The sequence below is a fragment of the Aeoliella mucimassa genome, assembly GCF_007748035.1.
Lineage (GTDB): Bacteria > Planctomycetota > Planctomycetia > Pirellulales > Lacipirellulaceae > Aeoliella > Aeoliella mucimassa.
In genome coordinates this window covers 288358-403700 of record NZ_CP036278.1, presented here as the reverse complement: position 1 = coordinate 403700, position 115343 = coordinate 288358, and the positions used below count along the sequence as shown (strand labels likewise).

Genomic DNA, 115343 nt, shown 5'->3' with positions numbered 1-115343 from the left:
ATCCAGATGGTGAAGCCAAACGGATTGTGATCGCGCCCGTCCGAGCCCTGAGCAAACGGCGTGCGCCCGAACTCACCGGCCCACACCACCAGGGTTTCGTCGAGCAGCCCGCGGGCGTCGAGATCGTCCAGTAGCGCGGCGATTGGCTGGTCGGTCGCCAGGGCGTTTTCGGAGTGGTTCTTGATCAACCCGCCATGGGCGTCCCAGCGATCGCAGCCCGAGATGGCCGGGCAGGTCAGCTCGATGAACCGCACCCCCTGCTCCACCATCCGGCGGGCGAGCAGGCATTCGCGGGCGAAGATGCGGGTGGGAGCGAAATCGTGGTTCAGCCCGTATTGCTCGCGGATGAACTCCGGTTCGTCGTCGACCGAAGCCACCTCGGGTACGGCCATTTGCATGCGATAGGCCAGCTCGTAGTTGGCAATCGCGCTCTCGATCGCATCGTTGTGGGCATAGCTCTCGGCGACACCGGAGTCGAGACTCGCCAGCAAGCTGCGGACCCCGTGCATCCGCTCGTCGTTCATCGAAGCGGGTGCGTTGAGGTTCGCGACCGGGAGCTTCTGCGGCTTGAACATGGTGGCCTGATGCAGCGCCGGCAGGAATCCAGCGGCAAAGTTATCGGCCCCGCCGCTCGGGACAAGCCCGCCGTTGATCACGACAAACGTCGGCAGGTTTTGCGTTTCGCTGCCAAGCCCGTAACTGAGCCAGGCCCCCATGCTCGGCCGCCCCGCCTGCCCGAAGCCGGTGTGCAGGAAGTAGTTGGCCGTGTTGTGCTCGGAGAACTCGCTGACCATGCTCCGCACGATGGCGAGCTTATCGATGTTGCGGGCGATGTTCGGGAACATGGTGCTGCACCACTGGCCCGACTCGCCGTGCTGCGAGAACTTCCAAGGCGACGCGAGCGTAGTCCCCACGTTGTCGAACTGCGTCGGCTCGATCTTCGCATTGAACGGCTTGCCATTCCACCGCTCGAGGGCTGGCTTGGGATCGAAGCTATCGACCTGGGATACGCCGCCATCCATGTAGAGAAAGATCACGCTCTTCGCCCGCGGACGGTAGCCGGGTGGGGCCGGCGGCGCACCCCCTGCCAGGCTGGCGAGCGCCAGACCGCCGAAGCCACACGCACATTGCCGAAGCATCTCGCGGCGCGTCAGTGGAGGATTCACAAAGCGTTGGCAATGCATGGCACTCGGGAGGGGCTAAGGCGAAAGGTGGGATAGGACTATCGCAAGCGAGAGCAGCAGACGTTGCTCAGCACTGTGCTGTTACTGAAAGAATCGAAAGCTACTTGAGGAAAATGAACTCTTTGCTGTTCACCAATGCCAAGCAAACATCTTGCCAAGCGTCGGCGCGCGGCACATTGGCGCTGGCTTGCTCGGCGAGAAACGCGGTGATCTGCGCGGTCTCCTCGGCCGAAGCCGGGCGGGCGAAGGCCGAAAGGTAGGCGTGTTCGATCGCGGCCGAGTCGTCGGCGAACTGCGCGGTGAGCTTCTCGGCCCACTTGTCGACCAGGTGATGCACCAGCGGATCGTTCAGCAGCATCAGCGGCTGAGCGGCCGAGTTACTGCAGTTGCGATGGCCGACCGTCGTAAACGGCATCGGCTTGTCGAAAGCGGCCAGGAAGTGATTGAGCGCGTTCCGGCGAACCTTCACGTAGATGCTTCGCCGACGATCGCCATCCATCGGGCCGCTGCCGCTCGGGCTGCGATTGTTCCGCATGAAGTCGGTGATCTCCACCTCGACGCTCGGCCCGTACATTTTCGGGTCGAGCTCGCCGGCAATCACAAACAGGCTGTCGCGAATTGCTTCGGCAGGCACCCGACGCACTCTGGCCATGTGCACCAACTCGTTGGCCGGGTCGGCCAGTTCCACCACCTGCGGGTCGTTCGCGGGCGAACCCTGCGAACGCTGTGCGTAGGTGCTGCTGAGCACCATGCGGCGGATCATGGCCTTGGTGTCCCAATTGCTGTCGACGAACTCGCACGCCAGGTAGTCGAGCAGATCGGGATGCGTCGGGCGTCGGCCCAGCACTCCCAGGTTGTCGACCGTCGCGACGATGCCCTCGCCCATCAAATGCGCCCACAAGCGATTCACGATGGTGCGAGTGAACAGCGGGTTATCGGCCGCCGCCACTCGCTCGGCGAGTTGCAGCCGGCCGCTTCCCTCGGTAATAGGGAACTCACCCCCCAGCGCGGTCAGCATCCGGCGATGCGTGGCTTCGGGGGCCAAACGTTGATGGCTTCCGCGCAGGTGCACGTACTCGTCTTCGCTGCTCCCATCCAATAGGGCAATCGCGTACTGCGGGTGGGGAATCTGCTTCTCCAGCTCCGTGCGTGCGGCCGTGTAGTTGTCCACCACGGTGCGATACGTTGCGAACGACTCTCCTGCGACCTCAGGCAAAAGCGAGTCGTGATCCACCAGCCATTCGGCAAGCGGCAACACGGCCTCGTCGGCCCGATGATGGCAAGCGTCTTCGAGCGCCAGCGACATAGTCGAAGTGACTACCTCCAACACATCGCTAAACGTCGCAGGGTTCGCGTCGCGCACCGCCTGAGCGAGCGCGGGATTCACTGCTTTAGGCTCTGCGGGACGAGTGTTGCCATGGCGGACTTCGGCCAGCGAGAACTCACCGGTTGGCTTGAAGTCGACATGCACGTGATGCCCCACGTAGTCTTGCGTGGGATGCTCGATCCACTGCCAGGCCCCCTGGGTGTCGATCGACTTGCGGACCACTCCGTGCAGCGGTCCAGCGACCGTGCGATGCGAATCGACTTCCATGAACACGTTGGCCTTACCACGCACGCGATACCATAGCCGGTCGGCAGTGACTTCGAACGTGCGGGTGCGATACAACCCGGTCAGCTTGGGACTGGTCGCCAGGTTGGTCGCGGCCGCATGGCTCAGCACCCTCGGCGACTCGGTGTCGCTGACGTCGGCAATCAGCACTGCGCCGGCCGGTTGAGGAGCGGAACCAAATGCCTGCCCCGAGGTCAACCAATCGGCGTAGGCAACCGGTTCGGCCACCGCGCTAAAATCGACGATTGCGTTCGGCGTTGTGGAGTCGAACGTTGGCCCATCGGAGGTCGGTGTCTCGCTCACCGCCTGGCGAATCATCTGCTCGACGGTCATGCCACGGCCTTCGGCTTCAGACGCAACCGCCAGCAGGTGCCAGGGATGGCTTGGTTGGTGAATCGCTTGTTGCAGTTCCGCCCGCTGTGCATCGGTCCAATTGCCTTGCTTCGCCTGGCCGACGAACTTGGTCAAACGCTGCTCGACCAACGCAACATAAGCTGGCAGCACCTGCGCGGCATGCTGTTGTTGCAGCGACTCGAACTCGCGGGCCAGTTGTTGCTGACGTTCGGGATCAGCGATATTGGCTTCCTGGTAACTGCTGCTCTGAACAAACCCGCACAGCGCGTAATAGTCGGCCGTGGAGATCGCATCGAACTTGTGATCATGGCAGCGGGCACAAGCGATGGTCATGCCGAGCAAGGCTTTGCCGAACACGTCGATCTGGTTGTCGATACGATTGGCTTCTTCGCCGCGGATGTCGACCGGCGAGTGCGTTGCCTCGCCAAGGTGCCACCATCCCGTGGCTTGAATGGATTGATTGGTGCGAGTCTCGGGATCGACTCGCGGAGGGTCGACTAGATCGCCGGCAATGTGCTCCACGACAAACTGGTTGTACGGCACATTCGCATTCATCGCCCGAATCACGTAATCGCGATATCGCCAGGCGTGGGGGATGTCGTAGTCTTGCTCGTGCCCTTTGGTCTCGGCGAATCGCATCAGGTCGAGCCAATGCTGCGCCCAGCACTCACCGAACTCGGGACTGGCCAGTAATCGATCGACAACCTTCTCCCGCGCGGCCGGCGAGGGATCCGCGACAAACTCGCGAACCTCTTCGACCGTGGGTGGCAAACCCGTGAGATCGAACTTTACTCGACGCAGCCAAGTGGCCGGATCGCAAGGCTCAGCCGGGGCAAGCTTCGCCTGCTCGAGCTTTGCCAGCACAAATTGGTCGAGCGGATCGGCCGGCCACTGCTGGTCGTTGACCGTTGGCACCTGGGGGCGCTCGACCGGTTGCCAGGCCCAATGCTCCCGGCGACGCGCTTCGATGTCGATGCCTTGGCTCGCTTTGGATTCCTCGGGGGTCTCTTCAGGAGCCACCGCTCCCGCGGCGATCCAGTTGCGCAGCACATCGATCTCGCGCTGCGGCAACTTGCTCTTCGGCGGCATCTGCAGATCGGGATCGTCGTACGACACCGCCCGCAGCAGCAGGCTCTTCTCGGCATCGTGCGTATCAATGGCAGGGCCGCTGTCGCCGCCGGCGGTCCAACCACCACCGTAATCGAGGCGCAGGTTGGCTGCCCCTTCGGCATTCTCACCATCGTGGCACTCGTAGCAACGATTCGCCAAGATCGGGCGGACTTCGCGTTCGAAGAATTCGAGCGTGGCATACTCGTTTGCTACGCAACTGCCCGCAAACAAACTTATCCCCACAGTAATGACCAGCAATCGACGCATGAGGGATCCTTGCAGATACGAGCGGACGGGACGCTTGGTGACCGCATTCTAGCCCCGGGTCGCACGAAAACCAACTAAATGAGACGTGCGAGCAAGGATTGTTTTGCCACGTCTTGAGATTGCAAAACAGGTGGAACTGGCGAACCTGGAGAAGGCATGCAAAAGCTTGACGCCTGGTGAACCGCGAGACTAAACTAGCGGAAACCAGCAGCAGGCGGCTGATCTTCCCCTCTTTTTCTAGCGCGTTCTATCGAGACCTTGCCATGCTTCAACTTGCCGTCTTCATCTATGGAATCGTTGTGCTGTTTCGTGGCAAGTTCGCGCTCGGCGGTGGTCGCGAGGTGGTCGGAACGCGGGCACGCATCTTGGGAGTTCTCTGTGTTTGCGTGCTTCCGTTTGCTTTCTGTATCGGTCTGGCGATCGGCCTGCTTGCCTTATCGGGCGTGATCGACATGCCCGATCAAATGGTGATGGTCGCGATGGATCTAGGCGTCGTGATCGGCACGATTGTCTTGGTCTACGTGCTCGGCAACACGTTCTACAAACGCCAAGCACAGGAAGAACTGGAAGCCGCGGATCCCTACAGTCCGCAAACGAGCAGTTCCACGCGGGGCCCCAGCTACTCGGTGCCGGATCCCAACAATCCTTACGCGTCGCCGACGCAGGATTAGCTTTCGAGTTACTGCTTGAGCCCCAAGAGCGGGAAGCAAAGAACCGGAATCGATAGCGACGCAACGCCGACGATCCAGCGAACGTCGTCGAGTTCCACGTCGTCGTCGGCCGTCGGGGGATGATGGACCCCCATCAGGATCACCAGAATCAGCATGGGTGTCCACAGCGCGGCCTGTTCGAGGAACAGCACCACGTACACGATCGCAGCGATCACAAACCCTTGCGCGTATGTGCGGGCTTGGGGACCGAACAAACCGTACAGGGTGTGGCCCCCATCGAGTTGGCTGATCGGCATCATATTCAACCCAGTGATCAGCATGCCGACCCAACCGGCCATGAACCAGGGATTCACCTGCGAGATGCTGATCCAATCGGCGCGGTCCGACCACTCGGGGTGGATGGTGTCGATCATCAACGTGACGATCAACGGGCTGTTGAGTTGAATCTCGCGTGGCGCACCCGGCGAGGTCGAAAGGTCGAGTTGTCCGACGCCGATGCACAGAATCGGGATGGCCACGGCCAGGCCGGCCAGTGGTCCGGCGAGACCAATATCGAAGATCTGTTTGCGATCGGCCTTCATTCCATCCATGCTGATCACAGCTCCCATGGTCCCAATCGGGTTGAACGGCACCGGGATGCAGAGCGGATAGCTGGCCGGTATGCGATGGCGAAGCGTTTGCAGGAAGTGCCCCATCTCGTGGGTCAGCAAAATGGCCAAGACCGCGCCCATATAGATGAGCCCATCCTGCCAGTTGTGCTGGATCACTTGCCACATCTCAGTGGTGCTGCCCATGCGATCGGTCGGCTTGTAATGGGTCGCTCCAACCCAGAAAGTCGACATGCAAGTCGCAATGAACAGCAAGATCGGCAAGCGGATGTTGCGCCGAATCGGTTTGTCCTCATCGTCCGCGGAGTTGAGATCGGAACTGCGAAGCTCACGATACTCGGCTTGGACCTCGACCTGGACTGGCCGGTGATCGGGCGCGGTGAGTTCGACTTCTACCCCCCGGGCAGGGCTCGCGGCCCCCTCCGGCGCAGCACTGGCCGCAGCGGCAGGCGGGGTGGTCGGTGTTTCGTGGGGCTGGGCGTCGTCGGGCATGGTGCCGATCTTATCAAACAGTCTGCGGGCCTGCGACCCAAGGGGCGGACACGGCTTAGTAAACTTCGATGCTTTTCACGGAACTGCCGCCCGCATGGCGTGCCGCCGACAGGCAATTTTCTGCGGCCTCGACCAACCGAACCGACTCCCAACCCTTGGGAATCCCGGAAATCGAAGCGGCTCCGGCCTTGATGTTCGGCGGCACCGCGTGGCCACTATTCGAGTCGACCAGTCGCACTAAGCGCTGTGTTAGCTCTACGGCCTCGCGACGCTCGATGTTCGGCAAGACGATGGCAATCGATGCTTCTGATAGCCGCAAGTACTGGTCGTTGCTCAGCTGGTACTCTTCCATCAGCGGCTGCAGCGCCGAATTGAGTGCGGCCGCGGCGTCGGTCGACATGCTTCCGTCGTCGGCCATCGATGCTTCGATGCATACCAGGCTCAAACTGATGCGCTGCTCGCGACAATCGATCGCCTGCTGCGCGACCACCTTCGCCAGCCGCGCCCGAGCGGTCGCTAGGGCCGCCTCGACCGAAGTAGTGCGGCTGCGAGGTCCCCGCATGGCGGAAGCCTGGGGTGCGTCGGCGCGACCTTGCCCCTGCAAGGCCGAGTCGCCTGGCGGCGGCACCCGTGTGAAGTCGCGCATCGCTTGTTGCAACTCGCTCGAATCGCTCAGCACCTGCGCACACAGTTGATCCTCGGTAAGCATCAGCATGCCTGCTGCGTCGGTGGCGACTTGCGACATGAGTTCGTGCGCTTCGAGCAACACCTCGGTGTACTTGGCCGTTTCCGACACTTCCACCTGTAGCACGCTGGCCAACTGCTCGACGCGAGGTTCGACTTCAGCCAGCAGTCGGCTGAGGTCGTCGCTGGTGAGCCCACAGTAACACTCCCCTTGCTCGAGCAAGTCGGGCAATACCTTCAAGCGGTGATCGTTCACCAGCTCGACCATCAGATTCGCGAGCGCGAGGATCTGCGGAATCGATTGTTCGTTGGAGTAGTCGCCGACCGTGTTTTGCTTGAGCGGTGCAGTCTCGATGCTGGCCGCGTAGATCTCTGGCAATGACCAATGCCGCAGCAGCGCGACCGTAAGCTGCCGATGGTCGAAGCCTAGCGAGCGTTGTTCGAACTCAATGAGCCGGCCCCCCTCGCTTTGCACTTGGGCGAGAAAGTTCGCGTAAGGCGAGCCGACTTGTTGCAGCAGCACCAGCTTGCCGATGTCGTGCAGCAGTGCGACGAGAAAAGCATCGTCGCCTGGCGACTTCCACTGGGTCTCGGCTAACTGCCGCGCGGCGACCGCCCGCGTGAGGGCGGTGCGCCAGTACTGGGCCAGCTGCACCGCGTCGAGGTCGGCCAGCAAGCCTTTCGGCAAACTGAAACCAAGCACCAGCAACTTGAGCGGCTTGATCCCCAACAGGGCGATCGCCTGAGTAAGGTTCTCCACTTTACCACTCAGCCCGAACATCGCGCCGTTCACCACTTTGAGCAGCTTGGCCGCCAAGGCCGGATCGCGCTCGATGCACTCCTTCAGCGCCCGCGTATCTACGCGATCGCTATTGGTCAGCTGCAGCACTTCCATGGCAACCGCTGGCAGCGTGTAGAGCGTACCAGCCTTTGCAATCAGGGATTCCAAGGGAGAGGATGGATCGGGCATGGCGAATCGGTGGTGTCCGAGGACAAGGACTTCGAGTGGCTAATTTGTAGTGTTTTTGGGTCTGGCGAGCCATGCCGTGTCGCACGGGCAGACCCTGCCTTGGAACTCTACCTTACTCCTGGGATTCGGCTTGCCGACATTCCAGTGAAGTTGCTAGCACAATCGGCATAAACAGGCCTTTCGAGGCGAACTTCGTCTAGGGGAAATGGCGGCAAACCGGTTACAATAGCCAGCAACTATCGCGAAATTCGCTCTTCCCAAGCGACAGCAAGGATGCTTGATCGATGACTTGGACCACCCGCATATTCGTTTCGTTGCTGGCGATCTTCACGCTCGCCAGCCCGATCTACGCACAATCGCTGGCCGCCCAACTGCAATCAGGCCGATCGCGAAGAGCTAACAACGCGCAAACCCTCGACCAAGTACTGGCCGACGACGCAACGTTGCACGACGTGACGTTTGTCGATGCGCAGCATGGTTGGGCCGTGGGAGATCGCGGGGTGATCTTGTCCACCGACGATGGCGGCGCGCACTGGACCGCCCAACGGTCCGGCGTTACTTGCCCTTTGCTGTCGGTCAGCTTTGCCGACGACCAGCGAGGCTGGATCGTCGGTGGCTCGGCCGCTCCGCTCACGCATCGCACCACCGGCGTGGTGCTTCGCACCATGGATGGTGGTGCTCACTGGCAAACGGTCGACACCCCTACCCTACCCCGTCTGACATTCGTCAAGTTCTTCGACGCCGCTCATGGCGTTGCGACCGGCTACGGCAGTAGCTTCTACCCCGCTGGCATGTTCGCCACCCGCGACGGTGGCAAAAGCTGGCAGGCCCTGGCGAGCCGATCGCAGAGCACTTGGCTGGCTGCTGACTTCGTGGATGCCGACACCGGCTACCTGGCCGGTGCGCACGGCGCTCGCGGCGTCGTGTTCGATCGCGAGATCCATGCTCCTCCGCTCGGGTCGACCGACCTTCGCGAACCTCGCGCGCTCTGCGCGGTGTCGACCACCGAAGCCTGGCTCGTCGGCAGCGATGGCCAAGTGCTGCACAGCACCGACTCCGGCACCACTTGGCAACCTCCCACGAGTCCTCCGCTGTCGCTTTCGGTAGCGATGGAACGTGGCTGGCAATGGAACGCGGTCGCGGCGGTCGGTTCGCACGTGTGGATCGCAGGCATGCCAGGCAGCGTGATTGCCTACTCGGCCGATGCTGGAGCCAGCTGGACTCCCCAAGCGACCGGGTTGAGCCTACCGATTGAACAACTAGCGTTCGTCGACACTCAGCGCGGCTGGGCCGTTGGCGCTGCCGGCACGATTGTGGCCACCGACGATGGCGGTCGCACCTGGCGACGCCAACGCGGCGGCGGACGCGCTGCCATGCTTACAGTGGTCGGCGCTTCGCAGCAAATGCCGCTTGAGGCCACCGCCCGCTACGCTGCAGGCGACGGTTACCGCACCGCAATCGTGCCGCTGTTCGGCTCGACCCCGACCGCCGACACCACGATCGACAAGCATCGCACCGCCGAGGCCCTGGTCGCGTGCGGCGGCGAAGCCCAACCGCCGCTCTGGAGCGACGACCTGCCAGCGCTGGCTTATCACGCCTCGCCGGAACAATTGCTGGCCGAGCTGAATCGCATGAGCGATGGTCAGGCAACCGAACGACTGGTCGCCAAGATGGTACTCGCGATCCGCGGCTGGCGGCCCGAGGTGATATTGGTGTCGCACAATCGCAATGCAGCCGGCAGCGCGGCCGATCGGTTGGTCGAAGCACTGCTGGAGCAAGCCATCGTGCGAGCGGCCGATCCCACGCAGGAGGTTAATCTCGCAGGGCTCGGCGTTGGTGCCTGGCAAGTAAAGCGAACCGTTGGGTTGCTTCCCGCCGGCGAGCGCGGCACCATTCGCATGGCGACCGACGACTTCGTGCCCGCGCTGGGTGGTTCGCCCAGTCATCAAGCCTCGACGGCTCGCGGGTTGCTGTTTAGCGAGCATACGATTCCCGCTCCGCTGGTGGAGATGGAGATCATCAAGCAACTGGCTGGCCTGGCCACGAGCACCCGCGACCCGTTCGCAGGGCTGAACCTGCCGAGCGGCGGCGACGCCCGACGCCCGGTGATCATGTCGAACCCCTCCGACCTCGACCGCTTGCGCAAGCTAACGCAAAAGCGAGGGCAGCTCGTTCGCCTGCTTGAATACACCGAAGGAAGCCCCATCTGGAGCGGCCAGGTGGTGCAGCTCACCGCGGGACTCGACACCGAATCGGGCGGCGAGCTCCTGTACCAACTGGCCGAGGGATATCGCTCGACCGGGCGGCAAGCGATGGCTGCCGACACACTATACCTGCTGGCCCGCCGATACCCCGACCACCCGCTCACCGAGCAAGCCCTCGGCTGGCTCGTGCAGTACTACGCGAGCGGCGAGATCGCTCACCTGACTGTCCGCCGACAAGCTAAGGAAATTCGCGAGCGGCCGCTGGCGAATGTCGACCGCTCGCAGCCGGGCACTCCTCCGCCGGCGGAGCTTCCACAGGACCAAGGGGGCGGCACCAACGACCTCGACGCGGATGGTCGGCTCGAACGAGCAACCGCGCTCGGCGACTATCTCTCTAGTAATCGCCCTGCGATGTACGCGGAGCCTGCGTTGCGATTCCCGCTCGCGGTCGCATCGCGCAAGCTGGGCTTCGACAACACGGCCGACCGCTACTTCATGGTGCTCGCCAAGCAGGACGTAGCCGCTGGTTGGAGCACTGCCGCGCAGGCCGAAACCTGGCTCGCGAAGCCCGACGAACTGCCGCCAAACAAACCGGTGGCTACCTGCAAGGCGATTGCTGAGCCGCCGCACCTCGATGGGCAGTTCGACGAACCCTTCTGGCAACAAGCCCGCGCGTTTCGCGTTGAAACGCAAGCAGGACGCGACGACCTGACCGCAGCGAGTGTGCAACTCGCCCGCGACGAGAACTTCCTGTACATCGCGATCCGAGCACCACGAATGGCAGGTGAAACCTACCCTGAAGAAAACGGCCCCCGCGCCCGCGATGCCGACCTGTCGGCGTTCGATCGAGTGAAACTGTCGTTCGATATCGATCGCGATTACTCGTCGGCCTACGAGCTAACGGTCGACTGCCGTGGTTGGACCAGCGATGCCTGCTGGGGCGATCGCTCGTGGAACCCCAAGTGGTATGTCGCCCAGCGACTGACTCCGCAGGAGTGGTCGGTGGAAATCGCGGTGCCATGGAGCGAAATGTCGGAAGAAGGCCCCGCGCTGCTCGACGCCTGGTGCTTGCGGGCGACCCGCGAGACCTCGCACGGGCACGCCGCCAGCTGGACCGGCACGGCCGACCATTCGCCCGATGCGTTCGGGCTGCTGTTGTTCCGCTAGTCGTCCTTCGGGGGACGCTCGCGTTTCACAACCCGCCAGGCGAGTACCAGCAACAGCGGCAACGCCCAATGCGACGCTCGCTGGCTGAACTCCGAGGCCCCAACAGCGGGGAACTCGGTCGACACCACTGGTAGCACAATCAAGCGAGCCGCCGCGGTAATCAATCCCCAGAAGGCCATGTAGCCGGCCACTAGTCGCGAGCGGAACAGCAAGATCAACATTGCCAAGGTCAGGTCGACCACGCCGATCACTACCAGCGAGGTTTGGGCGAGCGACTGCGAAATGCCAAGGCCGAGCACTCGCTGTCCGGAGAGCATGATCATGTCGATGAACTTGGGGTGCATCGAGAGCGCTTCGAGCCCATGCCCCGCGAACGTCAGGGCCACGCTCACCCGCACGAGCCATTCGCTGAACCAGCCGAACGATACGCCGAGCAGCTTTCGCTTGTTCGACCAATGCACCAGGATCAGCACCAACGGCGCAGCGATGCGGGCGGCTCCCGTGGCAAATGGTAGCAGCGGTACCACCTGACCGGCAACCTGGCGAAGCACGCCGGAGCCGAGCCAACTGGTCGACAACGGGTAGCCCTCGCCGATCTGCCAGGAGGCCACCGCGTAGCAGAACTGGAATGCCGCCATGGCGTAGAGCAGCACGCGGGAAGGTCGCACCAAGGTCGACACCGCGGTGACGAACAGCACCGCTGCCACGGTGCGCGAGATCACCAGCGCGGTCCCTTCGCCAAGCGCAAGCCCGCCGACGTCGGTCGGCTCCCACAACCAGCCAAGGAAGGGCGACTCGTTCAAGATGCCGAGCAACCAAGCGTACCCCAGCGCCTGCATGGCAACCGCGATCCGCAGAATCCAATCAATCAGTCGGCTGTCGTTGTTCACAGCAGGAAGCTCTCTCGGCAACGAGGGGCGTTACGTTGGCGGGATGGAAACGGAGGGGATAGCCTAGTGCGGCGTAGCCGGCGGGCGTTTTTCGAGGATGGTTCGCAGTTCTTCCAGGAAGTCCTGCACATCGTTGAACTGGCGGTACACGCTGGCAAATCGCACGAACGCGACTTCATCTAAGTACCGCAGGTGTTCCATCACCAGAATGCCGAGTTGCCGCGATTCGACTTCTGTATCGTACTTCGCGTACACATCGTTTTCGATGGCGGCCACGGTATTGTCGATCTGACGGCTAGTGATTGGCCGCTTCCAACATGCCCGCTCGAGACCTCGGCGAATCTTGTCGCGCGAGAAAGGTGCCCGCGAACCGTCCTTCTTTACCACCTTAATAGTCGACTCTTCGGGTCGCTCGTAAGTGGTATAACGACGATTGCACGACAAACACTCGCGGCGTCGGCGTATGGCCGAACCGTCCTGGCAGGCTCGCGAGTCAATCACGCGATCGTTGTCGGCGCGACAAAAGGGGCATTTCATAACCCCCGAGTATACCGCACCCGCCTAGCGGCTCACAACTGCTGCGAAGGGGGCATTTTTTCCTTTCGCGCTACGGTCACCCCAAGATCGGGCGCTTGCTGACGAATAGGGGTTTGAGTGAAACTAGTGCCTGCCAGACGCTAGCAACCGGTGGTTCGGACACCACTAGCAAGCCAGCCGACGCTTGCTGGGCGAAATGGACACGCAGTGCGATTTACACTCTACTGGATGCCAATCGCTCGGTTGCCCCGTACCAAAACCTATCGACTCATCAACGAGAAAGCGGATTCGATGAATTGTCCCAGTTGCCAAACCGAAGTGAACGAAAAGGTAAAGTTTTGCCCCGAATGTGGTGCTCGCATTGCCGATGACGAAGCACTGATTGACGACGCGGAACGCGACGCCGACTTCCCGCTACCTGGCGACAACGAACCAAAGCAACGGTTTCAGAATGCGGTCGCTTCGCGGCAATCGGGAGCCGACATCGAAGAAGACGACATCTGGAGCGGTAGCTACTCCCCCAAGGCGATGGTCGGCTGGTGGATTTCGGCCGCAGTGATCACCGTGGTCGCACTGATTGCTTCGCTGATTTATTTCAGCAATGCCTTCTGGTGGATCGTGCTCGGCCTGGCCATTGGTTGGGCGGCAATCGGAGGTCGCTACGCGGTGCGTCGACTCGGGGTGACTTACCACCTGACCAGCCAGCGATTCATCCACGAGACAGGTCTGCTCTGGCGACGCACCGATCGGATCGAGCTGATCGACATCGACGACGTCACGTTCCGCCAAGGTCCGGTCGAACGGATGTTCAATGTCGGCACCATCGAACTGTTGAGCAGCGACATTACCGATCCGAAGATGACCCTGCCAGGCATCGAAGGGGTGCGTTCCGTGGCCGACCTGATCGACGACCTGCGCCGCAAAGAGCGCCGTCGCCGAGGGCTGCACATCGAAGCGGTGTAAGCAACGATGGCTTAGGTTGATTCGAGCGTCCGACGCCTAGTTGGCGTCGGGCAACTGCTCGTACTTGGCGGTTTGGCTCTCAAGGTTCGTACCATCGAACGTTTGCCCTTCGAGCGGGCTATCGACTTTGCCTTTGAGCACTTGGAAGGTTGCGACGCGAGTCGACTGCGCTTCGGGGCCATGATCGGAGTCTTCGTAGAGATGGACTCGGTGATCGATCACCACCGACGCGGATACCGGATCGGCACCTTCCATTGGCGACTCCTTCAGTGGCAATGCCAACTCGGTGTGCAGCAGGATGTCGAGCAGCACCCCCTTCTCGGTCGGCGTGGCCGACGCCAACTTGGCTCTCGACTTGATCTGCTCGGCTTGAATGTTCTCCTCTTCCTGACCAAGCATGGCCAACAGAGCCTTGGGCTCGCCTTGCCATTCGTCGCCGACCTTCCGCGGAGTGTCGCTGCCAAACACGTCGTTGGTCGTTACCTCGTCGGTATCGAACAGCAGAATCCGCGGCAACAGCTGCTGCGCGGCTTGCGAAAGCGCACGTCCATCGCTGCGAACGAAACGAGGCTCGCCGTCGTTGGCTTCGGCGGTCATTTCTGTTTCGGGTTCGACGATCGTCATCTGCTGATCGCCCATGGTGGCGACCGCCTTGTGTACCACGTAATGTCGCTTGGTCTCCTGCTTGCGCTCGTTGACCGCAAGAATCTCAACGGTCGCTTCAAACTCGATCTTGACCGTTGAATCCTGCTTGTTGAGCACCACTTCGCCGCTGCGGATGATTCGCTTGAGCTGCTGCTGGGCGGTGAGCTGCATGTTGTAGCGTTGTCCCACTCGTCCACTCGGGGCGAATTGAACCACGTAGCGTTCGTCCCCTTCGGCCGCGGATGCGGCTGCGGTGAGAGTCGTAAGAAACAGTAAGCAACTAGATGCCAGAAGCCGCCCAGGATGACCAAACATGCGTTTCCCCTTCAAAGCAAATCACTACAAAAAAACAGGCGGACGCTTCGTTCGCACGAAAGTCGTCCGCCTGTAGATTAACATACCTGAATGCTAAAGGCGATGATTCTCACCCCGGCAGCTTACAGTTGCCGCTTGGGGTTGGAAGGCTGAGCGGGTCCGCTGCCTCCCTGCATCGACTTCAGTTGACTGTCGTCGGGCAGGCTGGTTGGCTTCTCAGGGATTTGCACTTCCGAGCCACTCTCCGAGCAACCCGAAATCACAAACAACATCAAAGCACACATCACAACCTGCAAAGTTCCGCTGGTCAGCCACTTCATGCAGCGACGAATGGAAACGGTTTTTTGGGAACTAATCCTCATTGATGGTTTCTCCATAAGCCATCGACGCATAAGCATCGAGTACGGTGTAATCTACATCGCGGGTCAATGACTTCACCGATCCATCGACAAGCGAAAACAGTACGGTGTCGCCGGTATGCACACTGCCTAAGTAGGCGTAGTGGGTATCGTAGTCGGTGGTTTCGGTATCTTCCTGGCCGGTGTACATGCCATAGTAGGTAGTCATGGTTGCACCACCGATCCACGCAGTGCTCACTACGAGTCCCCCCTGGGGACCGTCACCATAGTCGAGACCTTCGCCCATCGAACCGGGCGATTCGCCGAACATGATTGTGTTCGAAGTTCCATCGGTCACGCGGCTCAAAGCCACCTTGGTACGGTATCCAAACACACCGCGGTAAGCATCATACGCTTCATAGCCAGGACCAAGTTCACCGTACACGCCGGAGATCGGCAAGTAGTGCGTCACTTGTTGTTCGGCCTCAGCACCATACACTTCGCCACCGAGTACGTAGCTACTTCCATCCACCCAGTGAGCCAAGCGACGGAAGGTACCGTACGAAGGCGATTCGTTACCGACCGATGGGCACAGGAACGCGGTCAGCGTCGACTGACCTGCGTACCAAGGTCCTTCGACACTCCAGTAGGGTAAGTCGTAGCTGTTGGCACCGTTCTGGTAGTTATCGGTTAGCAACGACTCCACGGCCGTCGCTTCGAGGTAAGGCAAAATCTGCGAGTAAACGCCAGTCCACTGCTGATTCTTACCATTCACCTGGTCAGCGCGGATATCGTCGAAGTCGCGACCCGAGAGATATCCGGCAGGAAGCTTACTGTAGGCGCTCTCGTAGTTGAGCGTCGCAAGTGCTAGTTGCTTAAGGTTGTTGGTACAACCAGTGCGGCGGGCCGCTTCGCGGGCGCTCTGCACCGCGGGCAACAGCAAGGCGACCAAGATGCCGATGATGGCTATCACCACCAACAACTCGACCAGGGTAAAAGCAATACGAGAACGTCGGGCCGAAGCTGCCCTGCACACGCGGGCAGCCGGCTCACAGAAATGGCGATTCATGCGAACTCCGGGTGGGGGGGAGGTATGAAAGATGAAATTGCAGGACCGGGCATTAAACCCGGCTCATCCCCTTAAGGGCCGCAAACCGCCGCGCGTCCCATGAAGAAATAGTAAAGACTGCCCCGAGATCCGTCAATTCGTTATAAAAAAAGTCGACTATTTATACGGAAATTGCGTTGGTAATGCAGTCAATTGCGCAGAAATCCACCCACATGAGCGGTTAAGCGCCTTCCAACTCTTCATAGAGCTCTAGCCATTCGTGCTCGAGTGTCTCGACTTCCTCCCCGATGGCTGTGGTCCGCTCGTGTAAATCCGTTGCTTCTTTCGGATCGGTTACCTGTAGCAAACGAGCGTTTAGTTCCTGGCGTTCGGTATCGAGTTTGGCAATCTTGCGTTCTACCGCTTTAAGTCGCTTTTGCGACTCACGATCCGCCCGCGCGTTGGCCTTGCGGTCGACCACGGCCGCGGGTTGATGATTGTGGGCGGCCGCTTCGCTGCGAAGCCCCGCATCGATTTCTTTCTGCACGCGGTAGACGTAGTCGTCGTAACTCGCGGGATAGATCACCACCCGACCTTCGCGCACTTCGATCACGTCGGTCGCTACGCGGTGCATGAAGTGCCGGTCGTGGCTCGTGAAGATCACCGTTCCTTGGTAACGCTCCAGCGCGTCGGCCAGCGCTTCAACGGTTTCGACATCCAAGTGGTTGCCTGGTTCGTCGAGCACTAGCACGTTGTGCTTCTGCAACAGCAAACCCGCTAGCACCAACCGTGCCCGCTCACCACCACTGAGCACTTTGACGCGTTTGTTGATCAGCTCGCCGCTGAATAGGAAGCTTCCAGCGATGTCCTTGATTTGCTGGGTCGTGGTATCGGGCGCGGCCTGGTACTCCAGGTATTCCATGACCGAGTGCTTGGGATCGAGCGTGGTGTAAACATGCTGCGCGTAGACACCGAGTTCGCACCCATAGCCCCATTTAATCTCGCCCGCTTGCGGCGGCAACGAATCGCAGATGGTTCGCAGAAAGGTGGTTTTGCCTTGGCCGTTATCACCGACGATACCGACCCGCGAGCCATGTTCGATCTCCACATGAATGTCGTCGGCCACGACGACATCGGGATAGCCAATGGCCAAGGCTTCGGTGCGGACTGCCGGGCCGCGGCGGGCTTCGATTTGCGGAAAGCTAAACGACACGGTCGCTTCGTCGCCGGCCACTTCGACCAGTTCCAATCGTTCGAGCTGCTTCGCCTTGTTGCGGGCCTGGCTGGCCGTGTTGGCGTTCGCCCGATTCTTGTTGATAAAGGTCTCGAGCTGCTTGCGTTTGGCTTGAGTCGCTGCGTTGACTCGCAAGTCGTGCTCGCGGCGTTCGTCGACGTTCGCCAGGTACGACTCGACGTTGCCGGGATACATGTTAAGCTGCCCGCGCGAGACTTCGAGCGTGTGCGAGCAGGTCTTCATCAGGAACTCGCGATCGTGCGACACGATCAGGCAGCCGCCGCGGAACTCGCGGAGAAAGTGCTCGAGCAGCATCTGGGTACGCAGGTCGAGAAAGTTGGTTGGTTCATCGAGCACCAGCAGGTTGGGATCGTGCAACAACAGCGCAGCAAGCTTCACGCGGGTTTGCCATCCGCCGGAGAGTTCGCTCACGGGGTTGTGCAACATGGCGTCGGTCAACGCGAACTGCCAGGCCACCTGCCCGCACTTCCAATCGGGCTGCTGACTATCGCGCATCAGGAAGTCGATCACGGTCTCGCCGGGGTGGAACGGGTCGTGCTGGCGGAGGTAGCCGAGTCGCAGCTTCTTGCTCTTCACCACTTCGCCCGCGTCGAGATCTTCCTCGCCGAGCAGGATGCGGCACAACGTCGACTTGCCTGCTCCGTTGCGGCCGATGAGCCCCACCTTCTGGTCGTCGGCCAGGGCGCAAGTTGCCCCGTCGAGCAATAGCTGTTCGCCGTACCGTTTATGCGCATCTTGAAGCGTGAGAACTACTGGCATCTTATCTTTTAGGACTGGGTTGCAAGGCGACGCTGAATGATTCCGACCACGAATACCAATACCGTACCAGCCAGGCAGGCAATGGCGAAAGTGTCGCCGTACCGCAGGTAGAGCGACGCGTGCCCGCCAGGCTGGACATCGACCAGCAGCACCTGGTTCGTCACCGGCTGCGACAGGTCGAGCACACGGCCAGCCACATCGATGTTGGCCGACAGCCCCCCGTTGGCGGCCACCACCACCGGCGTACGGCACTCGATCGCCCGCAACCGGGTGCAGGTGAGGTGCATCGCCAGCTCGCTGGAATCGTAAAACCACGAATCGTTGGTCACGTTCACCAGCACATCGGGCCGCTGCTCGGCGTCGGCCAGCTGCACCACCTGACGTCGCACCACGTGCGGCATCACGGTTTCGTAGCAGATGGTCGGCATGTAGCGGGTGCCTTCGATGTCGAACACCACCGGCAGCTCGCCGGGCGTGACGCCGCCGATGGGGAAGAAATTGTAGATCCCCGGCCAGTAGGTTCCGCCAGGCACGTACTCGCCGAACATCACCAGGTGGGTCTTATCGTAGATGCCGAGCAGCTCGCCTTGCCGGTCGACCGCCACCGCGGCGTTGAACACTTGATACTGCTGCTGCATCGACCCTTCGGTGCCGTGATGGAAGAAACGGTCGCAGCCGACCAGGATCGGCGCACCGAGGTCTTCGACGGTTCGCTGTAAGTCGCCAGGTGCGGCCGACTCCATCTGCATCAGCTCCACCGCCCCGATGGTGCTAGCCACCTCGGGCGTGCAGGAGTAAAGCGGGGTGCGAAACGCTCCCTCGGGCCAGACGACCAGGTCGAGTTCGCCGTCGGCCGACTTTTGCTTGGCCTCGGCCGTGAGCCTCAGGTAGGTCTCCATCACACGTTGCTCGCGCCCGGGATCCGGCACCCACACCGCCCGCTCGTTGCCTTGGATGAGCGCGAGCCGCTTGGGCATGGCGTCATCCGCAGGGGCCAGTTGCGCTAGCCGCCATTGTCCGTACCACCAACTGGCACTGACCGCACAGACTGCGAGTATCAGGCTCGCGATCACCCGCACTCCTGGCGGGCAGCAGGAGACCACCGGCAATTCCGACTGCTCCAGGCGGCGACGCACCACTGGCTGCACGGCTACGAGTTCCCACAAACAGCTGGCCACCAGCATGATGAGCGCCGACACGAGATAGGCTCCCGCCAGGTCGGCGATCTGCACCAGCGGTGCGTGGTCGACTTGCGTGTGACTAAGCGCGCCCATCAGGAAGCCGCTAATCACGTGGGCTTCGAGCCATTCGATGGCAACCCACGCCATAGGGGCGACCAGGCAGAGCGGCATTCGTAGTCGCTGGCCCCCCATCCGTGTGGCCGCGATGAACAATGGGAGATAGATGCCGAGATAGCCAGCCAGGAAGAACAGCCCGACGATCGTCGCCGGATGGGCCAGGCGTATCCAGTGCACCGCCAGCATCCAGTAAACCGCGCCGGCGAGCCAGATCTTCAAGTAGTCGCGGCGCCCCATGAGCACCGGCTTCGTCGCCAGGTACAGCCATGGGAGCGGAGCCACCCACGCACACAGGCTCCAACCAACCGGCGGTTGGGCAAGCCAAAGCAGCACCGAACCGGTCAAAGCGACGAGCAACGTCCGCGAGCGAGGTACCGGGGGCGGGCAATCATCCGATTCGGCGGGCATCGTGCATCCCTGCTTGATAGATCAATCGAACCGCGGATTAACGCAGCACTGGTGCTTCTTCGCCAGCATCCACGGGCGTTGCCTGTTGAAGGTAATTGCCGACCTGACGTTGCAGGTCGATCACCGCATCGGCGATTTCGCTGGCATCGTCGCTCTCGGCCACTTGCGATTGCCACGGTTGCCACAACGTGTCGGGCAAGCCAGCTCGCACTGCGGCGGCCGAGACCGACGCATTGATCGCGTGCTTGAGCTGCGGACGATCTTTGGCCACTGCGAGGAGCAGATTGCTTTTGAAGGCCACTTCGACCAGCGCGGCATGATCGTCGCCGTACTGCTTGCCGATGCCCTCGCCTACCTCGCGACCAACACTCAATAGCTGCTTGAGCCGCGGACCCTCGTCAGATTCAATCTTCGTGATCGATGGCATGGCAATGTCCAATCGCTTGACCACCGGAGCCAGTTCCTTACGCACCGCGGCCAGGTCGGAATCGGGAGCCAGAATTACAAAGCTCAATCGCGAGGCGTAGAGCCACACCAACTGATGCGTGTTATCGCTGTCCGGGCGAACAGGCTGGGGGGCGGTCGGCTGCCAGTCGTCCTGATTGTTGGCCACTTCGGTCGAAGGCAATTCCTCCGGCGCGGGCTCTAGCCCCATTGGTTCGTCCGGAGCAGGCTCTAGCCCGGCGGATGGCTCGAGTGGTGGCAATTCGATCGATGGGCTCTCGAAAGTCGGAGTCTCGGCGACCGCTTCGGTCGCGGGGGCTAAATCAGTTGGTTGCTCCAGCGGCTCCTCCACACCGGTGTCGTCCATGGAAGTGTCGTCGAAGCCGAACGGCAACATCTCGCCAGCATCGGCCACGGTCTCTTCCACTGGCTCGTCAGCAGGTTCCAGCGGGGGCAAATCGCTCGAGACCGACGCTTCGACCGTCGGTGGTGTGACCGTCGGCTCTTCGAGCGGCGGCAAATCGATCGACGGCAAACTCGGCGCCTCGATGTCGGCCAGCGGTGCCTCGTCACCTGTGGCTTCGTCATCGGTGATCGACGACCCTGTGCCGAACATCAGATCGGCAAACTCATCGTCACCCATCTCCGCCACTTCGGCAGCGGTTTCGTCCAACTCGTCGGCCGCAATCAGCCCAGGGGTGCTGAGTTCCTCTTCCTCGTCGCCGCTGCCAAATAAGTTATCGGAAGAAATTTCGTCCTCCACGGTCGACTCTGCGGGTGGGGCAGACTCTCCGCCCCCACTGGAGAGCGGGGTGCCATACGGATCGTTCTCCAAGACTTCCGGCTCCGTAGCGGCCGACGGATCGGTCGTATCGGTGTCGGGAGCCGCAGGAGCGGGCTGCTCTTCGTCCGGAGCCACGTAAGGCACATCTTCCGAACAACCGGCTGCCAGGAGGGCAAACAGTGTGAATATCGCGGAAATCTGGCTTCTTGCCGTCGCCAGACGAACCGATGGAGTAGCTTTGCGTACTAAACGAAGAGTCGTCACGGGGATATTGCCTATACTTCCCAAACCACCAAAATGATTGGCTCTGCTAGCCAGATATTACACTCGCGAAGCGGCCACACCCTCTCAATCATCACCATGCCGACCGAACCCGTGAAAGTCAACCGTAGACGTTTTCTACGCCGTGCTGCGCTTTGCACGGTCGGCGGGGCGGCCGCTGCTGGTTTTTACGCCTGGCGCGTCGAGCCTCATTGGGTCGACGTCGTCGAGCGCACGATGCCGCTCCGCAATTTACCCGCAGAACTCGAAGGCGCGCAGCTAGTACAGCTCTCCGATATTCATGTCGGCGAGTTCGTATCTTACCCCTATCTGCAACACTCCATCGACCGCGTCGCAGCGAGCGATCCCGAGGTTGTCGCTATCACTGGCGACCTGATGACCGCGCGACACTTGGAACAAATCGACCCGGTGGTCGACCTCGTCAAACGCCTGAAACCCGATCAACGCAAAGTAATTGCCATCCCTGGCAATCACGATTATGGGCACGGCGCACAGAATGTGAAGGTGGCCGATGTGCTCTTTGAGCGGCTCACCAACATCGGTGTTGAGTGCCTGCGGAACCAAACCACCACCTATCGCGGCCTGCAGTTCGTCGGTCTCGACGAACTATGGTCGGGCCGTTTTAGTGCTCGGCGGGCGCTCAAGGAGTTTGATACCGCCCGAGCAGGAATCGCCCTGTCGCACAATCCCGACTCCGTCGACCACAACGGCTGGGACGGGTTCCAAGGCTGGGTACTCTCGGGCCACACCCACGGCGGGCAGTGCCGAGTGCCTTACTTCGGCGCGCCGATCATCCCGATCAAGAATCGCCGCTATGTCTCGGGCGAGGTGAGCATCACGCCCGAAACCACGCTGTACGTGAATCGCGGCCTCGGTCACTCGCTGCAAGTGCGATTCATGTGCTCGCCCGAAATCACCCGGTTTCGGCTGACCTCGGCCGAATCGGCCCCAGCGTAGCGTGCGGGCTATCTCACTGCCCCCTATCCCCCCTGCCCCACGCGGGCCTGACCGCTGAAGTCTTCGCTGCCCTCTGAACCTTGCTTCGCTTGGCGGGGTCTAGCCCATTTCGCCCGAAACCGCGAAGATACCTCTCTGTTTGCCCCCAAACCACCGCATTAGCTCGTGAGTTTTCCCATGGAAAGAGAATACATCGATCGCACCACCGCGATTGAGGAGGCCCTGACTCAGCTCAGGGACTCTCTTTGACTACGCTCATAAGAAAGAGCAAATCGCCGCGATCGAACGAGAGCAGGGTGATCCGGGGTTCTGGAACGATCAAGAAAAGGCGCAAGAGCGAATCGGCGAGCTGAAGTCGCTCACCTCGGTCGTAGGGCCGCTCGACGAAGCGATTGCCGCCGCCGACGACCTGGCCGCGATGGTCGAGATGGCTGAAGAGGACGACTCGTTCGCTGCCGAAGTGCCTGCGGAGGTCGAACGCATCGAAGCACTGCTTGAGCGACTCAAGCTCAGCGCGCTGCTCTCCGGCACGCACGACGCCGCCGGGGCGATCATGACCATCAACGCCCGCGACGGTGGCACCGACGCGAACGACTGGGCCGAGATGCTGCTCCGCATGTACATCCAGTGGGCGAACAAGAACGACTACAAGATCGAACTGATCGATCGCCAGGACAACGAAGAGGCCGGCATCAACAACGCGACCATCGCCATTCGCGGGCCGATGGCCTACGGCTACCTGCGCGGCGAAACCGGCATCCACCGTCTGGTGCGGATCAGCCCGTTCAACTCCGAAGGCAAACGCCAAACCAGCTTTGCCGCAGTCGACGTGTCGCCCGAGATTAACGACTCGGTCGAAGTCGAAATCAACGAAGGCGACGTTCGCGAAGACACCTACCGCGCGAGCGGTGCCGGCGGGCAGCACGTCAACAAAACCGACTCGGCGGTGCGTCTCACCCACGAACCGACCGGCATCGTCGTGCAGTGCCAGAACGAACGCTCGCAGCACAAGAATCGGGCCACTGCCTGGAAGATGCTTCGCGCCCGCATGGCTCGCATCGAGGAAGAAAAACGCGAAGCCGAGGAGGCCGCCAAGTACGAACAGCAGGCCAAAACCGGTTTCGGCTCGCAGATTCGCAACTACTTCCTGCATCCCGACCAACGCGTAAAAGACGCCCGCACCAAGTTTCAGATGGGCAACTTCCACGCGGTGCTCGATGGCGACATCCAAGGCTTCCTCGAAAGCACTTTACGCTGGCGAGCGGGCCAACCGATTGAGGACGACGACGAGTAACCCGATACAGGGCGACTCGCGTTGCTTACCAACTCCCCACTCCTTTCCTGCAGCGGATCGCTCCCATGGCTTCGACGCCGATCGCCACGCTTGAACGACGAGGTTTGCGGGTCGACTTTTATCAACTCGACGACCGCTATTCGCACACGCTGTCGATCGTCCGCGACGCACAACCGACCGTCGTCTGGCAAAGCATCGAGCACCACGACGAAGGCCCCGCCTACCAGGAACTGCACGAGCAAACCGACCACCAAGGCAACACGCTGCTGTTCCTGAACGGGGCCGCCGGCGGAGCCCACTGGTCGATGAGCGTGCAACAAGACGACAAGGCCATCACGTTCGACGTCGCCGCCCGCGTGAGCACCGCGCCGCCGATGCGAGTGATCGAATACCAAGGCCCCACCACCGAACCGCCAGGGCTCGCCTGCAGCCAACCAGTCGGCACGTTCCATATCGACGAGTCGACCCACCGCCTCACCCTCTCCCCCACCGGCGAACACCAGCAGCTACCCGCGACCCTGCGGTGGAAGTATGGGTTTTTGTAAGCCTGCTGAGTGAGTGTGTCTAGGCAATAGGTTGCGGTGGAAATACCTCCCAGATATTCTCGCCTCGCAGCCAGGTATCGAGGTAGTCAGCCAGTGATGGGCAAACCGCGAAGAACGCGTCGTCCCATGGTTCCTCATCTTCATGTGGATTGGGCTCAAACAATACGATCGCCCCCGCCTGAGTGCTGCAGTCGATGCAGTGATACATCCCACAGCCGAGATGCCCGATCGGCAGCAGGTGCTTTGGCCAATCCCAGAAATCATCGTTCGGATTCGGTTCGCAACACGCTTTCCACAAACCGATCGCATCGAGATTGAACTCGTTTGTGGGACCGCCGACTAGCCCAAGAAATCCATAAGAATCACCGAATCCACCGTTTTGAATCTCGGAGTAGATACGGAACAACAGCGAGGGAAGCGGACGACCCAACGTTGCTTCGACCGCCGCCAAGGTTTGAACATCCAGCGGCGACGTGTCGCCCTTGAGAAGTGGCTCGTCCGTTTTCAATTCCCCCGCATCAGCACGCCGCTTCAATGCGACAAAAACATCGTGATCAGTACTCATATGTACGTTTCCTCCTCTAGCTCCGGTGTGCCTGTCGAGCGGCACCAGTGGATGGCTCCGACGATGCCGCGTGAACCCAACATCAACCATAGCCCGAGTGCCACTCCGGTGAACGCCGACCAGGTCCGCGGGCTCCCTACCTAGTAGCAATCCCAGTCCCAAGACACCCTGCCCTGTTCGTCGATCATGAAGTACATGCACCCGACGTCCCCAAACATCATTTGATACTTCCCCCATCCATCGTGATCGTCTGGTTGATCCCAGTCGTCCGGCAAGGCCTCCAGACCAATCAACGGCCACTTACATTCGGAAGGATAGGATGGTGGATCAACAGAATTGAGGGCACAAAACAGTTCTCTCTTTAATAGGTTAGGACCACCTTGAATGAAGTACGTTTCGCGCCCAATCTTGGTAGATTGAGTCGTTGGAAACAAATAGCACTGATCATGGCCTGCTTGCTCAAACACCTCCCAACTCTCGGGATACTCGTTCGTGCGGTAAATGTGGCCCGAGAGTTGGGGCACAGTAAACGACGGCGCAGGACACTGGTCGGGCGAAAGGGGAGATTCGAGTTCGATAGAACTCCACTCGACGTATACGCCACTTCTGTCGTAGATACTCTCGGCGTCTTTGAAGAAGATCAGCATGACATCGTTCGGCAACTTATCCGATACAATGTCGCGCGAATCAGCAAAACAGAACTGACCCACAAAGGTCAACGGCATACCCTCTATCGTTGGCCAAGGCAGGCCTGCCTCGCGATGAGGAGTACCTCCCAGTTTTGTCAGATACGGCTTTTCGGGTGGTTCCACACTCCACATAAAGATGTCGACAGGCACCGCCGGCCCCAAATCCTTGGTCTTCTCATACTCCTTGCGAACCAGTTCGATTTCGCACAACTCGGCGGGGCTGGTAATGATCGCCCCTTGAGCTTTCCACAAGTCCAAGGGGTCTCCTGGCTCAGTGGAGTCGTACTGCCGAGGCCCACTTGTTCTTTCAAACGTTTCCTTGGGGAACAGCGTTGCCCAATGCTCGAAGTCGACTGGTGGATGCACTGTTTCCCTATCTTTCTGCGACGCGGTCGACAGTGATTCTTCCCGCGAACACCCCAGGCAGGCAATCAAAAGTAAACACACAGCGAATCGCATCATGTCCAAGACCTTCTAGCCAGAAATCAACCGATTCAAGAACGCCCAAGCATACCGCTCCACACGAAGTGTCGCCAGCTCCATCGTCGAAGGACATTTCAACTCGATGGCCCCGTCACCCACCTCCAAGCTTCCCCTGTGAGTTAGCTTGGCGATTCACCAGCAACTTGCCTCTCCCGCAACTTCTTAATCCGCGACCGGCGGGCGAAGAACCAGGTGACTGCTGCTGCCACGAGTAGGTACGGAGTCAGCGGCAACCAGGGGCGGAAGTTAAACGTTCGGCGGGTCGGGTCGCCATACGTGGCCATCGGGGTGTCTTGGTTGGGATGGCTACCACGGATCACCTTGCGATGCACCAGCAAGTTGCCATCGACCAGCCCCTCGGTACGGTCGATATCGCAAAAGTCTTTGGCCGGATACTTGGAACGCACGAGACCAGTCGACTCGTCCTCGACGTCCCAGTTCCGGTACCCATGCACTCGGCTATCGAATCCCGCGTGCTGCAGGTAGTGCTCGTGGTCGAACTCCTCCAGCTCGTGAATCTCACCATCGTGAATATGCAGGGTCGGAAAAAACAGAGAATCCCTAGGGCCTTCGAACTCGAAAGCCATCGGATGGGGCTTCAGCGAACCAGCCGCCAACTGAAACACCGCAAAGCCATAGTTCGCGTATTCTGGCAACTGCTCCCAAATCTCCTTCGACAACGTGAATCGCTCGTCGAGCCGCTCAAAGTCGCCCAGCGTCGGCACAAACGAGGCGATGTAGTTGCCGACCTCAAACACCTCCAGCACTGCCTCAGCCGTCTCATCTGGAAAGGCAGCACACCCGATGCTGAACTCTGGTGCTACGAACGGGAACCCCTGCGTCAGGTCGTCGAAGAAGTCGTCGTAGTCGCTCAAATCAACAAACCGCAAGCTCCCCTCATGCACTGGCCGACGAATCGGCAGCGGCAAGATCATCGCGTTTTCGTCTTGCGACTCATAGCTCATCTGATAAGCAAGCAGCTGCGTTCCCTGCGACGTCGCCCGCGCAAAAATCTGGGTACTACTGACCGACATCACCGGCTGCGAAAAAATACACATAAACGTGGCACCTTTGGATGGGGTGGCGAAACGGTCCCTGCCGCACAACAGTCCCATCTTCGAGACTTACCACTAGAAGGTCAACGTTTGGGCGCTTTGCAGAACTTACCCACGTGCCATCCATGGGCGATGTCCTGCCCTAGCGGCAGGTACACCGCGAAAATTCTTTGCCCAAAGCCGCCCTGCTGATGGTATTGGCACAAAACGCTGGTATGATCAACTTAGCGACTTTTCCTGCGACTCCGACAACTTGCGTGGCTCCGCTTATCTGGTTCTTTCTTCTATGGAGGACTTGCACGTGGATGGCACTTTGACTCCGGACGTTGAGCTGAAGAGACTGCTCTACTTTCTCAGCACCCACGAGGCTTCCGATCTGCACATCAAGTTCGGTTACTCCCCTTACGTGCGTGTCGGTGGACACCTGCGGAAATTGGAACTCCCGCCAATCGCCACCTCCGACGAAGTCAAAAAGATGATCACTCCGTTTGTGCCGGGCGATCGACTTGGGGAGTTCGAGAAAAATGGATCGCTCGACTTTGCCGCTACCGGCGACACCGGCGATCGGTTTCGCATCAACATGTTTCTCTCCAAGGGAGAGGTCACCGTCGCCATTCGTCGCGTCCAGGCCAAGATACTCAACTACGACGATTTAACGCTCCCCAAGATCTACAACGATGTCATTGGCAAGACGACCGAGGGACTTATCCTGGTGTGCGGCGTGACCGGCTCGGGAAAAAGCTCGACCCTGGCGGCAATGCTCGAACACATCAACCAGCACCGCAGCCTGCACATTGTCACCATCGAAGATCCCATCGAGTTTTCGTTCCAGGGCAAGAAGAGCATCATCTCGCAGCGCGAAATCGGCACCGACACGCCCGACTTCGCCAGTGCCCTGCGCGTGGTGGTGCGGCAGGACCCCGATTGCATCCTGATCGGCGAGATGCGCGATCGCGAGACGATGCTCGCCGCCATCCAGGCCGCCGAAACCGGCCACCTGGTGCTCGGCTCGCTGCACTGCGCGAATGTGGAGCTAAGCTTCTCGCGGATCCTCGAGTTCTTCGACCGCTCGGAGCACACGTTCATTCGCTCGTCGCTGGCCAGCAGCCTGAAAGCCATCATGTGCCAACGCCTGGTGCCCGGCATCGAGGACGGTTCTCGCTTCCCTGCCACCGAGGTGTTGTTGGTGAACTCAGTGGTCAAGTCGAAAATCATCCGCGAAGAGGACGAAGACATGAGCGCCATCCTGCACCAATGCCGCGAGGAAGGCATGCGCGACTACACCCACTCGCTATGCGAGCTGGTCGAGCAGCAGCTGATCCTCCGCGAAGTTGCGATGGACTACGCCCCCAGCCGCGAAGTACTCAGCTCGGCCCTCAAAGGCATCGACTCGGCGGCGAGCTCGATTATTTCGCGGGTGAGGTAACGGGGGGGGCGTGGCAGAAGCCGTGATGGGGAAGCAACTCGTGGTAAGATGCTACGAACTAACTGTGAATGGATAATCCAGGAGAAGAAACGCCCACTACGCCCCGCTGAAACCACGCGAGGTTACTCGCCGAACGACTGTTCGTAGGCGTCGCGAATTCGCTTCGACTTGATGTCGCCCTTCGTGCAAAAGGGGCAACCGCACGGCTGGCGGCCTTTCGCGCCTGGGTAGTATCGCCAACCAACCACCTGCGGCAGCGGGCGGATCTTATGGATCTCGCTCGCTTCCACTTTGCGAGGAATCACTACCTCAAAGCCTTCCGGCTGGTCCGCATGCAGGATGGTTCCCACCGCTTCACTGGCCGACATCTCGGTGTGCGACTCGTTGTAATGACCGACCATCACCTGCTGGTCGTCAGGAATGCGAAAGTACACCCCGACAATGGTTCGCTGCCCACGACGCTTGAGCTCCCGCAACCATTGGTGAGAGACATAAAAGTCGGGCGTCACCGGCATCGCGAAGACCACTCGCTCGTACCCTTCGGCGAGCGGACGAAACCTGCGGTGCGGCTTGATACCATCCCGTAAGATGGCCGCACTCTGGTTCTCCGGAGCAAGATGGACGAACAACGCCATGGGTGGTGTCAGCGGGATTTACTGGACGGAGTGGAAATGCAGAGAGGCAATGGTGAATGAGTGGAACGTGGTTGTGATTCAGTTTACCCACTGACTTCGCACCGAGTCCCTCACCAATGCCCCCGAACAATTACCTACGAAACGGCTGTGAAAGCATGGGTTTCTATAGAAAAGCGTGAAGATGCGCCTATTTCTTGCACACCGAATACGAAAACATCAGTTGATGGGTTTTGATGATCCTTAGAATACTATAATCGAGCAGTTGATTGCCATTTCAGTGTTCAATGCAGTGATGACTGTATAGAATCTACTGGCAGACATCACTTCTCTCACAAACCTATCACAACGACTTTTTTCATGAAGAGCTGGATCATCACTCTCCGAAATGAATCCGATATCCCTAAGCTGCAGGATGTTTGCCGAGCCAAAGGTGCGGAAGTAGAAACGACCTTTGGCCAGTTCCTTATCGTATCAGCTCCAGACCAAACGGCTAAAGAACTGAAAGAGAACGACGCGGTATTGGGAGTCGAAGAGAACGCTCAAACGGGCATTTGAGGTGCTCGGTGTTAATGGGACAACGAAGATGTTGCGGGCGATTTCACTCGAAACGAAATCGCCCGCAACCATGTTAAACTGCTACCACCTTCTACTGGGTAATACTGTTGACCTTCTGATTAGCAACCACTCGTTTCTTACAGGGGGAGAGTTTCTCCAACCAGCTTTCCCTCGGCTCTACAGGCTCCGGCAAGAATCTAGCCACCACCTCACCGGTGACTTCGGGAGTGATAAATTGAACTGGAGCGGGAGTGCCTTGCATATAGGTTACGCCTTGAAGCGGTTGGTCTAGGCCACTGTCCAGCCCAGGCCCATCGGCTGCAGCCGCACCTGAGGACACTGGTGGCTGAAGTAGCATTTGTAGCATTCCCTTTGCGGCTGACTCGGTCGCCGCACCTGGAGGACTTGGGATCGGCTCAGCTGAATGGAATCCCTCTTCGCTTGCGCCACTAGCTTCGTCGTCACCAGGTATTTGGCCTTCCTCACTCGGAGCATCACCAGTAGTTGTGGCCATCGGAGCGATTCGCTTTTCCATAACTCCTAGGTACTCCCGATCAAAATCGTGCTGAGCCACTGGACTCCATAGCATGTGCCCTCCCTCTACGCGAGCTTCATAGACAGCAATCTGAGCGTATTTTTCAATCCGTGGCGGGACCTTGATCACTTCGATTTTTCCATCCTCGTTACGGACGGTCTTCGTCGACCATAGATCCATCGGGATGCAAGAAGTATTAAACACCTGCTCCTTCTTTGCCTCGTCGAGAGCCAAAGCCAGATCGGCAATGGCGCCAGTATCAACGGTACCTCCCGATCCCCCCAGGCTCTTCAAGTTAGCAACACTGTTGATCACATCGCTCGCCCCTCCAAGACCAAGGTTGGCGGCAACGCCTCGCGAAATAATGTTCTGTGCAGTGGAGCTGTCTTTTAGGTAGTAGGGGCCTAAGCCTGTAAACTGCCATCCATTCACCAAGTTCATTGCAGCTCGGATCTCGCCTGGTCCGCCGTTAACCTGGAGCATGTACTTCTGAGTGAGGTCCGGAACGAACACAATTTCGTAAGTGTAGAACATGTGCGGGCCCAACCCATCACTTGGAATGGCGTCGGAGCCCGGCGCACTGGGAATGCCATTTGACGAGTGCAATGTGGGAGCGTGTGCAAGGCTGCTGGTCATTGCTCCGTCGGCCTCCCCACCTTCAGAGTCGCCACCTCCCATGTTACTTGAAGAGGTTCGACTGAAAGAGCCGTTGAGATTGACATCTGCGTAGGTTTCCTGCTCGTCAAAACTGCCCGGAATCGGAGCAGTGCCGGTCAGGCCCACTTTGGCGTCTTCCACGTGGTAAAAATTCTTCGATATGACCAACAATGGCTTGGGAAGATAGAAAGGTATGCCAGGTGGCTCACAGTTTCCGGGAGAGGCCGAAAGCGCCGTTATTGGTGGTTTACGATGCCGGCCTTCAAAACAGCCGCATCCTGATGCGATGGAAACACAAACCACCAGCAGGCAGATTGTGCAAGCATTCCGGTTAAACATCCCTGTATTCCCCTACTAAATAGAAGGTAGTGACTTTCTAGGAAAATCAGTTAATCGCTCTAGACCGCTTTTTGCGGTTATCCCGCCAATACAAATGGAAGAATCGGTATGTTTGATTACCTGGAACAGTGAATATCTGCGGCAGACCGAAGGATATTGCTTGCCTTGGCGACCGATGCCCATTAGGCTACCCAGGGGAAATAGGTTGTTTAAACAGCTTCACAGGGGAGGAAATTCGAATGGGAAAGAAACGAGCCAGTCACACTCGTCCGCAAGCTGAGCCGCCTTACCAACGAGCGGCCGCTGAACTACGCCAAACAGCCTCGACAGACACTCCCAGCCTTTTCTCGCGTTCTGGATCGCCGGAACTGGAGACTACCGGTCGTGTTATCATGACAGCAGTGGATAATGATCCTGATGCCGTCAAGAGAATCGTCCGCGACTTGAAAAACCGGGCAGGAATTAGCAACACCTTAACTCTGACAGCAGGTGATGAGTCGGCCTCAGCGAGTGATGATGTCGAAGCAACCGTGTTGAGCGAATTCGGCATTGTGATTGTGGACGCTGCTCCCGATCAAATAGTGGCTGCAGAATCAATGGTTCAAGGAGCAAGCGCTCCGGCCAAAGAGTATTGCCACGTAGAACGAGAGTATTACTGCTATACAGCGAGCGATATCGACGAACTACAGCCATCTACGACAGGTCGCACTCGGGACTATTGGATCGGTTACAAAGCAGGAGTGAGCCGAGCCGTCGACGAGATTCTCCTAGACTTCAACGATAAGGGCATCTCTGAGACTACGACTCCATCACTTAGTGATGAGGGTTACATTCCACTCGACACCACTGCCGATGAGTCGATGGTTGCCGGCCAAGAATTCACCTGGGGATTACAAGCGACTCGAGTCTCCATATCACGTCTGAACGGCCAAGGGGTAAAAGCGGCCGTACTCGACACGGGAATAGACCTGCGACATCCTGATTTCCAAGGGCGTATTGCAGCTTCAAGGAGCTTCGTACAAGGCCTCACGGTACAAGATGGAAACGGTCATGGAACGCATTGCGCAGGCACTCTTGGCGGAAGTTCTACCGCAGGCACTATTAGATATGGGGTAGCTCCTGCAGTTGAATTGTACATTGGTAAGGTTCTCAACAATCAGGGTCGAGGACGCGAGGGTGACGTTGTCCAAGGTATTCACTGGGCACTAGGACAAGGCTGTCGAGTGATATCAGTCTCCATACAACGTCGCGTTATTAAATGTCAGGTACCAGTCTCAATCGCCTATGAAACAGCAGGGGCCAATGCTCTCCGTCGAGGGGCGCTAGTTATAGCTGCGGCAGGCAACCACTCTAACCGGCAAAGCAGTCAATATGTCCCGGTCTCTGCTCCAGCGAATTGCCCTTCTATCGTAGGTGTCGGAGCGATTAGCCAGCGTCGCAGGTTGGCTAACTTCACGAATCGCGCTTTCTGCAAAGGTGGAGATGTCGACTTTGTTGCACCAGGAGTCGACATCTACTCCAGTGATGTCACGCCGAATGGCTACCGAAGTCGTAATGGCACAAGCATGGCTACGCCTCACGTTTCTGGAATCGCCGCGCTGATCGTGCAACAAGAGCCAGGTGTAAGCGGACAGGAAATCTATAATCAGCTTCGAGCCAATGCATTGGGCGCTGTAGGAGGAAGCACTAGAGACTTCGGGCACGGACTCGCTCGTGCACTCGTATAGGCTGAGGCTGGCAGAAGTATCAGTCGGCACTATTCAGCAACATGTGCGTAAAACCAGTGGGACGGTCAGTCTGCATTGCCCCATACATCTCCGTCTAGCGAGAACCAACGGCACTACGTTTCACGGCCAACTAGACTCCCCCACTTACCAATTGTCGTAGAAGTAGACATAGATGACCTCGTTGGTTTCATCGACCAGCACGACGTACTGGCGTCCGATTTCGCCGAGGTTGGCGGCGTAGTAGTGTGTGCCGGAATGCTCTTGGGGATCCCACCAGTCGGGCAGGCGGGGCTGCGCCCGGAAACGGTGGGACTCGGGGGGAGTGTAGTCGCTCAGCCCGTACTCTTCAGTCATGAACTCCTGCAGGCCCGAGGTGGCTCTCATGCGCCAGACGTAGGCAATGCTCAGTCCATTGGCCATGCAGTAGACCTGCAGGTCGTCGATAACCACGCCGGCCTGGTTGGCCGCTTCGTCGAACTGCTTCAGCGCCAGCGGCCAGTCTTCGGAACTCATAACCTCGCCCGAGTTGCCTTCGAACACCGCCTCGAAGAACTGCTCCATCCTCCGCAACCAGAGCACGTAACAAGCCAACGGAACCGCGACAATCACGGTGAGCAGTAATAGTGTCCGCATGCGGAATCGGAATCGAGGAGGGGCGTTTCTTCGGTCACGGCTAGGAGTGTTCAAGGGAGGAGATGGGGGATTTTTGCCGGTGAGTTGCCACCCATGCCTGCTTTGCTTCACGCCTGGCGGAGCAGCTCGGTGAGCGTCTCCACGACGTTCGACACATTCGTGAAATCAAACTCGGCACAATCAACCTTGGGATGATCGACAAACATTCTGAGCAGGGTCGCTTCGCCGAACAAGCCTGGATAGAGCTCGATTCCAAACATGGTGTGTCGAACCCACACAAACACAGTGAAGTCATCACAAACGACTAGCTCGTAGCAAATATCGCCAAAGGCCCTCTCGATGCCACAACACACGGAAGCAAGGTTCTGCAGGTCTCGTTCCGCTGTCGCGATCTGAACCGTCACCGGCGGTGCGGGATCGAGGTGAACATACCACTCGGGTAGGAAGCCACGGTAGTTTGAGAGATCGCCGTACTGAGAAGCATCGTGAGACCACGATTCAATGTTTGTCTTGAGGGGTCCAAACACCGGATGCTCCCCCAGGCTCTTCCAAGTGCGGTAATTCTTCGGGTCGAGCGACATGGCCGAGGCCGTTGGTGAGAACGTGGAGGACTACCCAGAACATACCACCTTTCACTGCAACTCCCCAGCAGTAGCCGGTCCGCCACGCGGCCCGCGTTGGTAACCGAGTCAGGGGACGTGTCGAGCCTTTTTGACTGCGAATTAACGCAGAGAACTTTCTGCAATCGGCCAACTTTTTACTGGAGAATGGCCACCACAAGTGTTCCAATGGACAGGTAGTTGAGGCTGTCGGCTTTCAGCTATCGGCTGTTGGCTTTTTATGAAAGGAGGTGTATCAGATGTGATGTTTTTCTAAATAACAAACTTCTAGCGACACGCAGGCGAATGGTTGCCGGCGTGGGTGTTCGCTGCTGCGCGAGTGGCAAAGCGGCCGTGGGGCTGCGTCGCTGGAAGCTTTATTGGCTCTAGGCTTTAGACTTTAAGCGATAGGCTAGATCTTTCGGTCGCCGGAAGCTCCTTCAAGATGACAAATTCGCATTCCGCATTCCCCAATCCGAAATCCAAACTCTCCTCCCAGAATAGTTTCCCACCCATGGGAATCTATTTTGGGCAACTACGAAGGATGTGTTGATGTAACTTGAGTAGCACCAACGACTTGCGATAGTTTCCCACCGTGAAAATAGATTCCCACTCGATGCGTTATTGGGAATGGGAATCTATTTCAGTGCGAAAACCACTGGTTTTGTAGAGTGCGTGCAGATTCAATTTTCCCATCGGTGGGAAAATTGGGAATCTATCGCTAGCGGTCGACGTAACTCACGCTTGCAGCGAGGGTTAGGCTCCGCCGGTCCCTTCGGCGGTGTCGCCTTCGCTGGGCTTGGGCTGAGGGGCTGGGGTCGGCTTGCGCTCGAGGTCGGTGCCTGGCACCAGGCGGGGGCTCGGGTGCGATTCCTCGATCACCTTCTGCAGCGTGCTGCCGTCGATCACTTCGTGCTCGATCAGCGTGTTGGCGATCGCGTCGAGGGCCAGCCGGCGGGACTCGAGAATGCCGCGCGTGCGGTCGAGCTGCTCGTCGATGATGCGTTTGACTTCCTGGTCGATCTCGCGGGCGGTTTGCTCGCTGTAGTACCGCTGGGCGGGACCTTCGCTGCCAGCGAGGAAGGCTCCTCGGCCACCTTCGCGGAACTTGATGCGTCCCAGGCGGCTCATGCCGTAGTCCATGACCATGCTGCGGGCGGTTTCGGTCGCTCGCTCCAAGTCGCTGGTCGCGCCGTTGCCGACGTCGTCGAACACGAGCTCTTCGGAGAGCGTGCCGGCCAGGCAAACTTGAATATCACTTTCGAGCTGCCCGCGAGTCATCATAAAGCGGTCCTTCTCAGGACGCTGCATCATGTACCCGAGGGCTCCCAAACCACGAGGAATGATGGAGACCTTATGAACCGGATCGGTATTCGGCAGCGAGTAAGCCACCAAAGCGTGTCCCGCTTCGTGATAGGCCAGGCGGAGCTTTTCGTCTTCCTGAATGATGCGGCTGCGCTTTTCGAGACCGACGCTCACGCGTTCGACCGCTTCGTTGAACTCTTCCATGCCGACCAGCTCTTTGCCATTGCGGGCAGCGAGCAGCGCGGCTTCGTTAACCATGTTCGCCAGATCGGCACCGACAAAACCGCTGGTGATGCCGGCCAAGGCCTTTACGTCGACTTCGGAGTCGACTTTGATCTTCTGCAGATGGACTTCCAGGATTTCTTCACGGCCGGAAACGTCGGGGCGATCGACCAGCACATGGCGATCGAAACGTCCCGGGCGGAGCAGCGCGGGGTCGAGCGTTTCGGGGCGGTTGGTCGCACCCATCACGATCACACCGCTGTTGCTGCCGAAGCCATCCATCTCGACCAGCAACGCGTTGAGCGTTTGCTCGCGTTCGTCGTGACCACCCAGATTGCCGCTGCCGCGGGTTTTGCCGAGGGCGTCGAGCTCGTCGATAAAGATAATGCACGGCGCACGTTGCTCGGCCTGTTGGAACATATCGCGGACGCGGGCAGCACCGACGCCGACAAACATTTCGACGAAGTCCGAGCCGCTGATCGAGAAGAATGGCACACCGGCCTCGCCAGCGACGGCTTTGCCGAGCAGCGTTTTACCGGTACCGGGAGGGCCTACGAGCAGCACACCCTTGGGAATGCGCCCCCCCAGGCGTTGGTATCGTTCGGGGTTTTTGAGGAAGTCGACCACTTCGCGAAGCTCGTCGACGGCTTCTTCGATGCCGGCGACGTCGTCAAAGGTGATATCGATGTCTTCTTGAGCGTAGAGCTTGCCGCGGCTGCGTCCGAATGCCATAGGCGAACCGGCGCCGCCCATTCGGCGGATCATGAACACGAACAATCCGACGAACACGGTCATCATCAGGATGAACGGAATCCAGCCGAGCAGCGGGTTGTCGGGCTCCTGGCCCTGGCGTTCGATGCCATTTTCGCGGAGGAGTTCGGGGATGCCGTCCCCTTCCACGCGGTTGGTCTGGAAGCGGACTTCCTCGACCGGCTTCATGTCGTCGGCATCGAGCGCGGCATCGGTACCTGTGACGCTTTCCAGCTTTTGGGTCACGGTGCCAGTCACGGCTTCGTCGCCGACCACCACGTTGTCGAGCATCGAGATCTTGTAGGTATAGGTAACGTCGCCCTTCTTTTTCTCGATGGTGATCCAGCCGGGATGTTCTTCGAGCTGGTCTTCGGGCACGTCTTGCTTGCTAGCAACCACGAGCTTTTCGAAGTCGCTAAGCTTGATTTTGAGCTGACTGCCAGTGGTCAACATGGTGACCAAAAACAGCAAACCGACGCCGAGCGCCAGCAGGTACCAGATGAAACTCCCCCCCTGCGGAGCCTGTTTTTTGTCGCCGCTGTTGGGGTTTGGGGAGGGTTGGTTATCCATGAAATCCTCAAATCAAGCAGAAATTACAACTTGTCTGGTGTTTCGCGATCCGAACTGTTCCGCGATATAAGCTACTATTGCTAACGCAGCCAGTTTGGCGATGGTTCGATCGTGAAACATCATCCTAGGGATTGGGGCTTCCGCTAGCAACGCACGGCTACAGCCAGCTTGCTCGCGTTGGGCACCCTACCTAGAATTACCTCCAAACGCGTAAACGTCTATTTCACAGGGCCTTAAAACAATATTTGATCGCGAATCGTTGGCCGAGCATTCGGCCCTGAACGATGCAATCCGCATAACCAACAAAACGGTCGGGCCGCGGGTCATACGACAGACACCTGCTTCCCGACCGTTCACCACTTACTGAGATACAAGCCCGTGGGTCCCAGCCAACTCCCTTCCGAAGTCAGCAGCAACCCGCAGGCCGAGTCGCCTCGTCGGATTGCGGTCATGGGTGCCACCGGCAGCATCGGCGACAACGCGCTCCAAGTGATTGCTGCCAGCCAGGGGCGGTTAACCGCTGTTGCGTTGTCGGCCCACAGCCGACTCGAACGTCTGGTGGAGCTGGCCAAGAAGTTCACGCCGAAGTGGGTGATCGCTACCGACGAAGTGGCCGCGAAGGCCTACAAATGGCGCGGACTGCCGAAAGAAACCGAACTGCTCGTCGGCGCCGAAGCCCTGGAGCAAGTCGCCCGCGATGCGGAAGTCGACACGGTGCTCGCAGCGATCGTCGGCAGTGCCGGCCTCGGCAGCACACTGGCTGCGGTCGAAGCAGGCAAGACCGTTGCCCTGGCAAACAAGGAAACCTTGGTAGCCGCGGGGCCGATCGTCAAAAAGCTGGCCGACAAGCACGGCGCAACGCTGTTGCCGGTGGATAGCGAGCATAGTGCGATCTTCCAATCGCTGAAGTCGGGCACGCGGAGCGAAGTGCACCGCATCGTGATTACCGCCAGCGGCGGGCCCTTCCGCACCTGGAATGCCGACGCGCTGCGTCAGGTGACCGTCGACGAAGCCCTGGCTCACCCCACCTGGGACATGGGCCCCAAGATCACCATCGACTCGGCGACGCTTATGAACAAAGCGCTTGAGATCGTCGAAGCACGGTGGTTATTCGACTTGCCGGCCGATCGCATCGAGGTGATGATTCACCCGCAATGCATCGTCCACTCGATGGTGGAGTTCGTGGATGGTTCGGTGATCGCCCAGATGAGCCCCCCCGACATGCGGCTGCCGATCCAGTACGCTCTGGAATATCCGCACCGTCGGGAAGCCGTGGCTCCAAGAATCGACTGGACCCAGCGAATGCACCTGGAGTTCGAACCGGCCGACATTGGTCGCTATCCGGCCATCGAGCTTGGTTTTCGTGCTGCCCGCAAGGGTGGCACGGCCGGCGTGGTGGTCAACGCGGCCAACGAAACGGCCGTAGCGCAGTTCCTGGAAGGGGAACTACATTTCACCGAAATTGTACCAGCATGCAAGAGCGTGCTTGAATCACATAACTTTAATCCAACGCCCACCCTCGACGAGCTGGCAAAGCTCGACCAGTGGGCCAGGCGGGAAGTAGAAAATTGGGTATGTGCTTAACACCGATGATTCTTGCAGCCACCGGCTACGGTCCGATGGTGCTGGCCATTTTGGCCGCAGCACTCGGCCTGGGCTTTATTATCTTCGTGCATGAACTGGGCCACTTCCTCGTCGCCAAGGCGTGCGGCGTGAAGTGCGACAAGTTCATGATCGGCTTCGACATCGGCGGCTACAAAATCGGCAAGCAGTATGGCGAAACCTACTACGGCATCGGCATCCTGCCGCTCGGTGGTTACGTGCGCATGATGGGTCAGAACGACGACCCTCGCATGAGCGAAGAGCAGATTAAAGAGTCGGAAGCCACGGTCGGCCAGGAAGGCGTCGAAACCAAAGAGATCATGGGCCCCGATGGCAAGATGCATCAGGTCGACGCGCGGAGCTACATCGCCAAGACGGTGCCGCAGCGGATGGCCATCATCTCGGCCGGCGTGATCATGAACGTGATCTTCGCCTTCGTGTTTGCCATGATTGCGTTCACGATCGGCGTTCCCTCGCAGCCCAGCATCATCAGCGGCACCGACCCGGGCGCTCCCGCCTGGACGGCCGGCATCGGCGTTGGCGACCAGATTGTCCGCATCAACGACCGCAAGACGACCTGGTACGACCAGCTTCGCGGCGAGGTCATGCTTTCGAGCGAAGACGACCCGCTGGAGCTTGAAGTGCTTCGCGTCGATGGCGAGAGCGAAGTGGTGCAGCTCAAGTCGTCGCAAGAACGAATCAAGATTCCGCAGATCGGGGTGATCGGTCCCGTTTCGCTGAAGCTAAGCGATACCGAACCAACCGTGGCTTTTACGCCAGCCGATAAGGTGCAGGAGAAGATCCCCGCTGGTAGCACCATTGTGGCTGTCAACGACCAACCAGTGAATGACTACCGTGAACTGCAAGCGGTGCTGGTTGCTAACGCCAGCCAGTCGCTATCAATCACGCTGCAACCACCTGCCGAAAAGGCGGAGTCGGGCGCCGAACCAGTGCTGCCGGAGCCGGTGACCGTGGAGGTGCAACCGAATCAAGCGCAGTACGTGGGACTCGTGATGAAGATGGGCCCCATCACTGCGGTGCAAAAGGGCTCGCCAGCCGAAGCAGCTGGGCTGAAAAAGGGCGACCTGATTACCGCCATTAATGGCACTCCCGTCGGCATGGTCGACGAATCGACCGTGGGCTGGGATCCGCGGACCCTCTCCGACAAGCTGTCGGCCATGGCCCAAAGCGGGGAGACCGTCGAGCTGACGGTTGAGCATCCGGCCGACAAAGAAGCCAAGACCGAAGCCGCCAGCGAGACGATCTCGGTGCCGCTGCGAAAGGTCACCTGGATGGAACGCCCGGTCAGCGAGAAGAGTCCCGCATCGGCCCCCGCACTCGGCATCGCCTACTACCTGTTGAACGAAGTGGTCGGCGTCGTGCCCGACTCGCCAGCGGCAAAGATCGAAGGCATCAAGCCGGGCGATAAGATTGCCTCGGTCAAGTTGGTGGTCGAAGAGCAGTACTCCAAGAAATACAAAGTGAGCAAGAAACCATTGGAGCTGACCGACAAGCAACAAGCGTGGGCAGTGATCTTGCAGACCATTCAAAACGCTCCCCCCGAAACCAAACTGGAACTCCAGGTGGCTCGGGAAGGACGCAAAGAGAACGAGACCGTACAGGTCGGCCTGGCCATGGCCCCCGACCAGTACATCGCCCCGCGTGGGGTGAAGCTGACACCAGTGCTGGAAGATCGCTACGGCGAGTCGATCGGCGAGCAGGCCAGCATGGCTTGGGGCGAAACCAAGCACGCGCTGTTGAGCGTCTACCGATTCCTCTACCGGCTCGTGAACGGCGACATCGACGCCCGCCTGCTGGGTGGTCCGGTCACGATCGCCCGGGCGAGCTACATGGAAGCTTTGAAGGGTCCCGGCACGCTGCTGCTGTTCCTCACGCTGATCAGTGCGAACCTGGCGGTAGTGAATTTCCTGCCGATTCCCGTGCTCGACGGCGGTCACATGGTGTTCCTGGCCTACGAGGGTATCTTCCGTCGTCCGCCGAACGAAACCTTCGCTGGCGTCCTGAATCTGGCCGGTTTGGCCTTTATTGTCTGCTTGATGCTGTTTGTATTCGGGCTCGACTTTGGCCTGATCGACCGCGGCTTGTAAGCGCAATTTGCCCGATAAACCCGAGTCGGACGATCGACAAAACATTCCACAGAACTGCGATCTCCGGCTATACTGATCGTCGACGGTAAGCTTCCCTGCATCCTTCGTTCGATTGGAATTCGGTAAGTGATCAACTCCCGGCAACCTCACAGCGCGACTTGGCTGCGGTGTGGTTTCACTTTGGTGGAACTGCTGGTGGTAATTGCCATTATCGGGGTGCTGGTATCGCTGCTGCTTCCAGCCGTGCAGCAAGCCCGCGAGGCAGCACGCCGGATTCAATGTTCGAATAACGCGAAGCAACTCGGCCTGGCAGCGCAGAACTTCGCGTCGGCCAGTGGCAAGCTACCCGCGGCGGGTCACTTCGATCCGCCGTCCGAGGCGTTGTACTGGTCGTATGGCGATTGGCGAGTCGACTTGAAGTCGGGCACCAACCAAAACTGGATCTACGACCTGCTTCCCCAGATGGAACAGGAAGCAATCCACGACGCGATCGATCCCACCAAGCACGTAACCGCTGCTCCCGACGAAGTGCTGCAAAACCCACCTGCTACGCTGCTCTGTCCGAGTGGCGAAACGCTTGGCCGCCAGTTCGCAACTTCGCGTGGCTATGGCACCCGCCAGACCTCGATCGGCAAAGCCAACTACGCCGCGTACGCCAGCCCGTTCCATATCGACTCGTACTATCACACCGGTCCGATGGCTTTGTACGGCATGTCGCTCCGCCGCATCGAGGATGGCACCACCTTCACGCTGCTGCTGTCCGAGGTACGCTCGCGGGACTTGCCGGCCGATCAACGCGGGGCGTGGCTGTTGCCATGGTCGGGCGCTAGTTTGCTGTCGATGGATTTTCATCCCACCTACTACGGCGCATCGCAAGAGAAAGACAGCCCTGGCGGCTATGTCTATACGCCGAACGCCAACTCGCTGGGACTCACTCAGGTGCCCAACGGCGAATGGCCCGACGTACTCTACGAATGCCCTAACCCAGCGGCCGCCCAATTCGAAGGCATGCCCTGCAACGCCCAGTACTACGGTTACATTTCGGCCGCTCCGCGTAGCCTGCACCTCAACGGCGTGGTCACCTGCTTCGTTGATGGGCACGTCGAGTTCCTCGCCGACGACATCAACGAGTACGCCATGCTGTACATGATTGGCATCAACGATGGCGAGATCATCCCCCCACCCTAAGCAGGCCCGTCGATAGCAAGAACGACGCTCACGACGGATTGAATCGATGTCGAACGCCAAGCAATCGGAGTCTACCGCGAGTCCCTGGGCCTACGCCCTGGTCGGCGTGGGGTTGGTGTTGGTGCTGGTGGGATTGAGCTGGAACTGGCTCGTGGCTCCCGACCAGGTTTGGAGCGAACAGGACTACCAGGAGTTTGCCGCCGCGTACGAGTCGGCCCACGCCGCCTCGTCGGGACACACCCACGACGAGGGTGAGCACTCCGACGACAACGCCGAAGCTCCGCCCGATCTAGAGACCGCTCGCGCCGAACTCAACCAGGCCCGCAACCGCTTGGAGCGAGCGCGGACCTTTCACCAGTACACCGGCAAGGCAATGTCGATCGTGGGACTAATCATCGCCGGCGGCGGAGCGGTCATGCTCCGCAAACGGGGCGAATAACCGAGAATCCGGCGAGTTTCCCCGCAACTGTGTCGCTTGCTGGTTCGCCAAACCCGCCTATGCTGCTGGTGAAAGCAGCGACGGAACGCCGCGATCGGGTGACAGGCTCGCGAAAGCACCCTGGACGCCACTCGTTATTCTGCCGATGATGTTGGTTTTGCCCGCCTCGCCCGCGGGCGAGCCTTCGACGCCCTGTCCACCATCCACTCTCCCCCCTCTCACCTGCCGATGTCATCTTATAGCCTTACGCATCTTAAGCAGCTTGAAGCCGAGAGCATCCACATCATTCGCGAAGTGGCTGCCGAGTTCTCCAATCCGGTGATGCTTTACTCGGTTGGTAAGGATTCGTCGGTGATGGTCCGCCTGGCCGAAAAGGCGTTCTACCCTGGCAAGCCGCCGTTTCCGCTGATGCACGTCGACACGACGTGGAAGTTCCGCGAGATGATTGAGTTCCGCGAGCAACTCATCCGCAAGCAGCTCGGCTGGGACCTGATCGTGCACATCAACGAGGAAGGTCGCAAGCTGGGGCTCGACCCGCTGACCCAAGGTGGCAAGCACACCACGGTGATGAAGACCGAGGGACTCAAGCAGGCGCTCGACAAGCATGGCTTCGACGCCGCGTTCGGTGGTGCCCGCCGCGACGAAGAGAAGAGCCGCGCGAAGGAGCGGGTGTTTAGCTTCCGCGATAAGTTCCATCGCTGGGACCCCAAGAACCAACGCCCTGAACTTTGGAACCTGTACAACACGAAGGTGAACAAAGGCGAGTCGATTCGCGTGTTCCCCCTATCGAACTGGACCGAACTCGACGTCTGGCAATACATCCACCTCGAGAACATCCCGATCGTGCCGCTCTACTTCGCCGACAAGCGCCCGGTCGTTCGTCGCAAGATGAAGGGAGCCGAGACCCTGGTAATGGTCGATGACGAACGGCTGAAGCTCGAGCCAGGCGAAGAGCCCGAAATGAAAATGGTTCGCTTCCGTACGCTCGGCTGCTACCCGCTGACCGGCGCCGTGGAAAGCACCGCCACGACGCTGCCCGAGATCATCCAAGAGATGCTGCTAGCGACCACCAGCGAACGCCAAGGCCGCGGCGTCGACGACGACGAAGAAGGCGGCATGGAAGACAAGAAGAAGGAAGGATACTTCTGATTTATGAAGGGCCTTGTTGAACAATTAGTCACAAACCTCCGTAAAAACTAACGTGGAATGGAACCACGTACCTTTTTTACGGAGATCGAACATGGCTACGAAAGAAAAACGAACCTACAAAGTCACGAACTGGAAGGAGTATAACAAGTCGCTCATCGAGCGTGGAAACATCACTATTTGGTTTAGCGACGAGGCGTTGGAGAACTGGGAACATCCTAACGACCAGACAAAAGTCGGTCGCCCTTTTGTCTTCAGCGATACGGCGATCGAGTGCTTGCTGACGATTCGCGAACTGCTGAAACTTCCCTATCGGCAGACTGAGGGATTCGGCCGCTCGCTGGTGGCGATGTTGGGCGTCGAGGCAGCGATTCCCAATTATTCTTCGCTCGCCAAGCGAGCCAGCAAGCTGAATGTTTCGCTCGATATCGCTAACAAGAGGGGCGACATCGATATCGTGGTGGATAGCACCGGCATGAAAGTGTTTGGCGAGGGCGAATGGAAGATGCGGACGCATGGCAAGTCGAAGCGGCGGACATGGCGGAAGCTGCATTTGTCGGTGAATCCTGACACCCGCGAGATTGTGGCGGAGATTTTGACCGAGAACAGTTGCCACGATGCCGATGCGGTTCCCGAAATGCTGGAGCAGGTGGAGCAGCCCGTAAAAAAGTTTCACGGCGACGGTAGTTACGACAAGTGGAAGGTTTATGAAGGGCTGGAATCCGAAGGCATTGAGCCGGTGATTCCGCCGCAGCACAACGCCAAGATCAAACAACATGGCAACTCTGCGGAGGAGCCTTTGCCCCGGGACGAGGCAATTCGTCAGATTCGACGCAAGGGGCGTAGGAGTTGGAAAGAGGAAGTGGGCTATCATCGTAGAAGCTTGGCGGAAACGACCATGTACCGAGTGAAACAAAGCTTTGGGAGCCATCTCAAAAACCGAGTATTCGAAAACCAACAAACGGAAGCCCGCTTGCGCTGTAAAATCATCAATCAATTCACCCAACTCGGGCTTCCACAGTTCGAGTGGAGTTAGTCAACAAGGCCATCAAGGAGTATGATTTCTGATTTGCGCAAGCGGGGGGACAAGATGAACCAGAGTGACCTCAAGGATAGAACCAAGAGCTTTGCACTACGAATCATTCGTCTCTCAGCAGCACTTCCTAAATCACGAGAAGCGGACATCCTGGGTCGTCAGCTACTGAGGTCAGGAACTTCGATTGGAGCAAACTATCGTGAAGCTCTTCGAGCCTCCTCCAAACGGCACTTCATTTCGACCCTGGAGATATGCCTGAGAGAAGGCGATGAAACCATTTACTGGTTAGAGCTATTGGCAGACTCTGAAATCTTTACACAAAAGAAACTATCCAACCTGATCGACGAGTGCAATCAGCTTGTTGCCATCCTCACGGCAACCGTCAAATCAGCCAAATCGAACAACACCAAGTCGCCGGCCAACCGACAGACCAAATCATAAATCATCATTCATAAATCATAATTGTCATGTCCCATCAATCTGATCTTATTGCCACCGACATCGATGCCTACCTGAAGCAGCACGAGAATAAGGAGCTGTTGCGGTTCCTTACGTGTGGTTCGGTGGACGACGGAAAAAGCACGCTGATTGGCATGCTGCTGTACGAGTCGAAGATGATTTACGAGGACACCCTCGCAGCCATCGAGAAAGACTCCATCAAGCATGGCACCACCGGCGGGTTCGACCCCGCGCTCTTGACCGACGGCCTGAAGGCCGAGCGCGAGCAGGGCATCACCATCGACGTGGCGTACCGCTACTTCTCGACCGCCAAGCGGAAGTTCATCATCGCCGACTGCCCGGGCCACGAGCAGTACACACGCAACATGGCCACCGGGGCTTCGACCTGCGACCTGGCGATCATCCTGATCGACGCCCGCCATGGCGTGATGACCCAAACCAAGCGGCACTCGTTCATCGTCTCGCTGCTCGGCATCAAGCACGTGCTGGTAGCCGTGAACAAGATGGACCTGGTCGACTTCAGCGAAGATCGCTTCAACGAGATCGTCCGCGAATACCGCGACTTCGCCACGCGGCTCGAAATGCCCGACCAGCACTTTATCCCGATCAGCGCGCTCAAAGGCGATAACCTGCTGGAGCACAGCCCGAACACTCCGTGGTACGAGGGCTCGACGCTCATGCACCACTTGGAGAACGTGCATATCGCGTCGGACCGCAACCTGATCGACTTCCGCATGCCGGTGCAGTTTGTGAATCGGCCGAACCTCGACTTCCGTGGTTTCTGCGGCACCATCGCTTCGGGCACGATCTCGAAGGGGGACACCATCATGGCGCTCCCTTCCAAGAAAACGAGCAAAGTGAAGAGCATCGTCACTTTCGATGGCGAGCTCGAAGAAGCGTTCGCCCCGCTGTCGGTCACGCTCACTACTGAGGACGAGATCGACATCAGCCGCGGCGACCTGCTCGTCCGCCCCGACAACCAGCCGAACATTACCGACAAGTTCGACGCGTCGATCGTCTGGATGGCCGAGCAGCCGTTGCTGCCGGGCAAGGACTATTTGATCAAGCACGCCTGTAGTCTGGTGCCGGGCCGCATCAGTACGCTGCGTTACGAGATCGACGTCAACACGCTGCATCGCAGTCCTGCGGCCGAGCTGAAGCTCAACCAAATTGGTCGCTGCCAGATTCAGCTGAGCCAGCCGATTGCGCTCGACGATTATCGTCGCAACAAAGGCACCGGTGCGTTCATCGTGGTCGACCGCGTGTCGAACATCACCGTGGCCGCTGGCATGATTCTCGACCGCAAGACAGCCGAGGAGTCGGACCACTGGGCCGACGAAGCTCGCGAGACGCTCGAAGCCCGCACCAGCCCGGTAACGCCCGACGAACGCGAGGCTCGCTACGGTCAGAAGCCAGCCACGGTGCTGCTGACTGGCCTGCCAGCGGCCGGCAAGACTCCGATCGCCAACGCGGTGGAGCGAATGCTGTTCGACCGTGGTCGGGCGGTTGCGGTGATCGATGGCCAGAACATGCGTCGCGGCCTGTCGCGCGACCTTGGGTTCTCGGTCGACGATCGTAGCGAAAACGTTCGCCGCGCGGCCGAGGTGGCCAAGACGCTGAACAACTCGGGCCTGATCACTATCGCCGCGTTCGTCGCCCCGCACGAAGCGGTCCGCCAGAAGGCGGCCGACGTGGTGGGACGCGAGCGGTTTATCGTCGCCCACGTGGCCGCTCCCGTGGAGTGGTGCCGCGAGCACGACGAGCAAGGCGTGTACGCGAAGGCCGACGCCGGCGAGCTGGCCTCGTTCCCCGGCGTCTCTGCCGAATACGAAGCCCCAGCGACCCCCGACTTGGTGCTCAACACGCACGAGTCGTCGATTGAAGAGTGTGCGAAGCAGGTGGTAGAATTGCTGGAGGCTCGCGGGGTGATTTAACTCGATCCACTACCAGGGAGGGATGAGATGGCGAAGCGTCGCACGTGGCTGCGGTTCAGTCTGGGTACGCTGCTGTTCCTTATGTTCTGTACCGCTGGTTTCTTTGCTGGCTACCATTACGGAGTCACCGAGAAGCAGCAAGCCATCCGAAGTACCACGCTCGCGAACGTCGTCTATGATGTCGGCGACATTGTCTCTCAGGACCCTGATGCGGTGGTGGGCATCGAAGCCTTCGACGGGCTGACCGCGCTGATTCACTCGACCATCTCTTCTGAGATTTGGGCCGTGAATGGTGGTCCGATGAGCAATGTCCATCCCTTCCCCTCTAACAAATCACTTGTCGTGGTTTGCGATCTGAATACGCATGACCAAATTGCGGAGTTGCTCGAACAACTCCGCCGCGGCATTTACAAACTGGACGAGGCCGAACTCATGGCCTCGGCCCGCGAGTCGCTCGCTCGCAAGCAAGCGAGCCCACGCATCGTCAAGCTCTTTACCAATTCGAACAAAAACTTGCATCGCCTTGTTTCGGTACACTACGATTCGGGACTCGAAATACTCACCAAGCAATACGGCCGCCCCGATGGGGTTTATACGCTCGAGAGCGACCGCTTCCCCACTTGGATCGCTGCCCAGCAGGTAGCGTTCTGGAAGCAAGGCGAAGGCTATCTCTACCTAGCACTGCAGGATGCCTTGCCCGAGGGCGAGGCGGTGGTGGTTGGCTGGCACCAGAACGACACCGCCATGGTCGGCCCCATTCAGTATGCGTCGACGGTGGCCGAAAACACCCCGCGCGACTGAGCTTCTCCCAGGGTAGCGATTTGGCTCTTATCCATCCATTCCGGCCGCGGAGCGGCCTTGTTGACTAACTCCACTCGAACTGTGGAAGCCCGAGTTGGGTGAATTGATTGATGATTTTACAGGGCCTTGTTGACTAACTCCACTCGAACTGTGGAAGCCCGAGTTGGGTGAATTGATTGATGATTTTACAGCGCAAGCGGGCTTCCGTTTGTTGGTTTTCGAATACTCGGTTTTTGAGATGGCTCCCAAAGCTTTGTTTCACTCGGTACATGGTCGTTTCCGCCAAGCTTCTACGATGATAGCCCACTTCCTCTTTCCAACTCCTACGCCCCTTGCGTCGAATCTGACGAATTGCCTCGTCCCGGGGCAAAGGCTCCTCCGCAGAGTTGCCATGTTGTTTGATCTTGGCGTTGTGCTGCGGCGGAATCACCGGCTCAATGCCTTCGGATTCCAGCCCTTCATAAACCTTCCACTTGTCGTAACTACCGTCGCCGTGAAACTTTTTTACGGGCTGCTCCACCTGCTCCAGCATTTCGGGAACCGCATCGGCATCGTGGCAACTGTTCTCGGTCAAAATCTCCGCCACAATCTCGCGGGTGTCAGGATTCACCGACAAATGCAGCTTCCGCCATGTCCGCCGCTTCGACTTGCCATGCGTCCGCATCTTCCATTCGCCCTCGCCAAACACTTTCATGCCGGTGCTATCCACCACGATATCGATGTCGCCCCTCTTGTTAGCGATATCGAGCGAAACATTCAGCTTGCTGGCTCGCTTGGCGAGCGAAGAATAATTGGGAATCGCTGCCTCGACGCCCAACATCGCCACCAGCGAGCGGCCGAATCCCTCAGTCTGCCGATAGGGAAGTTTCAGCAGTTCGCGAATCGTCAGCAAGCACTCGATCGCCGTATCGCTGAAGACAAAAGGGCGACCGACTTTTGTCTGGTCGTTAGGATGTTCCCAGTTCTCCAACGCCTCGTCGCTAAACCAAATAGTGATGTTTCCACGCTCGATGAGCGACTTGTTATACTCCTTCCAGTTCGTGACTTTGTAGGTTCGTTTTTCTTTCGTAGCCATGTTCGATCTCCGTAAAAAAGGTACGTGGTTCCATTCCACGTTAGTTTTTACGGAGGTTTGTGACTAATTGTTCAACAAGGCCCCGCGGAGCATGGAATATGAGAGACGGTTTCGGTGTAGCCTCGGATCGTCACGGATCGTCACGGAGGGGTTAGCCTCTTGGGCTTCGCCCACCGACAACTGGCGGTGGTGCGTTTTTCTGAGGTACCATGTATAGTGCGCCCAGGTGTCGGTGCTACCCGAAGCCTCTATTGGAATGCCGAGGGATGAATGGACAAGTTTGATGACGTGACGTCTTGGGTACGGGAGGCAGGTTACTACGCGACGCCAGTCGAGCAATTGGAGGACTGGGATCGTGTTTGCTTGGCATCCAAACGCCGCGATGGAGGTGGGTACACAGGCAACAGTTTTTGGGTAACGTTCCTGGCAAACACTTGGATTCTTGGAACTTGGGCCGATCGGCGCTACAAGTTTCCCGACGCTGGTACGCTTAAATCCTTCTGCGTACAAGCACTTTCAGATCACCCAAATGAAGTTCTAGCCGCAATTGACGCAAAGATAATGAGGCACTCCGGCATCACGGAGATCTCTGAAAGCGAGTTGGATGACCTGATTGCGGCGTCAAATGGTAGTTAGCCGGTTCATTGCATGCACCCTGCATCTTCCAGAGTAGCGATTTGGCTCGTGGAACTCGCCTGGGTGCCACTGGCTCCGCCCATTACTGTCCGGAATTAATCTTAACCGATTCTGAACTTGCGCGGTGGGGAGTGGTGTGGTACGACATAGTCCATGCCTTCCCAGCGAGTTGCTAAAGACGAGCTACCAGTGTGGCCCGAGCAGGTCATTGGGGGGAAGTATGTCCGGCTTTTGGAGAAGTTTCTCAAACAACTCCGCTCGGAAGACGCCCACGGTAATCGCAAGTTATTTCTCGATGACGTGTTCGTAGCCTACCTGCTGGCGTTCTTCAATCCCACCATCCGCAGTTTGCGAACCATCGAAGATTTCAGCCAAACGGTACAGGCTCAGAAACACCTTTCGATTCGCAAGATCACTAGAAGTACGCTCTCAGACTTCAATCAACTGGCCGACCCCGAGCGATTGCAGCCGATTCTCGATGCCCTCCGCCGGCAACTTGCCCGCAAGTCAAAACGGCAATCGATAGGTGACGACGATCTCGACGAACTGCTCCAGCAGACCGTGGCCGTCGATGGCACGTTTCTCCCGGCCGTGGCCGAAGTCGCCTGGGCCATGTGCAATACGAACAATCATGGGGCGAAGAAGCATCGAGCGCGGGTGGATGTCCATTTGCCGGTGAGCACGTGGCTTCCCGAGGCAATCGTCATTCCATCCCCTGGCCAGAGCGAGGCCGATTCAGCCATCGAACGGTTGCAGCCCGGTCGTATCTATCTGTACGACCGCGGCTTCATGAGTTTCGCGCTCTTGGCAGCGCACTACGACGACACACACGCGTTGCAATCGCACTTCGTGGCTCGTTATCGCCCAGCGGGGGGCAATTCGCCCACGCTGCGGGAAGTGAAAAGTCGCGAACTCACCGAAAAAGACAAAGCGGCCGGCGTGCTCAGCGATGGAGTGGGACATTTCAAGTCTTCGAATCCGAGCCGACATCGAGTTCCCCGAGTGCAGCTTCGCGAAGTCATCGTCGCTTGCGAAGAAAAGGGAAAACCGTCGCAACTGCGGTTGATCACCAACCTGCTCGATGTACCGGCGCACGTGATTGCCATGCTGTATCGCTATCGTTGGCAAGTAGAACTGTTCTTTCGGTGGCTGAAGAGCTCTGCGAACTTCGGACACTTGATCAGCCACGCAAGCGAAGGGGTGCAAACGCACTTCTACGTGGCGGTCATTGCCGTGTTGCTGATGTACCTGCACACCGGTTATCGACCGAGCAAGTACCTGTTCGCCCTAATGGGACAGGTCGGCCGCGGGGCGGCAACCCTGGAAGAGATCCTGCCGATCCTCCGCGAGCGAGAACGTCAGAACGAACTGGCCCGGCAGTCGGCCGCGCGGCGGAGCGAGAAAAAGAAACAGCAATCGACTTAGAGACGCTGCCACTCGGCCGCGATTCTCACGCTGCCGCCTGCGCAATGTGAAAGGAAAAAGGCGGCGAGTCTTGATCGCGTAAGCCAATCCATGCAATCATAAGACGCCGCGCAACACTCCCGGAATGCAAAGAACCGAACTCCGGACAGTAATGGGCTCCGCCAGTGCTGCAAGGTGTCTTTCAAATCCTAAGCACACCACCCAAAATCGATAAGTCCTGAACCAATCATTGTCCAAGACCTATTCGATAGAAGCCATCGTGGATGATAAGGGCAAGCGTTAGGCTGTGGATAACCAAGAAACAATCCATCGTTCCAGCGACCACAGCAACGGTTATGCACCTTGAAATGGATCGACCGGCGGGATGGCCCCGATTAGACTGGAAGACATTCGAATCAAAATTAGAACGGCGTTAAAATGATCGCTGGAAACCCTTCCACTTTTGCTATCGAGTCCAACATTACTCAAGCCTACGAACAACTGAGTTGGCTTGCGCTTGGATGTTTCGTTATTCACATTAGTGGCCGCCGTTATGGTGTGTTCAAGCCAGACGCTACGATGCTAGCCTGTTCATTTGATGAAGTGGGGAGGCGTATCTCCAGTCGAGGCAATCACACGGTCCCATTCTCCGAACTTGACGCAGGTGAAATCGCCCTCGCGTTTAGTGGTGCCCTATATGCATCGAATCCAGAGCAATACTACTTTGGCATTGCATTGCCCACCTTCTATGACATGATTCATGCAAGTCGCGTAGTCTGGGCGCCTGATGGCGATGAAGCTTTTGACGATGGGAGCTACGTTCTCCAGTTCGATTTTGAAGCTCATGTTCGCCTTATCGCTTTTAAGTCTGGCCAAGAGTCTCTCTACGATCCTGTCACACTTAGCGATATTTGGCTTGAAGCCGACAACTTTTACTCCATTCTTAGTCAATGGCATGACAACTTCAGTTCTGAATGGGGTTCCATGCCAAAGTGTGAGCATCCCATAAACTAGAAGCTGTTTCAAAAATCACGGGAGGGTGAAATTTGATGCTTAGATTCTTCCCAGTTTTCGCTGGGAATTGGCCACCCGTGGTGTTCTAATGGACATGTGACTTGTGGTCCGTTGATTGTGGTCAGTAGTCCGTTGTTGGAGAGTGGAATGGTTTAGCAATTTTTGAGTTCCAATGAATGTCAGCATCGACACGCAGGCGAAGGTTTGCCGGCGTGGGCGTTCGCTGCTGCGCGGTTGGTAAAGCTGTAGGCTCTAAGCTGTAAGCGGTAGGCTGAGATCCTTCGGGTCGCTGGAAGCTCCCCGCAGGATGACATTCCGCAATCCGCAATCCCAAATCCCCAATCGAGTCCCCTCTCAGAATAGTTTCCCATGGGTGGGAATCTATTTTGGGCAACTATCGCGGAGGTGTTGATGCAACTCGCTACTGACAAACGACTTGCGATTGATTCCCACTGCGAAAATAGATTCCCACTCGATGCGTTTTGGGAAAGGGGAATCTATTCGGGCGCGAAAACCACTGGTTTTGCAGAGTGGGCGAGGATTCAATTTTCCCATCGGTGGGAAAATTGGGAATCTATTTGCCCAGCGTTGGGAATCTATTCGGGGTGGTGGGAATCTATTTCGCCTGGGCTGGGGAGATTGGCCCCCTCAAGAGTAGTTGCGGAAGTGAGTGAAGTAGAGAGCAGCCCGAAAGGCCAACCCAAACAGGGGATACCAAACGCCGGCTCGTGTTCAACGGACCATGGCGACGCCTGTTTGCGAGGTCGAACCATTGAAATAGCCAGCTCACAGGTCTTAAAAAGCTCGCTAGCTGCGACTCACTGGCCGGCCTATCCGTTCGGCAAGCATTGCTAGCACGTTTCGGTTTCCTGAATGACGATTGTGCCGGTTATTTCGCTCGTGGCGGTTTCCATTGGTTGGTCCGGCGGTTAATCCCATCCCTATTGTGGGCAACAACAGTCGATGTACTCGGTGAGGGCAGCGATGAGCAAGGGTAGGAATCCCGTGCTTCGACCTGGGCATTTACTTCCCGGGAAGACCCTCTTCGACCGTTCAAGGAGGGCAGACTGGATGTTGGTTCGTCGACCAAGATGGTGCGGGATACTCGGCTGTAGCTTGCTACTGCTGGCGATGCCTGCATGGGGTCAGGCTCCAGGGCCGATGCCCCCCTCGTCGACTGCCGATGTTGCCGAGTCGGAGGAGTCGGCCGACGACGAGTCTACTGCGGAGGGAGATCTCGACAACCTGCTCGACATGGACCTCGCCGACCTCGGCAACGTGCAGGTCAAAGAGAGCGTAGCGACGTTCAGCGATCCGGTAGTCGAAGGTGTTTCGCGAACCAGCGAGAAGTCTTCGACCGCGCCCGGCGTGGTGCAGGTGATCACCGCCGAACAAATCCGCGCGTACGGCGGTAAGACCCTTCGCGAAGTACTCGAACGGGCGACCAGTGTATGGACTCCCAACTCGATCTATGCACCGAACAACGTGACCTCGATTCGTGGCGACCTGTTTGGCCATTACGATACGCACGTGCTGATCTTGCTCAACAATCGCCCCTTCAAAGATACCGCCCAAGGCGGCATGAGCATGGCGATCTACAATTCGTTTCCTATCGAGATGCTCGACCGCATCGAGATCATCCGTGGCCCTGGTTCGGTGCTGTATGGAACCAATGCTTACGCGGGGGTGATCAACCTGGTGACCAAGTCGAGCGAAACCGCCAAGACCGGCGGCAATGCCCTGGCGGGTTCCGACGATACGCAGCGGTACGGGCTGACCGTTGCGTCGGGGGAGAAAGACCATAGTTTGTACGTGGGAGCAATGACCCTGAACGACGGCGGGTACGACTTCGCTGGGGTCGACGAAGCCTTGCAGCCCTTCTCGAAGAAGTTCGGCCAGAACAACGTGGGAGTGATCAGCAGCCTGCGACATGGCAACTGGAGCTTCGACACGTTCTACGGACAAACCGAACAAGGTGGCGTCGGCTTGCCGACGGGCGAGGCGCTTCCTTATGGTTTCTATACGGCGGTGCGTGCGTTTGCCGACGTTGGTTATCGCTTGGGAGACGACGAACTGTCGCTCGAAACCCACTTTACCTACAACTACAGCGATCAGAGTTCGCTGGGGACACCGTCAGTTCTATTCCACTTCAAGTCTCACGACTACCTGGTGGAACCGATCCTGCGAGCCCAACTCACCGAACGCTTAAACTGGATGGCTGGCGGAACGTTTGAAGTGCGCCAAGGCACGATCTTCGAGGATTACTCGAAGACCTGGTACAGCGCATACACGCAGCTCACCTACGACGCGACCGACTGGCTCACCCTCACCGGCGGGGTGCAAGGCAACATGCCAGGCACGCTGCCTGGTGGCGTTGCCCCGCGTGCCGGTGCGATCGTCACACTCACGGACCTATGGACCGCCAAGCTGCTGTACGGGCACGCGTTCCGCTCTCCTTCGGCGATCGAGACCGACTTCGACAGCCCGCCGGTACTCGCGGGCAATCCGAACCTGGCACCTGAGACGATCGACACGTACGAGATTCAGTTCGTGCGATCGAATGAACACTCGCGACTGGCCGGCACCTACTTTCTAAGCCAGTACGAGAGCATCATCGCCCGCGACACTTCGGGCATTCCGATCACGTACGAAAACACCGGTGGCCTCGAGGTGCAAGGGGTCGAGCTGGAGAGCAGCGTCAAGGCTTCTAGCTGCTGGCAGCTTGTCGGCTCGGTGACTTGGCAGCAAAACATCTCCGACGAAGGAGTGGCCAACACCACGCTGGTGCCGAACTGGATGGCCAAGGTCGGCGTGGCCTACGACAACGGGCTGGTGGGCTTCGGGTTGTTCGACTCGTACTTCAGCGCCCCAGCGTCGGTGACCATCATCAACCCGGCGGCCGACATCGTGAACCCGATACCGACCGAGTACCATTCGATGAGCTTGAACACGCGAGTCGACCTCGGCCGCTTGTGCGGGTACCGCAGCGATGTCGTCGAATGGCAATTCTTGATGGCCTTGTTGACTAACTCCACTCGAACTGTGGAAGCCCGAGTTGGGTGAATTGATTGATGATTTTACAGCGCAAGCGGGCTTCCGTTTGTTGGTTTTCGAATACTCGGTTTTTGAGATGGCTCCCAAAGCTTTGTTTCACTCGGTACATGGTCGTTTCCGCCAAGCTTCTACGATGATAGCCCACTTCCTCTTTCCAACTCCTACGCCCCTTGCGTCGAATCTGACGAATTGCCTCGTCCCGGGGCAAAGGCTCCTCCGCAGAGTTGCCATGTTGTTTGATCTTGGCGTTGTGCTGCGGCGGAATCACCGGCTCAATGCCTTCGGATTCCAGCCCTTCATAAACCTTCCACTTGTCGTAACTACCGTCGCCGTGAAACTTTTTTACGGGCTGCTCCACCTGCTCCAGCATTTCGGGAACCGCATCGGCATCGTGGCAACTGTTCTCGGTCAAAATCTCCGCCACAATCTCGCGGGTGTCAGGATTCACCGACAAATGCAGCTTCCGCCATGTCCGCCGCTTCGACTTGCCATGCGTCCGCATCTTCCATTCGCCCTCGCCAAACACTTTCATGCCGGTGCTATCCACCACGATATCGATGTCGCCCCTCTTGTTAGCGATATCGAGCGAAACATTCAGCTTGCTGGCTCGCTTGGCGAGCGAAGAATAATTGGGAATCGCTGCCTCGACGCCCAACATCGCCACCAGCGAGCGGCCGAATCCCTCAGTCTGCCGATAGGGAAGTTTCAGCAGTTCGCGAATCGTCAGCAAGCACTCGATCGCCGTATCGCTGAAGACAAAAGGGCGACCGACTTTTGTCTGGTCGTTAGGATGTTCCCAGTTCTCCAACGCCTCGTCGCTAAACCAAATAGTGATGTTTCCACGCTCGATGAGCGACTTGTTATACTCCTTCCAGTTCGTGACTTTGTAGGTTCGTTTTTCTTTCGTAGCCATGTTCGATCTCCGTAAAAAAGGTACGTGGTTCCATTCCACGTTAGTTTTTACGGAGGTTTGTGACTAATTGTTCAACAAGGCCATTCTTGATCCAGAACCTGCTCGACGAAGAGATCTACCACCCCGAGTTTTCCCGGCACCAAATCAACTCGCTCCCCGCCTACGGCGGCCGGCGGATCTACACGGGTATTTCGATTGAGTATTAGTGAGTTGGAGTATCGACGTTTGATCACGCTTGAGTCATCTCAACCGTCGGGGTCATCAATCAGCATCTGCAATCGCTGTTGCAATTCAGGAACGAACCGTGGCAACCAGCTCTCGTCGATCAGTTCCACATCCAGCATGTCCCGCAAGTGCATGCGGTCTTTGTCGCGGAACGAGGTGAGCTTCATTCGCACGAGTGATTCGAGTGAGATCGTGCTGAGGTCCTTGATTCGCTCGCGCTCGTCGATACTGGGAACAGGAGCATGATAGTCGTCGCGGACCTTCTCACCAGCAAACACCACATGTACGGCATCGCGTGGTTTCGCGTCAGGACCATCCAAGAACATATCGACACTCTTCACGTGCCGATAAACGAACCCAACTGCTTCCAAGGCAACTTTGGCGGCTTCAAGATCACTGCGATTGATCACAATGTCGACATCGCGGGTATTTCGCACCGCGGTCTCATCGACCTGGGCTACCCAAATCTGCACCGCGTTTCCTCCCACCACAGCGTAGGGTATTCCGGCCTCGTCGAGAGCAGCCGAGACTCGCTTCAGCCGGTCCTTTACTTTGTCCACAGCACGCTCGATCCTTTCCCAAAGTTCGTCGCCCGTGTAACGGATACTAACCATGTTGGAATGAATATTGGTTGACTAGTGAACTGCGTGCGACCAACGGTCGTCACTTACCTCGCTACGTCTATGATAACACAGAATTCTGCTTATTGGTGCTTTCGTCGGCTCACTTCCCCTTCGGCGTTCTCCGCCAGTGGCGGCGGGTACCTTCGCATTCGGCCCAGACGTTGTAGCGCAGGGCGTCGAGTGCCAGCCCGAGGGCTGTGGGGCGGCGCACTTTGTGCAGGATGCCGACGTCGTATAGCTCGGCGATGCTCCCTTCGAGCTCCAGCGTATGGGCGATGTCGCCAGTCGTGAGATCGACCACCGCCAGGCCGGTGTAGCTGGTCATGTTGCGATTGGCGAGTTCGTCGTCGAGTGCTAGCCCGCCGAACTTGTTTTCGCGCCGCGGACGCGACAAGCCAACCACCGCGTAGTTGCCGACGAACGCCAACCCGCGGGCGTAGCCCGGCACGAACGCGACCGGCTCGAACCGCTCCGCGGCGAAGTCGATGTAGCCCAGGTACCCAGTGCCCGAGTTGCACAGCCATAAGCGTCCGTCGTGCCAGCGCGGCGAGTGCGGCATCGACAGCTCGGTCACAAGCGGCTCGTTGCTCTCGGTGTCCCAGAGCTGCCCGCCGAACATACGATGCGACTTCCACGCCCTCGTGACGTTGGTCGCCGCACAGAGCGTTACGTACTTCGGCCGCCCGTCGACCATCGCCAGTCCGTTGAGATGGCAACGGTCTTCGGCAGTCAATGTATCGATGAACGGCGGCCGCCAGAGCTCCCGGAAACTATCGGTGATGCTCAGCGTCGCCAGGCAGTTGAACAGCGTGGCGACGAACACCGGTTGGCCGTCCGCATCGATGGCGATGTCGTGCAGATCGAGATCGCCGGTGGTGGTTCCAACCCGCGGCACGAACAACCGGTCGTAGCCGGCCGCTTTCGCCCGCTGGTCGAACTGATGCTCCATGCGCCACACCTGATAGGCGGTGGCGAGCCACAGCGATTGGCCATCGGTCGACACGCCCATCGCCCGGCGGAAGCTCCGCTCGGCGATCGCCAGCTGCTGATTACCACTCAGCCCTAACAGCAGCAACTTGCCTACCTGATAGGTGGTAACCGCCAGGCTCACTTGCTGGTCGGCCATCCACTCGGTCCAGCCAGCCGAGGCCTGCGGCTGCCAGGTGCGTTGCGGGCGGGGGCAATCGGGGGTGTCGTCAACTTGGTCGTTCATTCGTCCAGTGTATCGGCTGAGAGCCAATCCCACAGCGGGGGACTCCCACGCGGTCCGCACAGCTATCGCAGACACCTCTACCGGAAACTACGTGTGCTTTTCGGCAAACGCTAGCTCCACCGCCCTGTCGAGGCGGTCGTGCAACACTTCCATCTGGTCGTTGCTCAGCCGCTGGCCAACCAGGCTCACCACGTGCAGACTGAACATCACGATCGCGCCCAGCGGAACGAGCAACAACGGCCAGGGCCGCACGTCGAGTGTGTAGAGCACGTAGCCATAGATGGCCGCAACGAACATCACAAACACCGCGGCGAAGTAGGCCATCATCACGCAGGTCCAGATCTCGGGCCTCGGCGAGAATCGGCAGTACAGCTCGGTCCCTTCGTCGGTGGGATACAACTGCACCGACAAATGCGGCGACCACATCCGCCGCTCGCTACGAGCGACTTTGAAATCCAGGCAGGGGCCCGCCGATTCGGCATGCCCAGCAAGCTCGGGCGATCGGATCGCTTGTCGCAATCGGCGGAGCGCTTCGTCGGGCGGCGCGGCGACGTTCACCCGGAACGCCGGTTGCATTTCGAGCAGTTTCATTGCCTGGTATCTTCAAGAGAGAGAGCGAAAAGGACTCCCGCAATTGTTGGCAACTTAGTACTCGTCCAGCAAGAGCAACAGCCGCGATTTGTTCGGTTTGTTCGGCAGCAAGTACACGCGCAGCACCCCTTTGGCGGTCCCCTGACGATAGCGAAAGCTGAACTGCGTTAGGCGAGCATAATCTCGGGTGCCGGGGATAAACTCGCCCCCTTGCGACTCGCCGATGATGTCGCACCCGGTTTCCTGAAGCTTCGCCTTGATGCGTTGATACCATTCCAGCATCACTTCTGTTTCCATCACATCGGTCGATGGTTCGCTTAGCGAGTAATCGGCCTGCAATTCGTAGCCGCCGCCAAAGACTTCGCTTGCGCCCTCCCCTGCTGCTCCGATGTCGAGCGTGTGCGACTTTGCCTGGCAGATGGCGGCGAGTTCAGCACGTGGATCAAAGCTCGCCAGGAACGACGTTTGCCCATACGGGCGGTTCTTGACGAACAACGCTACCACCGCTGCCACGGCTACCATGGCGATCAGAAGTTCGCGTGTCGAAAATTGCCATCGTGGCTTCTTGGGCGATTCCGGTTCGTTCAAATCATGACTCCAGTGTATTTGCCATTGGCCGCGGAGCCGCTGGTATCGATGCAGTCGGCCGCGTTACGCGTCATCAGCGAAGCGTCGAGGATATCGAACAGGTCGATCGTAATCTGCGACGGGTGGGCCACTCCGCAAGCGCGGCTCACTTCCATGATCTCTTTACGTAGCGACACAATGTAATTCGCAAATCGGTGCGACTTATCGCTCGGATTCAGCCCACTCATCAACCATTTATTCTGCGTAGCCACCCCCGCGGGGCAATGCCCGGTATGGCACCGCTGGGCCTGGATGCAGCCGATCGACAGCATCGCTTCGCGGCCGACGTTGATCATATCGCACCCCAAGCCAAAGGCAAACAAGGCCGACTCGGGAAAGCCCAGCTTGCCGGAGCCAATCATGATCAGCCGCTCGTCGATATTCGCTTCCTTCATCACCTTGAACACGCTACTCATGGCCGACTTAAATGGTAGTGCCACGTGGTCGGTAAACACCAGCGGCGCGGCCCCGGTGCCCCCTTCGCCGCCGTCGATGGTAATGAAGTCGACCCCGCGATCGGTGTCGACCATTTGCTGGGCCAGGTCGTGCCAGAAGCTCATCTGCCCTACCGCGCTTTTGATGCCGACCGGCAGCCCGGTTCCCTCGGCCAGCCGCTCGACGAAATCGAGCATGCTATCAACGTCGCGAAACTCTTTGTGTCCGCCAGGGCTGTTGCAATCGCGGCCCATGGGAATGCCACGGATCTCGGCAATCTCAGGGGTGATTTTCGCTGCTGGCAACAACCCGCCGCGGCCCGGCTTCGCGCCTTGGCTCAACTTGATTTCGATCGCCCGCACCGGGTTCGCCTGCGCGGTATCGACAAACTTCTGGAAGTCGAACCGCCCGTTCGTGTCGCGACAGCCAAAGTATCCAGTACCGATTTGCCACACGAGATCGGCCCCGTGCAGATGATGCTTCGAGATGCCTCCCTCGCCGGTGTTGTGCAGGCAGCTCGCGATGTGGGCGCCGCGATTCAAGGCTTCGACCGCCGCGCTCGACAGCGACCCGTAGCTCATCGCCGACAGATTGATCACCGACTCGGGGCGGAACGCATGCTTGCGGCCGCGGTGCTCGCCCATCACCTTCGCGCACGGAATGTTGTGCTGCGCGTCGAAATCGGCATCGCCAGGGCGAGGATCTTCCAGCGGGAACGCCGAGTGCCGAATGATCAGGTAGTTTGGCGTTTGCTCCAGGTCGTTATCGGTGCCGAAGCCAAAGTAGCTATTCTGCTTCTTGCTCGACGCGTACACCCACCGGCGTTCGTCGCGGCTGAACGGTCGCTCTTCGTTGTTACTGGTGACGATGTACTGCCGAAGCTCAGGGCCAATGGCCTCGAGCCAGTAGCGAAAGTGACCAATGATCGGAAAGTTGTGCAAGATCGCATGCTTGGTCTGCAGCAGGTCGTAAGCAACCCACAAGAGCAAGACCACCACGACGCCGATGCCAACCAGCCAGTACCAAGCCATCTCGACCTCACCCGTATATCAGGAATCGCACAAAAGAAGACAAGCCACGCGTATTTTGACGCATCGCACGTCGCCGGTAAACGGCAGCCTGCCCCAGCCAATCGCCGCGGCCAGTCCACGCGTCACCTGCCGGCAGCCGGATGCCCAAAGAAGCTCTGGCAAGCTGGTGTTTCCCCCATGGCCATCGCGATTCACGAGGAGCACGAAGCTCACCGCTCTGTCCCCGCCCACTTGAAAGTCTAGCTTGTTTTTTAGGACGAATCGCACCAGGAAGGGGATGGAATTGCCGCGAATTTGCCCGCCATGGGGTGCCAGCCTGCAAAGATTCGCAGACGCACGAGCAATAGTCTCTCAATTTTGCACGACTTTGATTTCATCACGTCGTTTTTGCGGGTCGATCGCAACTGGCCTATAATCGCGGCCAGCATCCACTGGACCAACGCCCGCTCCTCAGACGACAAGGCTTGCTCATGAAATCGCCATCGACGCTCCTGCTCGCTGTTTCGATGTTCGCCCTCATGTCTGCTGGCTCCGCGGTGCAGGGAGCAACCGAAATCCCCATCCTGCTGCCCGACCGGTTGGTCGCGACCGAATTGCCGGTGCATGACTTGGCTTACGACCCGGTGCGTCAGCAGCTTTATGCCAGCGTGCCTCGCGATGCAACGTCGCCGTACGCCAACACACTGACCTCCATCGACGTCGCGACCGGCAACGTGAGCAACTCGTACTTCCTCGGCAATCGTCCAACCGAGTTGGCCATCGCCGACAACGGGCAGTACCTTTACGCCAATCTGTTCGACGACCAAGAGACCGTGCAGTTCGATGTGGCATCGGGCACCATACGTGATCGGTACGATCCCTTCCCCAGCTCAACCTCACGCATTCTCGCCGAGGATCTCGAGGTGATGCCAGGCGATCCCAACACGGTGGCCGCTGCCCTGTATGCTCCCGGTTCTAGCCCCAGTGCGGTTGGGGTCGCGGTATGGAGCAACGGAGTGCGGCTACCTAACGTGACCTCCGGGCACAGCTCGGGCGCGAATCGCATTGAGTTCGGCGAAACACCCAATACACTGTATGGCTTCCATCACGACTCCACCGGATTTGGTTTCATTACGATGAACGTCGACGAAACCGGCGCGACCATTACCCAAGTCGACCAAGGACTCATCTACGGGTTTGGGGTGGACATCGAGTACGCCGCCGGACGGGTGATCGCATCCACCGGGCAAGTGGTCGACACCGCCACGCACACGTCGGCCGGTCGACTCCCCATGGGTGGCAATCTAGTTGCGTATGGCGATTACGCCTACGTACCGAACGGACAATACATCGACGTGTTCGACCTCGAGTCCCTCGAGCAGGTCGCCTCGCTGCTACTGGCCCGTCGCCCCCGTTACGGCAACGCCGAGTCGGTGTACCTTGCCGGCCCCAATCGATTGGCCATCGTCACCGATCAAGACTACGTGCTGATCGCCACCACCGGACTAGCCCCCGTGCCGGAGCCCCACGCGCTCGCACTCCTCGCCCCCGCAGCCTTGATGCTCTGGCAACTCCGCCGGAGCCGGCGAGGTGTTCGCACGAGACTGGGGTGAGCTATCCTTCACCAGCAGAGCACGACCGAGAGATTCGATGAGTACCTTCCACAAACACTTCTGGCCGCCCCTCACGCTGCTACTCGGCTTATTGACAAGCAATAACGCTGCCGCCCAAACCGACGAGGGAGCCCCCTCCCCTGCCAAGCCAACACCTGTTGCGCAAACGGACAACGAGTTACCCGACTGGGTGACACAACTGCCCGTCTCGATGAATGGCAAACTGCCTGAAGAAGGTGCTATCTTTTGGAAACCTGGAGTGGAGAAAGAACTCTGGCATACTGCTTTCAGTACCAGTGATGTCATTTGTGCGAGCATCCGCGAAAAGCTTAAAGCAGATCAGTATTTCGACGACCCGCAAGTGATTGCACTATGCGATGCGATCTTTGCGGCCGACATGCCGGCGATCAAGCGCCTGGTTGCTGGGGGTGTCGATGTAAAATGCGTCGGCAAGCGAGGAGCCACTCCGCTCTATTGGGCCTTCTTACTCGACACCGACCCCCGACCATTTGGGTACTTGCTAGACCATGGGGCCGATCCGAACGTGATTGCAACCATCGCAGATACTGCCAGAATGGGGCATTCTGTTTCCCATCTCACTGCTTTTGGAACCTACAATCGCTACTTCAAAGAGGTGTTTGAAGAAGGTGGCGATCCCAACCAGGTACTCAATCTAGGTAAGCAAGGTGGTACCGGGTGGACGACGCCCTTCATGCTGATCTATCACCAATGCCCCGACGCCCTGGAGCGTCTACAGCTCTTGATGGACAAAGGTGCCAAGTTAGATTTACGCCTGGAGGATGGTAGTACCTTTCTAAGCAAGAAGGCTCGCGAGGCCATCGAATCCGAGATGCAATGCCGGATGATCCTGAAGGTACTGGAAGCGGGAGCCGACTACACTTTCTACTACAAACAGACCGCTGGTAGATTCGACCCCAATCCCTTTGAGGGATGTTACTTCCGCCTGATTCACCTTCTCGCCTGGTCCGAACTGAAACCACAACTCGAAAAAGAAACCATCCACAAGTCCGAAGAATACCTGAAGCTCATCGCCTGGCTCGAGGCCCATGGGGAATCGATGGATGATGCGATCTATGATCTCGCCCACTGGAGAGAACTCATCGAACAGGGCCAAGCCGACCAGATCGAGAAAGAGCACCGAGCAAGGCTTGCCGAAGAACGGAAGTCCAAAGAACCGCTGCGGGTGAATCGGGAGAGTAGTCGGTAAGTACTCTGAGTATCTGCGTGAGATATTTTGCGTCCTCTCCTCTTCCGCATCGGCGGGGTGCTCTGCTCTGGCTTCCGCTTTCTGGGTGCCACTCTACGCCGTTAACCCTTTCTTTGCCTTAAAAAAGAGGTCTCGATGTAACAGCGTATTTCGGCCATCCTTTCAGTTGAACCAAGGAAGGGGCGGCCATCACTTACCCGAAGGGAATCGGGCATGTTACATCGAGACACTCAAGTGCGGCTGAATATCGTGTGCCTTCGGCAATGTTTGCGTTGGTTGTTGGCGGGAATCTGTTGGCGAACGATCCGCTTCCGCAACGACTGCAGTTGGACTCCTCGGTCACTAATGGCAGCCGCGCTGTTATGGGCCTGGTCGGACGAGCAGACTCTCACCGAGCGTTTTTTCGTTGTGCGTAAGATACTACTCTGCCTCGATAAAGAGCAACAGCAACTGGCCACTTCCTACCAAGCCTTCATAAAAATCCTTCGTCGCTGGACGAAGCCGCTCGCCGCGTTGTTGCAGTCAGTGCTGCAACAACGGATGCAAGCGACGCTGACCGATTGCTGGCTCACCGCGGGATACCTCGTATTCGCGGTCGATGGTAGTCGCCTTGAATTGCCTCGCACCCGCTCGCACGAACAAGCCTATTCGACGATTCGTCACGCACGACGGGTAAAGAACAGTCGCTACAAGAGACGGCAGGCCAAAGATGCGAAGAAAGTCAACTCGCCTCAACTCTGGCTCACAACGATGTGGCACATCGGTACGGGATTGCCGTGGGACTGGCGGGTCGGACCTGGTGACAGTAGCGAACGTGTCCACTTGCGGGAGATGCTCACTAGCTTGCCAGCCGGGGCTTTGATAACGGCCGATGGCGGATTCATGGGGTACGAAGGGCTGCAAGCGATTATCAAAAGTGGCCGACACGTCCTGCTGCGAGTGGGAGCCAATGTGCGGTTGCTGAAACAGCTTGGTTATGTACGGGAATGGACCGGCACGGTCTATCTATGGCCCGATCGGGAATCGAAGCGTGGCAACGAACCGCTCGTGTTGCGACTGGTGGTCGCTACGGATGGCAAGCAGCCGGTCTACCTGGTTACCAATATCCTTTCTCGGCGTGAATTGAGCGACAAGCAGGTGATTGCATTGTATGCACGTCGCTGGGGCATCGAACTATTCTATCGCCATCTCAAGCAGACCTTTCACCGTCGAAAACTCCTCTCTCGCGAAGCCGAGAACGCCAAGCTCGAAATCACCTGGTCGTTGTTCGGCTTATGGGCGATGTCGCTGTTCGCGTTGGTCGAAGCGATGAAGCAAGGCATCACACCAGCAAAGTTGAGTTTCGCCAAGCTGCTGTTGGCGTTTCGCCGCACGATGCGTGATTACCTGCATCCAACGGAGAAAAACGAACGCCTGTGCGAGAGGCTTCGCCAAGCCATCATCGACAGCTACAAGAGAGCAAACAAAACCAGCCGCAACTACCCACGAAAAAAACAAGCCAAACCGCCAGGAGTACCACAACTGCTCACTGCTACCAAGACACAGGCCCTGCGAGCAAAGCAAATCAAACCAGTACTACGAAAAGGGTTAACGGCGTAAGGTGCCACTGCTGGCTTGTCGCGGACGGACTTTACTTATCGTATGGCAGTAGCAACGGCACGATCATGATCCGCCACATTACCTAATCACCAGCAGTGGGTTGGATGCCTGGCGCGGCGTGCTGCGACACTCGAAGCACCAAGCCTCTCGACCTCTTGGGCTTCGCCCACCGACAACTGGGCGTGGTTCGTTTCGCCAAGTGGCAAAGCGTCGTGCGCCCAGCTGTCGGTGCTACCCGAATGCTCCGCGGGCCCTGAGTCTCTGCGTGAGAATATTTGCGTTCGCTCTTGCTCCGCATCGCTAGCCATCGCCTTCGGCTGCGGGCTAAACATTTTTTCTGACCTTCCCACTTTTCGCTGGGAATTGGCCACCCGTGGTGTTCTAATGGACACTCACGCTTGGTCCGTTGTTTGTGGTCAGTAGTCCGTTGCTGGAGAGCAAAATGGTTTAACAGTTTTTGAGTTCCAATGAATGCCAGCATCGACACGCAGGCGATTGGTTGCCAGCGTGGTTGTTCGCTGCTGCGCGGTTGGTGAAGCGATGGTGGGACTGCGTCGCTGGAAGCTTTATTGGCTCTAGACTTTAAGCTGCAAGCGGTAGGCTAGATCCTTCGTGTCGCTGGAAGCTCCCCGCAGGATCAAATTCCCCAATCCCCTGAAGCCCTGACCCCCGAATCCTGAATCCTCCCAAAAATAGTTTCCCATGGGTGGGAATCTATTTTGGGCGACTATCGCGGAGGTGTTGATGTAAATGCATACAGTTAAAGGACTTGCGATTGTTACCCACTGCGAAAATAGATTCCCACTCGATGCGTTTTGGGAAATGGGAATCTATTCGGGCGCGAAAACCACTGGTTTTGTAGAGCGGGCGGAGATTCAATTTTCCCATCGGTGGGTAAATTGGGAATCTATTCCTCCGACCACACTTACCGCTTCCCCTTTTCGCGGTATTTCGACAGGGAGTACCCGCGTACTCGGGTGGGGTCGGTTGCTTGGGCGAACGCGGCCGCTTGCAGTTGTTGGTACTCCTGCTGCGGCAAGCTGTCCCACGTTACCTGGCTCCACTTCTCGCTATCGCTTTTGTCTTTGTGGTACTTGCTTTGGAAAACGTCGATCGACTCCGGCAGTTCGACGACCAGCTCGACCGATTGGGTTACCGGGTTGTCGCGGGTCTTTCGCTGGGTGCCGTACGGGCGGAGGTCCATGCGGTACCGGCTGGCGATGTACTGCACGCCCATCTCTGGGAACTTCTCATTCGCGTCCTGTTTTTCTTCGGGGTGACCTTGATTGCTATACGTCTTCTTCACGCACAACCGCACCGGATAAGTATCGCCTTGCAGATTTGTTGGCTCCGGCACGTACAACACGGTCGTTCCATCGGGCACGTAGATTCGCTCGAGCGATTTGGGGACCTGCAAAACCGCCTGCTGGGTGATGGCTCCGTTCGTTACGTTCGGGGCGCTCGTCGGCAGCGCCTGGTAATCGGTTGGCAACGACTTACACCCACCAGCGAGCAGTAACGCGGCTACCCAGCCGACGGTGATCGTACGACGCAACGTAGCAACGCGGTTCGCAGCCTGCATGGCTTACTCCTTGGGGAGCGTGGGCTCCTGGGAAGGACTGGACTCCACGGGAAACTCCGGCCCCTCGGGCAGGATTCGCGCCACGGGATAGGGTGGCAGCACTTCCGTGGTGACGGGTTCGACCGGCGCGACAGCCGAGTCGTAGGGACTCGTTGCCGGAGCGTTGTCGAACTCCAAACTGGCGTAAGGAGATCCAGGTGCAGGCTCTGCTTGGGGAGGTGGCATCGGAAGGTCGGGCAACTCGCCCGGGTGGAACGGCTTGCTGGTGGTCATCTCAAAGTCTTGATACTCGTCGCCGAACCAGGAGAAGCCAATCGTGAAGAACAGGAAGTCCTCGTTGTAGTCTTGATTGCTAAACCAATAGCTGGCCGACACGGTAACGCGGCGGCGGTGGTCGATCCAGAAGTGGGCCCCGACCTCCGGGAACGCGGCGACCACAAACTCATGCTTGGCGGTCGCGGTGCCGACGATCGCAGCTCCGATCAGCTCTCCGCCGAGCGACGTTTCCTCCTCCTCCACCTCGGGGAAGTAGGTTTCCTCCTCGGGGAAGTAAGTATGGTCGCCAATGTCACGAAAGTCGCAGCCCGCCCAACCCAGGTAGCCACCCACGCCGGCGAACGGGGCGAAGCGGCTCGGCGGCTGCACCCTCGCGCTGGTGAGCAGTCCGGCCGAGTAGGGTCGCTTGCCGGATTCGTGCACCAAGCCCGACAGGCCGCCACGCAGCTCGAGCCACGGCTCGGGGTAGACGAAGCCTCCGACATCGATACCACCGGCGAACGGGTCGTCACGGCCGGCCAGGGCGACGTACTTGCCCCCTTTGTGCTTCACGTGCCGAGCGTCGACCGCCTGCTTGATGGTCTGCAGGGTGTCGTCGGAGTGCTCCGGGTACTTCTGCCGGTAGTCGGCATCGCGCTTGGCCCATCGCGATCCATGGCAGCCGGTCGTTGCGACCACCACCACGAACACCAGATGTAGTACGATGCACCAACGCATAGAGAACCCGAAAGAGAAGAGAGACGTCGGGCGGGAGCATAGCGATTCGGTTCCGCGCAAACCAGAGCGATTTGCTCAAGGGCCCCCAGATCTTGGGGTTACCCGTGGGCAGCCTGCGAGGATGTGGCAAGCAAGGCAATTGGTTTCGACTGCGCTAAGCAGAGCGGGGTGGATTTCATTCCAAAAACTTCCCGGGGGGCCTACGAGCCGCGGTAGACCCCACTTATTTACGTAAACCACTGCAATATAAAGACTTACAATCTTAACGATTGCTTCACGAAAGCAATGCTAGCATTTGAGAGATCGACACAACCTGTTGTGTGCTAGCGACTTAGGGAATACTAAGTTTTGGATTGACGACAGGATTTCCTTCAGTAAGATTTGGCTCCCGTTCGACCAAATATTGTAGTGAAAGTGGGCATCACCTACAATATATTGGGTGCCCGGTGCTAGTAACCATGCTAATCACCGGGTTTTGAGGTTCAGGCTGCAAGATGTAGTAGGCCCTCACCACATCGAGCGGTAGCCGAAACGGCTTCAGCTCGATGCCCTCGCCAGCCGATGCTTGGCGTAAGACCAAAAAGCGCTGTACAAATGTTCCGTACTGGTATATAATCCTGCGTAGCGTTTGGACGCGTGTTGGTCGGAGGACAGGGATGCCCCCAAATTCTCACCGATTGAAGAATAGGAGATTCTCTCATGGCTACTGTCGATACCGGCACGCCTTCTACCAGTAATAAAAAGTTCCACGGCCGCCTGAAGATCGATACGACGTTCTGCCCCGAGAGTTCGGTGGACGTCTTCGACACGGTGGACTGGGAAGTTCGCACATCACAGATCAAAGGGGAAAAAGGGGAAGTTCTGTTCGAGCAGGACGACTGCGAAGTTCCCAATTTCTGGAGCCAGCTGGCGACCAACGTCATCTGCAGCAAGTACTTTTACGGCGAAATCGGCACCCCCGAACGCGAAAACAGCGTCCGCCAGCTCGTGCACCGGGTGACTCGCACCATCACCGACTGGGGTCTGGAAGATGGGTACTTCGCCTCGCCGGCCGATGGCGAGCGGTTCTACCGCGATCTTTCCTGGCTCTGCTTGCACCAGCACGGGGCGTTCAACTCGCCGGTCTGGTTCAACGTTGGCCTGTACCACCAGTACGGCGTCCGCGGCGACAAGTGCAACTGGCGTTGGGATCCCCAAACGCAAGATGTTGTGCAGCCTGAGAACCCCTACGAGTACCCTCAAGGCTCCGCCTGCTTCATTCAGCATGTGTCCGACAATATGGAAGACATCATGCGTCTGGCCACGAGCGAAGCCATGCTGTTCAAGTTTGGCTCCGGCACCGGTACCGACCTCTCCACGCTCCGCAGCAAGCGCGAAAAGCTCTCGGGCGGTGGGGTTCCCTCGGGTCCGCTGTCGTTCATGCGGGTGTACGACCAGATCGCTGCAGTCGTAAAGAGCGGTGGCAAAACCCGCCGGGCCGCGAAGATGCAGTCGATCAAGGTCTGGCATCCCGATGTCATGGAGTTCATCGAGTGCAAGTGGAAGGAAGAGCAAAAGGCTCAAACCTTGATTGCCAGCGGTAAGTACGAAGCCAACTTCAACGGCGAAGCTTACAGCTCGGTGATGTTCCAGAACGCCAACCTCTCGGTTCGCCTGACCGACGACTTCATGCAGGCGTTTGAGAAGGACGAGAAGTGGACCACCCGCTGGGTAACCGACAACACGGTCGAAGGTCCCACGTTCCAGGCTCGCGAGGTGATGGAACGGATGTCGGAATGTGCCTGGCACTGCGGTGACCCCGGCGTGCAGTACGACACCACCATCAACAACTGGCACACCTGCCCCAACAGCGGGCGGATTAATGCCAGCAATCCGTGCAGCGAGTACATGTTCCTCGACGACACGGCCTGCAACCTGTCGAGCATCAACCTGATGAAGTTCCGCGAGCCCGATGGCACGTTCGACACCGAGCGTTTCATGGCTGCTTGCCGGTTGTTCTTCATTGCTCAGGAGATTCTGGTCGACCACGCCAGCTATCCGACGCCCCACATCGCTCGCAACAGCCACCTGTTCCGTCCGCTTGGTCTGGGCTACTCGAACCTGGGTGCCTTGCTCATGGCCAGCGGCGTTGGCTACGACTCGAACGAAGGCCGTGCGGTGTGCGGTGCCATTACCGCCATGCTGCATGGAGCGGCCAACCTTACCAGCACCGAGCTGGCCGAGGCCGTCGGTACCTTCGATTGCTACGAGGAGAACGCCGAGCCGATGCAGCGGGTGATGCAGATGCACCGCGACAAGGTCGAGTCGATCGACCCCTCGTGCCCCGACTACCTGGTGGGCGCGGCCCGCACGGTGTGGGACGAGGTGCTTGCCTCTGGCAGCGTACACGGTTTCCGCAACGCTCAGGCCACGGTGCTTGCCCCCACGGGTACCATCAGCTTCATGATGGACTGCGACACCACCGGTATCGAGCCCGATATCGCCCTGGTGAAGTACAAGCAACTCGCCGGCGGTGGCATGCTGAAGATCGTCAACCGCACGGTGCCGCTGGCCCTGCAAACCCTGGGCTATAGCCAGGGCGAAATCGAGTCGATCACGGCTCACATCGATCGCGAAGACACGATCGAAGGTGCCGTGGACCTGAAGGACGAGCATCTGCCGATCTTCGACTGTGCGTTTACCCCGGCTGGTGGTACGCGAAGCATTCCTTGGAAGGCTCACGTTACCATGATGGCCGCTGCTCAGCCGTTCCTGTCGGGAGCTATCTCGAAGACGGTGAACATGCCGCGGGATACGACGCCGGCTGAAATCGCCGAAGCCTATACCGATGGGTGGCGTCTGGGCCTGAAGGCCTTGGCCATCTATCGCGACGGCTCGAAGGATAGCCAACCGCTGAACACCAAGCGGAGCGATCAGAAGGCCAAGGAAGAAGCCGTGGCGGTTCGTCCGCCTCGCGAACGCCTGCCGGATACCCGTCAAAGCCTGACGCACAAGTTCAGCGTCGCTGGCCACGAAGGGTACATCACGGTCGGCATGTTCGAAGATGGCCGCCCTGGCGAGCTGTTCATCACCATGGCCAAAGAGGGTTCGACCATCGGCGGCTTGATGGACGCGTTTGGTACCAGCGTGTCGATGAGCCTGCAGTACGGCGTGCCGCTGCAAGACTACGTGCGTAAGTTCTCGCACATGCGATTCGAGCCTCAGGGTCATACCAAGAACCCCGATATTCGTATCGCCAAGAGTCTGATCGACTACATCTTCCGTTGGCTCGGCATTACCTTCCTACCCGGATACAAAGAGGCCAACATGGGGCTCACGCCGGGTGACAACGGAGCGGGTGGGAAGCTTGCCGGGCCATCGTCCACCACGAAGAGCGAGGAGTCTGATCCCTCGAATACCAAGCCCGTCGCCAAGAAGGCCGACGGGCAGAGCTCGGGCACCGAAGCCCAAGCGGCCGCTGACAGCAGCACGACGGCTACCAAGGCCAACGGCCACAACGGCCACGCCAATGGTGCCAGCTCGCCAACGGTCACCGACCTGGCGAATCGTCTGCTCGAACGAGCCGGCGCGTTAATGGCCGACGAGCCCGAAGCCCACAGCACCCGCAGCGAACAGTTCGCTGGGTTCCAGGTCGACGCTCCCGCCTGCGACAACTGCGGCAGCATCACCGTGCGTAACGGCAACTGCTACCTGTGCCACAACTGTGGTAACAGCATGGGCTGCAGCTAGCGAGGAGCCAGGGATCGGGATTCAGGGTATGAATTGACTTCGTCAATGTTCATCGCCTGGGCCCCTGAATCCTCGCCCCGACAATAAAAAGGCTGCTGGTAGCAGGAAGTGAGTGGCATAGATGCCCGCCAGCAGCTTTTTGAAACACGACGACTCAGAGACCTCCTTATCCTCTGACCACGCCGCCCAGGTTTTGCCAAGATGGCCAGACCTGGGCGGTTTTTTTGTACACATCCACTATACAAATAATCCCCACCGAAGCGAGAAAGTGCGTTGCAGCTTCCTGCAGAATCACTACAATTTAACTTATGAACGTAGGTGATAGTCGAGTGACAAGAACCACGTGATTGCACGAATCACTTAGAAGTGTACTCGCAGTGCTTTCACTCGACACCAGTAGCACCGCATTCGAACGGTTCGCAAGCGGTAATTACCGATCAAGAAGGAATGATCAGATGCAGCCAAACGGACAACCACGGCTAGCCATCTGCTACATAAAGAGAAAAAGCCGAGTCGTAGCCATCTGTGAGAGGGCGACTACGACGCGGCTGCAGAGTGCCAATGAGAAGCATTGGATTGGCTCCCATCGACGCCAGTTCCATAGAATAATGCTCCTCGTCGGCCAATACAAGTGTTTTGTTGATGGCCGACACGGCACGGCGTGCCGCAGAAGGAGTTTCTTATGTTACCTCTGTAGCAATATGCCTTAAATGACAGGCTAACCTGTCAACCTGCGGGTGACTACGAGTTTGATGGATACACGGACGGGACCACAGCTCCCGCACCGACATCTGATGAACGCGTCATCCCCATGGACCGCGGCGATACTTTTCCACCGGTGAAATCGTCTGAAAAGGCGGCTTGGTGGAAACTGATCTGCCGCAAGTAGTAATCAAGCAATGCGATCTGCAATCGCGGGCGCACAAGGTGCGCCCGCGATGACACCAATTCTCAATATCACTTTAAAGGATACTGATATGGCCTTACAACCTCATTGGTTGGACGAAGTTCTTCAAGACTGTGACAATGCTGACAAACTGATTGATAGCTTTGCTCAGTCGTCAAAGCTTCGCGAGATTGCCACTTCCACAGTAAAAGCTGGTGCTGACCAGCGTAAACTCTACGAGGAGAATCCAAACCTGTGTGGCCCAACGGTTGCGCAAGCAATGCGACAGGAGTTTCTTCGTGGCTTGGAAGAAAACTAAGATGGCAATCTAGCCTAACTCTGTAGTAGTGCCGCCCAGGTTTCGCCAACGTGGCGAGACCTGGGTGGTTTATCTCTTTTCGATTGTGTCGAGTAGATCGCTTCGACCGAAGCCGGTGTGCTGTTAGTCTCGCACCGCATCATTTGGTTTGCGTGGTTTAGTTGTTTATCAAGACCTATGATAAAAGGTGTGTTGTCTACTGAACTTATTGAGCAATGCAATGAGTCTACAAGAACTTGAGAAAGCGATCGCTGGTTTGCCACCAGAAGAGCTGGCGCAGTTTGCCATCTGGTTCGACGAGTATCGCGCCGACAAATGGGACGAGCGAATCGAAGCCGATATCAAGGCTGGCCGCTTGGACCAACTCGCCCGCCAGGCGGATGCCGACTTCGAGGCCGGCAACTGCAACCCCCTGTAGCCAATCGGCCCCTGCCCTACCGGTTAACCCTACGCTCCGCCCGCCGCCGCTCCTGGCAAAGTTTGCTCGCCCCGCGGCGTGGGGGTAGAATCGGGCGAGGGTTATTTGTCCGCGTTCCTTCTTTTGCGAGTGCACCACGATGAGCCATGCTTCGCCAGCATCGACAGCCAGTTGCTGCTCGCGTTTGCTGGCATGCCGAAGCTGCAGCTCCCCAAGCAGCCATCCGGTGTGCTCGAACTGCGGACTTACCACAGCCATAGCGAGTCGAAAGCCCGGCGGAAGATCGAGATGTTCAACGACGGCGAGATTACCGTGTTCCAAAAGTCGGGCTTCGACACGGTGCTGTTCGGCGAGTCGCTCTACGGCCCAGGGCTGCCGCACCTGACGTACCTGCTGGCCGCCGACGACATGGAGTCGAACAAGGCAAACTGGAACACGTTTATCAACCACCCCGAGTGGAAGGCAATGAAAGACCTGCCGAAGTACGCAGACACGGTGACGAACATCGAAAAGGTCTACCTCGCACCGACCGCTTTTTCGGAAGTGTAGCTCGGAGGGGTTCCTGCGATTCTCGATGCCAGATTTGACGAAGCAGCAGATGAGCAAAAATTGAGTTTGCCAAATCCCTACGAATCGCCGGAGTCGTCGCAACCATTGGATCGCGGCAGGAATCGATGGGGAGAGATAGGGTTTGCGCTATCGCTCGGCAGCTTTTGTGCACTCTGTGTTTGCGGGCACTTCAGCCGGACCGGTAACATGATCGCTGCGCTCTTCGTGCTGCTCAGCGTTCCAGGGTTGATCTTGAGTCTCATTGGGCTTGGCTCCCGCCCCCGTCGACTGGCGGGCTGGGGGGTTGGACTCGGAATCTTCTGCTGCATGTATCTCGGCACGCTTCTGTTTTTTATTGTTCATGTCCTGCAGTCTGCCCTGCGGTAACAACGGTCTTGCCATTGGAAAACTTTCGGAATTGAAGGGAACTTTCGCCGCAGGCTCGGCGTCCAAGAGTCGACCACCTACCATTCCTTAACGCTTCCTCTCCCGTCCCTTGGAGTCGACTACCATGCTTCGCCATCTCGGTCTCCCCGCTCTTTCGCTCACTCTGTTGATGTTTACCGCGTGTGCGATGGCCGACGACACTCCGGCCGACGAGGCGCCGTCCACGGCGGAATCGGCCAAGGCGGAGCCGGCCGAAGCGGAAAAGTACGTGGAGAAGTTCCCCGCCCCGCCTGAGGGGATGGAGCGGTACGTGATCTTGTTGCCAGAGAAGTCGCGCGACGAAGAAGGGGATTTTCGCGTCGAGCTTATTGTCGGCAAGAACATGATGACCGACGGGGTGAACCGCACTTGGTTCGGCGGAGAGATCAGAGAGACCAACCTCGAGGGGTGGGGATTCACCTATTACGAGTACCCTCGATGGGGTCGCATGGCGATGACTCGCATGGCTCCGCTGCCTGGCACTCCACAAGTGGAGAAGTTTGTGACCGCGCCGGCCAAGATGATTCGTTACAATAGCCGAGTACCGGTGGTCGTGTATGTACCCGAGGGAGGGGAAGTACGCTACCGCATCTGGTCCGCCTCGGAAACTACCGAAGTGGCCGAGCAGCGATAACGGCTCGGTCGAATTGCATGCCTCGACTAAACAAAAAGCGTTTGCCGCTTCTCTTCGCCATCGCGACTGCGATTGTCGCGCTGGCGATCGGCATTTGGTACATCACCCATCACGACTGGCACCGCCGCACCATCGCCGTGCATGGGGTGTCGCGACGCTACCTGTGGTATCCTCCGACGACCCGCTCGACCGAACTCCGCCCACTGGTACTGGCGTACCATGGTTTCAACGGCCCTGCTGAGCGACTCCGTCGTAGCGCGAAGCTGCACGACATGGTCGACTCACATGGTTTCTACCTGGCTTACATTCAGGGCGACCCGACCTGGCATTTTTTTGAGCGAGACGAGCTGGGAGGCAATCCTGACGTAGAGATGTTCGATGTGCTGACCGACCAGCTGCTGGCCGACTACGCGATCGATCCCGATCGTATCTACGTGGTCGGCATCTCGCGGGGGGGTGACTTCGTGGTGCATCTCTCACTCCGGCGTAGCACCAAGGTGGCCGCTATGGTATCGCAGGGGGCGTGCCTGCTCGACGAGCATCCAGCCGAGCGACCGGTGCCGATGATGTTTATCGTCGGCACCCGCGACGAGGAGGTCCGCCCCGTGAAGGTGGAGACCTACCCCGATCTCTATCGCGAGCGCGGGCACGCGGTCGAAGTGCTCCGCCCCGAAGGGGTTCCCCACCGGTGGGAAGCCCCGCTGAACGAAGAGGTCTGGCAGTTCCTCACCCAGTACTCGCTGAACGACCCCGCAGCGGTGCCAGCGGAGGAAGTTAAAGTGGAGGAAGTGGAGTCTGCCAGCGACCAGTGATTTGGCTTCGGCGAACTGCCTTGCATGTGATATAATTGACATATGGCAACCTTTCCATCCAATTCGTTACAAACCGCTCAGCTCTTGCGGCAAGTGCAAGCAGCGACTGCTGTTGATGCTCCAAGCACCATGCGAGAACGCATCGAGCAGCTCTATGTAGTTTGCAACGATGCTACAGAACTGGAATATCTGCAGCAAAAAGCCGGCAAGTCTCCTTCCCCACCAGCTCCTTGGCCAGACTCCACGTTGGAGTTTCTACGCCGTGAGGCAAGCAAGCACCATGGGTGAGCCAACAGCCCCAAGTGCTGCGGAAGTAGCGGAGACTCTCGCAACGGCTCTTGATAATGCTGGTTGCGAGTACGCCATCGGCGGTGCTTTGGCGTTAGGATGTTGGACTACTCCCCGAGGTACCGTGGATGTAGATGTTACTTTGTTCCTACCGCCGGAACGAATTGACGAATATCTCGATACGCTTCAGTCGATTGGGGCCGAATTCAGTTGGATTGATGCACAGCAGCAACTCAAGACACACGGCTATTGCCGGATCACTTATCAAGGTCGGGTACTTGATGTATTCCAGCCCATCGCTGAGTTCTACGCTACCGCCAAGTCTCGACGTGTAGAGGTACCATTCAAACATCGCAGCATCAGTGTTTGGGATGCGGCGACGCTTTGTGTATTCAAGATGATGTTCTTCCGACGCAAGGACTTGGCTGACGTCGAGCAGTTACTACGCACTCAAGGTTCGGCTTTGGATACCGAGTGGGTTAGTCAACAAGTGATCGCAATGTTCGGCCAGAACGACCCCAGAACAGGCACATGGCAACAGATTGTGGATGAGGTGTCAGGCGAGGAGTAACGAATCCGCCATTGACACCACACCATCACCTTGTTGCTATGCATGCCCCAGGACTAACTCTCATCGAGGCAAAGCTCACTTCAGTCAACAGATTAATCAATAATCTTCAGCTCGCCATCCATTTGGACCGTTTCGCTGTCGAGGAGTTCCAGCTCCACGCGTTTGTCGCCGTAGACGAGCCACAGGTGGTTGCCGCCAAGTGGTTTGATGGTTGCCTTGGCGAGCTTGCCCTCTTTCCATTCGATGTCGACCTCGAAGCCTCCGCGGGCGCGGAGGCCGGTGACCGAGCCGGTGGGCCAGGCTGCCGGTAACGCGGGAAGTAGCTCGACTTCAAACGGTCCCTCGAGGCCGCCGCGTTGGATGTGCGACTGCAGCAGCATCTCGGCCATGCCGGCGGTACCGCCGAAGTTGCCATCGATCTGGAACGGCGGGTGGTTGTCGAACAGGTTCGGATGGGTGCTCTTGGCCAGCAAGGCTTGAATGTTGTCGTGCGCGAGGTCGCCGTCGCCGAAGCGAGCGAAGAAGTTAATTATCCACGCCCGGCTCCAACCGGTGTGCCCACCGCCGTGCGACAAGCGGTAGTCGATCGTCTTGCGCGCGGCGGCCAGCATCTCGGGCGATTGCCGTTTGTTGAACTGCCGGCCTGGATGCACGGCAAACAGGTGCGAGATGTGGCGATGCCCCGGCTCGGGCTCAGGGAACGGTCGGCTCCACTCCATCAATCGGCCATCTTCGCCGATCTGTGGTAAGTGGAGTTTACGACGGGCGGAGGTGATTTCCTTGAGCAGTTCATCGTCTTCGACGCCAAGCACTTTGGCCGCTTCGAGCGTGGCGGTGAATGCTTCCCAGGCGAACTCCTGGCTCATGCTAGGTCCCATCGAGATCGCATGGTTTTTGCCATCTTCGCCGCGGAAGGCATTCTCGGGCGAGGTGTCGGGGCCCAGCATCAGCTTGCCGGTCTCGGGATCGGCCTGGGCGTGGTCGAGATAGAACGCCGAGACTTCGCGCAGCAGCGGGTAGGCCCGCTCACGCAAAAACGTCTTGTCGCCGGTAAAGCGGTAATGCTCCGTAAAGTGTGTGGAGTTCCAACCAATGCCGTGCGGCCACATCCCGTAACCAAGGTAGCCAATGTTCGCGGTCCAGTGCCAAACGTCGGTGGTGTGACCAGCGGTGGTGCCACGGGCGCCGAACATCTCGCGGGCGGTCTCGCGCCCGGGCTCAACGAGCTGCTCGGTAAAAGTAAAGAACGGTTCGGTCAGCTCGGAGAGTCCAGTGACTTCGGCCGGCCAGTAGTTCATCTGCATGTTGATGTTCACGTGATAATCGGCGTTCCACGGTGCTTCGATCTGATCGTTCCAGATGCCTTGCAGGTTGGCCGGCAAGCAACCAGGACGCGACGAGCAAATCAGCAGATACCGCCCGTACTGAAAGTACAACGCTTCGAGCGCGGGATCGGTTGCCCCCTGCTTCACGCGCTTCAGTCGCTCGTCGGTGGGAAGGGAACTATTGTCGTTGCTCCCCAAGTCGAGCGTGCAGCGGCGGAACAATTCTTGATGCGCGGCAATGTGGGCGTCGCGAAGGGCGTCGTACGATTTTGCCTCGGCCGATGGATTGTACTTGGCCTGAGCCTTATTACCGGCAGTCGAGCTGATAGAGGCCATGTAGTTGGTGCCCGCGTACAGGCGCAGCGTGACGGCGGTGGCTCCTTCGATGGTAAAGTGTTTGTCGTCGCCATCGACGATTTGCTTCGTGCCCTCCACGTTCTGAGCAGTAAGCATGGCGTGGTACTTGACGCCCAGTTGCTTGCCGCCATGTTGAGCTTGCCCCTGCATGTGCAGGGCTTCCATGGCGCTGATGGAAATCTCGTAATCGGCGGGGCGATCAATCCACGCCTTGAGGTTCAGCTTACCCGGCTCGCTGGCGGTCATGTGAACGACGATCACCTCGTCGACGGGGGACGAGAAGACCTCGCGGGTGTAAGTGACGCCGTCGATGGTAAAGGTGGTGGTGGCGATGGCCGTGTCGAGGTCGAGCTGCCGGCGGTAGTTGGTCGCCTCGCCCGTGACGCCGACTAGTTCGATGTGCAAATCGCCAAGCGTTTGGTAACTACGAGGCGAGATGCGCGGGGCCATCGCGGGGCCTAGCAAGCGATCGGCCTCGGCGTAGTCGCCGCGGAACCAGGCATCGCGAGCCGCTGGCAACGCCTCGCGCATTGCGGGGTTGTTCTCCGGCACCGGCGGACCTGCCCAAACCGACTCTTCGTTCAACTGAATGCGAGCCTGCTGCACTCCTCCGAAGCACATGGCACCCAAGCGTCCGTTACCGACGGGTAAGGCTTGCGTCCACTGCTCGGCGGGTTGCTCGTACCACAGCACGCAGGGCGAAGCCGCATCGGCCGCTACGGTTGCGAAACAGGTTGCCAAGCAAAACAGAACCAACGCCAAACTTCGACCGCGGAACATCGCCATGATTACCTCCTGAGGCAAGAAGAACTTACCGCAGCAGTATAACACCGGGACGAGGCGTTTGCCGCCATAGGCGAGGGCGACTCGCGAGGCGATTGTTTATCGCAATTCGCGTAAGATTTCCGCCGCCGCGTTCTTGCCGCAGGCGCCCATCACCCCGCCGCCGGGATGGCTGGCCGCCCCGCACAGGTAGAGCCCACCGACCGGCGAACGGTAGTCGGCCCAGCCGGCGATTGGGCGGAAGCAGAACAACTGGTTGGCGTTCATCGCGCCTTGCATGATGTTACCGCCGGTGATGCCATACACCCGCTCCAGGTCCACCGGGCTAAGCACCTGACGGTGCTCCACCGCACCTGGCACGTTGGGCGCGTACTGACCGATGATCTCCACGCAGCGATCCGCGTACGACTCTTTGATGTCGTCCCAAGTTGCCCCGCCCTGCTCGGCTGAAGCAAGCTTGTACGGAGTGAACTGGATAAAGCACGAGAGAATATGCTTGCCTTTCGGGGCGAGCGTTTCGTCGACGCTCGTGGCCATGGTCATTTCGATCACCGGCGACTTGCTCGGCTCGCCGTACTTGGCATCGTCGTACGCCCGTTCGATGTATTCGAGCGTGGGACCAATGTGCATGGTGCCATGATGATGCGGAGCGATACCCTTGGAAGGGAGCGCGGTGAAGTTCGGCGGCTCGGCCAGCGCGAGGTTCATCTTCATCGAGGCCGATGCGTAATCGATGTTCTGGACCGCCTGACGGAAATTGTCGGGCAGCACCGAGGGATCGAGCAACTTGAGGAACGTCAGGTTGGCATCCACGCTCGACGCAACCACGGGTGCGTCGAACTGCGAACCATCGGCCATGCTCACGCCGACCACCTTGTCGCCGTTGGTCAGGATTTCGTCGACCGCTGTCTCGCGATAGATGTCGACTCCCATCTCGGTCGCCGCGCTGGCAATGGCTTCGCTCAGCGCGCCCATCCCGCCGCGGACGTATCCCCACACGCCCCGCGCGCCGCCCGCTTCGCCCATCACATGGTGCAGCAGCACGTAAGCACTACCGGGAGAGCTGATCGACAGGAAGGCTCCAATGATCGCGTCGGTCGCTAGCGTTGCCTTGAGGGCGTCGGACTCGAACCAGCGATCAAGAATCGGACGGGCGGCGCCAGTGAGAATCTCGACTGCCGCTGGCAGGTCTTCGCCGAGTTCGGCCATCGCCTGGTACAACGACCACAGTTTTTTGGTGTCGCGCATCTTCTTGGGGAAACCGACTCGCCGCCATTCGGGAGGGAGCGGCAACGGATCGGGCGCGGTTTGGCTGAGCACGGGCTCGAGCACGCTGGCAACTCTCTCGAGCAGCGCCTCGTAGCGCGGAAACGCCTCGGCGTCGGCGGGGCTGAACTTGGCGATCTCGCGCTGGTTGAGCCCTGGCTCGGGTCCCATCAGCAGGCTACGCCCGTCCGGGAGCGGCGTGAACGACGACGGAGTCCGCGGCAAAATCTCCAACCCGTGCGCGCGAAGCTTCAGATCGCGGATGATTTCGGGCAGCAGCAAGCTCACCACGTACGCGGCAGTCGACACTTTATAGCCGGGCCATAGCTCTTCGGTGGTCGCACACCCGCCGAGCACGGACCGCCGTTCGACAACGGCGACCTTCTTGCCCGCCTTCGCCAGATAGGCGGCACACACCAATCCGTTATGTCCACCACCAATTACTACAACATCGTAAGCTGCGCGTTTTGCCATCGTCGAGAACGCTCGAAGTCGGGGAGTCGGAAAACCAAGGCCAGAAACTCCTTTGCATGATTACCGAAAACCACGGACTTCGCCAGGAGAGGTCGCCATGTTCCCGCGCTAGCGGTTGCTACACCCCCAGCAGCTTCGCGGTCGCGTGCCAGTAAAGCTCCCCTTGGCCAGGTTCGATGTCGCCATAAAACCGCACCGCGGCAACCGAGCCTTTGGCAAACCGAATCGAGCCATACCCGTCGCCCACCAGCGAAGCGGTCAGGTGCTGCACGTCCGGATTGTGTCCCACCCAGCAAACGTGGTCGACATTCTGCTCGTTCGACCAGGCGACTAACTCATCGAGTTCCGCACCGAGCGCGAGTGCTTCGAGTTCCACCAGATCGCCACCGCAGACTTCGGCTATCAGCTCTGCGGTTTGCAGGCATCGCGTGTAAGGACTGGTCGCGATCACCGTGGGACTCATGTCCGCGGACCGCAGTCGCTTGAGCACCTGACGATACCGCTCGATCCCCTCGGTGGTTAGCGGTCGCAGGCTATCGTCGCCCCAATCGCCAGGGTCGCCATAATGCCCCGCCCAGGCGTGCCGCGCAACGTAGAGATACATAGTCAGCCCCCAACTCTCGATGAACGTGGATGTGCCACTTACAGTAGCAGTAAAGGCCACTCGCAGCAGAGCGTCAAGGAGTAACGTCCTCTCGACCGATCGCAAAGCTAGCGATTCCGCCAGAGAATCGCGTCGTCGATGCCTAGCTCCTGCTGCTTTTTCGCGATGTCGGCCTTAAAGCGTTTGGCGTCGAGCGGGTAGCCGGCGGTCGGCTTGAGCGTCGGCAGGTGGGACTGCCAGTACTGGTTGAAGGCCTCCATCGACAGCTCGCGCAAGTACTTGGCCACCATCGAGGCGAGCGCCGTCTCGAGCCGGGCTTCGCCTTTGGTGCGAAACTCGATTCGTAGTTCCGCGGCCGAACTGGTGAGCAGGTAGGCGCTTCGCGGGCGGCTTTCCACGATCACCCGCAGTGCGTACTCGGGAAAGAACTCCGTGAGCAAACCCGCGTAGTTATTGCGTCCGCCATGCTTGTCGCAGGTCACCTGAATCACCGTGGGCGTCGACTCGCTGGTCGGCAACGTGTCGATCGCATCGCGAAGCAAGCCGAGCGACCACCGCGACAGCGCCAGCCCTTTGCTCGCGTACTCTTCGCAAGCTGCATTGAACTCGCGGGCGTGCACCATCACCGCTCGCATTTCGCAGAGCGTTGCCGCACTGCACTCGGCGATCGAGTCGGCGGCTGCCTGCAGGTCGCTCGCTGCTACCGCGGCCGGAACCGCTGGGTGATACACAGGGTCCATCCAAGGCAACTCGGCCTGCTGCTGAGTGCGGTCGGCGTGCAAATGGTCGACCAACTTCTTCCACTGATCGATTGAGTCGGCTCCCGAGGCAGCCAGCATGGCCAGCACCCCCCGCTCGAGATCCCTCAGCCCCCCTTTGGGCTTGTAGAGCAGTTTCGAGTCGGCAATCGCAACCCGCCGACCGTCGGGCTTGCCGCAGACCATCGGCGTGAGCAACTCGAACAGGTCGATCTCCTCCGGCGATGCCGTGGAACGCGCGCCATTGGTCGCATTGGTATTGTCGGGAACTTGCCATAGCGACAAGCCAATACAAAGCGGCCCGAGATTCGGTCCGTACCCAGCTTCGTCGATTCCAATCACGCAAGTCATGCGTGGAATTGTATCCTGCACACCGGCAGGTCAAAAGGGATTCACCAGTTCCAGCGATTCAATGCGCCGCGGGGCACCGATGTCCTCCGTGTAGCGTGTCGTGACACCCGCTTCCAAGCAGGCGGTTGAGCAAACAATCAGCACATTTGTATCAACGGCGTTCATGCAACTCTTCCCGAGTCAGCTTGTCACTGCCACTGTTAATGTAGAGTTTTGTCGAACGCAGCCATGGCTTGATTAGGGGGATTTGTTCTGCGGAACGTGGCGTTGACGATCATCGTAGGCTCACGATTGGAACAAAGTAACTCGGCCGGGAGGACACACGTTCTATTATCCCCCATCGTTCGGCGATTAGAACGCTCCGCCGCCCCCCATGTCGATACCACCACCGAATCCGCCGCCACCAAGTCCGCCGCCCATCCTACTACTAGGATGAAGCAATTTACTGGCTTCGACTCTCAACTCCTTCCGCAGCAATTCGAACTTCTCGTTGTTCCACTCTTCGTTATCCGAAAGCACTCCGCTACCTTCAAGCAGGTTCGTTCCCCAAGTTCCGGGTACTTTATTTGGCTCCACGTCGGTCCCCATTTTCAGGTCTCCTAGAGCTCCAAAGGCCGAGCAGAGTGCCGCGCGGCTGGCTGTTTGTAGCGATGGCTGATCGTCCGCTGCGAGCCATGGCTTGAGATCATCGACTACTGGTGCGGATCTCGTTTCCATCGCGGCCAGCGCCCGGATGGCTGCCAATCGAATCTCGGGCATCTGCTGTTCCGACTTGATGGTATAGAGTTCCACGCCTTGCCATTGATGACTCGTGCGCGGTTCGCGTATCACCTCGGCGATCAGCTTAACAATTGGCTTTAGCTGTTCTTCGTCCCCTTTATTCAGCGAGGTACGAGCCGCCTGGCGGACTTCGAGGCTTGGATGGAACAAGCAAGACACCATCAGCGGTTCGACCCGCACCAAATTCTGCCCCCAGTTATTCATGCCATGCATTTGCATGTACGCGTAATACGTTAGCAGTCGTAGAGCGTTGATCACCACTTCGTCGTCATCGCTCTTCAGATGGGTGCGGATCGCTTCGAGCGTGCGCTCGTTCTCCAATTTGTGATCAGCGTTTACCAGGTGCTGCAAAGCTTCCATCTGTAAACGCTTGTCGTCTCCGCCGATATAGCTAGCCACCAAATCGAGCGTCGCTGGACTCTTCGAGGCGGTCGAACACATCACGATGCGCGTCAGGTCGATATGTTGCTCGGGATTCTCACGATACCACTCGAGAATCACTGGCATCGCGACATCGATGGAAATCGGATTCGAGTCGTTCTGATCGACAAACGACCAGACGATCGAGCTGACTAGCTGTTGTTGAGCCGAGGCATTGCCGGATCCGCCATACCAAGTGTTAAACGAGTACTCCTCGGCCACTTCGAGGATGGTCTCGGTCGCTTCCTTGCCTTTCCCCGCCCGGCCGAACGCCCGCAGGGCTTTGATCGCCTCGGTGCGATTCTCGGTCTTCAGCTCGTTCTTCCACTGGTCGCGCCAATCGTCGAAAGTGCGTCCATCGTACAATAGCTTCGGTCCAGAAGGAGTTGGATCGACGATCTCGTCATTCGGGTCGATGTTAGCGGACGTATTCTCAGAGGGATCGTGAAAGGTCGTCGGAGCGTCTACTGCGTCGGCGGCTTGTTCCTCCTGCTCGGCTTTCTCTTTGAGCCGCATTTGCTCCTCGCGCCAGGCCTTGTCGTCGTAGCTGAGACGCCCGGTGATGAGCTTCCACTCGACGATAGGTTCGGCAGTTTTTTCGACTTCGAAGGGAGCATCCTCTTCCATCCCCATCCCCCCCATGATCCCGCCTTCTCGACTACCTTCTCGACTACCACCGAAACCACGACCGAAACCGCCATCCCCACCGGGCAAGTCGGCTGGTTCGATCACCTGCTTCCGCAGCACAAAGAACTTTAGCGGGTTGAACTCAGCCAAGTCGTCTCGGCGAAGCACCTCTCCCAACTGATCCAGGCTTGCTGTCGTCCAGACGTGCAGGCCGACGAGGATATCGCCCTGCTGCAACACCACAATCCGCCCCCGCCCAGTTACCACGTAATTGTAGGTGTCGATCGAAACACCTCCTGCGAACCCCTTCTCCTTGGCAACTTGCAATTGTTCTTCCGAAAGTGAGGAGACTTCGACGTTAAACAGGTTGTACGCCAAGTCGGCAATCCGTTGATCCTCCATCGACAGGAAGGGCGACTTGGTTTCGGCCGGCGGGGCGGAAATCGCTGGCTTGGTGACCACGATCGACGCCTTGCCATGGCTGCGAGTGAGTTTTACCTGGTGCCCCGCCCGCTCGTGGGCCGCAATCAGAGGAGCAATTTCGCTCATCGGGGTGTCGGCGGTGAAATGGTAAGTTTTGATGACACCGGTAAAGTCGATGTCGGCCTGCAGCGGCTTCGCGGTGTCCTCGGTGTGCTCCGTGCCCTCGATGGTGGCCATATCCACCGCATGTTCAGCGACTTCGTTCTCTGGCTTGGTAACCACCACTAGCATCTCGTTGCCCGCGTTGGTCATCTTCACCTGATGCCCCGCCTGCTGGTGGGCAGCGAGCACTGGTGCCACCTTGCTGAACGGAGTGTCGGCGGTGAAGTGATAGGTCTTACTGGTCCCCGTGAAGCTCGGGTCGGGCGTCGGTGCATTGTCGGCTGGTGCTTCGTCGGCGGTTGCTTCCGAATCGGTTGCCGCAACCGACTGATTGTTCTCGGTCTGGACGAAATAGCTGTCGGCCACCGCGTGGAGAATCTGGTCCAATGCTTCCTCGCCATGCTCGCTGCTGGTGAGCTGGAAGCCGATGCTACCCGCTTCGTTGAATTCGACAACCAGGTTCTCCATGAGCCACCGCTCGTCCACACGGGGCGTATCGCTGTTGGTTTTACTTGGCTCCAACAACGTCAACATGGCTTGATCGAGCACACGATGACTCTTGGCGAGTTCCACCTGTGTCGCCTGCCAAATTGCTTTCACCTGCGAATTGGGGAAGATCACATGTTCCGCAGAATGATCAAACCAAAGCTCAGCGACGACCTTGGGGGAGGTTATGTTGTCCTCGGCAATTTGTCCCTCCACATCGGAATGACTTGCGTCCTCCTCCACTACCTTGCCTTCCGCGCCTAGGTACTCGGAGAGCAACCAGTGCGCGGCTGCGGGGCAAGTGACTCGAAGTACGTCGTCGCCTTGCCAGCTCCAATCGCAATCGACTTGCGGGCCGAAGGGATCCTTCTGCAATACTTCGAGCGACAGGGTTACGTCATGTTTAACCCGTTGATCGAAGTCCGCTCCTAACGCATAGTCGCGAGTAGCGACCGGATTGTCTTTGTCCCCATGAAACACCAAACGGCTCAGCATGATCTCGGCTTTGCCAAGCGAGATCGTAGCTTTCGGAGAGGCGCGGCGAGCCGACGACATGCGATGGGGAAGCACTTGGAACTTTCCGTCCTCTGTCGCAGCGATCTTCGCTGCATCGCCCTCCGCAACGAAGCTGATGATCTTCTGCAACAAAGCCTCGGCAGCGGGAGTCATTAACAGGTCAACCGCTTGATTGTCCTCAAGAGCCTCGGGTTGCTCATCTGTTGCGACGGATACATCCGGAGTTGGTTGCGACGGATCACTCGTTTCCGCTGCCTCGGCAGGCAGTTCCGGCTCACTCACCGTGTCTTCGGCCACACTCAACGGCAAGCCTTGCCACAACGCCAGCGCGACGACGCTCGCCAGGGTGAGGGCAACCAGGCTGAAGGTTCGCTTCGAGACTAACATCGGATCGTCCTCCAATTGCAGAATGCGACGCACGCGACGTGCGAGGGGATGTTTGGCCATGGCCACTGCGGCCGCGGGAACTCGTTGGCCAGCAGCCGTGCGGGCGACGTGAATCAGCAGGTCGGCGTAGGCCTCGGGCGTGCCAGTGTGGGCCACCACGATGGCATCGCAGCACTGCTCGCGATCGTGTCGCAATGCGCGGCTCACCATCCACACGACGGGGTGGAAGAACAACGCCGCTTCGACGAATCGCTGTACCAAGTTCACCAGATTATCGCACCGACGCACGTGGGCCAGTTCGTGCAGCAATGCCATTTCCACTTCCTCGGGCGACCACCCGTTAATCGCCGCGGTCGGTAGCAACACCAGCGGGCGCACGATGCCGACCAGCACTGGCTGCACCACCCGATCGCTCACGGCCACCGACACCCGTTGACCGATTTTGAGCGCAGCTTGCAGCCGATCGGCCGCTTCGCGCACCGGGCCCACGGTGAGCATCTCCGCACGTTGACGCAAGCGGTCGCCGCCGACCAAGCCGGTCGCCAGCAGCACGAACATGACCGGCGTGCCGATCACCCACAGCCAAGGCAGGTAGTGGGTCGCGGCAGTAAACGCCTGCGCCCATGGGTTCGACGCCATGGCTAGTTGTGCTGTCGAACCAGTGGCTGGTTGCGATGTCGGTTCAGCAGTCGCGGATGCAATCGGTTGCCAATCGGTCGATTGCGGTGCGTTTTCCGGAACCGACGCTGCCCAATCGGCGGGCGTTTCGCTACCGACTACCGCGGTGCGTTCGATCCGGGGAGCATTCGCCGGCGGCATTTGCTCCTCGTAGGGCACTTCGATCGGATTGTACTTGAGGTCGATGACCTCTGGCTCGCTTGGCGCAGGTTCACTCGGATGGAACTCTGCCGATTGAGTTTCTTCCCATGGCAGTTGCGTGGTAGCGTTGCCCCACGACTCGGGCGCGGGGGGATCGAACGCCTCTGCAGTCTGCCACTCCGCGACCATCTCCGCTGGTTCTGACAGTCGCTCTGCTGGCAGCGCGTCGACCGGTGCGTCGGTTAGCGCGACGACCGACTCAATCGGTTGCCCATGACTGAGTTGCCAATCGTCTTGTTGCCACAGCCAGGCGGCGATCATCGCCGGCGCGAGCGCCAGGGCGGCGAAGGCCAGCAGCGTCGTCAGATAACGCACGTTGGCCGCGCTACCACGCAGCAGCAACCGCATCGCAAAAATCAACACGCCCGCAACGGTGCCGACCCACAGAAAGTGCAGCATCGTCTCGCCAGCGAGTTGCCACCCATGTAGCTGATTCATCACTTACCCCCTTTGACCTTCTTCTGTCCGCTACGCCGTTTCGCATCGACTAATTCTTCGAGCTCGGCGAGTTCCTGTTCCGAGAAACGTTGCGTCTCCACCAAGTGAGCGACCAGCCGACTGGCGGAGCCTTCGAACACTCCATCCACTAGCTTGCCAAGCAGCGAGCCGGCGGTTTTTTCCTGCGACACCGCGGCCGACCAGCGATAGGTCCGCCCGGTAGCTGCGTCGCGTTTCACCAGTTTTTTGTCGAGCATCACCTTGAGCATGGTCGCCACGGTGGTGGTCGCGACGTCGCGGTGCTCGCGGAGCCCGTCGCACACCTCTGCGAGGGTACAACTACTATTCGCCCACAAGATACGGAGTATTTGCAACTCGCCATCGGTGGGGTGTTTGCTCGCCGGCCGGGCCATGATGAATCGCCTCCATGGAAAAGAAATTGCCAACACCGCCAATTCTAAAGAATTAGAATACCGGGATCAAGCTTATTTTTTGCAATATGGTCCTTTTACTCGAACTAAGCTCCCCTGCCCCGCTTTGCGATTGGGACGACGAGCGGGACGGGATGGCGAATCCAGCCGCTACGACGCGATTCCACCGCCCTGAAGCGGAATCTAGCTTTTTGCTCGCAACCCAAAGTTTTGCGTGCCATCCAGTACGCGATCGGTTACGATTGACGCCCAGCCCCCATGGATAAGTCCGGGGCGGAGTGGGAGTGGAACAGGCGAACGATGGCACTCCAGGTGCGCGCGTCCCGCGCGGGCAACCTGCGACTCGATTACGTGACCAGCTACCAACCTTGTTCACTTCGGAAGTAAAGCAATATCCCATGACGACGATCCACCGCGTGCTACTCACTAGCCTGCTCATCATGCCGATGTTTGGCATGAGCCCTGTTGCCAGCGGGCAAGAGTCGGCCGTGGCCGAGGCACCCGCTGCAACCGACAACAAAAGTACGACCGACGACAACGTCACGACGGCCGACATCAGCAAAGCGGCCAAGCAGTTTCTGGCGACGCTCGACGATTCGCTCCGCAGCAAGACGGTATTCGAGTTCGACGACAACGAGCAGCGGCAACGTTGGTCGAACCTGCCGGTCGGCATGTCGCCTCGCGCAGGCGTGCGACTCGGCGACTTGAACCCCGAGCAAACCAAGGCCGCCATGCAACTGCTCGAAGCGGTGCTCAGCGAGCATGGCTACGAGAAATCGCTGCAGATCGTGGAAGGAGACGAAGTGCTCCTCAAGAACTTTCAAGGCGACCCCGAAAATACGCGAGGCTACGGGCGCGACAACTACTTCTTCTCGATCCTCGGCGAGCCCTCTGCGACCAAGCCTTGGATGTTGCAGTTCGGCGGGCATCACCTCGCGCTCAATATCACCTTCGTCGGCGAGCAAAGCACGCTGGCCCCCAGCCACACCGGAGCGAACCCGGCTATCTACACGATCGAAGGCAAGACCATCCGCCCGCTCGGCCACGAACTCGTAAAGGCCTACGCGATGATGGAGTCGCTCGACGACTCGCAGCGCGAGCAGGCGGTACTCGACAGCAAACTCCAAAACCTGGTGCTCGGCCCAGGACGCGACGGCCAGATGATCGCGCCCGAGGGACTGAAGGGCAGCGAGCTGACCGAGAAACAGCAAGCGCTGTTGCTGGAACTCGCCAGCGAATGGACCGGCATCGTGAATCCCGCCCACGCGGCCGCCAAGAACGCGGAGCTGAAGGACAACATCAACGAAACATGGTTCGCCTGGAGTGGCCCGACCGCTACCGGCAGTTCGGCTTACTTCCGCATCCAGGGCCCAACCGTGTTTATCGAGTTCGCCCCGCAAGGCGAGGGCGAGGAGGGGCTCACCCACATCCACACCATCTATCGTGATCCCACCAACGAGTACGGCACCAAATGGTGGAAACGATAATGACTCTCCTGCATCGTATGGCGTTGATCGCACTCCTGTTGCCTGCAGCGTTTGCTTCGGTTGCCAACGCCCATCAGCTCGACGAGTGCGTGCAGTCCGCGCTGGTGGAAGTAGCACCCGGCGAGGTTTTGGTGTGGCTCAATCTGTCGCCAGGGGTCGAGGTCGCCGAGCAACTGATTGGTCTGATCGACCAGAACAGCGATGGCTCGCTGACCGAACAAGAGCTGCAACAGTACGCCGACCTGCTGCTGGCAGATCTCGACCTGGCGCTCGACTCCGAGTCGCTCCACTTGCGCGTCGACGACACGCGGTTGCCGGAGCTGGAGGAACTACAGTCGGGCTGGGGGGTCGTGCAGCTTAAGCTCTCCGCACCGCTCCCCAAGATGCCAGCGGGCGAGCACCTGTTGCGGTTCGAGAACCGCCACCTGCCGGCGGTCAGCGTCTACTTGTTCAACGCCGCGCAGCCGACGTCGTCGCAGGTGTCGATCGCCAAGCAAACCCGCAACGAGAATCAAAGTGAGGGGAAGATTCGCTTCGCGTACCATCCTGTGGTCGCCGACGAACCAACCACCGCGTTGCAACCGATTACCGTAGGCATCGTGATTGCTATCGCCCTGTCGGCCTGGTGTGTGGTTCGGCTGCGAAGCCTCGCCGGTCAGCCGACCACGGGGCTGGCGAAAAGCTCGACTTAGCCATCGCGTTCTCTGGCTACCTTCGGCCGCTAGCGATTCAGCAATCCGCAGACGCACGGCCCCGTTGCATACCAAGCCAGTGTACGATCCACGCGGTATAATCACCGGCAGGCGGGTGCGACTCGAATCTCTACAGCCATGGCATTGAAGTGCCAGCACCAACGCATGCCCCGCCGCGGTCAGGAAGGGAGTGCACGAGCGATGAACCAATCCCCCAGCAAGCGAACCGCTCTGATTACGGGCGCCAACCGAGGCATCGGCCTCGAGACTGCCAGGCAACTCGCCGAGCGTGGTTACCAGGTGATCATCGCCGCCCGCGATGCAACCTCGGCCGGCAAGGCCGTGACTGCCATTCAAGCGTCAGGTGGCGACGCCGAGTTCTTGCCGCTCGACGTCAGCCAGTCGGCGAGCATCGTTGCCGCGAGCCAGGCGCTCGGCGAGATAACCGATCGCTTGGACGTGCTGGTAAACAACGCTGGCATCTACCCCGACGAAGGTTGGAACCTGCTAACCCTGCCCCGCGAGCAACTCGCGGCCACGTTCGCAACCAACGCGTTCGGCCCCCTGGAACTCACGCAGGCGCTCCTCCCCTACCTGCGTCGCGCGAAGGGGGCGCGGGTGATCAACCTGTCGAGCAGCTATGGGCAACTCTCTGGCCTGTCGCCCGAGGTGCCGAGCTACTGCTTGTCGAAGTTCGCCCTCAACGGGCTGACGATCATGCTCGCCGACGCGCTCCGCGACGAGGGCATCGTCGTCAACGCGCTCTGCCCGGGATGGGTGCGGACCGACATGGGGGGCAGCAACGCGACCCTTTCGGTTGCCGAAGGGGCCGACACCGTGGTTTGGCTGGCCGACGAGGCCGATGCCGGGCTCAGCGGCAAGCTGTTTCGCAGCCGGCAAGAAATCCGCTGGTAATCGCTCCCCGCGCCCGTCGGCCATGGCGGTACCCCAGCAGCAATATCCCGCCAGCGACGGCCAGCGTTGCCACCGCTCGGGGCTCTGGCACCGCGACCCGCATCACGAACACGTCGGAGTGCCCAAAACTCTGGTCGGTCAGCCCTTCGAAGGTCGACCCGGTAATCCAGGCCGATTTCAGCTCTTGATTCACCGCCAGCGAAAAGGGAATGGTTCCGAGAGCCGCGCCCAACGTTCCGATCGGTCCCAAGGTGCCTTGGTCGTCGATCACCCCCAAGTACGGCAAGGTCTGGTACCCATCGGGCAGAGTGTGGGTCATCCGTCCGCCGAACAGCAGCCGACCGTCGCCCAGGTCGTCGATCACGTTGGCGAAGTCGGGCCCTGGTTGTTCGATGCGTTGCGACCACAACTCCTCTCCGCTGGCGTTGACCTTGAAGATCAGGCTATCGTCGTTCGACGAGAAGGTGCCGTCGCCAGTCGCCCCCACCACGTACAGGTTGCCCGCTTCATCCACGGCCGCCTGGGTAGGTTCGTCGGTACGGGGATCGTCGCGCTGCATCACCCAGGCAATATCGCCCTGAGCGTTGAAGCGGGCGACAAACGAGTCGCGCTCGCCGGCGATTGGCTGCGTGAGCGCCGCTTCGGTGTACCCGGTGATGTAAATCAGCTCGTCGCTCACGTACTCCACGGCCGAAGTTCGCAACACCCCGAAGCCTTGCCGAGGCACCGTTTGCGACCAAGCGAGATTGCCAGTCGACGACCATCGCGACAGAAACGCCTCGCCCCCTTGGTAGCCCGACAGGTACACGCTGCCATCGGGCGCGACCACCAGGTCCTCGGCACTGCTGATGAAGGTATCGCCCCCGAGTGGCTCGATCGAAGTCCACAGATGCTCGCCGGTTGCGGTGTACTTGGCGAGAAACACATCCTGCAAGTTCGGCGCGGGATCGTCGAACCGCCGTTTCACATGCCCCGCGATATACACGTTGCCTTCGGCATCGAAGTCGGTGGCAAACGACAACGTCGAACGGTCGGGCGAGTGCAGCACGTCCCACTGCTGCTCGCCAGCGGCGTCGTACATCGTGACATACGACTGGCGACTGGCATTGCCGTACGTGGGGGGCTGCGCCCGCGTGCTAACCATCACGCAGTTGCCCAGGTCGTCGACCGCCAGGCCCCACCCCTGATCGTTGCCAGGAGTGCCGAGCTGATGCACCCACTCGACCGGCCCGACCGGCGAAGCCTGCAGCCCCGCCGCACCGCCGACGAGCGAACCAATCACGAACAGCCGCAACCAACGATAGACGCCAAGCATGGAGCTACTCACGTTGTAGGAAGAGAAAAGTCGTGTGAAGAGTCGAGAAGCACAGCAGAGAAGAACCAGCGCGAGCGACAGCCCTCCCCTCCCGATGCCCTGGCCCGATTGTACCCCGGCGGTGGGAGGGTCGCAATGAAATATGGTGGGGGATGGGGGATGGCTCTTAAGCGCATCTCAGAGCAAACTAGAATTACTCGCGCACTGCGTAGGTACCGATCGCTGTTATTCCCTGATCGGAAATTTGCAAGATGTCGGTGGTTATTGGATATCCAGACTCATTGAACTCTCGGAGAACTGTTGCACCTAAAGAACCAAGAAGTCCCTTACAGTCATTGGGGACGACATAAACAAAGTCTCGGCAAGGAACAACCACATACACTGGCCATCCTAGCGATGGAGCAACAAGATCGCGAAACTTCTGAGACAACACTAGCGACGCCTTGAATGTGGACTCTTTTGTAGAGAGCATTCCAATTCGAAACCCATTTGCTTCTCGAACCTCGACCACCGTGTCTGCTACTATTGCTGCCATGTTCTCTTCCGCTTGCTCGATCACTTGTTCGCGTGTAACTCCCCACGATTCAAGATCGGAATCATTCACCCAAACCACTACCCCTTCATCAGGCGAGACGGTGACATAGACCTGGGTCAGCTTCTCATTAATCGATTCAGTCACGTGACCATCGAATCCCAATTCATAGTCGGATGGTTCAAGTGAGTATCTCACGCAAGCGCTTATTTCTTCCCAGGCACCACTTCTCAACTCATGGCCCCTTAAACAGTTATCTAAGAAACAGCTGACAGCTTCTTCATCTCCATCTCGCAAGTAGTTTCGTCGTATGTTATCAAGGCAGATGGTGAGTTTCTCCCCCGACACCAGCACCTCATAGAGGTCATCTTGAGTCTTGGTATACTTCAACCCTCGTTTATCGAGCTCAAAAAGGAAAACATCGTCGGCGGTGTTCATGACTACTTACGCTTGTGAGAAATAAGGCACCTAGTTTCGACACCGGCAATCATCAGTGATGGACATGTCGGTGGAAGAATCTAACAGTTTAAGGTACGTCGTAGCCTTTTGCGATGTGGCAGGAGAAAGACGGCACTGAATCGATCGCTGGGCTGGGTATATTGCAAAACTCTTTCCAGGGTAGCGATTCGGATCGCGAAACTCGCCGGAGCGCAACCCTTCGCTGCGGGACAATTCCGTTTCAGGGTATGAGGGCTGAGTGGGGCAAGCCTATTTGTGAGCGTTTTCGCCACACTCATGTCTTCACCCTCTCGCTTGCGGGAGGGTCGGACTATCAGGTCCGGGGAGGGTCGGACGGTTTGCAGGTGGTTTGTTTCCTCATATCCACTTGGCATGCAGCTGCCCCTTCGGGGCGTTTGCCGGATAACCTCTTTGGCTCCACCTGATAGACGAGGGTAGCCGGACTTCCTTATCGTCTTTTCCATGATCGGGGCCAGATCCGAGGCTGGCGCGAGCCATCGTTGCACGATTCTCCGAATCGTTGAAAGTGGAGCGAGACATCGCCTGGTAGGCCATACGAATTGCCAGGCCGCTGCGTCCCACGAACCACTCGGAGATTGGTGCTACTTTCCCCGACGCCTTCGGCGGCGGGCTAAACGATTTTTCTGATCTCACCAGTTTATGCTGGGAATTGGCCACCAGTGGTGTTCTAATGGATAGGTAGTGAAGGCTGTCGGCTATCAGCTTTCGGCTGTTGGCTTTTTAGTGATTGGAGGTGATGGAAATGTGATGCTAGCTGTGAACTCGAACTTCTAGCGGCACGCAGGCGAATGGCTGCCGGCGTGGGTGTTCGCTGCTGCGCGGGTGGTAAAGCGGGTGATGGGGCTGCGTCGCTGGAAGCTCCTGGACCCATCCTACGCGGCGATTGTTGGGAACACGTTTGAATTGGCAGGCTAGTTCTTTCGGTCGCCGGAAGCTCCCTCAAGATGACATTCCCCAATGGCCTTGTTGACTAACTCCACTCGAACTGTGGAAGCCCGAGTTGGGTGAATTGATTGATGATTTTACAGCGCAAGCGGGCTTCCGTTTGTTGGTTTTCGAATACTCGGTTTTTGAGATGGCTCCCAAAGCTTTGTTTCACTCGGTACATGGTCGTTTCCGCCAAGCTTCTACGATGATAGCCCACTTCCTCTTTCCAACTCCTACGCCCCTTGCGTCGAATCTGACGAATTGCCTCGTCCCGGGGCAAAGGCTCCTCCGCAGAGTTGCCATGTTGTTTGATCTTGGCGTTGTGCTGCGGCGGAATCACCGGCTCAATGCCTTCGGATTCCAGCCCTTCATAAACCTTCCACTTGTCGTAACTACCGTCGCCGTGAAACTTTTTTACGGGCTGCTCCACCTGCTCCAGCATTTCGGGAACCGCATCGGCATCGTGGCAACTGTTCTCGGTCAAAATCTCCGCCACAATCTCGCGGGTGTCAGGATTCACCGACAAATGCAGCTTCCGCCATGTCCGCCGCTTCGACTTGCCATGCGTCCGCATCTTCCATTCGCCCTCGCCAAACACTTTCATGCCGGTGCTATCCACCACGATATCGATGTCGCCCCTCTTGTTAGCGATATCGAGCGAAACATTCAGCTTGCTGGCTCGCTTGGCGAGCGAAGAATAATTGGGAATCGCTGCCTCGACGCCCAACATCGCCACCAGCGAGCGGCCGAATCCCTCAGTCTGCCGATAGGGAAGTTTCAGCAGTTCGCGAATCGTCAGCAAGCACTCGATCGCCGTATCGCTGAAGACAAAAGGGCGACCGACTTTTGTCTGGTCGTTAGGATGTTCCCAGTTCTCCAACGCCTCGTCGCTAAACCAAATAGTGATGTTTCCACGCTCGATGAGCGACTTGTTATACTCCTTCCAGTTCGTGACTTTGTAGGTTCGTTTTTCTTTCGTAGCCATGTTCGATCTCCGTAAAAAAGGTACGTGGTTCCATTCCACGTTAGTTTTTACGGAGGTTTGTGACTAATTGTTCAACAAGGCCTTCCCCAATCCCCATTCCGCAATCCGGAATCCGAACTTCCCTGAGCCCTGACCCCCGAATCCTGTATCCTGAATCCTCCCCAAAATAGTTTCCCACCCATGGGAATCTATTTTGGGCACTTTCCTGAGAGGCATTGATGTAAACACATACAGTTAAAGAACTTGCGATAAGTTCCCACTGCAAAAATAGATTCCCACTCGATGCGTTTTGGGAAATGGGAATCTATTCGCAGCCGAAAACCACTGGTTTTGCAGCGTGGGCGGAGATTCAATTTTCCCATCGGTGGGTAAATTGGGAATCTATTGCTGTGTCGTGGGAATCTATTTGCACAGCGGTGGGAATCTATTCGGTAGCGACTCCCCCAACGGAAAAAACCCCGCCCACACCATGAGAGTGTGGACGGGGTTGGCGAAGTGTTGCAGGTGGTTGCTCGCGGTGAGCGTCGCACGGTGCGGCGAGCTTAGTTGCCCATGGCCAGGCGATTGGTTTTGGGAGCCAGGCGGATGCCGGACTCGTTGACCACTTTGCCGGAAGCGTCGAGCACGATCAAGCGAGCGTCGGCAGCAGTCGTCAGCGGCAGCTCAGGGAGTTGGATCGCAACTTCGTTGGCATTCCACTCGGCGATCGCCACTGGCAGAGCCATCGGGCCAACCATCAGTTGAACCTGACCAGGGGTGCTGCCGAAGCTGCTTCCGTCGAGTACCAGGCTGCTACCAGCGTTGAAGGTCGGCAGCTTAGGCTGGGCGGGGCGAATGTTCATCGAAGGAGCAGGACCAGCTTGGGGAGCGATAGGACCTTGAGGTTGACCGTTGAACTGAGGGGCTTGAGGCTGGCCGTTGAACTGAGGTGCAGGAGCTTGTGGCTGACCAGCAAACGGTTGACCTTGGAATTGGGGCTGACCAGGTTGTGCCATGAAGGCCGGCATCGGTGGCATCGGAGCCGACGAAGCGACCACTTGGCCGTTGGCCGAGAACGTTGGAAGCTGGATCGGCTGACCAACGGTCAAAGGAGCCGAAGGTTGCATGTTGTTGTAGGTGACCACTTGGTTCCAGACATCGGTGCGGCCGTAAGCACGTTCGCACAAGGTGGCCCAGGTGTCGCCGGGGTGCACGTAAGTCATGCAGTAGTTCGGGTGGCAGCAAGGATGAGCCGGCTTTTCGACGATCACCTTCTTTTCGATAACGACTGGCTGGTGGACGACGACTGGTTGCTTGTAAACGCCGTGGTTGTGAGAGGAGATGTAACGATGGTGCAGGTTCGAGGCTCCTCCGTAGTACTTCTTTCCACCGCCGCAACCGGCGAAAGCCGAGCTAGCACTAGCGGAGGCGACAACAGCAACAAGAGCGAGGGTAGCGATGGTCGAGCGAGTCATGGGTTTTTCCTTTCAGGGCCGGAAGTTCCGGTTTCGAGTGGGGAGGCGAGCCAGCCAGGTCGGCTTGGCGTTGCCTGTTGTGGTTTGAACTACACCCTCTCATACGGGCCCCTGGGCTGTTGTTACGAACCAGGGGGATATTTCTGAAGAAACTTTTGGAACAGCAAAAACACCCTAAAAACAAAGGGGTCTTTCTCGATGCGCGACACCGCACCTAGCGAAAAGATTCGTGGAAGGCAGGCGGCCGACCGCCGGCGAGGGCCGAAAACGGGGCTGATCGGCTCTGCGTGCCAGACCTGGAAATATGGATTGGTCGAGCGAGGCCCGCGCTCCCCTAGCAGCCATACCTATTCTATGGCGCGGAAGTGCTCGCCTCGCCCGGCGGACGATTTTGCCTTTTTTGCGGCTTGTCGTGTTACAGCTTGGAGCGAGGGTCGTATGTGGGGGTGCCTCGCAACGTGTTAGACCAAGCCCTACGACTACAAAGGAATCGTCATGTTCAAGTCGACTCTGCAATTCGCGATTGTCTCGATGTTGTTCGCCAGCCCCGCGATGGCCCAGCTGTATGTCAACAAGTCGTACTACCCGGCGGAGTATCGCCATCATGGTCACCATGGGGTGATCATTGTGAACCAAGGTCCGGTCTATCCAGGTCCGGTGTCGCAGACCGATCGCTGGCGGTTCCAGCAGTCGATTCGCGAATACCACGAAGCGATAGCGGCTCAGAATCGTGCGGAAGTCAAACGCCGTGAGTTGGAGATCGCCCAGCTTCAGGTGCAGCGCAACACACTGCAGGAGAGCGTGGTCGCGCACCATGCCGAGCAGTTGCTCACCCGGCGACTCAATCGTCAGCAGCGCATCGACCACGAAGCCCGGGAACTCTGGCAGCAGATCCGATCGAGCTCCCCGAGTTGGCCAGTAGCGTTCGCCACCCCGTGGGCGATGGAGCGGCTCCACGTAATTGTCGACGCGGCGAAGAGTCGCGACAGCTACTCAACCAACAGCGGCACGGTCGAGATCGCCTTCGACGAACTACGCCAGGCGATTCGCACGCAGCAGCTGACCGAAGTTCGCGACGAACGGACCGACGCCCTCAAGACCCTCGCCCGGCTCGAACGCATCTTAGAACGTGTTTTGAAATTGCCTGATTAAAGAAAAACAGCTACGGCTCCCTCTTTTGGTTAGCAGCCTGAGGAAGGAGCCGTAGCATGAAAACGGAAAGGAAGTATGGCAGTGATGTCACCGATCGACAATGGCAATTGCTTCGTCAGTTGTTGCCAGCACGTTCGCAGTTCGGACGTCGTCCGATTGACCGCCGGCGGATCATCAACGCGATCTTGTACGTCGTCCGCACGGGCTGCCAGTGGCGGATGCTGCCTAAGGACTTTCCGAATTGGAGTACGGTTTACGGCATCTTCTGGCGTTGGAGAAATGATGGCACGTGGCAGAAGATTCATGATGCGTTGCGAGCCAAAACACGCAAAGCGGCAGGCAAGAAGTCGACACCCACGGTAGCGATCATCGACAGCCAATCGGTTCGCACGGCCGAAGGAGGTGAAGAAAGGGGCTACGATTCGGCCAAGAAAATCACGGGCCGCAAGCGTCATGTGGCGGTCGATACGCTCGGATTGTTGCTCGCGATAGTCGTTCATAGCGCGGATTGGCAGGACCAGGACGGAGCCGAATGGGTAATGGACAAGCTGGGCGAGCAATTCAAGCGAATCAAGATTGTGTTTGGCGACTTCGCGTACGGTCGATCAGGGTTGCCCGATTGGACCTGGGAAACGTTTGGTTGGATTCTACAAACGGTGCTCAGGCCAGTCGGCCTAAAAGGGTTTGTGGTATTGCCGAAGCGATGGATCGTGGAACGAACTTTCGCCTGGCTGGCCCGACATCGACGGAACAGCAAGGACTACGAAAAAACAACCGCCTCCAGCGAAGCCATCACCTACGTCGCCATGATCAGCCTCATGTCGAAAAGACTGGCCAGCGCGGAAAAGTGAATTTTAAAACACGTTCTTAGAGATGGACGACCAGGCGTTGTACGCGGTGCGTTAAGCGTCGCGCCGATGTTTGCTCCGCATCACCAGATGCAAGCAGCCCCAAACCAGAAAACAAACCATCGCCAGAAACACGATCAGCGCTGCGATGCCTTTCGGGTTCGAGAGCACCGACAGCATGGCGTAGCGAGTAGTATTCGATCGAACCACCGAGAGGTCGTCGAGGCGAACCGTCGACTCGGCCCCGTCGGCCCAAGAGATCGTCATGTAGGTCCAAGAAGGATCGTTGGGATCTATCGCCCAGTCATCAATATAGAGACCTTGATTTCCAAGGATTCGATCGCAAGCAAGTGCTGGCAAAGCTGCAACTGAGAAATCGCTTATCGATCCCACACACCCCGTAGCATCATGAATATAAATCGTAGGACAACCAATATCCGAGTAGGCACTCACTTGAATCACGCGATTACCATCAGGACTGACTTTCGCCAGAGAGACGAATTGGCTGAGCGTCCAGAGGGGAGTGGTCGACCCATCGTTGCGATAGACACCGCTCACAGAATAGGTCGCTTCGAGTCGCCGCATCTCGGCAACGGTGGCCATCCGTTCGGCTTCATCTTCCCAAGAACTGTTGTTTATGAATTCGATCTGCTCTTCCACAGAACTCGGCAATAGCGAGACGAGGATGTACTGGTCGTTTTCCGAAACCGTAGACCAAGACCACTCTTGCGACCAGGAGAGCCCAGCAACGCAGGGATTACCACAGATGGTCAGCGCGACCAACAACTCAGCGAATAGGAGCAAGAGAGAACGATTCATGCCATGATTGCCATCCGAATAGAGCCGAGTTGCAGGCCCCTGCAACATCGACCATTGCCCCGTCGCTACTGGTTCGAAAAGAGGAGCGTTGATTATTGCATGCGCACTACCCCAAGGCAACAAAATGAGAACTCAGGCAATCGGCCTACGACGCATCCCCCGTTCGCAAACTTTAACATTTCGGGGATCGATGGGGGCAATACCGTTTCCTTCAAACCCAACCAAAAATGAACTCCGACTCGTTCAAATATAGATCAGCTGATTTACCAACTCATCCGCCGTCATGGAATTCACCATCTTCAATAAACTCTCCGCTATCGCATACGGACTTCGCCGAATGGCTATCACAACTCCTGCGTGCTGCTTTCCGGTTCGGTACCAGGTATCGACTAGTTTTTCGAAGTCGACTCGATTGTGGGTAACCAGGACCGCGCGATTGTTCGCTGCGTATTCGAGCTGCTGTTGGTCACTGGAACCAACCAGTGAGGCCTCCGTGGTGGTCGTTACGTGGAACGCCCTTGCACGGATCAGTGTGCCAATTGTCACATCCACATCTTCGTCGAGATATAGTTTCGCAAACAACTGGCTCATAGCTATTGAGAGCGGTGGAGTTTTTCTGGCGGGATTTCGTTTTGCTCGATATACCGCTGGATTTCATCCTGATGATCACTGAAATAACTCAATGCATCAAACACCTGGGACAAGGTAAGATGAGGCAGCTTAGTCGGAATTTCTTCCGGTGCGGCGCCCATGCGCCAGATTTCGACGATTGCGCGAACCGAGGTTCTGGTGCCCTCGATAATTGGTTCGCCATTCAGAATCGCCGGATCGGTTGTCACATAGCGATGGCCGGTACGGGTCGACATGGTCGTCTGCTTCCCTTACTTGCCGCAGTAGTCGATCGAGCGGGCGATTTCGCTCTTCATGTCCGATCGCTTTACGATGCGGTCGATGTAGCCATGCTCGAGCAGGAACTCGCTCCGCTGGAACCCTTCAGGCAGCTCCAGGCGAATCGTGGCTTTGATGGTTCGCGGACCGGCGAAGCCGATCAGCGCTTTGGGCTCGGCGAATACCAGGTCGCCCAGCGAGGCAAAACTGGCTGCGACGCCACCCATGGTGGGGTCGGTCAGCACGCTGATGAACAGACCGCCGGCTTCGTCGTACCGCGCGAGGGCGGCCGAGACCTTGGCCATCTGCATGAGCGAGATGATGCCTTCGTGCATGCGGGCACCGCCGCCGGAACCGCTAACGATCACGAGCGGCAAGTTTTGCTCGGTTGCACGTTCCACAAGGCGGGTGAGGCGCTCGCCGACTACCGAACCCATGCTACCCATGATGAACGCCGAGTCGGTAACGCCAACTGCGACGCGACGGGCGCGAATCATGCCGGTGCCGGTGAGGGCGGCATCGCGGAGTCCGGTCCGCTTGCGCTCGTCGACCAGGCGTTCGACGTAGGCCTTCTTATCGAAGAACTCCAACGGGTCGGCCGCCAAGAGGTCGCCGTCCCACTCTTCGAAGGTTCCTTCGTCGAGCAAGGTGCGAATGCGATCGGTCGCGCTGAGATACATGTGGTACCCGCAGACCGGGCAGACATTCATGTTCTCCGCGACAGTCTTGCGGAATACGGTCTCGCCACAGTCGCGGCACCGCAGCCACAATCCGCTCGGCACCCCACGCTTGGGACGAGGTTTCTTGGGTCCGCCTTGCTCCCCAGTGTCTTGAGGATTGTCAGGCTGATCGTGGTTGGTTTTCAATTCGCCGGTTGCCATACGAAACAGTCGGAAAGTTGCGGAAAAAATCTACGTTCGCTGCTGCCATCCTACCAACTCCGGCCCGCAAGCGGGAGGCGGATTCGGCCGGGTAGGCGACGAAAGCGGGAAGGGGCAAGCAGTGGTTTCCAGGGGAAATCGGCCGGTTGCCGTGAAAACCTGCGCTTTCTACGGACCCCCGATTTCTACTTTGACCGGCTTATCCAGCGGGAAAATCTCCCAGCTGCCGGCCGCTTCGAACGATTGCCAAAGGTTGCCCAGGTCGGCCCCAGTCACCACATGGCGCACGATGCTAGCAAGCGGAGCGGGGGCCACCAGCAACGTGGTGGAGTCGGGTTTTACCTTCTTCGTGATTTTGGTCATCACCTCGGCGACGCGATCGGTGATCTTGGGAATCGTCTCCCCTTCGGGGGGGCAGACCGTCGCGGGTTGCTCCTGCCATTTGCGGAACACCTTCGGCTGCTTGAGCTTGACGTCTTCCACCAGCATCCCTTGCCAGAGGCCGTAGTTGATGTTGGTGAGCTTATCGAGCGGGCGCACCTTGAGCGACAGCGCGGCCGACAGGATTTCGCTGGTTTGCACCGATGCCTGGCCGGGCGACGTAAACAGGTTGGTCGCACCGAGCGGGGCCAGTTCCTGCGTAATCGCTTCAATCTGGTCGCGGCCTACCTTGCTCAGAGGAACATCAAGTGTTCCCTGGATACGACCTTGCTTGTCGTATTCGGTAATGCCGGTGTGAACGAGTACAAGTTGTTTCATAGGGAGCGCTTTCCATTCGCGTGGTTCGCCCAAGCTAGCGAGCGGCACGCGGTTGCTAAGCGTTTATCGAATGAGTTGTTCCAATTGCCTAAACCGTTTCTCGTAGTTCTCGCCGCTGGAGATCGCCGAACCGACAACCAGCAAATTCGCTCCCGCCTGGGCGCAGTCGGCAATGGTCTCGAGGTTTACTCCGCCGTCGACTTCCAACAATGCATCCACATCCTCACGTTCGTGCAACGTCCGCAATTTGTCGAGCGCGGTGCGATCGAACTTCTGCCCGCCAAATCCAGGCATGACGCTCATACACAAAATCAAATCGCAATCCGCAGCAACCTGATCGATCTTCTCGAGCGGTGTCGGTGGATTAATCGCGATGCCTGCCAGGGCGCCGAGTTCTCGGATTTCGGCAACCAGGTCGGCCAGCTCCTGTTGGTCGCGGCACACTTCCTCGTGCACGGTCAGTACGTCGGCTCCCGCTTCGCGAAACTGCTTGAGGTACCGCCCTGGGTTCTCCATCATCAGATGCACGTCGAGCGGCAAATCGGTCGATCGCCGCGCGGCTTCGACGATGGTCATGCCAAACGTGAAGTTCGGCACGAAGTGGCCATCCATCACATCCAGGTGCATCAGCTGCGCACCGGCCGCCTGGAGGTCGGCAATCTCTTGCCCCAATTTGGCGTAATCGCAGAGCAATATGGAGGGGGCAATCGCGGGTGCCGCCGACCGTAGCTGCGATTTGATCTGTTCGCGATGGTTGAGCGCAGTCACCAACAACAGGATCTCAGGTAGGAGGAAGGAACAAGCCAGGGCTGCGAAACGTCGATCGTCGGCCCACAAGCAAACCAAATGCTGGTTCGCGAAGGTCAGGCTTGTTTTGTCGCGACCCACACCGTGGGGTCCGAGCAAAGTCCGTTCAGTAAGGATGGTGCAAAAAGGAGCAACGCTTCCATGTTTGCTGCGTCGGCCACGCGCCGACATGCAAAACACGGATTTTACTCGCCACCCCCGGGGGCACGCTACCGCTAATTGGGCGGTTTTAGATGGTTCAAAATCTCGCAGAAAACCCGCACAAATGGCCGCAAACTCAAACACGACAATAACTTGCGACGAATACCCCCAACCAGGGGACGAGCTATCAAACTGGGGGAATCTCGCGGCTCAGGCCACTTCGAACTCGGCCGCCTGCGGTAACTGGTTGATATGGGTCAGCCCAAACACCTTGAGAAACTGCTCGGTCGTGCGATACAGCGGGCGTTTGGGGTTGTCGGCCGGGCGTTCCAAACGCAGCAGGCCCCGGCGGACCAGGCTGTTGGCAAGCGATTGGCTGTTCTGCCCGCGAAGTTCGTTGATGGCTGCTAGCTCGATCGGCTGGCGATACGCCACGACGCTCAACACTTCCATCGCTGTCGGCGTGAGCGTGGTTTGCTTGAGCTTGCCATGGAACTTATCCCGCACCCGCGAGTACTCCTCGCGGAGCACCATTTTGTATCCGCCGGCCGACTGCTCGATGGTCATCGCGCTCGAGTCGGCCAGGTACTCGGCATTCAACTCGTCGACCGCTGTGGCAACTTCCTCGGGCGTGATGTCGCGCATCGTGGCGGCTAGCGCAGCGGCCGACATCGGCTGGTTGTCGGGCCGGCCGACGAACAGCAAGGCCTCGGTAATGGTGCGGGTGTTGGTTGGGGTCTCGCGCGGCGCGGCGTCACTCTTAGCACCGCTCGCCGATGGCTTGCGGCCAAGCATGGCTGCAAACGCATTGGTGAGCCGCCTGATCGACAGCGGCGAGTCCTCGGATTTAGTAGTTTCACGGTCCGACATGCCGGGAATAGTAGTCGGGGCCGAGTTGCCTGGGCAAGGCCAAACACCGGTGCTAGCACCAGGCGATCGAGTACGGTTACCAGCGATCGCCCTCAGGAATCTCGCCATCATGGCGGTTGGCCATCTGGCGATACGCCCGCACGTCGATGTCTTCTCCAATGGTATCGACGGCTCCGTCGGCCAGGCCGAACACCACGACTCCCGAGTGCTGCCCCGCGAATCCTCCGACTCGCTTCGGTGCCTGAGGGTTGCCGCCGAGCAAGCTTCGGGCCAGGAAGCCGGGCGCGACTTCGCGTTCCATGTCGTCACTATCCTCTTGCAGCTGCTCCTGATCGACCTCCGGAGGCATCGCCCCTGCGTCCTTCTCCTCTTCCGAGAGTTCTTTGTTGGGTTTAGTCTCGTCGTCAGCTGCTTCGCCCGCATCCCCTTCGGTCCTATTCCCATCCTCGGCCGACTCGTCGCCGTCGAAATCTTCGTCGAACACGATCTCCCCTTCGACAAAGGTGTCGGCATCCCACTCTTCATCGGTTTCATCCAGGTCGGACTCGCCCCAGTAGTCCATGCCGTACCCACCCGAAGTAGCCCAGGGCAATTCGTCGGGTGTCGAGTACTCGCTCCAACTATTGGAACCACCGTTGATGGTGGTGTTGGGAGCAAAACCGGTGTTGCGAAGCGTTGCCGAGGTACCACTCAACCAGCCAAGGTCGTAATCGTCCGGCAGCTTTTCGCCGATCAAGAACGTGTAGCTGGCGCCGTCTTTGAGGTCTTCGAGATGAATCCGCCGATTCAAGACGAAGGCGCCGTTGTTGTCTTCGTCAATCGGTGCTTCACGATCGTGATGGCAACCCGCGTAGTTGGAAGCCGCCGAATCCATGCCGCCGTAGCTAGGACAGATCAGCAGCTCGATCGTTGTTTGCCGAACCGTGTCGTTGGCCTGGTGGTAAGCACTCAACTGCGGATCGAGGTGCGCCGCGCGGTTTTGCTCGCCGATGTACGGCAGCGTGCGGGCGAGCCAGCTGATGTGATGGCCGTCGGGCAGGTTGTTGATGGGGCCGGTCTTGTTGGTAGTGCCAACCGGCAAGTGATCGTACGCCAACTCGTAGTTGTGGATGCCGAGCACGATCTGCCGCACGTTGTTAATGCAACTGGTACGCCGCGCGGCTTCGCGGGCCGCTTGAATGGCTGGCAACAACAGCGCGACCAGAATGCCGATGATGGCGATTACCACCAGCAGTTCGACCAACGTAAAAGCGGAGCGACGTTTCGCGTACATGGTTGGATATCCTCAATCGTTCAAACGGTTTTGGTAAGTGTTGGCTTTAGTGGTTTGGCGAAACTATTCGCGATTCAACGCTGCCGCAGCCGACTCCGACGCTTCGGGAGTTCCCTCGGCCGGGTAGCGGGCGGTTGCTTTCCATTGGATTTCGCCATCGGAGGGTTCGACTTCAATCGTCACCTGAAACGGCTTGGCGAACTCCACCTCGTCGGCATCGATGGTCCAGGTTTCGCCGGTGTAGCTGTTGTTTGCCAGGTGCTTTGCCCGCGCCCGCTCGAGTGCTGCGTGGGCGATTATTCGGCATTGTCGATGGGTATGTCGCAACCGCGTTTGGCGATGCTCGTCGACGAGCGACCGGACCGCGCCGGCGAGAATCAACATGCTCACCGAAATGATCACGATGACCACCAACAACGTCACCCCCCGCCGAGCTGCAGTGGGTCGCCGCCTGGTTGCAGGTTGCTGCTGCGAGAAAATCATGGCTGGGCCTCCTCGGCTGCTGCGGTGGCTTCGTCCGATACGGCCGGCACGACGATCCGTACCACCGGGAGCGATGGTTCTGCGGAGTCGGCGATCGTCAGCTCGCGGGTGGTCGGCGACTCGCTCCATTGCCAGGTGGTGTACGGTCCGATTGCAAACCGATCGAACTGGTTCTGCGTGTCGCGCGTGGCCTTCAACTGGCAGGCGTCGCCCACGAGTTGCCAGTTGCTCGTGCCAGCTGGGGTCGCAATCGTCAGCAAACTGCCATCCACCGATACTTTGGTCGACTGCTGCAGTTCCACGCGAAGCGATTGCTCCAATCGATCGCAAGCATCCGCACGCAGCGGCCCAGTGCTCGCCTGCTCGCCCCATCGCGAGAGCGACATGAGGAACATGATCGAACCATGCAGCACGATGGTCGTGAGGGTGACCACCGCCAGGCATTCCACCATGGTGTATCCGCGGCGGTGGGATCGCGAGGTTCGTCTCATGGCGAGTCCTCCCCCTCCCCTGCCGGCGGAGCGGACGAGGCTTCGTTGTCATTAGCGATGGGGGCCTCTGTGGCGTCGTACACCCAAGTGGTCAAGCAGATGGGTTGCACGCGATCGTCGCTACCAGGCGTAAGCTTGGCCGTGACGCGCTTGGCCGCGGGGTTCGATTCGTCGACCACCATGGTCTCTAGCGTTGCACGAGGAAACACTTCGGCGACCGCGGTCGGCACCGCCAGCCCGGCAGCCGAGTCGGCGGTGATTTCGTCGTACCGCTGGCTGGTGAACTCGGTGAGCACGTTCTCCAGCTCGCGACTCACCAGGTCGAACCGAGCCGTGGCCTTCCGAGCGCGGTCGAGCATCACCATGGCCTGCGTGATGGAGAGCACCACCACGGCCAGCGCTAGCAGGCTTAGCACGGTTTCGACCAGCAGCATGCCGCGACGATCGCGACTGCGTTTTGTTCGCCAGGGCTTCATGCTCAGGTAAGTCCTTGGATGAGTTTTATAAGTGGGATAAACAGCGAGATCACGATGTAGCCGACCACCATCGATAGGCTAATGACGATGAGCGGCCCAAAGAACTTGCCAAACAGATTCAACCGATTCGCAGCAGTCCGCTCCCGGCGATCGGCAATTTGCCGTAGCGCCCAGGGAACGTTACCCACCGCCTGGGCGGAATCGACCAGGGCAGCTTCGTCGCGACGCAGCACCCGGCTCTGGGCCAGCGCGGACAGCCAAGGCCTGCCCGCTTCGATCGCCAGGTAGCAATCATGGAGTTGCTGCCGTGCTTTGGAGGAAGGATAAGTTTGCACCAACGCGTACACCGCGCTTCGCAGTTCGACCTTACGTTCGATAGCGAAGGCGAGCAGTCGCAACGCGCTAGCCATCCGAGTCGGCCCGCGAAAGCGATCGAGGATGCGATTAAATCCGTCGTAACCAGACAGCATCATGATGCCGACGATACCGATGGCGAGCATCACAAGCATGAGTACCATCATTGCCAGGGCCGCTAGCGGCATCAGCCGATCGGCTGCCATCACCAGCATTTCGGTCATCGCAGGGAGCTCTAAACCAAACTCCTCGAAGATCTGGCGAAACTGTGGCACGATCTTGATCATCAAGAACGAGAGGATTCCCGTCATCATCACGAGCATACCAATGGCATACGCGATGTAGTCGAACCAGCCGCGCCAGGCAATGGACAGCACCGGCGAGTCGGGCTGGCTTAGCTCGTCGAGGGCGGCAGGCTCGTCGTTGGCCAGCGAGCCAACAGCCGCGTACGCGGCCGCTTCGACCGGCAGCGCGCGATGGTTCAACACGATCGATTCGTAAAGCGGTTGCCCAGTGCGGAGTGTCATGGCCAGGTTGCGCGTGTCGTTAGCTAGCATCTGCCCGGTCCACACCTGCTGCAAAAGGTCGAGCGACTCGGCGAGGCGGCCTTCGCGCTCGGCGACCGAGAGCACCTTGGCATTCATCCGCCGCTTCGATTGCCGCATTGCTTGCACCGTGTCGACCAGCGCGAACCAGGCGATCACCCAAAACACCATGCCAAATACACCGCCGACCATCGCCACGCCGAGCGGCATACCGAGTCCGACCAATAACCCCATGCCGACGAACAACCAACTCACCATGTTCACGGCCAGCACCGTGGGATCTTCGGGCAGTGGTCCGCGCACTCCGTACAGCAGCTTTGCCCCCCATCGCAGGAGGAAGCCGATGCCGAACAGAAATAGGGGAACCAATATAAACATGCGTTATGTCAGTCGGAGGACAACTACCCGCTAAGACCTGTCTTCCTGTTAACTAAGTCCTTCAATCAACTTTACCAAAGGCATTACCATCGAGGCGACGGCCGACAGCGTAAGGCTGGCGACGGCCACCAACGTGAGCGGAGGAACGATTCGGCGGAGCAACTGCACCCGCTGAAAACGATGATCGGCAAACATCTCGGCGGCCAGCATCAGGCTTTCGTCGAACGACGACGACGTTTCGCCCCACGCGACCATGGTGGTTAGCGAACGAGCAAACTGCCGCGATATGCTGATCGACTCGGCCAGGCTCGCCCCGCGCTCCACACGATCGGCCGCCCGTCGACTCGCTCGCGAAAGGCTGCCGTCGTCGAGCAAGTCGGCCGTGTATCGCAGGGCTTCGGGCATGGGAATCTTCAGCCGCACGAAGTTCGCCAGCGTCACCGCAAACTGCTCATGCGACAAGCACACATATAGTTGCCCCAACACCGGCAGCGTGTTGCGGAGCGCGTATCCAACGCCAAACAGTCGCGGACCGACCAGCACCAAGGCAAACAGACCGGCAAACGCGATGGTCACCCACGGTATCAAGTAAGCGGTCCCGAAGAACCACTCCGACGTTACCGGCAACTCGAGGTCGAACTCGTTCATCAACGACGCCATCGGTGGTACGATGGCCCACGACATCAGGCAAGCCAGCCCAACGAACGCCAGAACGAGCAGCAACGGGTACATCAGCATGCCGGCCATCACGCGCCAGGTATGCAGCCGGGCCTCGCGAAGCTGCACCAAAGCGTCGCACGTTTCGGTTAGTCGCTCACCATCGGTCGCGGTGCGGAGCAGCCCCACCAGATACGGCGGCAACTTCCGTTCGTGCTTGGCGATCACCTGCTCAACCGGTTGCCCAGCCTTGAGTTCCGGCAGCATCTGATTCACCGCTCGCCGAACCTTTGCATCGCCGAGATCGTCGGCCAGGGCTTCGAGCACCACCCCGAAAGGCAAACGCGCATCGCTGGCCGTCGCCGAGGTCGACGAGCGGACGTTCGAGTTGGCTGGGTCGTTATCCACGCAAAGGTTTGTAGTTCGAGACGAAGAAAAAGCTGCCGAGCCGATGAGGCTCGATCTGGTTGGTTATCTCCACAATCCGCTGGCCATCGTTTTGAGCATCACTGCATAAGGCCACATCAACGCGACAGCGTATGCCGCGGTAATTCCTCCAGCGAGTCCAAAGGTAAGCATCGCTGGTACCCAACTGATGAGCGCGCTGTGCAGTTCGCTGGAGCGACGTTCGTACGCCTTGGCCGCCCGCAGCAGCGACGACTCCATGAACACACGCTGGTCCGACGACTTGAGGGCCACACGCACCAGCGAGGGTAGTTTCTTGAGCTGTTTTTCGATCGCATCGCTACTGGAGCCAGCGAGCGACTCTCCCGCATCGAGCGACTTGGCAATGGCGAACGCAGCCCGGCGATACCGACGGTTGCCGCAAGCCGCCCCCGCGTCGCGCATCGCCCGTCCCCATGGCACTCCCGCCTTGACCGTCATATGCAACACGTCGGCAAACGTGGCCGCGGTATTCAGCCGATGCAACCGGCGAGCGCCAGGGATCCACCCTAGCACGGTCCAACCGTTGCTTGAAAGCGAGCGGGCGCTGTCGGTTCGCACCCACCAGAGAACTGGCATGAGTACTGCCAGCGTGGGAATGACGACCCCAAACAGCAGGCTAGTCCAACCATCTGCGGCCCACTTGCTCCAGCCATGCATCGCTTCGGGAGCAATCCAGGAGCTGTGTCCAACGGCAATTTGAAGCGGCCTTGTTGACTAACTCCACTCGAACTGTGGAAGCCCGAGTTGGGTGAATTGATTGATGATTTTACAGGGCCTTGTTGACTAACTCCACTCGAACTGTGGAAGCCCGAGTTGGGTGAATTGATTGATGATTTTACAGCGCAAGCGGGCTTCCGTTTGTTGGTTTTCGAATACTCGGTTTTTGAGATGGCTCCCAAAGCTTTGTTTCACTCGGTACATGGTCGTTTCCGCCAAGCTTCTACGATGATAGCCCACTTCCTCTTTCCAACTCCTACGCCCCTTGCGTCGAATCTGACGAATTGCCTCGTCCCGGGGCAAAGGCTCCTCCGCAGAGTTGCCATGTTGTTTGATCTTGGCGTTGTGCTGCGGCGGAATCACCGGCTCAATGCCTTCGGATTCCAGCCCTTCATAAACCTTCCACTTGTCGTAACTACCGTCGCCGTGAAACTTTTTTACGGGCTGCTCCACCTGCTCCAGCATTTCGGGAACCGCATCGGCATCGTGGCAACTGTTCTCGGTCAAAATCTCCGCCACAATCTCGCGGGTGTCAGGATTCACCGACAAATGCAGCTTCCGCCATGTCCGCCGCTTCGACTTGCCATGCGTCCGCATCTTCCATTCGCCCTCGCCAAACACTTTCATGCCGGTGCTATCCACCACGATATCGATGTCGCCCCTCTTGTTAGCGATATCGAGCGAAACATTCAGCTTGCTGGCTCGCTTGGCGAGCGAAGAATAATTGGGAATCGCTGCCTCGACGCCCAACATCGCCACCAGCGAGCGGCCGAATCCCTCAGTCTGCCGATAGGGAAGTTTCAGCAGTTCGCGAATCGTCAGCAAGCACTCGATCGCCGTATCGCTGAAGACAAAAGGGCGACCGACTTTTGTCTGGTCGTTAGGATGTTCCCAGTTCTCCAACGCCTCGTCGCTAAACCAAATAGTGATGTTTCCACGCTCGATGAGCGACTTGTTATACTCCTTCCAGTTCGTGACTTTGTAGGTTCGTTTTTCTTTCGTAGCCATGTTCGATCTCCGTAAAAAAGGTACGTGGTTCCATTCCACGTTAGTTTTTACGGAGGTTTGTGACTAATTGTTCAACAAGGCCATTTGAAGCAGAAATCCGAACAAGGCACTCGCGATAACGACCACCATAACTGGCACGATCAGCGCGATACCAGTGGTTTGGCGGAGCGTTGCCAGTCGGGCGGCGCTTTGCGATACCGCTTCGAGCGCCCCGGCTGGCTCTCCGCTTTCAAGCCCTGCCGAAATCACAGCGAGATACATCTCGGGGAGTTTTTTTCCTTCTAACTCGATGGCATCACCAAGCGACATGCCTTGCTCCAGCCGCTTGGCCAACCGTTCGGCCATGTCGGCAGCCCCTGTCGGCAAGTACCTGGCGATCTGGCGGAGCGAAGGCTCCAGCGGCATCCGCGCCCGCACCAGTGAAGCCAGTTCGGCGTTCAAGGCAGCAAAGTCGTCGAGCGTTGGAGAAGTGTCTTTAGCCATGCCGAAGGATCTTTAGCGGAAAACCTCTCGCAACAAACAACGAATCGCGGAAATCATGTTAACACCGATCGGGCCTCCAGCCCAAGGCACGCACCACCTCGGCGGGACTCGTTTCGCCTGAGTCGATTAAGCGATTCGCGGCCGCCATGAACGGCTCTGGGGTATTCGCCCCGTTGACGTCGATATTGGTGCTGGCCTCGGCCAAAAGCGCACGCCCCGAGTATCCAGTACCCGCGCACTGCTGACAACCGGCCGGTCCCATGCAGTGCTCGACCTCGAAACCAAGCGGAGCCGCATCGCGCGACACCTCGCCGGGCAGTTTGCAATCGCAAAGCTTACGGACCAATCGCTGGGCGACCACCATTCGCACGGCATGGCGTATCGCGAAGGGAGCGATGCCCATATCGACTAATCGCTGCAAGGCTTCCTGTACGCTGCCGGCATGAAACGTGGTAATCACCAAACTTCCGGTCAGCGCGGCCTCGAGCGTGGTTTCGGCCGTGGTGCGATCGCGTATTTCGCCGAGCATCAGCACTTCGGGATCTTGTCTCACGAGCGACTTGAGGGCGGTCTCCATGGTGAACCCCACCGCTGGTTGCACCTGCGACTGCGTAACCCCTGGCACCACGACTTCCACCGGGTCTTCCAACGAGTGGATCGCACGGCCCCCCTGGCTGTGCGACACCACCTCGCGAATCGCTGCGTAAGCGGTGGTCGTTTTTCCGCTGCCAGCGGGGCCGACAATCAGCACCGCTCCGGTGGTTGCGGTGAGTGCCTGGCGAAAATCGGTCAGCACCCGGTCGGCGAACCCCAGCTCGGCCAGCGATTCGAGACCCGCGCGGCTGGTACCTAGCGCCCGCAGCACAGCCCGCTCGCCGAACAAGGTGGGAAACGTGCTGACGCGAAACTCTCCACCGGTGGTCGGCGACGCTAAGCGTCCCTCTTGCGGCAGCGCGGTTTCGTAAGTCAGTAGACCAGCCAGCACCTTGAGTCGGCCAATCACGTGGGCAGCCAGCGAACGAGGGAGTTGCCCCAGCGGAGCCAGCACCCCGTCGAGCCGCCAGCGAAACTCGATGGTCGATTCGGTCGGGTCGATGTGCACGTCGCTCGCCCGCGACTCGGCCACCAGAGCCAGCAGACGATCGACCAACTCTACCGCATCGGCCGGGCCGGCGGTGAGGAATTCGTGCCACTCGGCAAGGCGGTTCGTAGGCATCATGGTGGAAGTCATGGCAAAGCGGCTCGTTTGCTGGAAGATTGCATCATACCGACTGGACCGGGTGTTTGGCACCATGCGAAAACCATTCGCTGTCGGATAGCCGAGCTATTGCAGTGTTTCGCCAAGCGGGAATCTTGCTTGGTGCTTTCTGCCCGATTCCGTACACTTACAGCATGGAATCGATCAGTATCCGGAACCCACGTTACCCATTTACCGCCGAACGCGACGACGCCGGCGTGCCCCACGTGCAAGCCGCCAACTGGCAGGCGGCCGTTTATGCGTTGGGGTACATGCACGCGATCGACCGCCCTACGCAAATCTATTTTGCCCGGGCGGTGGCCGCTGGACGCGCGGCCCAACGCATTGCTGCCAAGCCCGAATTGGTGGAGATGGATACCTTTCTGCGGCGGGCGAACCTCACTCAGCGGATCGACGAAGAAACCGCCGACCTCGAACCTCGCATTCTCGAGCAACTGCTCTGGTACTGCGAAGGGGTCAACGACGGACTCGCCGAGGGGCGGCGGTCGCTGCCGATGTGGGTCACCGGGTTCGAGCCTGGCCCGTGGACTCCGCAGGCGGTGCTGCTGCTTGGCAACTTGCTCTCGTTCGCCGGCCTGGCGGTCGGCGAGCAAGAGTCGGAACAAACCCTGCTCGAACTCATCCAGCTCGGCGTCGCCGACGAACGAATCCGCGAACTGTTCGCCCCGTACCTCGATGGCATCGACTTCGATCCGCTGCGTCAGGTGCACATCACCCGCCGACTCTCCGACGAAGCCCTCGAAGTGCTGGCCGACCTCCCACGCCTGGCAGGCAGCAACGCCTGGGCGGTGAGCCCCGCCCGCAGTGCTACCGGTAGCGCGCTGCTAGCGAGCGATCCGCATCTGGAAGTGAATCGCCTGCCGGCCATCTGGTACGAAGTGGTGCTCGACTGGACCGACAACCCTAACGAACCTAAGTACGCGATGGGCGCGACGCTGCCGGGCTGTCCGCTGATGGCCGTTGGTCGCACGCCGAATCTCGCCTGGGGGGTCACCTACATGGCGGCCGACACCAGCGACTTCTTCATCGAAGACTGCCGCCCCGGCGGCGAAACCGGTTGGCAATATCGTCGCGGCAACCTCTGGCACGACTTCCGTTTACGGCGCGAGACCATCGAGCGCAAGTCGCAAGCGGCCGTGGAAGTCGACGTCTACGAGAACGACCTCGGCACCCTTGCCCGTCTGCCCGAAGAGCCTGGCTACTACACGAGTGTCGCCTGGATCGGCACCCACCAAGGCAGCGGCCGCGCGATCGGCACCTGGCTCGACGTGATCGCAGCCAACGACACCCGCGAAGCAATGAACGTGGTCCGCGAGTCGCCCCATCCGTCGCTCGTATGGGTATTCGCCGACCGCCCTGGCCACATCGGACTGCAAGCCAGTGGATGGCTGCCGCAGCGACCGCCACACGCTTCGGGTATCACGCCGCTCGCAGCGTGGGACGAATCGAATCACTGGCAGGGAGTGGTGCCTGCCGAGTTGCTACCGAGCAAGTACGATCCGCCGATCGGTTTTGTGGCCACCGCGAACGAAGAGCAGTATCGCACCGACGGCCCACCGGTGCATGCGAGCCACCTGGCCGACTACCGCCTGCGACGCATCACCGAGCGACTCACCGAGATGCCACAAGCGACCATCATCGACATGCAGCAGTTGCAGTACGACGTACTCAGCACCCACGCCCGCGACCTGCTGCCGGTGCTGCTGGCCCACCTCGACGACTGCCCGCTGAAGCAAAAGCTAACCGCCTGGGACTGTCGTTACACGCCGGAGAGTACCGAAGCTTCACTGTTCAACAGCTTCTACCGCCAGATTCTGCTCGAGATCTTCGGGCAGGAAGCCGGCATCGGCTGGCGGCGCATGATGTACCTCTCCACGCGGATGGGCTACTCGAAGTTCCTGCTCGCAGCGTGCGATCGGATGCTTCGCAAAGTCACCAGCAGCTGGTGGCGCGACCGCGACAAAGGCGACATGATTCGCCGCGCGGCCGAACGGGCAGCGGCCGAGCCGGTTCGCCCGTGGTCGAAGGTCAACGAGTTTCACTTCGTCAATCGATTTATCAACCTCGGCAGCGTCGGGCGACTGCTCGGGCTTAAGTCGCCGCCGATCGCGATGCCGGGCTGCCATGCGACCCCGTTTCAGGGTCACCTGCTAACCACCAAAACCCGCGAGAGCACGTTCGCCCCGAGCTACCACTTTGTCACCGACCTGGCCACCGACGAAGCCTGGACCAACCTACCCGGCGGCCCCAGCGAGAGTGCGTTCAGTTGGTACTACCAATCGGACCTCGAGCGATGGAAAACTGGCACCTACAAACGCCTGACCGCCCAGCGGGACGATAACGACGACTCGCAAGTGGACGCGGATTTATTAGGGTAGCGGTTTGCGATTGATCAAATGGCGTATTAATCGTTGGTTCCACCAAGCAAAGAATTTTCCATGCCACTCTGGGGCCCCCACCCATCCCCAAAAACCAGACCTCCAAGTCCACTACTTTTCTTCTAGCCAGTTTCACCCCAGTCGCATTGACTTTCTCCTCGGCTCACGCTATTACAGTAGTTAGGGGCATTCCTAGTTCGATGGTGCAAACGCTTATCTGATTGCCAGCAAAGGGGCGATTCTTCTCCCTTTGTGCACACGCTCGTTCGTGAAGCTTCGGTCTATCTATATATCTAATATCCACGAGCCTGCACTGCTGCAGACAAGCATCGCTGCTATCAACGTTAGCCGTAGAAAGGAACCTTGCCGTGCCGAGGTCCACTTTGCTGCGCTACGCTGCTACGCTCGTCCCCCCGCTGATGGTCGCCCTCGCGACGATCCTCCTCGCCCCAATACCCGCGGATGCAGAAGTCACCTGGTCGGGTAACATCAACCCGGAATCTCCTCGACTTGATGACGAGAACAACTTCATCCGTGTCGGTGATGTTTCAGGGGGTACCCTATCCATTACCGATTGGAGCAATTTTTCATCATACTACACTTACCTTGGCTACGAAGCAGACGCTAGCGGGATAGTGTCGGTTGATGGCTTCGCTACCAGATTCATCTCCTATGATACGTTTGTTGGATATCGCGGGAATGGAGTGCTCTCGATCACCAATGGAGCCACCGGTCTCTTTGCCAAAACAATCATCGCCGATGAATCGGCATCTACCGGTTCGGCATCAATCGATGGTCGGGGAACGAGATGGAACGGGTGGGAGCTTATCGTTGGAAACGAGGGAACAGGCACCTTGGCCATTAACAATGGTGCAGTAATCCGCATTAATGGAGATACAACCGTTGCAGCGATGTCAGGATCGACCGGGCAGATCTATTTCGACAACGGAACACTCTTTACCCAAT

The 115343-nt window shown here is 58.7% G+C and carries 96 protein-coding genes and 2 pseudogenes (2 of these 98 only partly in view); 40 read left to right on the top strand and 58 right to left on the bottom strand.

Annotation, left to right across the window (positions count from 1 at the left end):
• Positions 1-1184, bottom strand: the 5' portion of a protein-coding gene (locus Pan181_RS01585) for a DUF1501 domain-containing protein (RefSeq protein ID WP_145245171.1). 214 nt of this gene lie to the left of the window's left edge; the window shows 1184 of its 1398 coding nt (coding positions 1-1184); it begins with the start codon at positions 1182-1184; the stop codon falls past the left edge of the window.
• A 100-nt stretch (positions 1185-1284) separates the two neighbouring features.
• Positions 1285-4527, bottom strand: a complete 3243-nt coding sequence (locus Pan181_RS01580) for a PSD1 and planctomycete cytochrome C domain-containing protein (protein WP_145245170.1) — start codon at positions 4525-4527, stop codon at positions 1285-1287.
• Positions 4528-4790: 263 nt separating this feature from the next.
• On the opposite strand from Pan181_RS01580, the gene Pan181_RS01575 reads away from it, so the two are divergent.
• On the top strand, positions 4791-5198 hold the full coding sequence (locus tag Pan181_RS01575; protein WP_145245169.1) for a hypothetical protein: 408 nt from the start codon (positions 4791-4793) through the stop codon (positions 5196-5198).
• Between the two features lie 8 nt (positions 5199-5206).
• Here Pan181_RS01575 and Pan181_RS01570 read toward each other — a convergent pair whose 3' ends face one another.
• Both Pan181_RS01570 and Pan181_RS01565 read right to left on the bottom strand, forming a co-directional pair.
• Entirely contained in the window at positions 5207-6298 is a 1092-nt protein-coding gene (locus Pan181_RS01570) for a site-2 protease family protein (RefSeq protein WP_145245168.1), read from the bottom strand.
• Between the two features lie 55 nt (positions 6299-6353).
• Positions 6354-7952, bottom strand: a complete 1599-nt coding sequence (locus Pan181_RS01565) for an HDOD domain-containing protein (RefSeq protein ID WP_145245167.1) — start codon at positions 7950-7952, stop codon at positions 6354-6356.
• 284 nt (positions 7953-8236) lie between these two features.
• Between Pan181_RS01565 and Pan181_RS01560 the strand changes: the two genes are divergently transcribed.
• Positions 8237-11323, top strand: a complete 3087-nt coding sequence (locus Pan181_RS01560; RefSeq protein WP_145245166.1) for a YCF48-related protein — start codon at positions 8237-8239, stop codon at positions 11321-11323.
• On the opposite strand, the gene Pan181_RS01555 is transcribed toward Pan181_RS01560, so the two are convergent.
• Together Pan181_RS01555 and nrdR are read right to left on the bottom strand one after the other, a co-directional pair.
• The gene (locus Pan181_RS01555) at positions 11320-12213 is read right to left on the bottom strand and encodes a hypothetical protein (protein ID WP_145245165.1); all 894 of its coding nucleotides are present in this window, start codon (positions 12211-12213) and stop codon (positions 11320-11322) included. The two genes, Pan181_RS01560 and Pan181_RS01555, sit on opposite strands and share 4 nt — an antisense overlap.
• A gap of 63 nt (positions 12214-12276) precedes the next feature.
• Positions 12277-12750 (bottom strand): transcriptional regulator NrdR, encoded by a 474-nt coding sequence (gene nrdR / locus Pan181_RS01550; protein ID WP_145245164.1) that lies wholly within the window; start codon positions 12748-12750, stop codon positions 12277-12279.
• A 291-nt stretch (positions 12751-13041) separates the two neighbouring features.
• Between nrdR and Pan181_RS01545 the strand changes: the two genes are divergently transcribed.
• A complete protein-coding gene (locus Pan181_RS01545; protein ID WP_197529244.1) occupies positions 13042-13713 on the top strand; it encodes a PH domain-containing protein in 672 nt (223 codons plus the stop codon).
• 36 nt (positions 13714-13749) lie between these two features.
• Here Pan181_RS01545 and Pan181_RS01540 read toward each other — a convergent pair whose 3' ends face one another.
• The 6 genes from Pan181_RS01540 to Pan181_RS01515 form a co-directional block, all read right to left on the bottom strand.
• The gene (locus tag Pan181_RS01540) at positions 13750-14673 is read right to left on the bottom strand and encodes a hypothetical protein (RefSeq protein WP_145245162.1); all 924 of its coding nucleotides are present in this window, start codon (positions 14671-14673) and stop codon (positions 13750-13752) included.
• A gap of 122 nt (positions 14674-14795) precedes the next feature.
• Positions 14796-14993, bottom strand: coding sequence for a hypothetical protein (locus tag Pan181_RS01535; RefSeq protein ID WP_145245161.1), 198 nt, complete (start codon positions 14991-14993; stop codon positions 14796-14798).
• A gap of 31 nt (positions 14994-15024) precedes the next feature.
• A complete protein-coding gene (locus tag Pan181_RS01530; RefSeq protein ID WP_145245160.1) occupies positions 15025-16080 on the bottom strand; it encodes a DUF1559 domain-containing protein in 1056 nt (351 codons plus the stop codon).
• A gap of 220 nt (positions 16081-16300) precedes the next feature.
• The gene (locus tag Pan181_RS01525) at positions 16301-18073 is read right to left on the bottom strand and encodes an ABC-F family ATP-binding cassette domain-containing protein (protein ID WP_145245159.1); all 1773 of its coding nucleotides are present in this window, start codon (positions 18071-18073) and stop codon (positions 16301-16303) included.
• Positions 18074-18081: 8 nt separating this feature from the next.
• Positions 18082-19779 (bottom strand): apolipoprotein N-acyltransferase, encoded by a 1698-nt coding sequence (gene lnt / locus Pan181_RS01520; protein ID WP_145245158.1) that lies wholly within the window; start codon positions 19777-19779, stop codon positions 18082-18084.
• Between the two features lie 37 nt (positions 19780-19816).
• The gene (locus Pan181_RS01515; RefSeq protein WP_197528800.1) at positions 19817-21271 is read right to left on the bottom strand and encodes a hypothetical protein; all 1455 of its coding nucleotides are present in this window, start codon (positions 21269-21271) and stop codon (positions 19817-19819) included.
• A 33-nt stretch (positions 21272-21304) separates the two neighbouring features.
• Between Pan181_RS01515 and Pan181_RS01510 the strand changes: the two genes are divergently transcribed.
• The 3 genes from Pan181_RS01510 to Pan181_RS01500 all read left to right on the top strand — a co-directional run bounded on the left by Pan181_RS01510 (position 21305) and on the right by Pan181_RS01500 (position 24085).
• The gene (locus tag Pan181_RS01510) at positions 21305-22246 is read left to right on the top strand and encodes a metallophosphoesterase (RefSeq protein WP_145245156.1); all 942 of its coding nucleotides are present in this window, start codon (positions 21305-21307) and stop codon (positions 22244-22246) included.
• Between the two features lie 177 nt (positions 22247-22423).
• Positions 22424-23540, top strand: a protein-coding gene (gene prfB / locus Pan181_RS01505; protein WP_391483972.1) for a peptide chain release factor 2 whose coding sequence is annotated in 2 segments (ribosomal slippage) — positions 22424-22492 and positions 22494-23540 — 1116 coding nt in all. Because the reading frame shifts where the segments join, the coding sequence is not laid out codon by codon here.
• 65 nt (positions 23541-23605) lie between these two features.
• The gene (locus tag Pan181_RS01500) at positions 23606-24085 is read left to right on the top strand and encodes a hypothetical protein (protein ID WP_145245154.1); all 480 of its coding nucleotides are present in this window, start codon (positions 23606-23608) and stop codon (positions 24083-24085) included.
• 19 nt (positions 24086-24104) lie between these two features.
• Here the strand turns inward: Pan181_RS01500 and Pan181_RS01495 are convergent, their stop codons facing one another.
• From Pan181_RS01495 to Pan181_RS01485, 3 genes are all read right to left on the bottom strand, one after another.
• Positions 24105-24650, bottom strand: a complete 546-nt coding sequence (locus Pan181_RS01495; protein WP_197528796.1) for an SMI1/KNR4 family protein — start codon at positions 24648-24650, stop codon at positions 24105-24107.
• 140 nt (positions 24651-24790) lie between these two features.
• Positions 24791-25705, bottom strand: coding sequence for a DUF1963 domain-containing protein (locus Pan181_RS01490; protein ID WP_197528793.1), 915 nt, complete (start codon positions 25703-25705; stop codon positions 24791-24793).
• Positions 25706-25941: 236 nt separating this feature from the next.
• Positions 25942-26880 (bottom strand): hypothetical protein, encoded by a 939-nt coding sequence (locus tag Pan181_RS01485; RefSeq protein ID WP_145245151.1) that lies wholly within the window; start codon positions 26878-26880, stop codon positions 25942-25944.
• 298 nt (positions 26881-27178) lie between these two features.
• Here Pan181_RS01485 and Pan181_RS01480 point away from each other — a divergent pair, with 298 nt between their 5' ends.
• On the top strand, positions 27179-28303 hold the full coding sequence (locus Pan181_RS01480; RefSeq protein ID WP_197528791.1) for a type IV pilus twitching motility protein PilT: 1125 nt from the start codon (positions 27179-27181) through the stop codon (positions 28301-28303).
• Positions 28304-28425: 122 nt separating this feature from the next.
• Here Pan181_RS01480 and Pan181_RS01475 read toward each other — a convergent pair whose 3' ends face one another.
• On the bottom strand, positions 28426-28938 hold the full coding sequence (locus tag Pan181_RS01475; protein WP_145245149.1) for a hypothetical protein: 513 nt from the start codon (positions 28936-28938) through the stop codon (positions 28426-28428).
• A gap of 357 nt (positions 28939-29295) precedes the next feature.
• On the opposite strand from Pan181_RS01475, the gene Pan181_RS01470 reads away from it, so the two are divergent.
• Complete coding sequence (locus Pan181_RS01470) at positions 29296-29493, top strand: hypothetical protein (RefSeq protein WP_145245148.1); 198 nt, start codon at positions 29296-29298, stop codon at positions 29491-29493.
• Between the two features lie 91 nt (positions 29494-29584).
• Here Pan181_RS01470 and Pan181_RS01465 read toward each other — a convergent pair whose 3' ends face one another.
• Complete coding sequence (locus tag Pan181_RS01465; protein ID WP_145245147.1) at positions 29585-31024, bottom strand: hypothetical protein; 1440 nt, start codon at positions 31022-31024, stop codon at positions 29585-29587.
• Positions 31025-31263: 239 nt separating this feature from the next.
• Here Pan181_RS01465 and Pan181_RS01460 point away from each other — a divergent pair, with 239 nt between their 5' ends.
• The gene (locus Pan181_RS01460) at positions 31264-32751 is read left to right on the top strand and encodes a S8 family serine peptidase (RefSeq protein ID WP_145245146.1); all 1488 of its coding nucleotides are present in this window, start codon (positions 31264-31266) and stop codon (positions 32749-32751) included.
• Positions 32752-32895: 144 nt separating this feature from the next.
• Here Pan181_RS01460 and Pan181_RS01455 read toward each other — a convergent pair whose 3' ends face one another.
• The 3 genes from Pan181_RS01455 to ftsH form a co-directional block, all read right to left on the bottom strand.
• The gene (locus Pan181_RS01455) at positions 32896-33384 is read right to left on the bottom strand and encodes a hypothetical protein (protein WP_145245145.1); all 489 of its coding nucleotides are present in this window, start codon (positions 33382-33384) and stop codon (positions 32896-32898) included.
• 107 nt (positions 33385-33491) lie between these two features.
• Positions 33492-33965: a hypothetical protein gene (locus tag Pan181_RS01450; RefSeq protein ID WP_145245144.1), complete on the bottom strand. Its 474-nt coding sequence runs from the start codon at positions 33963-33965 to the stop codon at positions 33492-33494.
• 774 nt (positions 33966-34739) lie between these two features.
• Positions 34740-36830, bottom strand: a complete 2091-nt coding sequence (gene ftsH / locus Pan181_RS01445; RefSeq protein WP_145245143.1) for an ATP-dependent zinc metalloprotease FtsH — start codon at positions 36828-36830, stop codon at positions 34740-34742.
• 378 nt (positions 36831-37208) lie between these two features.
• Here ftsH and dxr point away from each other — a divergent pair, with 378 nt between their 5' ends.
• From dxr to Pan181_RS01400, 9 genes are all read left to right on the top strand, one after another.
• Positions 37209-38414, top strand: coding sequence for a 1-deoxy-D-xylulose-5-phosphate reductoisomerase (dxr, locus tag Pan181_RS01440; RefSeq protein ID WP_231943722.1), 1206 nt, complete (start codon positions 37209-37211; stop codon positions 38412-38414).
• A gap of 5 nt (positions 38415-38419) precedes the next feature.
• On the top strand, positions 38420-40540 hold the full coding sequence (locus Pan181_RS01435; RefSeq protein ID WP_197528789.1) for a site-2 protease family protein: 2121 nt from the start codon (positions 38420-38422) through the stop codon (positions 40538-40540).
• A gap of 126 nt (positions 40541-40666) precedes the next feature.
• Positions 40667-41728, top strand: coding sequence for a DUF1559 domain-containing protein (locus Pan181_RS01430; RefSeq protein ID WP_145245141.1), 1062 nt, complete (start codon positions 40667-40669; stop codon positions 41726-41728).
• 46 nt (positions 41729-41774) lie between these two features.
• The gene (locus tag Pan181_RS01425; protein WP_145245140.1) at positions 41775-42167 is read left to right on the top strand and encodes a hypothetical protein; all 393 of its coding nucleotides are present in this window, start codon (positions 41775-41777) and stop codon (positions 42165-42167) included.
• Between the two features lie 228 nt (positions 42168-42395).
• Complete coding sequence (cysD, locus tag Pan181_RS01420; RefSeq protein ID WP_145245139.1) at positions 42396-43316, top strand: sulfate adenylyltransferase subunit CysD; 921 nt, start codon at positions 42396-42398, stop codon at positions 43314-43316.
• Between the two features lie 91 nt (positions 43317-43407).
• A complete protein-coding gene (locus tag Pan181_RS01415; RefSeq protein ID WP_145244898.1) occupies positions 43408-44349 on the top strand; it encodes an IS5 family transposase in 942 nt (313 codons plus the stop codon).
• A gap of 21 nt (positions 44350-44370) precedes the next feature.
• Positions 44371-44790 carry a four helix bundle protein gene (locus Pan181_RS01410; RefSeq protein WP_231943721.1) on the top strand — a complete coding sequence of 140 codons (420 nt, stop codon included), beginning with the start codon at positions 44371-44373 and terminating at the stop codon, positions 44788-44790.
• A gap of 26 nt (positions 44791-44816) precedes the next feature.
• Entirely contained in the window at positions 44817-46742 is a 1926-nt protein-coding gene (gene cysN / locus Pan181_RS01405; protein WP_145245138.1) for a sulfate adenylyltransferase subunit CysN, read from the top strand.
• A 27-nt stretch (positions 46743-46769) separates the two neighbouring features.
• Entirely contained in the window at positions 46770-47543 is a 774-nt protein-coding gene (locus Pan181_RS01400) for a hypothetical protein (RefSeq protein ID WP_145245137.1), read from the top strand.
• Between the two features lie 133 nt (positions 47544-47676).
• Here Pan181_RS01400 and Pan181_RS01395 read toward each other — a convergent pair whose 3' ends face one another.
• A complete protein-coding gene (locus Pan181_RS01395; protein WP_145244898.1) occupies positions 47677-48618 on the bottom strand; it encodes an IS5 family transposase in 942 nt (313 codons plus the stop codon).
• 270 nt (positions 48619-48888) lie between these two features.
• On the opposite strand from Pan181_RS01395, the gene Pan181_RS01390 reads away from it, so the two are divergent.
• The 4 genes from Pan181_RS01390 (at position 48889) to Pan181_RS01375 (ending at position 54735) form a co-directional block, all read left to right on the top strand.
• Positions 48889-49254 carry a hypothetical protein gene (locus Pan181_RS01390; protein ID WP_145245136.1) on the top strand — a complete coding sequence of 122 codons (366 nt, stop codon included), beginning with the start codon at positions 48889-48891 and terminating at the stop codon, positions 49252-49254.
• Between the two features lie 153 nt (positions 49255-49407).
• Positions 49408-50679, top strand: a complete 1272-nt coding sequence (locus Pan181_RS01385) for an IS4 family transposase (protein ID WP_145245135.1) — start codon at positions 49408-49410, stop codon at positions 50677-50679.
• Positions 50680-51096: 417 nt separating this feature from the next.
• Positions 51097-51672: an Imm42 family immunity protein gene (locus Pan181_RS01380; RefSeq protein WP_145245134.1), complete on the top strand. Its 576-nt coding sequence runs from the start codon at positions 51097-51099 to the stop codon at positions 51670-51672.
• Between the two features lie 1071 nt (positions 51673-52743).
• A complete protein-coding gene (locus Pan181_RS01375; protein WP_197528783.1) occupies positions 52744-54735 on the top strand; it encodes a TonB-dependent receptor plug domain-containing protein in 1992 nt (663 codons plus the stop codon).
• Here the strand turns inward: Pan181_RS01375 and Pan181_RS01370 are convergent.
• From Pan181_RS01370 to Pan181_RS01345, 6 genes are all read right to left on the bottom strand, one after another.
• Positions 54698-55639, bottom strand: a complete 942-nt coding sequence (locus tag Pan181_RS01370) for an IS5 family transposase (RefSeq protein ID WP_145244898.1) — start codon at positions 55637-55639, stop codon at positions 54698-54700. The two genes, Pan181_RS01375 and Pan181_RS01370, sit on opposite strands and share 38 nt — an antisense overlap.
• A 245-nt stretch (positions 55640-55884) precedes the next feature.
• On the bottom strand, positions 55885-56424 hold the full coding sequence (locus tag Pan181_RS01365) for a nucleotidyltransferase family protein (protein ID WP_231943720.1): 540 nt from the start codon (positions 56422-56424) through the stop codon (positions 55885-55887).
• 163 nt (positions 56425-56587) lie between these two features.
• Complete coding sequence (locus Pan181_RS01360) at positions 56588-57700, bottom strand: TIGR03032 family protein (protein ID WP_145245131.1); 1113 nt, start codon at positions 57698-57700, stop codon at positions 56588-56590.
• A gap of 87 nt (positions 57701-57787) precedes the next feature.
• Positions 57788-58291, bottom strand: coding sequence for a hypothetical protein (locus tag Pan181_RS01355; RefSeq protein ID WP_231943719.1), 504 nt, complete (start codon positions 58289-58291; stop codon positions 57788-57790).
• 54 nt (positions 58292-58345) lie between these two features.
• Entirely contained in the window at positions 58346-58879 is a 534-nt protein-coding gene (locus Pan181_RS01350) for a hypothetical protein (RefSeq protein WP_145245130.1), read from the bottom strand.
• On the bottom strand, positions 58876-60384 hold the full coding sequence (locus Pan181_RS01345; RefSeq protein WP_145245129.1) for an FMN-binding glutamate synthase family protein: 1509 nt from the start codon (positions 60382-60384) through the stop codon (positions 58876-58878). The genes Pan181_RS01350 and Pan181_RS01345 overlap by 4 nt, the downstream gene beginning before the upstream one ends.
• A gap of 470 nt (positions 60385-60854) precedes the next feature.
• Between Pan181_RS01345 and Pan181_RS01340 the strand changes: the two genes are divergently transcribed.
• From Pan181_RS01340 to Pan181_RS01330, 3 genes are all read left to right on the top strand, one after another.
• Positions 60855-61976: a YncE family protein gene (locus tag Pan181_RS01340; RefSeq protein ID WP_145245128.1), complete on the top strand. Its 1122-nt coding sequence runs from the start codon at positions 60855-60857 to the stop codon at positions 61974-61976.
• 37 nt (positions 61977-62013) lie between these two features.
• Entirely contained in the window at positions 62014-63204 is a 1191-nt protein-coding gene (locus Pan181_RS01335) for an ankyrin repeat domain-containing protein (RefSeq protein ID WP_145245127.1), read from the top strand.
• Positions 63205-63549: 345 nt separating this feature from the next.
• The gene (locus Pan181_RS01330) at positions 63550-64803 is read left to right on the top strand and encodes an IS4 family transposase (RefSeq protein WP_197528324.1); all 1254 of its coding nucleotides are present in this window, start codon (positions 63550-63552) and stop codon (positions 64801-64803) included.
• 925 nt (positions 64804-65728) lie between these two features.
• On the opposite strand, the gene Pan181_RS01325 is transcribed toward Pan181_RS01330, so the two are convergent.
• Positions 65729-66385, bottom strand: a complete 657-nt coding sequence (locus Pan181_RS01325) for a hypothetical protein (RefSeq protein WP_145245125.1) — start codon at positions 66383-66385, stop codon at positions 65729-65731.
• A gap of 3 nt (positions 66386-66388) precedes the next feature.
• Entirely contained in the window at positions 66389-67378 is a 990-nt protein-coding gene (locus Pan181_RS01320; RefSeq protein ID WP_145245124.1) for a hypothetical protein, read from the bottom strand.
• 699 nt (positions 67379-68077) lie between these two features.
• On the opposite strand from Pan181_RS01320, the gene Pan181_RS01315 reads away from it, so the two are divergent.
• From Pan181_RS01315 to Pan181_RS01295, 5 genes and pseudogenes are all read left to right on the top strand, one after another.
• On the top strand, positions 68078-71107 hold the full coding sequence (locus Pan181_RS01315) for a vitamin B12-dependent ribonucleotide reductase (protein WP_145245123.1): 3030 nt from the start codon (positions 68078-68080) through the stop codon (positions 71105-71107).
• Positions 71108-71876: 769 nt separating this feature from the next.
• Positions 71877-71996, top strand: a pseudogene (locus Pan181_RS26900) (hypothetical protein); the annotation flags it as partial.
• A 49-nt stretch (positions 71997-72045) separates the two neighbouring features.
• On the top strand, positions 72046-72312 hold the full coding sequence (locus Pan181_RS01305) for a hypothetical protein (RefSeq protein ID WP_145245122.1): 267 nt from the start codon (positions 72046-72048) through the stop codon (positions 72310-72312).
• Between the two features lie 220 nt (positions 72313-72532).
• Positions 72533-72730, top strand: coding sequence for a hypothetical protein (locus tag Pan181_RS01300; protein ID WP_145245121.1), 198 nt, complete (start codon positions 72533-72535; stop codon positions 72728-72730).
• Positions 72731-72835: 105 nt separating this feature from the next.
• Complete coding sequence (locus Pan181_RS01295) at positions 72836-73279, top strand: NIPSNAP family protein (RefSeq protein WP_197528781.1); 444 nt, start codon at positions 72836-72838, stop codon at positions 73277-73279.
• 147 nt (positions 73280-73426) lie between these two features.
• On the opposite strand, the gene Pan181_RS01290 is transcribed toward Pan181_RS01295, so the two are convergent.
• Entirely contained in the window at positions 73427-73732 is a 306-nt protein-coding gene (locus Pan181_RS01290; protein WP_145245119.1) for a hypothetical protein, read from the bottom strand.
• Positions 73733-73790: 58 nt separating this feature from the next.
• Here Pan181_RS01290 and Pan181_RS01285 point away from each other — a divergent pair, with 58 nt between their 5' ends.
• From Pan181_RS01285 to Pan181_RS01275, 3 genes are all read left to right on the top strand, one after another.
• The gene (locus tag Pan181_RS01285; RefSeq protein WP_145245118.1) at positions 73791-74339 is read left to right on the top strand and encodes an ecotin family protein; all 549 of its coding nucleotides are present in this window, start codon (positions 73791-73793) and stop codon (positions 74337-74339) included.
• Positions 74340-74356: 17 nt separating this feature from the next.
• A complete protein-coding gene (locus tag Pan181_RS01280; RefSeq protein ID WP_145245117.1) occupies positions 74357-75151 on the top strand; it encodes an alpha/beta hydrolase family esterase in 795 nt (264 codons plus the stop codon).
• A gap of 169 nt (positions 75152-75320) precedes the next feature.
• Positions 75321-76010: a hypothetical protein gene (locus Pan181_RS01275; protein WP_197528779.1), complete on the top strand. Its 690-nt coding sequence runs from the start codon at positions 75321-75323 to the stop codon at positions 76008-76010.
• Positions 76011-76102: 92 nt separating this feature from the next.
• On the opposite strand, the gene Pan181_RS01270 is transcribed toward Pan181_RS01275, so the two are convergent.
• From Pan181_RS01270 to Pan181_RS01240, 7 genes and pseudogenes are all read right to left on the bottom strand, one after another.
• Positions 76103-78478, bottom strand: coding sequence for a glycoside hydrolase family 95 protein (locus tag Pan181_RS01270; protein ID WP_145245115.1), 2376 nt, complete (start codon positions 78476-78478; stop codon positions 76103-76105).
• Between the two features lie 96 nt (positions 78479-78574).
• A pseudogene (locus Pan181_RS01265) lies at positions 78575-80218 on the bottom strand (phytoene desaturase family protein); the annotation flags it as partial.
• A 115-nt stretch (positions 80219-80333) separates the two neighbouring features.
• Positions 80334-80819, bottom strand: a complete 486-nt coding sequence (locus tag Pan181_RS01260; protein WP_145245113.1) for a SixA phosphatase family protein — start codon at positions 80817-80819, stop codon at positions 80334-80336.
• Positions 80820-80926: 107 nt separating this feature from the next.
• Positions 80927-81928 (bottom strand): hypothetical protein, encoded by a 1002-nt coding sequence (locus Pan181_RS01255; RefSeq protein WP_145245112.1) that lies wholly within the window; start codon positions 81926-81928, stop codon positions 80927-80929.
• A gap of 30 nt (positions 81929-81958) precedes the next feature.
• The gene (locus tag Pan181_RS26740; protein ID WP_145245111.1) at positions 81959-82093 is read right to left on the bottom strand and encodes a PIN domain-containing protein; all 135 of its coding nucleotides are present in this window, start codon (positions 82091-82093) and stop codon (positions 81959-81961) included.
• Positions 82094-82279: 186 nt separating this feature from the next.
• Positions 82280-87046 (bottom strand): M56 family metallopeptidase, encoded by a 4767-nt coding sequence (locus tag Pan181_RS01245; RefSeq protein ID WP_145245110.1) that lies wholly within the window; start codon positions 87044-87046, stop codon positions 82280-82282.
• Entirely contained in the window at positions 87046-87459 is a 414-nt protein-coding gene (locus Pan181_RS01240; RefSeq protein WP_145245109.1) for a BlaI/MecI/CopY family transcriptional regulator, read from the bottom strand. The genes Pan181_RS01245 and Pan181_RS01240 overlap by 1 nt, the downstream gene beginning before the upstream one ends.
• A 416-nt stretch (positions 87460-87875) precedes the next feature.
• On the opposite strand from Pan181_RS01240, the gene Pan181_RS01235 reads away from it, so the two are divergent.
• From Pan181_RS01235 to Pan181_RS01225, 3 genes are all read left to right on the top strand, one after another.
• Entirely contained in the window at positions 87876-88964 is a 1089-nt protein-coding gene (locus tag Pan181_RS01235) for a DUF3500 domain-containing protein (RefSeq protein ID WP_145245108.1), read from the top strand.
• On the top strand, positions 88964-89656 hold the full coding sequence (locus tag Pan181_RS01230) for a hypothetical protein (protein WP_145245107.1): 693 nt from the start codon (positions 88964-88966) through the stop codon (positions 89654-89656). Before Pan181_RS01235 ends, Pan181_RS01230 begins: the two co-directional genes overlap by 1 nt.
• A gap of 201 nt (positions 89657-89857) precedes the next feature.
• Entirely contained in the window at positions 89858-90571 is a 714-nt protein-coding gene (locus tag Pan181_RS01225; RefSeq protein WP_145245106.1) for an SDR family oxidoreductase, read from the top strand.
• Here the strand turns inward: Pan181_RS01225 and Pan181_RS01220 are convergent.
• The 4 genes from Pan181_RS01220 to Pan181_RS01205 all read right to left on the bottom strand — a co-directional run bounded on the left by Pan181_RS01220 (position 90528) and on the right by Pan181_RS01205 (position 96264).
• Positions 90528-91886, bottom strand: a complete 1359-nt coding sequence (locus tag Pan181_RS01220; RefSeq protein ID WP_197528778.1) for an outer membrane protein assembly factor BamB family protein — start codon at positions 91884-91886, stop codon at positions 90528-90530. The genes Pan181_RS01225 and Pan181_RS01220 overlap by 44 nt on opposite strands.
• A gap of 193 nt (positions 91887-92079) precedes the next feature.
• Positions 92080-92856: a hypothetical protein gene (locus tag Pan181_RS01215; RefSeq protein ID WP_145245104.1), complete on the bottom strand. Its 777-nt coding sequence runs from the start codon at positions 92854-92856 to the stop codon at positions 92080-92082.
• Between the two features lie 1012 nt (positions 92857-93868).
• Positions 93869-94810, bottom strand: coding sequence for an IS5 family transposase (locus tag Pan181_RS01210; RefSeq protein WP_145244898.1), 942 nt, complete (start codon positions 94808-94810; stop codon positions 93869-93871).
• A 542-nt stretch (positions 94811-95352) separates the two neighbouring features.
• Positions 95353-96264 carry a hypothetical protein gene (locus Pan181_RS01205; protein WP_145245103.1) on the bottom strand — a complete coding sequence of 304 codons (912 nt, stop codon included), beginning with the start codon at positions 96262-96264 and terminating at the stop codon, positions 95353-95355.
• A 495-nt stretch (positions 96265-96759) separates the two neighbouring features.
• Between Pan181_RS01205 and Pan181_RS01200 the strand changes: the two genes are divergently transcribed.
• Both Pan181_RS01200 and Pan181_RS01195 read left to right on the top strand, forming a co-directional pair.
• Positions 96760-97416 carry a hypothetical protein gene (locus Pan181_RS01200; RefSeq protein ID WP_145245102.1) on the top strand — a complete coding sequence of 219 codons (657 nt, stop codon included), beginning with the start codon at positions 96760-96762 and terminating at the stop codon, positions 97414-97416.
• 56 nt (positions 97417-97472) lie between these two features.
• The gene (locus tag Pan181_RS01195; RefSeq protein WP_145245101.1) at positions 97473-98267 is read left to right on the top strand and encodes an IS5 family transposase; all 795 of its coding nucleotides are present in this window, start codon (positions 97473-97475) and stop codon (positions 98265-98267) included.
• Positions 98268-98318: 51 nt separating this feature from the next.
• Here the strand turns inward: Pan181_RS01195 and Pan181_RS01190 are convergent, their stop codons facing one another.
• From Pan181_RS01190 to Pan181_RS01110, 17 genes are all read right to left on the bottom strand, one after another.
• Positions 98319-99083 carry a hypothetical protein gene (locus Pan181_RS01190; RefSeq protein WP_145245100.1) on the bottom strand — a complete coding sequence of 255 codons (765 nt, stop codon included), beginning with the start codon at positions 99081-99083 and terminating at the stop codon, positions 98319-98321.
• Positions 99084-99326: 243 nt separating this feature from the next.
• Entirely contained in the window at positions 99327-99674 is a 348-nt protein-coding gene (locus Pan181_RS01185; RefSeq protein WP_145245099.1) for a DUF5615 family PIN-like protein, read from the bottom strand.
• 2 nt (positions 99675-99676) lie between these two features.
• The gene (locus Pan181_RS01180) at positions 99677-99949 is read right to left on the bottom strand and encodes a DUF433 domain-containing protein (RefSeq protein ID WP_145245098.1); all 273 of its coding nucleotides are present in this window, start codon (positions 99947-99949) and stop codon (positions 99677-99679) included.
• A 15-nt stretch (positions 99950-99964) separates the two neighbouring features.
• Complete coding sequence (accD, locus tag Pan181_RS01175; RefSeq protein WP_145245097.1) at positions 99965-100852, bottom strand: acetyl-CoA carboxylase, carboxyltransferase subunit beta; 888 nt, start codon at positions 100850-100852, stop codon at positions 99965-99967.
• Positions 100853-101020: 168 nt separating this feature from the next.
• Positions 101021-101611 (bottom strand): histidine phosphatase family protein, encoded by a 591-nt coding sequence (locus Pan181_RS01170; protein WP_145245096.1) that lies wholly within the window; start codon positions 101609-101611, stop codon positions 101021-101023.
• Positions 101612-101674: 63 nt separating this feature from the next.
• Positions 101675-102499 (bottom strand): ribulose-phosphate 3-epimerase, encoded by an 825-nt coding sequence (gene rpe, locus Pan181_RS01165; RefSeq protein WP_231943718.1) that lies wholly within the window; start codon positions 102497-102499, stop codon positions 101675-101677.
• Between the two features lie 270 nt (positions 102500-102769).
• Positions 102770-103429: an SMC-Scp complex subunit ScpB gene (scpB, locus tag Pan181_RS01160; protein WP_197528776.1), complete on the bottom strand. Its 660-nt coding sequence runs from the start codon at positions 103427-103429 to the stop codon at positions 102770-102772.
• A gap of 76 nt (positions 103430-103505) precedes the next feature.
• The gene (locus Pan181_RS01155; protein ID WP_145245093.1) at positions 103506-104702 is read right to left on the bottom strand and encodes a DUF1559 family PulG-like putative transporter; all 1197 of its coding nucleotides are present in this window, start codon (positions 104700-104702) and stop codon (positions 103506-103508) included.
• A 63-nt stretch (positions 104703-104765) separates the two neighbouring features.
• The gene (locus Pan181_RS01150) at positions 104766-105185 is read right to left on the bottom strand and encodes a type II secretion system protein (RefSeq protein WP_145245092.1); all 420 of its coding nucleotides are present in this window, start codon (positions 105183-105185) and stop codon (positions 104766-104768) included.
• On the bottom strand, positions 105182-105676 hold the full coding sequence (locus tag Pan181_RS01145; protein WP_145245091.1) for a hypothetical protein: 495 nt from the start codon (positions 105674-105676) through the stop codon (positions 105182-105184). Before Pan181_RS01145 ends, Pan181_RS01150 begins: the two co-directional genes overlap by 4 nt.
• Positions 105673-106152 carry a type II secretion system protein gene (locus Pan181_RS01140; RefSeq protein ID WP_145245090.1) on the bottom strand — a complete coding sequence of 160 codons (480 nt, stop codon included), beginning with the start codon at positions 106150-106152 and terminating at the stop codon, positions 105673-105675. The genes Pan181_RS01145 and Pan181_RS01140 overlap by 4 nt, the downstream gene beginning before the upstream one ends.
• Before the next feature lie 2 nt (positions 106153-106154).
• On the bottom strand, positions 106155-107420 hold the full coding sequence (locus tag Pan181_RS01135; RefSeq protein ID WP_197528774.1) for a type II secretion system F family protein: 1266 nt from the start codon (positions 107418-107420) through the stop codon (positions 106155-106157).
• Between the two features lie 57 nt (positions 107421-107477).
• Entirely contained in the window at positions 107478-108494 is a 1017-nt protein-coding gene (locus Pan181_RS01130) for a type II secretion system F family protein (RefSeq protein WP_145245088.1), read from the bottom strand.
• Between the two features lie 63 nt (positions 108495-108557).
• A complete protein-coding gene (locus Pan181_RS01125) occupies positions 108558-109190 on the bottom strand; it encodes a type II secretion system F family protein (RefSeq protein WP_145245087.1) in 633 nt (210 codons plus the stop codon).
• Between the two features lie 126 nt (positions 109191-109316).
• The gene (locus Pan181_RS01120) at positions 109317-110258 is read right to left on the bottom strand and encodes an IS5 family transposase (RefSeq protein ID WP_145244898.1); all 942 of its coding nucleotides are present in this window, start codon (positions 110256-110258) and stop codon (positions 109317-109319) included.
• Positions 110259-110321: 63 nt separating this feature from the next.
• Complete coding sequence (locus Pan181_RS01115) at positions 110322-110741, bottom strand: type II secretion system F family protein (protein WP_145245086.1); 420 nt, start codon at positions 110739-110741, stop codon at positions 110322-110324.
• A gap of 58 nt (positions 110742-110799) precedes the next feature.
• Entirely contained in the window at positions 110800-111960 is a 1161-nt protein-coding gene (locus Pan181_RS01110) for a GspE/PulE family protein (protein ID WP_231943717.1), read from the bottom strand.
• Positions 111961-112133: 173 nt separating this feature from the next.
• Between Pan181_RS01110 and Pan181_RS01105 the strand changes: the two genes are divergently transcribed.
• Both Pan181_RS01105 and Pan181_RS01100 read left to right on the top strand, forming a co-directional pair.
• Complete coding sequence (locus tag Pan181_RS01105) at positions 112134-114377, top strand: penicillin acylase family protein (protein ID WP_145245084.1); 2244 nt, start codon at positions 112134-112136, stop codon at positions 114375-114377.
• Between the two features lie 368 nt (positions 114378-114745).
• Positions 114746-115343 carry the beginning of a PEP-CTERM sorting domain-containing protein gene (locus tag Pan181_RS01100; protein WP_145245083.1) on the top strand. The gene runs 4967 nt beyond the window's last position, so the window shows 598 of its 5565 coding nt (coding positions 1-598); its start codon is at positions 114746-114748; its stop codon lies off the right edge, out of view.

What these genes read in the sequence shown, in the direction of transcription:
- Pan181_RS01580 (WP_145245170.1), bottom strand. Translation starts at nt 4,527, where the DNA reads ATGCGTCGATTGCTGGTCATTACTGTGGGGATAAGTTTGTTTGCGGGC.
- Pan181_RS01575 (WP_145245169.1), top strand. Translation starts at nt 4,791, where the DNA reads ATGCTTCAACTTGCCGTCTTCATCTATGGAATCGTTGTGCTGTTTCGT.
- Pan181_RS01570 (WP_145245168.1), bottom strand. Translation starts at nt 6,298, where the DNA reads ATGCCCGACGACGCCCAGCCCCACGAAACACCGACCACCCCGCCTGCC.
- Pan181_RS01565 (WP_145245167.1), bottom strand. Translation starts at nt 7,952, where the DNA reads ATGCCCGATCCATCCTCTCCCTTGGAATCCCTGATTGCAAAGGCTGGT.
- Pan181_RS01560 (WP_145245166.1), top strand. Translation starts at nt 8,237, where the DNA reads ATGACTTGGACCACCCGCATATTCGTTTCGTTGCTGGCGATCTTCACG.
- nrdR (WP_145245164.1), bottom strand. Translation starts at nt 12,750, where the DNA reads ATGAAATGCCCCTTTTGTCGCGCCGACAACGATCGCGTGATTGACTCG.
- Pan181_RS01545 (WP_197529244.1), top strand. Translation starts at nt 13,042, where the DNA reads ATGAATTGTCCCAGTTGCCAAACCGAAGTGAACGAAAAGGTAAAGTTT.
- Pan181_RS01540 (WP_145245162.1), bottom strand. Translation starts at nt 14,673, where the DNA reads ATGTTTGGTCATCCTGGGCGGCTTCTGGCATCTAGTTGCTTACTGTTT.
- Pan181_RS01535 (WP_145245161.1), bottom strand. Translation starts at nt 14,993, where the DNA reads ATGAAGTGGCTGACCAGCGGAACTTTGCAGGTTGTGATGTGTGCTTTG.
- Pan181_RS01530 (WP_145245160.1), bottom strand. Translation starts at nt 16,080, where the DNA reads ATGAATCGCCATTTCTGTGAGCCGGCTGCCCGCGTGTGCAGGGCAGCT.
- Pan181_RS01525 (WP_145245159.1), bottom strand. Translation starts at nt 18,073, where the DNA reads ATGCCAGTAGTTCTCACGCTTCAAGATGCGCATAAACGGTACGGCGAA.
- lnt (WP_145245158.1), bottom strand. Translation starts at nt 19,779, where the DNA reads ATGCCCGCCGAATCGGATGATTGCCCGCCCCCGGTACCTCGCTCGCGG.
- Pan181_RS01510 (WP_145245156.1), top strand. Translation starts at nt 21,305, where the DNA reads ATGATTGGCTCTGCTAGCCAGATATTACACTCGCGAAGCGGCCACACC.
- Pan181_RS01500 (WP_145245154.1), top strand. Translation starts at nt 23,606, where the DNA reads ATGGCTTCGACGCCGATCGCCACGCTTGAACGACGAGGTTTGCGGGTC.
- Pan181_RS01495 (WP_197528796.1), bottom strand. Translation starts at nt 24,650, where the DNA reads ATGAGTACTGATCACGATGTTTTTGTCGCATTGAAGCGGCGTGCTGAT.
- Pan181_RS01485 (WP_145245151.1), bottom strand. Translation starts at nt 26,880, where the DNA reads ATGTGTATTTTTTCGCAGCCGGTGATGTCGGTCAGTAGTACCCAGATT.
- Pan181_RS01475 (WP_145245149.1), bottom strand. Translation starts at nt 28,938, where the DNA reads ATGGCGTTGTTCGTCCATCTTGCTCCGGAGAACCAGAGTGCGGCCATC.
- Pan181_RS01470 (WP_145245148.1), top strand. Translation starts at nt 29,296, where the DNA reads ATGAAGAGCTGGATCATCACTCTCCGAAATGAATCCGATATCCCTAAG.
- Pan181_RS01465 (WP_145245147.1), bottom strand. Translation starts at nt 31,024, where the DNA reads ATGTTTAACCGGAATGCTTGCACAATCTGCCTGCTGGTGGTTTGTGTT.
- Pan181_RS01460 (WP_145245146.1), top strand. Translation starts at nt 31,264, where the DNA reads ATGGGAAAGAAACGAGCCAGTCACACTCGTCCGCAAGCTGAGCCGCCT.
- Pan181_RS01455 (WP_145245145.1), bottom strand. Translation starts at nt 33,384, where the DNA reads ATGCGGACACTATTACTGCTCACCGTGATTGTCGCGGTTCCGTTGGCT.
- Pan181_RS01450 (WP_145245144.1), bottom strand. Translation starts at nt 33,965, where the DNA reads ATGTCGCTCGACCCGAAGAATTACCGCACTTGGAAGAGCCTGGGGGAG.
- ftsH (WP_145245143.1), bottom strand. Translation starts at nt 36,830, where the DNA reads ATGGATAACCAACCCTCCCCAAACCCCAACAGCGGCGACAAAAAACAG.
- Pan181_RS01435 (WP_197528789.1), top strand. Translation starts at nt 38,420, where the DNA reads ATGATTCTTGCAGCCACCGGCTACGGTCCGATGGTGCTGGCCATTTTG.
- Pan181_RS01425 (WP_145245140.1), top strand. Translation starts at nt 41,775, where the DNA reads ATGTCGAACGCCAAGCAATCGGAGTCTACCGCGAGTCCCTGGGCCTAC.
- cysD (WP_145245139.1), top strand. Translation starts at nt 42,396, where the DNA reads ATGTCATCTTATAGCCTTACGCATCTTAAGCAGCTTGAAGCCGAGAGC.
- Pan181_RS01415 (WP_145244898.1), top strand. Translation starts at nt 43,408, where the DNA reads ATGGCTACGAAAGAAAAACGAACCTACAAAGTCACGAACTGGAAGGAG.
- Pan181_RS01410 (WP_231943721.1), top strand. Translation starts at nt 44,371, where the DNA reads ATGATTTCTGATTTGCGCAAGCGGGGGGACAAGATGAACCAGAGTGAC.
- cysN (WP_145245138.1), top strand. Translation starts at nt 44,817, where the DNA reads ATGTCCCATCAATCTGATCTTATTGCCACCGACATCGATGCCTACCTG.
- Pan181_RS01400 (WP_145245137.1), top strand. Translation starts at nt 46,770, where the DNA reads ATGGCGAAGCGTCGCACGTGGCTGCGGTTCAGTCTGGGTACGCTGCTG.
- Pan181_RS01395 (WP_145244898.1), bottom strand. Translation starts at nt 48,618, where the DNA reads ATGGCTACGAAAGAAAAACGAACCTACAAAGTCACGAACTGGAAGGAG.
- Pan181_RS01390 (WP_145245136.1), top strand. Translation starts at nt 48,889, where the DNA reads ATGGACAAGTTTGATGACGTGACGTCTTGGGTACGGGAGGCAGGTTAC.
- Pan181_RS01385 (WP_145245135.1), top strand. Translation starts at nt 49,408, where the DNA reads ATGCCTTCCCAGCGAGTTGCTAAAGACGAGCTACCAGTGTGGCCCGAG.
- Pan181_RS01380 (WP_145245134.1), top strand. Translation starts at nt 51,097, where the DNA reads ATGATCGCTGGAAACCCTTCCACTTTTGCTATCGAGTCCAACATTACT.
- Pan181_RS01375 (WP_197528783.1), top strand. Translation starts at nt 52,744, where the DNA reads ATGTTGGTTCGTCGACCAAGATGGTGCGGGATACTCGGCTGTAGCTTG.
- Pan181_RS01370 (WP_145244898.1), bottom strand. Translation starts at nt 55,639, where the DNA reads ATGGCTACGAAAGAAAAACGAACCTACAAAGTCACGAACTGGAAGGAG.
- Pan181_RS01360 (WP_145245131.1), bottom strand. Translation starts at nt 57,700, where the DNA reads ATGAACGACCAAGTTGACGACACCCCCGATTGCCCCCGCCCGCAACGC.
- Pan181_RS01355 (WP_231943719.1), bottom strand. Translation starts at nt 58,291, where the DNA reads ATGAAACTGCTCGAAATGCAACCGGCGTTCCGGGTGAACGTCGCCGCG.
- Pan181_RS01345 (WP_145245129.1), bottom strand. Translation starts at nt 60,384, where the DNA reads ATGGCTTGGTACTGGCTGGTTGGCATCGGCGTCGTGGTGGTCTTGCTC.
- Pan181_RS01340 (WP_145245128.1), top strand. Translation starts at nt 60,855, where the DNA reads ATGAAATCGCCATCGACGCTCCTGCTCGCTGTTTCGATGTTCGCCCTC.
- Pan181_RS01335 (WP_145245127.1), top strand. Translation starts at nt 62,014, where the DNA reads ATGAGTACCTTCCACAAACACTTCTGGCCGCCCCTCACGCTGCTACTC.
- Pan181_RS01330 (WP_197528324.1), top strand. Translation starts at nt 63,550, where the DNA reads ATGGCAGCCGCGCTGTTATGGGCCTGGTCGGACGAGCAGACTCTCACC.
- Pan181_RS01325 (WP_145245125.1), bottom strand. Translation starts at nt 66,385, where the DNA reads ATGCAGGCTGCGAACCGCGTTGCTACGTTGCGTCGTACGATCACCGTC.
- Pan181_RS01320 (WP_145245124.1), bottom strand. Translation starts at nt 67,378, where the DNA reads ATGCGTTGGTGCATCGTACTACATCTGGTGTTCGTGGTGGTGGTCGCA.
- Pan181_RS01315 (WP_145245123.1), top strand. Translation starts at nt 68,078, where the DNA reads ATGGCTACTGTCGATACCGGCACGCCTTCTACCAGTAATAAAAAGTTC.
- Pan181_RS01305 (WP_145245122.1), top strand. Translation starts at nt 72,046, where the DNA reads ATGACACCAATTCTCAATATCACTTTAAAGGATACTGATATGGCCTTA.
- Pan181_RS01300 (WP_145245121.1), top strand. Translation starts at nt 72,533, where the DNA reads ATGAGTCTACAAGAACTTGAGAAAGCGATCGCTGGTTTGCCACCAGAA.
- Pan181_RS01285 (WP_145245118.1), top strand. Translation starts at nt 73,791, where the DNA reads ATGCTTCGCCATCTCGGTCTCCCCGCTCTTTCGCTCACTCTGTTGATG.
- Pan181_RS01280 (WP_145245117.1), top strand. Translation starts at nt 74,357, where the DNA reads ATGCCTCGACTAAACAAAAAGCGTTTGCCGCTTCTCTTCGCCATCGCG.
- Pan181_RS01275 (WP_197528779.1), top strand. Translation starts at nt 75,321, where the DNA reads ATGCTACAGAACTGGAATATCTGCAGCAAAAAGCCGGCAAGTCTCCTT.
- Pan181_RS01270 (WP_145245115.1), bottom strand. Translation starts at nt 78,478, where the DNA reads ATGGCGATGTTCCGCGGTCGAAGTTTGGCGTTGGTTCTGTTTTGCTTG.
- Pan181_RS01260 (WP_145245113.1), bottom strand. Translation starts at nt 80,819, where the DNA reads ATGTATCTCTACGTTGCGCGGCACGCCTGGGCGGGGCATTATGGCGAC.
- Pan181_RS01255 (WP_145245112.1), bottom strand. Translation starts at nt 81,928, where the DNA reads ATGACTTGCGTGATTGGAATCGACGAAGCTGGGTACGGACCGAATCTC.
- Pan181_RS26740 (WP_145245111.1), bottom strand. Translation starts at nt 82,093, where the DNA reads ATGAACGCCGTTGATACAAATGTGCTGATTGTTTGCTCAACCGCCTGC.
- Pan181_RS01245 (WP_145245110.1), bottom strand. Translation starts at nt 87,046, where the DNA reads ATGAATCAGCTACATGGGTGGCAACTCGCTGGCGAGACGATGCTGCAC.
- Pan181_RS01240 (WP_145245109.1), bottom strand. Translation starts at nt 87,459, where the DNA reads ATGGCCCGGCCGGCGAGCAAACACCCCACCGATGGCGAGTTGCAAATA.
- Pan181_RS01235 (WP_145245108.1), top strand. Translation starts at nt 87,876, where the DNA reads ATGACGACGATCCACCGCGTGCTACTCACTAGCCTGCTCATCATGCCG.
- Pan181_RS01230 (WP_145245107.1), top strand. Translation starts at nt 88,964, where the DNA reads ATGACTCTCCTGCATCGTATGGCGTTGATCGCACTCCTGTTGCCTGCA.
- Pan181_RS01225 (WP_145245106.1), top strand. Translation starts at nt 89,858, where the DNA reads ATGAACCAATCCCCCAGCAAGCGAACCGCTCTGATTACGGGCGCCAAC.
- Pan181_RS01220 (WP_197528778.1), bottom strand. Translation starts at nt 91,886, where the DNA reads ATGCTTGGCGTCTATCGTTGGTTGCGGCTGTTCGTGATTGGTTCGCTC.
- Pan181_RS01215 (WP_145245104.1), bottom strand. Translation starts at nt 92,856, where the DNA reads ATGAACACCGCCGACGATGTTTTCCTTTTTGAGCTCGATAAACGAGGG.
- Pan181_RS01210 (WP_145244898.1), bottom strand. Translation starts at nt 94,810, where the DNA reads ATGGCTACGAAAGAAAAACGAACCTACAAAGTCACGAACTGGAAGGAG.
- Pan181_RS01205 (WP_145245103.1), bottom strand. Translation starts at nt 96,264, where the DNA reads ATGACTCGCTCGACCATCGCTACCCTCGCTCTTGTTGCTGTTGTCGCC.
- Pan181_RS01200 (WP_145245102.1), top strand. Translation starts at nt 96,760, where the DNA reads ATGTTCAAGTCGACTCTGCAATTCGCGATTGTCTCGATGTTGTTCGCC.
- Pan181_RS01195 (WP_145245101.1), top strand. Translation starts at nt 97,473, where the DNA reads ATGAAAACGGAAAGGAAGTATGGCAGTGATGTCACCGATCGACAATGG.
- Pan181_RS01190 (WP_145245100.1), bottom strand. Translation starts at nt 99,083, where the DNA reads ATGAATCGTTCTCTCTTGCTCCTATTCGCTGAGTTGTTGGTCGCGCTG.
- Pan181_RS01185 (WP_145245099.1), bottom strand. Translation starts at nt 99,674, where the DNA reads ATGAGCCAGTTGTTTGCGAAACTATATCTCGACGAAGATGTGGATGTG.
- Pan181_RS01180 (WP_145245098.1), bottom strand. Translation starts at nt 99,949, where the DNA reads ATGTCGACCCGTACCGGCCATCGCTATGTGACAACCGATCCGGCGATT.
- accD (WP_145245097.1), bottom strand. Translation starts at nt 100,852, where the DNA reads ATGGCAACCGGCGAATTGAAAACCAACCACGATCAGCCTGACAATCCT.
- Pan181_RS01170 (WP_145245096.1), bottom strand. Translation starts at nt 101,611, where the DNA reads ATGAAACAACTTGTACTCGTTCACACCGGCATTACCGAATACGACAAG.
- scpB (WP_197528776.1), bottom strand. Translation starts at nt 103,429, where the DNA reads ATGTCGGACCGTGAAACTACTAAATCCGAGGACTCGCCGCTGTCGATC.
- Pan181_RS01155 (WP_145245093.1), bottom strand. Translation starts at nt 104,702, where the DNA reads ATGTACGCGAAACGTCGCTCCGCTTTTACGTTGGTCGAACTGCTGGTG.
- Pan181_RS01150 (WP_145245092.1), bottom strand. Translation starts at nt 105,185, where the DNA reads ATGATTTTCTCGCAGCAGCAACCTGCAACCAGGCGGCGACCCACTGCA.
- Pan181_RS01145 (WP_145245091.1), bottom strand. Translation starts at nt 105,676, where the DNA reads ATGAGACGAACCTCGCGATCCCACCGCCGCGGATACACCATGGTGGAA.
- Pan181_RS01140 (WP_145245090.1), bottom strand. Translation starts at nt 106,152, where the DNA reads ATGAAGCCCTGGCGAACAAAACGCAGTCGCGATCGTCGCGGCATGCTG.
- Pan181_RS01125 (WP_145245087.1), bottom strand. Translation starts at nt 109,190, where the DNA reads ATGCATGGCTGGAGCAAGTGGGCCGCAGATGGTTGGACTAGCCTGCTG.
- Pan181_RS01120 (WP_145244898.1), bottom strand. Translation starts at nt 110,258, where the DNA reads ATGGCTACGAAAGAAAAACGAACCTACAAAGTCACGAACTGGAAGGAG.
- Pan181_RS01115 (WP_145245086.1), bottom strand. Translation starts at nt 110,741, where the DNA reads ATGGCTAAAGACACTTCTCCAACGCTCGACGACTTTGCTGCCTTGAAC.
- Pan181_RS01110 (WP_231943717.1), bottom strand. Translation starts at nt 111,960, where the DNA reads ATGATGCCTACGAACCGCCTTGCCGAGTGGCACGAATTCCTCACCGCC.
- Pan181_RS01105 (WP_145245084.1), top strand. Translation starts at nt 112,134, where the DNA reads ATGGAATCGATCAGTATCCGGAACCCACGTTACCCATTTACCGCCGAA.